The organism is Actinoplanes sp. NPDC021490, from assembly GCF_055562135.1.
Genome location: NZ_JBVHFW010000021.1, coordinates 1 through 114,255 on the forward strand (window position 1 = coordinate 1; position 114,255 = coordinate 114,255).

At 70.6% G+C, this 114,255-nt stretch carries 103 protein-coding genes, 3 tRNA genes, 1 other RNA gene and 2 pseudogenes (1 of these 109 only partly in view); 45 read left to right on the forward strand and 64 right to left on the reverse strand.

Annotated elements, in window-relative coordinates; translation table 11 throughout:
* From ACZ3I4_RS39755 to ACZ3I4_RS39800, 10 genes are all read right to left on the reverse strand, one after another.
* Positions 1-1,691 (reverse strand): ATP-dependent Clp protease ATP-binding subunit (locus ACZ3I4_RS39755; RefSeq protein ID WP_465387473.1); only part of this gene is annotated, 1,691 nt, incomplete at its 3' end.
* A 353-nt stretch (positions 1,692-2,044) separates the two neighbouring features.
* Positions 2,045-2,401, reverse strand: coding sequence for a histone-like nucleoid-structuring protein Lsr2 (locus ACZ3I4_RS39760; protein WP_465387294.1), 357 nt, complete (start codon positions 2,399-2,401; stop codon positions 2,045-2,047).
* Positions 2,402-2,531: 130 nt separating this feature from the next.
* Positions 2,532-4,040, reverse strand: coding sequence for a lysine--tRNA ligase (gene lysS / locus ACZ3I4_RS39765; RefSeq protein ID WP_465387295.1), 1,509 nt, complete (start codon positions 4,038-4,040; stop codon positions 2,532-2,534).
* 86 nt (positions 4,041-4,126) lie between these two features.
* Positions 4,127-4,885 (reverse strand): type III pantothenate kinase, encoded by a 759-nt coding sequence (locus ACZ3I4_RS39770; RefSeq protein ID WP_465387296.1) that lies wholly within the window; start codon positions 4,883-4,885, stop codon positions 4,127-4,129.
* Positions 4,886-4,914: 29 nt separating this feature from the next.
* Positions 4,915-5,766 (reverse strand): carboxylating nicotinate-nucleotide diphosphorylase, encoded by an 852-nt coding sequence (nadC, locus tag ACZ3I4_RS39775; RefSeq protein WP_465387297.1) that lies wholly within the window; start codon positions 5,764-5,766, stop codon positions 4,915-4,917.
* A gap of 14 nt (positions 5,767-5,780) precedes the next feature.
* Positions 5,781-7,424: an L-aspartate oxidase gene (locus ACZ3I4_RS39780; protein WP_465387298.1), complete on the reverse strand. Its 1,644-nt coding sequence runs from the start codon at positions 7,422-7,424 to the stop codon at positions 5,781-5,783.
* 62 nt (positions 7,425-7,486) lie between these two features.
* Entirely contained in the window at positions 7,487-8,404 is a 918-nt protein-coding gene (locus ACZ3I4_RS39785; RefSeq protein WP_465387299.1) for a septum formation family protein, read from the reverse strand.
* A gap of 87 nt (positions 8,405-8,491) precedes the next feature.
* Entirely contained in the window at positions 8,492-8,917 is a 426-nt protein-coding gene (gene panD, locus ACZ3I4_RS39790; protein ID WP_465387300.1) for an aspartate 1-decarboxylase, read from the reverse strand.
* Positions 8,917-9,750, reverse strand: a complete 834-nt coding sequence (panC, locus tag ACZ3I4_RS39795) for a pantoate--beta-alanine ligase (protein ID WP_465387301.1) — start codon at positions 9,748-9,750, stop codon at positions 8,917-8,919. Before panC ends, panD begins: the two co-directional genes overlap by 1 nt.
* A complete protein-coding gene (locus ACZ3I4_RS39800; protein ID WP_465387302.1) occupies positions 9,747-10,613 on the reverse strand; it encodes a Rossmann-like and DUF2520 domain-containing protein in 867 nt (288 codons plus the stop codon). Before ACZ3I4_RS39800 ends, panC begins: the two co-directional genes overlap by 4 nt.
* Positions 10,614-10,808: 195 nt before the next feature.
* Between ACZ3I4_RS39800 and ACZ3I4_RS39805 the strand changes: the two genes are divergently transcribed.
* Together ACZ3I4_RS39805 and ACZ3I4_RS39810 are read left to right on the forward strand one after the other, a co-directional pair.
* Positions 10,809-11,753, forward strand: a complete 945-nt coding sequence (locus ACZ3I4_RS39805) for an SAM-dependent methyltransferase (RefSeq protein ID WP_465387474.1) — start codon at positions 10,809-10,811, stop codon at positions 11,751-11,753.
* A gap of 17 nt (positions 11,754-11,770) precedes the next feature.
* Positions 11,771-12,895 (forward strand): NADH-quinone oxidoreductase subunit D, encoded by a 1,125-nt coding sequence (locus ACZ3I4_RS39810; protein WP_465387475.1) that lies wholly within the window; start codon positions 11,771-11,773, stop codon positions 12,893-12,895.
* On the opposite strand, the gene ACZ3I4_RS39815 is transcribed toward ACZ3I4_RS39810, so the two are convergent.
* The 8 genes from ACZ3I4_RS39815 to folP all read right to left on the reverse strand — a co-directional run bounded on the left by ACZ3I4_RS39815 (position 12,896) and on the right by folP (position 19,058).
* Complete coding sequence (locus ACZ3I4_RS39815) at positions 12,896-14,254, reverse strand: hypothetical protein (RefSeq protein ID WP_465387303.1); 1,359 nt, start codon at positions 14,252-14,254, stop codon at positions 12,896-12,898.
* A 225-nt stretch (positions 14,255-14,479) separates the two neighbouring features.
* A complete protein-coding gene (locus tag ACZ3I4_RS39820; RefSeq protein WP_465387304.1) occupies positions 14,480-14,971 on the reverse strand; it encodes a hypothetical protein in 492 nt (163 codons plus the stop codon).
* Positions 14,972-15,034: 63 nt separating this feature from the next.
* Positions 15,035-15,352 carry a hypothetical protein gene (locus tag ACZ3I4_RS39825; protein ID WP_465387305.1) on the reverse strand — a complete coding sequence of 106 codons (318 nt, stop codon included), beginning with the start codon at positions 15,350-15,352 and terminating at the stop codon, positions 15,035-15,037.
* A gap of 31 nt (positions 15,353-15,383) precedes the next feature.
* Positions 15,384-16,625: an ABC transporter permease gene (locus ACZ3I4_RS39830; protein WP_465387306.1), complete on the reverse strand. Its 1,242-nt coding sequence runs from the start codon at positions 16,623-16,625 to the stop codon at positions 15,384-15,386.
* Between the two features lie 139 nt (positions 16,626-16,764).
* Positions 16,765-17,244: a DUF3180 domain-containing protein gene (locus tag ACZ3I4_RS39835; RefSeq protein ID WP_465387476.1), complete on the reverse strand. Its 480-nt coding sequence runs from the start codon at positions 17,242-17,244 to the stop codon at positions 16,765-16,767.
* A gap of 35 nt (positions 17,245-17,279) precedes the next feature.
* A complete protein-coding gene (gene folK / locus ACZ3I4_RS39840) occupies positions 17,280-17,807 on the reverse strand; it encodes a 2-amino-4-hydroxy-6-hydroxymethyldihydropteridine diphosphokinase (protein ID WP_465387307.1) in 528 nt (175 codons plus the stop codon).
* Positions 17,804-18,166, reverse strand: coding sequence for a dihydroneopterin aldolase (gene folB / locus ACZ3I4_RS39845; protein WP_465387308.1), 363 nt, complete (start codon positions 18,164-18,166; stop codon positions 17,804-17,806). The genes folK and folB overlap by 4 nt, the downstream gene beginning before the upstream one ends.
* A gap of 58 nt (positions 18,167-18,224) precedes the next feature.
* A complete protein-coding gene (gene folP, locus ACZ3I4_RS39850) occupies positions 18,225-19,058 on the reverse strand; it encodes a dihydropteroate synthase (protein WP_465387477.1) in 834 nt (277 codons plus the stop codon).
* A gap of 340 nt (positions 19,059-19,398) precedes the next feature.
* Here folP and ACZ3I4_RS39855 point away from each other — a divergent pair, with 340 nt between their 5' ends.
* From ACZ3I4_RS39855 to ACZ3I4_RS39885, 7 genes are all read left to right on the forward strand, one after another.
* Positions 19,399-19,692, forward strand: a complete 294-nt coding sequence (locus ACZ3I4_RS39855; protein ID WP_465387309.1) for a hypothetical protein — start codon at positions 19,399-19,401, stop codon at positions 19,690-19,692.
* 1 nt (position 19,693) lies between these two features.
* Positions 19,694-20,056, forward strand: a complete 363-nt coding sequence (locus tag ACZ3I4_RS39860) for a hypothetical protein (RefSeq protein WP_465387310.1) — start codon at positions 19,694-19,696, stop codon at positions 20,054-20,056.
* Positions 20,057-20,159: 103 nt separating this feature from the next.
* On the forward strand, positions 20,160-23,795 hold the full coding sequence (locus ACZ3I4_RS39865; protein ID WP_465387311.1) for an ATP-binding protein: 3,636 nt from the start codon (positions 20,160-20,162) through the stop codon (positions 23,793-23,795).
* 1 nt (position 23,796) lies between these two features.
* Positions 23,797-25,737 carry an MFS transporter gene (locus tag ACZ3I4_RS39870; protein WP_465387312.1) on the forward strand — a complete coding sequence of 647 codons (1,941 nt, stop codon included), beginning with the start codon at positions 23,797-23,799 and terminating at the stop codon, positions 25,735-25,737.
* Between the two features lie 4 nt (positions 25,738-25,741).
* Entirely contained in the window at positions 25,742-26,287 is a 546-nt protein-coding gene (locus ACZ3I4_RS39875) for a hypothetical protein (protein ID WP_465387313.1), read from the forward strand.
* Positions 26,284-27,399: a M23 family metallopeptidase gene (locus tag ACZ3I4_RS39880; protein WP_465387314.1), complete on the forward strand. Its 1,116-nt coding sequence runs from the start codon at positions 26,284-26,286 to the stop codon at positions 27,397-27,399. Before ACZ3I4_RS39875 ends, ACZ3I4_RS39880 begins: the two co-directional genes overlap by 4 nt.
* Positions 27,396-28,001 (forward strand): hypothetical protein, encoded by a 606-nt coding sequence (locus tag ACZ3I4_RS39885; protein ID WP_465387315.1) that lies wholly within the window; start codon positions 27,396-27,398, stop codon positions 27,999-28,001. The genes ACZ3I4_RS39880 and ACZ3I4_RS39885 overlap by 4 nt, the downstream gene beginning before the upstream one ends.
* Positions 28,002-28,004: 3 nt before the next feature.
* On the opposite strand, the gene ACZ3I4_RS39890 is transcribed toward ACZ3I4_RS39885, so the two are convergent.
* Positions 28,005-28,541 (reverse strand): hypothetical protein, encoded by a 537-nt coding sequence (locus ACZ3I4_RS39890; RefSeq protein ID WP_465387316.1) that lies wholly within the window; start codon positions 28,539-28,541, stop codon positions 28,005-28,007.
* A 142-nt stretch (positions 28,542-28,683) separates the two neighbouring features.
* On the opposite strand from ACZ3I4_RS39890, the gene ACZ3I4_RS39895 reads away from it, so the two are divergent.
* Together ACZ3I4_RS39895 and ACZ3I4_RS39900 are read left to right on the forward strand one after the other, a co-directional pair.
* Positions 28,684-31,263, forward strand: a complete 2,580-nt coding sequence (locus ACZ3I4_RS39895; protein WP_465387317.1) for an FtsK/SpoIIIE domain-containing protein — start codon at positions 28,684-28,686, stop codon at positions 31,261-31,263.
* Positions 31,260-31,943: a hypothetical protein gene (locus ACZ3I4_RS39900; protein WP_465387318.1), complete on the forward strand. Its 684-nt coding sequence runs from the start codon at positions 31,260-31,262 to the stop codon at positions 31,941-31,943. The genes ACZ3I4_RS39895 and ACZ3I4_RS39900 overlap by 4 nt, the downstream gene beginning before the upstream one ends.
* Here the strand turns inward: ACZ3I4_RS39900 and ACZ3I4_RS39905 are convergent.
* On the reverse strand, positions 31,936-32,340 hold the full coding sequence (locus ACZ3I4_RS39905) for a RidA family protein (protein WP_465387319.1): 405 nt from the start codon (positions 32,338-32,340) through the stop codon (positions 31,936-31,938). The genes ACZ3I4_RS39900 and ACZ3I4_RS39905 overlap by 8 nt on opposite strands.
* 122 nt (positions 32,341-32,462) lie before the next feature.
* Complete coding sequence (locus ACZ3I4_RS39910) at positions 32,463-32,930, reverse strand: MarR family winged helix-turn-helix transcriptional regulator (protein ID WP_465387320.1); 468 nt, start codon at positions 32,928-32,930, stop codon at positions 32,463-32,465.
* Positions 32,931-32,994: 64 nt separating this feature from the next.
* On the opposite strand from ACZ3I4_RS39910, the gene ACZ3I4_RS39915 reads away from it, so the two are divergent.
* Positions 32,995-33,498, forward strand: a complete 504-nt coding sequence (locus ACZ3I4_RS39915; protein WP_465387321.1) for a carboxymuconolactone decarboxylase family protein — start codon at positions 32,995-32,997, stop codon at positions 33,496-33,498.
* A gap of 11 nt (positions 33,499-33,509) precedes the next feature.
* Here the strand turns inward: ACZ3I4_RS39915 and folE are convergent, their stop codons facing one another.
* The 7 genes and pseudogenes from folE to dacB all read right to left on the reverse strand — a co-directional run bounded on the left by folE (position 33,510) and on the right by dacB (position 41,073).
* Complete coding sequence (gene folE, locus ACZ3I4_RS39920; RefSeq protein ID WP_465387478.1) at positions 33,510-34,157, reverse strand: GTP cyclohydrolase I FolE; 648 nt, start codon at positions 34,155-34,157, stop codon at positions 33,510-33,512.
* A complete protein-coding gene (gene ftsH / locus ACZ3I4_RS39925; RefSeq protein ID WP_465387322.1) occupies positions 34,154-36,169 on the reverse strand; it encodes an ATP-dependent zinc metalloprotease FtsH in 2,016 nt (671 codons plus the stop codon). Before ftsH ends, folE begins: the two co-directional genes overlap by 4 nt.
* Before the next feature lie 289 nt (positions 36,170-36,458).
* Positions 36,459-37,034 carry a hypoxanthine phosphoribosyltransferase gene (gene hpt / locus ACZ3I4_RS39930; RefSeq protein WP_184954633.1) on the reverse strand — a complete coding sequence of 192 codons (576 nt, stop codon included), beginning with the start codon at positions 37,032-37,034 and terminating at the stop codon, positions 36,459-36,461.
* Positions 37,035-37,172: 138 nt separating this feature from the next.
* On the reverse strand, positions 37,173-37,670 hold the full coding sequence (locus tag ACZ3I4_RS39935; RefSeq protein ID WP_465387479.1) for a TilS substrate-binding domain-containing protein: 498 nt from the start codon (positions 37,668-37,670) through the stop codon (positions 37,173-37,175).
* 177 nt (positions 37,671-37,847) lie between these two features.
* Positions 37,848-38,561: pseudogene (tilS, locus tag ACZ3I4_RS39940) on the reverse strand (tRNA lysidine(34) synthetase TilS); the annotation flags it as partial.
* The gene (locus tag ACZ3I4_RS39945; protein ID WP_465387323.1) at positions 38,561-39,622 is read right to left on the reverse strand and encodes a zinc-dependent metalloprotease; all 1,062 of its coding nucleotides are present in this window, start codon (positions 39,620-39,622) and stop codon (positions 38,561-38,563) included. The pseudogene tilS and the gene ACZ3I4_RS39945, both read right to left, overlap by 1 nt.
* Positions 39,623-39,681: 59 nt before the next feature.
* Positions 39,682-41,073, reverse strand: coding sequence for a D-alanyl-D-alanine carboxypeptidase/D-alanyl-D-alanine endopeptidase (gene dacB / locus ACZ3I4_RS39950; RefSeq protein ID WP_465387324.1), 1,392 nt, complete (start codon positions 41,071-41,073; stop codon positions 39,682-39,684).
* Positions 41,074-41,762: 689 nt separating this feature from the next.
* Between dacB and ACZ3I4_RS39955 the strand changes: the two genes are divergently transcribed.
* Positions 41,763-42,266, forward strand: a complete 504-nt coding sequence (locus tag ACZ3I4_RS39955; RefSeq protein WP_465387325.1) for an inorganic diphosphatase — start codon at positions 41,763-41,765, stop codon at positions 42,264-42,266.
* Between the two features lie 119 nt (positions 42,267-42,385).
* Here the strand turns inward: ACZ3I4_RS39955 and eccD are convergent, their stop codons facing one another.
* Positions 42,386-43,819, reverse strand: a complete 1,434-nt coding sequence (eccD, locus tag ACZ3I4_RS39960) for a type VII secretion integral membrane protein EccD (protein WP_465387326.1) — start codon at positions 43,817-43,819, stop codon at positions 42,386-42,388.
* 141 nt (positions 43,820-43,960) lie between these two features.
* On the opposite strand from eccD, the gene eccCa reads away from it, so the two are divergent.
* Together eccCa and mycP are read left to right on the forward strand one after the other, a co-directional pair.
* Positions 43,961-47,929 carry a type VII secretion protein EccCa gene (gene eccCa / locus ACZ3I4_RS39965; RefSeq protein WP_465387327.1) on the forward strand — a complete coding sequence of 1,323 codons (3,969 nt, stop codon included), beginning with the start codon at positions 43,961-43,963 and terminating at the stop codon, positions 47,927-47,929.
* 150 nt (positions 47,930-48,079) lie between these two features.
* Positions 48,080-49,297, forward strand: coding sequence for a type VII secretion-associated serine protease mycosin (gene mycP / locus ACZ3I4_RS39970; RefSeq protein WP_465387480.1), 1,218 nt, complete (start codon positions 48,080-48,082; stop codon positions 49,295-49,297).
* Here mycP and ACZ3I4_RS39975 read toward each other — a convergent pair.
* The 3 genes from ACZ3I4_RS39975 to ACZ3I4_RS39985 all read right to left on the reverse strand — a co-directional run bounded on the left by ACZ3I4_RS39975 (position 49,294) and on the right by ACZ3I4_RS39985 (position 51,316).
* A complete protein-coding gene (locus ACZ3I4_RS39975) occupies positions 49,294-49,932 on the reverse strand; it encodes a hypothetical protein (RefSeq protein ID WP_465387328.1) in 639 nt (212 codons plus the stop codon). The two genes, mycP and ACZ3I4_RS39975, sit on opposite strands and share 4 nt — an antisense overlap.
* A 134-nt stretch (positions 49,933-50,066) precedes the next feature.
* Entirely contained in the window at positions 50,067-50,816 is a 750-nt protein-coding gene (locus tag ACZ3I4_RS39980) for a sulfite exporter TauE/SafE family protein (protein ID WP_465387329.1), read from the reverse strand.
* A 62-nt stretch (positions 50,817-50,878) separates the two neighbouring features.
* On the reverse strand, positions 50,879-51,316 hold the full coding sequence (locus ACZ3I4_RS39985; RefSeq protein WP_465387330.1) for a hypothetical protein: 438 nt from the start codon (positions 51,314-51,316) through the stop codon (positions 50,879-50,881).
* A 182-nt stretch (positions 51,317-51,498) separates the two neighbouring features.
* Here ACZ3I4_RS39985 and mraY point away from each other — a divergent pair, with 182 nt between their 5' ends.
* Positions 51,499-52,611, forward strand: a complete 1,113-nt coding sequence (gene mraY / locus ACZ3I4_RS39990; RefSeq protein WP_465387331.1) for a phospho-N-acetylmuramoyl-pentapeptide-transferase — start codon at positions 51,499-51,501, stop codon at positions 52,609-52,611.
* Between the two features lie 222 nt (positions 52,612-52,833).
* Here the strand turns inward: mraY and ACZ3I4_RS39995 are convergent.
* Positions 52,834-52,910, reverse strand: a tRNA-Pro gene (locus tag ACZ3I4_RS39995).
* A 72-nt stretch (positions 52,911-52,982) separates the two neighbouring features.
* Positions 52,983-53,891: a metallophosphoesterase gene (locus ACZ3I4_RS40000; protein ID WP_465387332.1), complete on the reverse strand. Its 909-nt coding sequence runs from the start codon at positions 53,889-53,891 to the stop codon at positions 52,983-52,985.
* 26 nt (positions 53,892-53,917) lie between these two features.
* Between ACZ3I4_RS40000 and ACZ3I4_RS40005 the strand changes: the two genes are divergently transcribed.
* Positions 53,918-54,370 (forward strand): GatB/YqeY domain-containing protein, encoded by a 453-nt coding sequence (locus tag ACZ3I4_RS40005; RefSeq protein WP_465387333.1) that lies wholly within the window; start codon positions 53,918-53,920, stop codon positions 54,368-54,370.
* Positions 54,371-54,393: 23 nt separating this feature from the next.
* The gene (locus ACZ3I4_RS40010; RefSeq protein ID WP_465387334.1) at positions 54,394-54,591 is read left to right on the forward strand and encodes a hypothetical protein; all 198 of its coding nucleotides are present in this window, start codon (positions 54,394-54,396) and stop codon (positions 54,589-54,591) included.
* A 38-nt stretch (positions 54,592-54,629) separates the two neighbouring features.
* Here the strand turns inward: ACZ3I4_RS40010 and ACZ3I4_RS40015 are convergent, their stop codons facing one another.
* The 3 genes from ACZ3I4_RS40015 to ACZ3I4_RS40025 are packed head-to-tail and all read right to left on the reverse strand — an operon-like array spanning position 54,630 to position 58,364.
* Positions 54,630-54,932 (reverse strand): hypothetical protein, encoded by a 303-nt coding sequence (locus tag ACZ3I4_RS40015; protein ID WP_465387335.1) that lies wholly within the window; start codon positions 54,930-54,932, stop codon positions 54,630-54,632.
* Between the two features lie 60 nt (positions 54,933-54,992).
* Positions 54,993-57,155 carry a putative bifunctional diguanylate cyclase/phosphodiesterase gene (locus tag ACZ3I4_RS40020; protein ID WP_465387336.1) on the reverse strand — a complete coding sequence of 721 codons (2,163 nt, stop codon included), beginning with the start codon at positions 57,153-57,155 and terminating at the stop codon, positions 54,993-54,995.
* Positions 57,156-57,203: 48 nt separating this feature from the next.
* On the reverse strand, positions 57,204-58,364 hold the full coding sequence (locus ACZ3I4_RS40025) for an FIST signal transduction protein (RefSeq protein WP_465387337.1): 1,161 nt from the start codon (positions 58,362-58,364) through the stop codon (positions 57,204-57,206).
* A gap of 92 nt (positions 58,365-58,456) precedes the next feature.
* On the opposite strand from ACZ3I4_RS40025, the gene pyrE reads away from it, so the two are divergent.
* Positions 58,457-58,981 carry an orotate phosphoribosyltransferase gene (gene pyrE, locus ACZ3I4_RS40030; protein WP_465387338.1) on the forward strand — a complete coding sequence of 175 codons (525 nt, stop codon included), beginning with the start codon at positions 58,457-58,459 and terminating at the stop codon, positions 58,979-58,981.
* A gap of 61 nt (positions 58,982-59,042) precedes the next feature.
* Here the strand turns inward: pyrE and ACZ3I4_RS40035 are convergent, their stop codons facing one another.
* Entirely contained in the window at positions 59,043-61,451 is a 2,409-nt protein-coding gene (locus ACZ3I4_RS40035; protein WP_465387481.1) for a transglycosylase domain-containing protein, read from the reverse strand.
* Positions 61,452-61,777: 326 nt separating this feature from the next.
* Between ACZ3I4_RS40035 and ACZ3I4_RS40040 the strand changes: the two genes are divergently transcribed.
* Positions 61,778-62,080 (forward strand): WhiB family transcriptional regulator, encoded by a 303-nt coding sequence (locus ACZ3I4_RS40040; protein ID WP_465387339.1) that lies wholly within the window; start codon positions 61,778-61,780, stop codon positions 62,078-62,080.
* Positions 62,081-62,095: 15 nt separating this feature from the next.
* On the opposite strand, the gene bagB is transcribed toward ACZ3I4_RS40040, so the two are convergent.
* The 3 genes from bagB to ACZ3I4_RS40055 are packed head-to-tail and all read right to left on the reverse strand — an operon-like array spanning position 62,096 to position 65,269.
* Positions 62,096-63,223 (reverse strand): ATPase BagB, encoded by a 1,128-nt coding sequence (gene bagB / locus ACZ3I4_RS40045; RefSeq protein WP_465387482.1) that lies wholly within the window; start codon positions 63,221-63,223, stop codon positions 62,096-62,098.
* Between the two features lie 58 nt (positions 63,224-63,281).
* The gene (gene bagA / locus ACZ3I4_RS40050; RefSeq protein WP_465387340.1) at positions 63,282-64,235 is read right to left on the reverse strand and encodes an ATPase BagA; all 954 of its coding nucleotides are present in this window, start codon (positions 64,233-64,235) and stop codon (positions 63,282-63,284) included.
* A 23-nt stretch (positions 64,236-64,258) separates the two neighbouring features.
* Entirely contained in the window at positions 64,259-65,269 is a 1,011-nt protein-coding gene (locus ACZ3I4_RS40055) for an Rv0361 family membrane protein (RefSeq protein ID WP_465387341.1), read from the reverse strand.
* Positions 65,270-65,388: 119 nt separating this feature from the next.
* On the opposite strand from ACZ3I4_RS40055, the gene ACZ3I4_RS40060 reads away from it, so the two are divergent.
* The 5 genes and pseudogenes from ACZ3I4_RS40060 to ACZ3I4_RS40080 all read left to right on the forward strand — a co-directional run.
* Entirely contained in the window at positions 65,389-65,544 is a 156-nt protein-coding gene (locus ACZ3I4_RS40060; RefSeq protein WP_465387342.1) for a DUF4177 domain-containing protein, read from the forward strand.
* Positions 65,545-65,599: 55 nt separating this feature from the next.
* Positions 65,600-66,085, forward strand: a complete 486-nt coding sequence (locus ACZ3I4_RS40065; protein WP_465387343.1) for a RidA family protein — start codon at positions 65,600-65,602, stop codon at positions 66,083-66,085.
* 100 nt (positions 66,086-66,185) lie between these two features.
* A complete protein-coding gene (locus ACZ3I4_RS40070) occupies positions 66,186-66,998 on the forward strand; it encodes an MBL fold metallo-hydrolase (protein WP_465387344.1) in 813 nt (270 codons plus the stop codon).
* On the forward strand, positions 66,995-70,645 hold the full coding sequence (locus ACZ3I4_RS40075) for an adenylate/guanylate cyclase domain-containing protein (RefSeq protein WP_465387345.1): 3,651 nt from the start codon (positions 66,995-66,997) through the stop codon (positions 70,643-70,645). Before ACZ3I4_RS40070 ends, ACZ3I4_RS40075 begins: the two co-directional genes overlap by 4 nt.
* Positions 70,646-70,696: 51 nt before the next feature.
* Positions 70,697-71,513, forward strand: a pseudogene (locus tag ACZ3I4_RS40080) (serine/threonine-protein kinase); the annotation flags it as partial.
* Between the two features lie 119 nt (positions 71,514-71,632).
* Here ACZ3I4_RS40080 and ACZ3I4_RS40085 read toward each other — a convergent pair.
* The 3 genes from ACZ3I4_RS40085 to ACZ3I4_RS40095 all read right to left on the reverse strand — a co-directional run bounded on the left by ACZ3I4_RS40085 (position 71,633) and on the right by ACZ3I4_RS40095 (position 75,849).
* Complete coding sequence (locus tag ACZ3I4_RS40085) at positions 71,633-73,639, reverse strand: acetyl/propionyl/methylcrotonyl-CoA carboxylase subunit alpha (protein WP_465387346.1); 2,007 nt, start codon at positions 73,637-73,639, stop codon at positions 71,633-71,635.
* Positions 73,636-74,964, reverse strand: coding sequence for a carboxyl transferase domain-containing protein (locus ACZ3I4_RS40090; RefSeq protein ID WP_465387347.1), 1,329 nt, complete (start codon positions 74,962-74,964; stop codon positions 73,636-73,638). The genes ACZ3I4_RS40085 and ACZ3I4_RS40090 overlap by 4 nt, the downstream gene beginning before the upstream one ends.
* Positions 74,965-75,171: 207 nt before the next feature.
* Positions 75,172-75,849, reverse strand: a complete 678-nt coding sequence (locus tag ACZ3I4_RS40095; protein WP_020515203.1) for a Crp/Fnr family transcriptional regulator — start codon at positions 75,847-75,849, stop codon at positions 75,172-75,174.
* A gap of 205 nt (positions 75,850-76,054) precedes the next feature.
* On the opposite strand from ACZ3I4_RS40095, the gene ACZ3I4_RS40100 reads away from it, so the two are divergent.
* The 6 genes from ACZ3I4_RS40100 to ACZ3I4_RS40125 all read left to right on the forward strand — a co-directional run bounded on the left by ACZ3I4_RS40100 (position 76,055) and on the right by ACZ3I4_RS40125 (position 81,858).
* Positions 76,055-77,260, forward strand: coding sequence for a CapA family protein (locus ACZ3I4_RS40100; RefSeq protein ID WP_465387348.1), 1,206 nt, complete (start codon positions 76,055-76,057; stop codon positions 77,258-77,260).
* A 35-nt stretch (positions 77,261-77,295) separates the two neighbouring features.
* Positions 77,296-78,096, forward strand: a complete 801-nt coding sequence (gene nth, locus ACZ3I4_RS40105) for an endonuclease III (RefSeq protein ID WP_465387349.1) — start codon at positions 77,296-77,298, stop codon at positions 78,094-78,096.
* A 149-nt stretch (positions 78,097-78,245) separates the two neighbouring features.
* A complete protein-coding gene (locus tag ACZ3I4_RS40110) occupies positions 78,246-78,809 on the forward strand; it encodes a TlpA family protein disulfide reductase (protein ID WP_465387350.1) in 564 nt (187 codons plus the stop codon).
* Positions 78,806-79,519 (forward strand): NUDIX hydrolase, encoded by a 714-nt coding sequence (locus ACZ3I4_RS40115; RefSeq protein ID WP_465387351.1) that lies wholly within the window; start codon positions 78,806-78,808, stop codon positions 79,517-79,519. Before ACZ3I4_RS40110 ends, ACZ3I4_RS40115 begins: the two co-directional genes overlap by 4 nt.
* A gap of 70 nt (positions 79,520-79,589) precedes the next feature.
* A complete protein-coding gene (locus ACZ3I4_RS40120; RefSeq protein WP_465387352.1) occupies positions 79,590-80,762 on the forward strand; it encodes a MarP family serine protease in 1,173 nt (390 codons plus the stop codon).
* Between the two features lie 37 nt (positions 80,763-80,799).
* Entirely contained in the window at positions 80,800-81,858 is a 1,059-nt protein-coding gene (locus ACZ3I4_RS40125; RefSeq protein WP_465387353.1) for a Gfo/Idh/MocA family protein, read from the forward strand.
* Here the strand turns inward: ACZ3I4_RS40125 and cutA are convergent.
* Genes cutA through ACZ3I4_RS40140 form a run of 3 tightly spaced genes read right to left on the reverse strand, consistent with a single transcriptional unit; the run spans position 81,830 to position 84,483 of the window.
* On the reverse strand, positions 81,830-82,159 hold the full coding sequence (gene cutA / locus ACZ3I4_RS40130) for a divalent-cation tolerance protein CutA (protein WP_465387354.1): 330 nt from the start codon (positions 82,157-82,159) through the stop codon (positions 81,830-81,832). The genes ACZ3I4_RS40125 and cutA overlap by 29 nt on opposite strands.
* Complete coding sequence (locus ACZ3I4_RS40135; RefSeq protein ID WP_465387355.1) at positions 82,156-83,211, reverse strand: aspartate-semialdehyde dehydrogenase; 1,056 nt, start codon at positions 83,209-83,211, stop codon at positions 82,156-82,158. Before ACZ3I4_RS40135 ends, cutA begins: the two co-directional genes overlap by 4 nt.
* A gap of 6 nt (positions 83,212-83,217) precedes the next feature.
* On the reverse strand, positions 83,218-84,483 hold the full coding sequence (locus ACZ3I4_RS40140; RefSeq protein ID WP_465387356.1) for an aspartate kinase: 1,266 nt from the start codon (positions 84,481-84,483) through the stop codon (positions 83,218-83,220).
* Between the two features lie 246 nt (positions 84,484-84,729).
* On the opposite strand from ACZ3I4_RS40140, the gene ACZ3I4_RS40145 reads away from it, so the two are divergent.
* The 8 genes from ACZ3I4_RS40145 (at position 84,730) to ACZ3I4_RS40180 (ending at position 93,099) form a co-directional block, all read left to right on the forward strand.
* Positions 84,730-85,491 carry a hypothetical protein gene (locus ACZ3I4_RS40145; RefSeq protein ID WP_465387357.1) on the forward strand — a complete coding sequence of 254 codons (762 nt, stop codon included), beginning with the start codon at positions 84,730-84,732 and terminating at the stop codon, positions 85,489-85,491.
* A 184-nt stretch (positions 85,492-85,675) separates the two neighbouring features.
* Positions 85,676-87,400, forward strand: a complete 1,725-nt coding sequence (gene leuA / locus ACZ3I4_RS40150; protein ID WP_465387358.1) for a 2-isopropylmalate synthase — start codon at positions 85,676-85,678, stop codon at positions 87,398-87,400.
* An 84-nt stretch (positions 87,401-87,484) separates the two neighbouring features.
* Positions 87,485-88,123, forward strand: a complete 639-nt coding sequence (locus tag ACZ3I4_RS40155; RefSeq protein WP_465387359.1) for an HNH endonuclease family protein — start codon at positions 87,485-87,487, stop codon at positions 88,121-88,123.
* Entirely contained in the window at positions 88,120-88,548 is a 429-nt protein-coding gene (locus tag ACZ3I4_RS40160) for a hypothetical protein (RefSeq protein WP_465387360.1), read from the forward strand. Before ACZ3I4_RS40155 ends, ACZ3I4_RS40160 begins: the two co-directional genes overlap by 4 nt.
* A gap of 103 nt (positions 88,549-88,651) precedes the next feature.
* Positions 88,652-89,764 carry a calcium-binding protein gene (locus ACZ3I4_RS40165; protein ID WP_465387361.1) on the forward strand — a complete coding sequence of 371 codons (1,113 nt, stop codon included), beginning with the start codon at positions 88,652-88,654 and terminating at the stop codon, positions 89,762-89,764.
* An 84-nt stretch (positions 89,765-89,848) separates the two neighbouring features.
* A complete protein-coding gene (locus ACZ3I4_RS40170) occupies positions 89,849-90,862 on the forward strand; it encodes a calcium-binding protein (protein WP_465387362.1) in 1,014 nt (337 codons plus the stop codon).
* Between the two features lie 2 nt (positions 90,863-90,864).
* Positions 90,865-91,866, forward strand: coding sequence for a calcium-binding protein (locus tag ACZ3I4_RS40175; RefSeq protein WP_465387363.1), 1,002 nt, complete (start codon positions 90,865-90,867; stop codon positions 91,864-91,866).
* 87 nt (positions 91,867-91,953) lie between these two features.
* Complete coding sequence (locus tag ACZ3I4_RS40180; RefSeq protein ID WP_465387364.1) at positions 91,954-93,099, forward strand: calcium-binding protein; 1,146 nt, start codon at positions 91,954-91,956, stop codon at positions 93,097-93,099.
* Between the two features lie 76 nt (positions 93,100-93,175).
* On the opposite strand, the gene ACZ3I4_RS40185 is transcribed toward ACZ3I4_RS40180, so the two are convergent.
* The 9 genes from ACZ3I4_RS40185 to ffs all read right to left on the reverse strand — a co-directional run bounded on the left by ACZ3I4_RS40185 (position 93,176) and on the right by ffs (position 105,061).
* Positions 93,176-94,213 (reverse strand): ABC transporter ATP-binding protein, encoded by a 1,038-nt coding sequence (locus ACZ3I4_RS40185; RefSeq protein WP_465387365.1) that lies wholly within the window; start codon positions 94,211-94,213, stop codon positions 93,176-93,178.
* A 17-nt stretch (positions 94,214-94,230) separates the two neighbouring features.
* Positions 94,231-95,271: an ABC transporter ATP-binding protein gene (locus tag ACZ3I4_RS40190; protein WP_465387366.1), complete on the reverse strand. Its 1,041-nt coding sequence runs from the start codon at positions 95,269-95,271 to the stop codon at positions 94,231-94,233.
* Between the two features lie 11 nt (positions 95,272-95,282).
* Positions 95,283-96,284: an ABC transporter permease gene (locus tag ACZ3I4_RS40195; protein WP_465387367.1), complete on the reverse strand. Its 1,002-nt coding sequence runs from the start codon at positions 96,282-96,284 to the stop codon at positions 95,283-95,285.
* A gap of 118 nt (positions 96,285-96,402) precedes the next feature.
* Positions 96,403-98,181, reverse strand: coding sequence for an ABC transporter substrate-binding protein (locus ACZ3I4_RS40200; RefSeq protein ID WP_465387368.1), 1,779 nt, complete (start codon positions 98,179-98,181; stop codon positions 96,403-96,405).
* A gap of 70 nt (positions 98,182-98,251) precedes the next feature.
* Positions 98,252-99,259 carry an ABC transporter permease gene (locus tag ACZ3I4_RS40205; protein WP_465387369.1) on the reverse strand — a complete coding sequence of 336 codons (1,008 nt, stop codon included), beginning with the start codon at positions 99,257-99,259 and terminating at the stop codon, positions 98,252-98,254.
* A 406-nt stretch (positions 99,260-99,665) separates the two neighbouring features.
* Positions 99,666-100,259 (reverse strand): recombination mediator RecR, encoded by a 594-nt coding sequence (recR, locus tag ACZ3I4_RS40210; protein WP_465387370.1) that lies wholly within the window; start codon positions 100,257-100,259, stop codon positions 99,666-99,668.
* A 4-nt stretch (positions 100,260-100,263) separates the two neighbouring features.
* Positions 100,264-100,563: a YbaB/EbfC family nucleoid-associated protein gene (locus ACZ3I4_RS40215; RefSeq protein ID WP_465387483.1), complete on the reverse strand. Its 300-nt coding sequence runs from the start codon at positions 100,561-100,563 to the stop codon at positions 100,264-100,266.
* Positions 100,564-100,837: 274 nt separating this feature from the next.
* Positions 100,838-104,878, reverse strand: coding sequence for a DNA polymerase III subunit gamma and tau (locus ACZ3I4_RS40220; protein WP_465387371.1), 4,041 nt, complete (start codon positions 104,876-104,878; stop codon positions 100,838-100,840).
* An 86-nt stretch (positions 104,879-104,964) separates the two neighbouring features.
* Positions 104,965-105,061: signal recognition particle sRNA small type (gene ffs / locus ACZ3I4_RS40225), an RNA gene on the reverse strand.
* A gap of 79 nt (positions 105,062-105,140) precedes the next feature.
* On the opposite strand from ffs, the gene ACZ3I4_RS40230 reads away from it, so the two are divergent.
* Positions 105,141-105,228 (forward strand) — tRNA-Ser (locus ACZ3I4_RS40230).
* Here ACZ3I4_RS40230 and ACZ3I4_RS40235 read toward each other — a convergent pair.
* The 3 genes from ACZ3I4_RS40235 to ACZ3I4_RS40245 form a co-directional block, all read right to left on the reverse strand.
* Positions 105,199-106,158, reverse strand: coding sequence for a DUF4231 domain-containing protein (locus tag ACZ3I4_RS40235; protein WP_465387372.1), 960 nt, complete (start codon positions 106,156-106,158; stop codon positions 105,199-105,201). The genes ACZ3I4_RS40230 and ACZ3I4_RS40235 overlap by 30 nt on opposite strands.
* A 29-nt stretch (positions 106,159-106,187) precedes the next feature.
* Positions 106,188-106,529 carry an STAS domain-containing protein gene (locus ACZ3I4_RS40240; protein ID WP_465387373.1) on the reverse strand — a complete coding sequence of 114 codons (342 nt, stop codon included), beginning with the start codon at positions 106,527-106,529 and terminating at the stop codon, positions 106,188-106,190.
* Between the two features lie 777 nt (positions 106,530-107,306).
* A tRNA-Ser gene (locus tag ACZ3I4_RS40245) sits at positions 107,307-107,396 on the reverse strand.
* A gap of 126 nt (positions 107,397-107,522) precedes the next feature.
* Between ACZ3I4_RS40245 and deoD the strand changes: the two genes are divergently transcribed.
* Positions 107,523-108,239 (forward strand): purine-nucleoside phosphorylase, encoded by a 717-nt coding sequence (gene deoD / locus ACZ3I4_RS40250; RefSeq protein ID WP_465387374.1) that lies wholly within the window; start codon positions 107,523-107,525, stop codon positions 108,237-108,239.
* Positions 108,240-108,296: 57 nt separating this feature from the next.
* On the opposite strand, the gene ACZ3I4_RS40255 is transcribed toward deoD, so the two are convergent.
* The 4 genes from ACZ3I4_RS40255 to ACZ3I4_RS40270 all read right to left on the reverse strand — a co-directional run bounded on the left by ACZ3I4_RS40255 (position 108,297) and on the right by ACZ3I4_RS40270 (position 109,952).
* Positions 108,297-108,743, reverse strand: coding sequence for a nucleoside deaminase (locus tag ACZ3I4_RS40255; RefSeq protein ID WP_465387484.1), 447 nt, complete (start codon positions 108,741-108,743; stop codon positions 108,297-108,299).
* Between the two features lie 2 nt (positions 108,744-108,745).
* On the reverse strand, positions 108,746-109,264 hold the full coding sequence (locus ACZ3I4_RS40260) for a tRNA adenosine deaminase-associated protein (RefSeq protein WP_465387375.1): 519 nt from the start codon (positions 109,262-109,264) through the stop codon (positions 108,746-108,748).
* A gap of 88 nt (positions 109,265-109,352) precedes the next feature.
* The gene (locus tag ACZ3I4_RS40265) at positions 109,353-109,520 is read right to left on the reverse strand and encodes a hypothetical protein (RefSeq protein ID WP_465387376.1); all 168 of its coding nucleotides are present in this window, start codon (positions 109,518-109,520) and stop codon (positions 109,353-109,355) included.
* 102 nt (positions 109,521-109,622) lie between these two features.
* A complete protein-coding gene (locus ACZ3I4_RS40270; RefSeq protein ID WP_465387485.1) occupies positions 109,623-109,952 on the reverse strand; it encodes a hypothetical protein in 330 nt (109 codons plus the stop codon).
* 200 nt (positions 109,953-110,152) lie between these two features.
* Here ACZ3I4_RS40270 and ACZ3I4_RS40275 point away from each other — a divergent pair, with 200 nt between their 5' ends.
* The 3 genes from ACZ3I4_RS40275 (at position 110,153) to ACZ3I4_RS40285 (ending at position 112,811) form a co-directional block, all read left to right on the forward strand.
* Positions 110,153-110,887 carry a M23 family metallopeptidase gene (locus ACZ3I4_RS40275; RefSeq protein WP_465387486.1) on the forward strand — a complete coding sequence of 245 codons (735 nt, stop codon included), beginning with the start codon at positions 110,153-110,155 and terminating at the stop codon, positions 110,885-110,887.
* Positions 110,888-111,244: 357 nt separating this feature from the next.
* Positions 111,245-112,201: a prephenate dehydrogenase gene (locus ACZ3I4_RS40280; protein ID WP_465387377.1), complete on the forward strand. Its 957-nt coding sequence runs from the start codon at positions 111,245-111,247 to the stop codon at positions 112,199-112,201.
* 37 nt (positions 112,202-112,238) lie between these two features.
* On the forward strand, positions 112,239-112,811 hold the full coding sequence (locus tag ACZ3I4_RS40285; RefSeq protein ID WP_465387378.1) for a DinB family protein: 573 nt from the start codon (positions 112,239-112,241) through the stop codon (positions 112,809-112,811).
* Positions 112,812-112,990: 179 nt separating this feature from the next.
* On the opposite strand, the gene mtnA is transcribed toward ACZ3I4_RS40285, so the two are convergent.
* Positions 112,991-113,971, reverse strand: a complete 981-nt coding sequence (gene mtnA, locus ACZ3I4_RS40290; RefSeq protein ID WP_465387379.1) for an S-methyl-5-thioribose-1-phosphate isomerase — start codon at positions 113,969-113,971, stop codon at positions 112,991-112,993.
* A gap of 85 nt (positions 113,972-114,056) precedes the next feature.
* Here mtnA and ACZ3I4_RS40295 point away from each other — a divergent pair, with 85 nt between their 5' ends.
* On the forward strand, positions 114,057-114,255 hold the 5' end (the start) of the coding sequence (locus ACZ3I4_RS40295; RefSeq protein ID WP_465387380.1) for a PHP domain-containing protein. 872 nt of this gene lie beyond the right edge of the window; the window shows 199 of its 1,071 coding nt (coding positions 1-199); its start codon is at positions 114,057-114,059; its stop codon lies off the right edge, out of view.

The following is a 114,255-nucleotide window of genomic DNA, read 5'->3' on the forward strand; positions in this document are numbered from 1 at the left end:
GCCAGCGCCTTGGACAGCTCGGTCTTCCCCACACCGGACGGGCCGGCGAAGATGAACGAACCGGACGGCCGCTTCGGGTCCTTCAGACCCGCCCGGGTCCGGCGGATCGCCTTGGACACGGCCTTGACCGCGTCTTCCTGGCCGATGACCCGCTTGTGCAGCTCATCTTCCATCCGCAGCAGCCGGGAGGTTTCTTCCTCGGTCAGCTTGTACACCGGGATACCGGTCCAGTTGCCCAGGACCTCGGCGATCTGCTCGTCGTCGACCTCGGACACGACGTCGAGGTCGCCGGCCTTCCACTCCTTCTCCCGCTGCGCCTTCTGACCCAGCAGCTGCTTCTCCTTGTCCCGCAGCTGCGCGGCCCGCTCGAAGTCCTGCGCGTCGATCGCGGACTCCTTGTCCCGGCGGACCTGGGCGATACGCTCGTCGAAGTCACGCAGGTCCGGCGGCGCGGTCATCCGGCGGATCCGCATCCGGGCGCCGGCCTCGTCGATCAGGTCGATCGCCTTGTCCGGCAGGAACCGGTCGGAGATGTAGCGGTCGGCCAAAGTGGCCGCAGCCACCAGGGCGGCGTCGGTGATGCTGATCCGGTGGTGGGCCTCGTAGCGGTCGCGCAGACCCTTGAGGATCTCGATGGTGTGCGCCAGCGACGGCTCACCGACCTGGATGGGCTGGAAGCGGCGCTCCAGAGCGGCGTCCTTCTCCAGGTGCTTGCGGTATTCATCCAGCGTGGTCGCGCCGATGGTCTGCAACTCGCCGCGGGCCAGCATCGGCTTCAAAATGCTGGCCGCGTCGATCGCGCCTTCGGCGGCGCCCGCACCGACCAGGGTGTGGATCTCGTCGATGAACAAGATGATGTCGCCGCGGGTGCGGATCTCCTTGAGGACCTTCTTCAGGCGCTCCTCGAAGTCACCGCGGTAACGCGATCCGGCGACCAGAGCACCGAGGTCGAGGGTGTAGAGCTGCTTGTCCTTGAGCGTCTCGGGCACCTCGCCCTTGACGATCGACTGGGACAGGCCCTCGACGACGGCGGTCTTACCGACGCCGGGCTCACCGATCAGGACCGGGTTGTTCTTGGTGCGCCGCGACAGCACCTGCATGACCCGCTCGATTTCCTTTTCCCGGCCGATCACCGGGTCGAGCTTGCCCTCGCGGGCGGCCTGGGTCAGGTTGCGGCCGAACTGGTCGAGGACCAGCGACGTCGACGGGGCGGCCTCGCCCGCTGCCGCGCCGGCCGCGGCCGGCTCCTTGCCCTGGTAACCCGACAGCAGCTGAATAACCTGCTGGCGGACGCGGTTGAGGTCGGCGCCCAGCTTCACCAGGACCTGGGCGGCGACGCCCTCACCCTCGCGGATCAGGCCCAACAGGATGTGCTCGGTGCCGATGTAGTTGTGGCCCAGCTGCAACGCCTCACGCAGCGACAGCTCAAGAACCTTCTTGGCTCGGGGCGTGAACGGGATATGCCCGCTCGGCGCCTGCTGACCCTGGCCGATAATCTCCTCGACCTGCTGCCGCACCCCCTCCAAGGAGATGCCCAGACTCTCCAGAGCCTTGGCAGCGACGCCCTCACCCTCATGAATCAAGCCGAGCAAGATGTGCTCGGTCCCGATGTAGTTGTGGTTGAGCATCCGGGCCTCTTCTTGGGCCAGGACGACAACCCGTCGCGCTCGGTCGGTGAACCGCTCGAACATGCCCTCGTGCTCCTCACGTGCCGTGCGCCAATTGAACTGGCGGGGCCAGCGCACGGGCATCGGTGATACCCGTGCTGATAACTCTATCGCCGCCGAGTGGTCTTGCTGGGCCCTCGCGACCCCTTGAAACCGTCCGCAGCGTTGTTTTAGCCAACTTCGCACGCTCAGAGGCTGTTCCCCCAGCCGATCGGCTACGCGGACAGCGAAATCGCGGATCCGTCGTCCACAGCCTGTGGACAACGTCGTCCCCACCTGTGGATAACCCTACGACGGCCCACCGAAGATCGAGCGAAAAAAGCAGCGGGTCCGCCGCACACTGTGCGGCGGACCCTGCTGCGTCGGTCGGGCGGTGGTCAGTTGCGACCCGGGCCCTTGGCGTGGAACTCGTCCACGATCTCCTGCGGGATACGACCCCGGTCGGAGATGTCCTTGCCGGCCTTCTTGGCCCACTCGCGGATCGCCTTGTTCTGCTCGCGGTCGGCGGTGGCGCCGCCGCGGCCGCGAGCGGCCCGGCCACCCACGACCACTCCACCGCGGGCGACCCGGGAACCGGCGACCACGTACGGGTCGAACAGCTCCCGCAATTTGGCGGCGTTCTTCTCCGACAGGTCGATCTCGTACTGAATCCCGTCGAGAGCGAACTTCACCGTCTCGTCGGCGTCGCCCCCGTCGATGTCATCGACCAGCTTGTGAATGATCTGCTTCGCCACGCGACGTTATCCTCCCGAACACAGGTTCTTCCCCACAGCAACGCACAGACAATAACGCCAGGGCGCAGTCGTCCGTCAATGGCGGTCGGGACATTTCCGCGTTTGGATTTTTGGCACGCCGGCCCGATCCTTACTCGGGGCGGACGAGCGGGAAGAGGATCGTTTCGCGAATACCGAGCCCGGTGAGCGCCATCAGAAGCCGGTCGATTCCCATTCCCATGCCACCGGACGGCGGCATTCCGTACTCCATGGCCCGGAGGAAATCCTCGTCCAGCTGCATCGCCTCGGCATCGCCGCCGGCGGCCAGCAACGACTGGGCCAGCAGCCGCTCGCGCTGCACGACCGGGTCGACCAGTTCGGAATAGGCGGTCGCCAGTTCGAAGCCCTTCACGTACAGGTCCCACTTCTCGGTGAGGCCCGGTGTTTCCCGATGCGCGCGGGTCAGCGGAGCGGTCTCTTCGGGATAATCCCGTACAAACGTCGGCGCCTGCAGGGTGTGCTGCACCAGGTGCTCGAACAGCTCCTCGACGAGCTTGCCGGGACCCCACTTCGGGTCGGCGGAAAGGTCGTGCTTTTCGGCATACCGCAGCAGTTGCGCGATATCGGTCTCCGGAGTGACTTCTTCACCGAGCGCATCCGAGAGGGAACCATAGAGAGTCACCGAGGCCCACTCGCCACCGAGATCCAACTCGCTGCCGTCGAAGTGCGTCACCACGTGTGATCCGGTGACTGCGAAGGCGGCCTCCTGAATCCACTCACGGGTCTGCTGTTGCATGACGTTGTAGTCCGCGTACGCCTGGTAAGCCTCGAGCATCGCGAACTCCGGCGAGTGGGTGGAGTCCATACCCTCATTGCGGAAGTTGCGGTTGATCTCGAAGACCCGGTCGATGCCGCCGACCACGGCCCGCTTCAAAAACAGTTCCGGCGCGATCCGAAGATAGAGATCGGTATCGAGAGCGTTGCTGTGCGTCACAAACGGACGGGCCGTCGCGCCGCCGTGCAGCAACTGCAACATTGGCGTTTCGACCTCGAGGAAATTGCGGCGGAACAGCGACTCACGCAGACTCCGTACGACCATGGCCCGGGTGCGGACGGTGTCGCGGGCCTGCGGCCGGACGATCAGATCCACGTACCGCTGGCGGACCCGGGTCTCTTCCGAGAGGGGCTTGTGGGCCACCGGGAGCGGCCGCAGCGCCTTGGCGCTCATCGCCCAGGTGTCGGCCAGCACGGACAGCTCACCACGCCGGCTGGTGATCACCTCGCCGGTGACCGAGACGATGTCGCCCAGGTCGACGAGCTGCTTCCAGTCAGCCAGGCGTTCCTCGCCCACCTTGGCCAGCGAGAGCATGGCCTGGATCTCGGTTCCGTCGCCGTCGCGCAGGGTGGCGAAGCACAGCTTGCCGCCGTTGCGCACGAAGATGACCCGGCCCGCGATCGACACCTGGTCGCCGGTGGCCGCGTCGATGGGCAGTTCGGCGTACTGCTCGCGGACCTGCTTCAGCGTCGCCGTCCGAGCGACGTTCACCGGGTAGGGGGACACCCCTTCGGCGAGCATCCGGTCCCGCTTCGACCGGCGGACCCGCATCTGCTCGGGAAGGTCCTCGGCGGGATCAGGGACGGGCACATTCTGCTCGGTCACGGCACGACTCTCTGTACGAGGGATTGGGCCGCTAAAGCCTACTCAGGGCCTATCCGCGGCGGAAAACCGAATAAACTCGATGAAGCTCAGACGTTCCGCTCATATACCATCCGGAGCCCGATCAGCGTGATCATCGGCTCGTGGGCGGTGATCGTCCGGCATTCGTCCTTGACCAGCCAGGCCAGGCCGCCGGTGGCGATCACGGCCGAGACCGGCCCGATCTCGTCGATCATGCGCGAGACGATGCCGTCGACCTGCCCGGCGAACCCGAAGTACATGCCGGACTGCAGACACTCGACCGTGTTCTTGCCGATCACCGACTTGGGCCGGGCCGGCTCGACCTTGCGCAGCTGGGCGGCCCGGGCGGCGAGCGCGTCGAACGAGATCTCGATGCCGGGCGCGAACGCCCCGCCCAGGAACTCGCCCCGCTCGCTGATCACGTCGAAGTTGGTGGTGGTGCCGAAGTCGACCACGATCGACGGTCCGCCGTAGAGCGCGTGCGCGGCCAGGGTGTTGACCACCCGGTCGGCCCCGACCTCCTTGGGGTTGTCGATGGCCAGCTGGACGCCGGTCTTGACGCCGGGCTCGACGACCACGTTGGGCAGATCACCGTAGTAGCGGGCCAGCATCGTGCGCAGGCTGCGCAGCGCGGCCGGCACGGTCGAGCAGGCCGCGACCCCGGTGATCTCGACAGCGTCGCTCGCCAGCAACCCGCGGAACATCAGGCCGAGCTCGTCCGCCGTGGAGCGGGCGTCGGTCTTGATCCGCCAGTTGTGCACGAGCTTGTCGCCGTCGAAGGTCGCCAGGACCGTGTTCGTGTTGCCAATGTCGATGCAGAGCAGCACGGGAAACCCTTTGTCTCGGGCCCCGGCGGTCAGCGGGGGCGCAGGTCCATAGCGATGTCGAGGATGGGGGACGAGTGGGTGAGGCCGCCGACGGAGAGATAGTCGACGCCGGTGGCGGCGTAATCCGAAACTGTCTCCAAGCGTAGGTTGCCGGTCGCCTCGAGTTCGGCCCGGTCACCCACCTCGGCCACGACCTCGCGCAGCAACTCCGGCGTCATGTTGTCGCAGAGAAGGAACGTCGCCCCGGCCTCGACCGCCTCGACCGCCTCGGCCACCGTGGTCACCTCGACCTGCACCGGCACCTCGGGGAACTTCTGGCGGACGAGACGGTAGGCGGCGGTGATGCTGCCCGCGGCCAGCTTGTGGTTGTCCTTGATCATGGCCACGTCGTAGAGGCCCATGCGCTTGTTGGTGCCGCCGCCCACGCGTACCGCGTACTTCTCGAGGTAGCGCAGCCCGGGCGTGGTCTTGCGGGTGTCGAGCACGGTGGCCTTGGTGCCGGCCAGCGCGTCGGCCCAGCGGCGGGTGTGGGTGGCCACTCCGGACATGCGGCTGAGCAGGTTGAGCGCCGTACGCTCGCCGGTGAGCAGGGCCCGGGTGGGGCCGGTGATCACGGCCAGCACGTCGCCGCGCGCGACCCGGTCGCCCTCGGCCACGTTCTGCTCGAAGGTGGCCACGTGGCCCGACGTGTCGTTGAAGACGATCGCCGCGACCGGGAGGCCGGCCACCACGCCGTCGGCCCGGGCCACCAGCTCGGCCGTGTCGACCTGGTCGGCCGGGATGGTGGCCTCGCTGGTCACGTCGCGTGGCGGCGACCCGAGGTCCTCGGCCAGCGCGGTGCGGACGATCATTTCCACTTCGGCGACGTCGAGCTCGTTCATGGTTCCCCCTGTGGTCAGGCCATCTCTTCGAAGGACTGGGTGAGCCGGGTTCGGCGATCGAGGGTGTGCAGCAGGTGGCCGCGCCACTCGTCCTCGGCCGCTCCGAAGTCCTCGCGCCAGTGGCAGCCGCGCGTCTCGCGGCGGGTGCGGGCCGCCGCCACCAGCACGGACGCGACGGTGAGCAGGTTCGTCGCCTCCCAGGCGGCGTTGCGGGGGGTGTCGCGCTGCTCGGCCAGCCGGGTGAGTTCCTTGGCCGTGGCGTCCAGCGAGCCGGCCGAGCGCAGCACGCCCGCGCCCCGGGTCATCGCGCGCTGCAGCTCGGGACGCGTGGCCGGGCCGACCACCCAGCCGGGCTCGCCGGTGTCGGGGGCCGGATCGGACTGCGGCGGCAGCTCGTGGGCGATGTCGTCGGCGATGCGCTTGGCGAACACCAGGCCTTCGAGCAGGGAGTTGCTGGCCAGCCGGTTGGCGCCGTGCACGCCGGTGCAGGCGACCTCGCCGCACGCGTACAGGCCGGGAATGCTCGTGCGTCCCCGCAGGTCGGTGCGGACCCCGCCGGAGGCGTAGTGGGCGGCCGGGGCGACCGGGATGAGCTCGGTCGCCGGGTCGATGCCGGCCGCGCGGGTGGAGGCCACGATCGTCGGAAAGCGCCGCTCGAGGAACGGGCCGCCGAGGTGCCGGGCGTCGAGATAGACATGGTCGGCGCCGGTGGCCCGCAGCACCCGGTGGATGCCCTTGGCCACCACGTCGCGCGGGGCCAGCTCGGCCAGTTCGTGCTGCCCGACCATGAACCGGACGCCGGCCTCGTCGACCAGGTGGGCGCCCTCGCCGCGCAGCGCCTCGGAGATCAGCGGCCGCTGCACCGACGTGACGCTCGCGGTGACGAAGGACGTGGGGTGGAACTGCACGAACTCGACGTCGGTGACCACCGCGCCGGCCCGCAGCGCCAGGGCCACGCCGTCGCCGGTCGAGACCGACGGGTTGGTGGTGGAGGAGTAGATCTGGCCCATGCCGCCGGTGGCCAGCACGACCGCGCGGGCCAGGATCGCGCCGACGCCGTCCTCGCTGCCCTCGCCCAGCACGTGCAGGGTGATGCCGCAGGCCCGGCCGTCGGCCGCGCGCAGCAGGTCGAGCACCAGCGCGTGTTCGACCAGGCGGATCCACGGGTCGCGGCGCACCGCCTCGTGCAGGGCGCGCTGAACCTCGGCGCCGGTCGCGTCGCCGCCCGCGTGCACGATCCGGTCGGCGCGGTGACCGCCCTCGCGGGTCAGCATCAGCGAGCCGTCGGCGTTGCGGTCGAAGGCGGCGCCCCGGCGGATCAGTTCCCGTACGCGGGCCGGCCCCTCTGAGACCAGGACGCGTACGGCCGCGGGGTCGCACAGCCCGACGCCGGCGATCTCGGTGTCGTTGGCGTGCGCGTCCGGGGTGTCGAGCGGATCGAGCACCGCCGCGATGCCGCCCTGGGCCCACCGGGTCGAGCCGTCGTCGATGTTCACCTTGGTGACCACGGTGACGTGCAGGCCCTGCTCACGCAGGTGCAGGGCGGCGGTCAGACCGGCCACGCCGGAGCCCACGACCAGCACGTCGGTGGTCTCGCTCCAGCCCGGCTCGGCCGCGGCGAGCCGGCGGGGCAGCTCCGGAAGGTCGGCGACAAACATCCGCTCAGTACACTCCGCCGGTGCGGCACCGCGCGGCCGGGGTCGGGCATTCGTGGTCACCGTTACTTGTACTGGACCGGAAGGCTCTTGACACCCTTGCCCCGCAGCGACGACGTCAGCTCCACGCCGTCCAGCCAGAGGTAGCAGCGCACCCCTCGATCGCCCTGCGCCCAGACGTCCGCGCCGCCGGGCAACGAGACCACGCCCGTACGGTATTGAAGGTCGGCGTCCTTGGGCACGCCGACGTAGTCCGCGATCAGATTGCGGCAGCCGTCGTGGAACTTGGCCCAGGTGGCGTCGTCGTCGGGATAGTCCAGGTCCTTGGCGTACCAGACCCCGGCGAACTCGCCGTTGTGCTTGGCCGTGCAGGCCACCGCGGGCATGGTGGCGATCGCGCCGTTGCCGTCGAGCTGGATGGCGTAACAGCCGAGCACCACGTCGGAGCTGCCGTCGGCCAGCGCATCGCGCAGGGTGCCCTCCCGCTGCACCAGGCCGCCGTCGTCCTCGACCGAGTTCAGCTCGAGCACCTCGCAGCGGAACCACCGGGCGCCGCCGCTCCAGGCCGCCTCGGTCGGGCGGGTCACGCCGATCCACAGCCGCCCGTTGCGCCACGGACCGCCGACGAAGGTGGTCGTTTTCTGATCACAGATCGAGTACGCCGTACGGGCACCGGCCGAACCGTCGGCCGGCGGGACGTCGGCGTCCGCGGCCGGCGACTCGTACGTGCCGACGAAGACGGTCTCGGTGCGGTGCTTGGCCGCGCAGTCGACCTCCTCGTACGTGCCGCGGGGGCCGACCGGGTTGAAGTTGGCGTTGTGGCACGCGCCCTCGTTGGGCTCGAAGCCGGTCGCCGGGGCCATCGCGCCCCACCCGTTGGTCAGGTTGCCGTCGACGCCGCCCGGCTTTCCGCAGCCCGCGACCAGCAACACCGCGCCCAGGACGGCGGTGATCCCGAGCCGGAGGCCGAGCCCGTGTCGCATGAACCCACGCCTTCCCCACGCGCCGCCGATGTCCGTTTTCCAATCATATGGTGATCGAAAACGGGAGTGGCGGCGTTTAGGGAATCGTCAGCCGGTGGTGACCTTGTCACCGCGCCGCAGACCGCCCGGCATGCCCTCGGCCGCCGCGGCCGGGTCCACGCCCAGCTCGATGATCTTGTTGGCGGCGTCGACGTGCACGATCCGCGGCTGATAGGCGCGCGCCTCGGCATCCTCCATCTGACCGTACGAGATCAGGATGACCAGGTCAGCGGGGTGCACGAGGTGGGCCGCGGCGCCGTTGATGCCGATCACGCCGCTGCCCCGCTCTCCCGGGATCACGTAGGTCTCGAGCCGGGCGCCGTTGGTCACGTCGACGATCGCCACCTGCTCGCCCGGAATCAGGTCGGCCGCGTCGAGCAGATCGAGGTCGACCGTCACCGAGCCCACGTAGTGCAGGTCGGCCTGGGTCACGGTGGCCCGGTGGATCTTGGATTTGAGCATGGTCCGGAACATCAGGCGGCCCTCTCCAGGGTCAGTGGCACGTTGTCGATCAGCCGGGTGGCCCCGACCCGGGCGGCGATCAGCAGGCGGGCGGGGCCCTCGTCGGGCGGAGCGCCGAGATCGGCCCCGGTCAGCGCGAGGTAGTCGACGCGTACGGAAGGCTCGTCATTCAGGATCTTGTGAGCGGCCGCCAGAGCCGCCTCGGCCCCGGTGTGGGCGGCGCCCTCGCGCAGGGCCCGCGAGAGAGCCAGCGCGGCCCGCCGCTCGTCCGCCGACAGGTAGCGGTTGCGGCTCGACATGGCCAGGCCGTCCGGCTCGCGGACGGTCGCCACGCCCACGATCTCGACGCCCAGCTCGAGGTCGGTGACCATCCGGCGGATCAGCGCGAGCTGCTGGAAGTCCTTCTCGCCGAAGAAGGCGACGTCGGCCCTGGTGAGCATGAGCAGTTTCTGGACGACGGTGAGCATGCCGGCGAAGTGGCCGGGGCGGCTCGCGCCCTCCAGGATCTCGCCGAGCGGACCGGCGTTCATCGTGATCGAGGGCGCGCCGGTCGGATAGACCTCGTCGCGGCCGGGCGCGAAGACCAGGTCGACGCCCTCGGCCCGGCACGCCTCGACGTCGGCCTCGAGCGTGCGCGGGTACTTGTCGAAGTCCTCGTTCGGGCCGAACTGCAGCGGGTTCACAAAGATCGTGACGACCACGAAGGCGGCACGCTCCCTCGCCTCGCGCATCAGCCGGCGGTGCCCCGCGTGCAGCGCGCCCATGGTCATCACGACCGCGACCTGGCCCGGCGCCGCCGCGAGGTCACGGCTCAGTTCGTCCCGGGTGTGGATCACTTGGGTCATGCCGGGCTCCCCACGGCCGCGCGGCTCAGCACATCGAGCAGCAGAGCCGCGTCCTGCGGGCGGAGGCGGCCGGCGGCGAGCGCCCGGTCGGCGGTGCGGCGGGCCAGAGCCAGATAGGCCGGCACGGCCTCGGGCGGCATGCGGTCGAGGTGTTTGCCCACGGTGCCGGCGTCGCCCCGCGAGACCGGGCCGGTCAGCGCCGCGTCGCCCATCCGCAGGGCGTTGTCGAGCGCGGCGTGCAGCAGCGGGGAAAGCAGGCGTGACGGCTCCGCGATGCCGGCCGCCCGCAGCAGGTCGGCCGCCTCGTTCACCAGCGTGACCAGGTGGTTCGCGCCGTGGGCGAGGGCCGCGTGATAGACCGGCCGGGCGTCCTCGGCCACCCACTCGGGCACACCGCCGAGATCGGCCACCAGCCGGGCCGCGAACACGCGGTCGGCCGTGGTGACCCCCCAGGCGATGCCCGGCAGCCGGTCCAGGTCGTTCTCGGTGCCGGTGAAGGTCATCGCCGGGTGCAGGGCCATGCCCTCGACATCGCCCAGGACATCGAGCCCGTGCGCGCCCGAGGTGTGGGCCACCTTTTGCCCCGGACGCAGCGCGCCGGTGGCGGCCAGCCCCGAGACGACGCCGGCCAGCGCGTCGTCGGGCACGGCCAGCAGAAGCAGGTCGGCGGCGGCCCGGGCGACCTCGTCGGCGGGCCGGATCGCGGCGGTGGGCAGCAGGCGGGCGACCCGAGCACGGGAAGCGGCGGAGACGGCCGCGGCGGCCACCACGCGGTGCCCGGCGGCGTTGAGTGCGGCGCCCAGCACGGCGCCGACCCGGCCCGCGCCGACAACGCCCACAGTAAGACGCGACGATGCGCTCATATCCAGATCCAGTCCTCGAAAGGGGTACCGGTCGAGCGCAAGTATGCGCCGCCGAAACATGCCGGTGACAAGACGGTGTGAACAACCCCATCTCGCCTCACGTCCGGCCGCCACCCCTGATCGGGCGGGCGCTCCCCAGCTCTCCTCACCGGCGACGGGCCTAGGGTGAACGGTGTGCAGGGGTGGCGGGCGGCCATGGGGGCCGGGCTCTACGGGCCCGGCGGGTTCTTCGTGCGGGCCGATCAGGGGCCGGTCGATCACTTCCGCACCAGCGTGCACGCCTCGCCGCTGTTCGCCGGGGCGCTGCTGCGGCTGATCGAGCGGATCGACGACGCGCTCGGGCGACCCAAGACGTTCGACCTGGTCGACGTGGGTGCGGGCCGCGGGGAGCTGCTCGCCTCGCTGCGGCCGCTGCTGCCCGAACGGGTCCGGCTCACCGCGGTCGAGCTCGCCCCGCGACCCGGCCGGCTCCCGGCGGGCATCGCCTGGCGGCCGGACGTTCCGGACGACATCGCCGGGCTGCTGATCGCCACCGAGTGGCTCGACAACGTGCCGCTCGACGTGGCCGACCTCGACGATCAGGGGCGGCTGCGCAAGGTGCTGGTCGATCCGGCCACCGGGGCCGAATCGCTGGGCGGGCTGGTCGACGCGGCCGACCTGTTCTGGCTGCGGCGCTGGTGGGCCGAGCCGGGCCGGGCCGAGATCGGCTGGCCCCGCGACGCCGCCTGGGCCGATGCCGTCCAGCAGGTGCGCCGGGGCTGCGCGCTGGCCATCGACTACGGGCACCGGCGGGGCGAACGGCCGCCGCTCGGGTCGCTGACCGGCTTCCGGGATGGACGGCAGGTGCCGCCGGTGCCCGACGGGTCCTGCGACGTCACGGCGCACGTGGCCATCGACGCCGTGGCGGCCGCGGCCGGGGTTCCGTACGAGCTGATCCGCCAGCGTGAGGCGCTGCGGGCGCTGGGACTCGACGGCGCCCGGCCGCCGCTGGAACTGGCCCGGACCGATCCGGGGGGATATGTGCGGGCGCTGGCCGCGGCCGGGGCGGAGGCCGAGCTGATCGAGGCGGCCGGGCTCGGCGGGCACTGGTGGTTGCTGCACAGCGTCGGGCTCGGCGAGCGTGGGAGCATGCTGTTGTGACAGACCAGCTGCGGGAAATGACGGTCGGGACCGGCGCCGGGCTCGAGACCGCCGACATGGTGCTCAACATCGGCCCGCAGCACCCCTCGACGCACGGCGTGCTGCGGCTCAAGCTGACACTCGACGGCGAACGGGTCGTCACGTGCGAGCCGATCGTCGGATACATGCACCGCGGCGCCGAGAAGCTGTTCGAGGTGCGCGACTACCGGCAGATCCTGATGCTGGCCAACCGGCACGACTGGCTGTCGGCGTTCTCCAACGAGCTGGGCGTCGCGCTGGCGGTCGAGCGGCTGATGGGCATCGAGGTGCCCGAGCGCGCGACCTGGCTGCGGATGGCGCTGGCCGAGCTCAACCGGGTGCTCAACCACCTGATGTTCCTGGGCTCCTACCCGCTGGAGATCGGCGCGATCACGCCGATGTTCTACGCGTTCCGCGAGCGCGAGACCCTGCAGGCGGTCATGGAGGAGGTCTCCGGCGGCCGCATGCACTACATGTTCAACCGGGTCGGCGGTCTCAAGGAGGAGGTGCCGGCCGGGTGGACGGGCCGGGCGCGCGAGGCGATCAAGACCGTCCGCACACGACTGCCCGACCTGGACCACCTGATCCGCCGCAACGACATCTTCCTGGCCCGTACGGTCGGGGTCGGCGTTCTGACGGCCGAGCAGGCGGCGGCGTACGGGGCGTCGGGGCCGGTCGCGCGGGCCAGCGGTCTCGACTTCGACCTGCGCCGCGACGAGCCCTATCTCGCGTACGGGGAACTGGATGTGCCGGTGGTGACGCGCAGCTCCGGCGATTGCCATGCCCGGTTCGAGGTGCTGCTGGAGCAGACGTTCGTCTCGCTCGATCTCGCCGAGCAGTGCCTGGACCGGGTCGACCGGATCTCCGGGCCGGTCAATGTGCGACTGCCCAAGGTGGTCAAGGCGCCCGAGGGTCACACGTACGCCTGGACCGAGAACCCGCTCGGCATCAACGGCTACTACCTGGTGTCGCGGGGCGAGAAGACGCCGTGGCGGATGAAGCTGCGCACCGCGTCCTACGCGAACGTGCAGGCGCTGGCCACGCTCATTCCGGGGTGCCTGGTGCCCGACCTGATCGCGATCCTGGGGTCGATGTTCTTCGTGGTCGGCGACATCGACAAATAATCAGCGGCGGTCGTCCGGGCCGGGTTCGGGAGACCAGCCCCCGTACGAGGCGAAGTCGCTGAGCGAGCCCACATTGGTGTCGTTGGCCGACGGGCGGTGGCGGCGGGCCCGGTAGTGCGGATCGCCCGTCGTGGTGCCGGGCTCGCGCGGGCCGTGCTCGGCGCCGTAGCTGGGGGCGCCGTAGCCGTTGTACTCGTCGGAGTCGAAGTCGTTGCCACCGCCGCCGTACGTGCCGGCGGGCGCGCCGTACGTGTTGCTGCTCGCCGGTGAGCCGTAGACCCCCGGAGGCTGGGCGGCGTAGCCGGTGCTCGCGCCGAAGTCGTCGGCGAGCGAGTCGGGCGGCTGTCCGTACGCGCCGGCGGGTCCCGTCGCGCGCGGCGGAAGAGGCGGAGGCACCGGGGCGGCGCCGCGTTGCCGCGGGACCTGGGGTGGAGGCGGCACCGAGGCGGCCGCGGCGGCCACCGCACGGCCACCGGTCGACGTTCCGGGCTCCGGGGTGATGCGACCGCCGGTGGTCATGCCGGGGCCGGTGCGGGCCGGCGGGCGCACGGCGGCCGAGGCCACCGGAACACCGGCCGAAGCGACGGGGGCACCGGCTCGACCGCCGGCCGGGGGCCGGGCCGAACCGGTGGGCGGCGGGCCCACGGGGGGCCGGGCCGAACCGGTCGGCGGCGGGCCCACGGGAGGCCTTGCCGTGCCGGTCGGCGGCGGGCCGACGGGCACCGGCGGCGGGGCGAAGTCTTCGTCGGGGTAGCCGTCCGGCTGGTAGCCGTTGTCGGCGTACTCGTTCCCGGCGTATTCACCGGCGTACTCATCGGCCGCGTAGTTCTGCGGGTAGCTGTTGTCCGGGTAGGCGTTTTCCGGATATGCGTTCCCCGGGTAGACGTTCTGCGGCTGGCTGTTCGCGAACGGGTCCGGATATTGGCCCTCGGCCGCGAAGTCGGAGAAGAAGCCGGACGGCTCCTCCTCCGGGGGCTGCTGCCGCATCTGCGCCGCGGCCGCGGGCGCCGGCATCGGCGGGATCGGCGCGCCACGCTGTGGACTGCCGTGGATCTGGGCCGCGCCGCGAACCGGGCCGCCGCCGCCGAACTCGGCCCGCAGCTCCCGGCGCAGCGTCGCCACCTCTTCGGCCACGCGGTCCTCGATCTCCATCCGGCCGAGCACGGGATCGTTGCGGACCAGCACCGAGGCGCCGATCAGCACGATGGCGACCGCGATGAGGAGCACGGCGAACCGCACGCTGTTGGAACTTGGGCCGAGCAGCACGACAGCCGCGGCCATCGGGGCGAGCAGAACACCCGCCCAGATGAGGCCGCGGAGCAAGCGTGCGTTCCCCGCCACGGATTCCCGGTCCGGCATGGCCGCCGATACTACTCAGACGCCTCGTTCGGGCAAATGTTCGACCGCCGACCTTCAGATGGTCGAAATCCCTGCCATACCGGACAACCCCGTGGAGTTAACCTTTGACCTGCCACGACACCGGAGAACAGACCCGGGTGGGCGTCAACTGTTCGCAGTTGCGAACTCTTGCCGAACGGCCCGCCACCCGGTCGCCAAGGCAACGGGAGGCGGGCCGCTCCGGAATCATCGAGTGCCGCGGTAGCCACCGAGAGTGGCGAAACCAATGATCCAGCCGACGAACAGCCCGTACGCGGCGCCGTTGCCGGCTGCCTGGAACGCGCCCAGCAGCGACGGGTTGGCCAGGAACAGCGTCGTCAGCAGCGCGGCGAATCCACCGGCGAAGACGTAGGACGCCCAGCCGGCGAAGAACTGGCTGATCGTGCCGCGGGCCCGGGCCAGCTGCGAGCCGGGCAGCAGGTACAGGAAGAGCAGGGTCAGAATGACCAGCAGGATCGCCTTGAGGTCGCCGACGACGATCTCCCGCAGCGAGTCGCTCGAGTCGAAGGACCAGCGCGGCCAGGCGAGCAGGCGGAGCCACCAGCCGCCGGCCGTGTTGGGGTTGGTGTTGTCGCTCGCCCAGTCGGCATACCACGGGCTGCCGAAGACGAGAACCAATATGAGCGCGGCCAGAGTGCCCGCACCAGGCGCAGACTTGTACCGGTTACCGAGAGCCATGGGCCGCTAGTTCCCAGAGCGGCGCACTTCCCAAACGACGCCGGTGGATACGAAGCGCAGCCTTTAGTCGTTCTTTGGGTGGCGGGCGGGGCGGTTGGATGGGTTCTGGAGGTAGTCGATGAAGGCGGCGCGCAGCAAAGGCTCGTTTTCGCCGTAGCCGTGGCCCTCGAGCTCACGCCACAGCGCGACCGCCTCATCGACGGTGGGTCCGATCGAGTTGGGCGCGCCGTCGAGCTGGGCGGCCTCGTCGGCGTCGGGCAGGTGCTTGAAGACCGACCAGAAGAAGCCGATGTCGCGCCGCTCGCGAGCCCGGTGGAAGGCGCGCTCGCGCAGCTCCTCGGTGGGCAGGGCGTCCAGCTCGGCGAAGCTCGGAATGGTCATGACCATGAGCATAGGCGGAGCGCCGGACCGGTTACCGGTTGGTTCCCCAGGGCCCGGCGTCCCAGCGGTCGGTGCGCGGGCTGGCGTTTCCGGTCGACCACGTCTCGGGCAGGTCGGGCGACCAGTTCGCGCTGGTCGTGGTCGCGGCGGCGGTCCAGTCGGCCGGACCGGCGGCGGGCAGCGGACGCCCGTACGTCTCGACGAGCCGGGTGACGACCAGGCCGCCCGCGAACACGCAGGCCGCGATCGCGAACAGGGCGATGTCGAAGTTGCGCCGGGCCGAGTAGTCGAGGAACAGCGTGAGGGCGGCCACCGCGAACAGCGTGCCGAACAGCCCACCGCGACGCCCGTACGCGCTGGTGCCGGCGAGCAGGGCCAGACCGAGCGCGATGCCCGTCCACTCCAGGCCGGTGCCGGGCACGACCGGGGCGTCGGACAGGGCGGCGAACAGCACGCCCGCGGCCACCGCGAACACCGACGAGAGCAGCAGCGAGCCGATCACCGGCAGCGCGACGACCGGGCCACGGCGACGGGCCGGGTCGCCGGTCGGGCGCATGCCGCCGAGCCACCGGCGTACGGGGGTGGCCGCACCCAGCGCGCCGCCCAGCACGGCCAGCAGCGCGAACCCGCCGAACAGGAAGAACGCCTGGCCGGTCGGGTCGTAGTCGCCCTGTACGGCGACCGGCGTGACGCGCAGCTGGTCGAAGACGATCACGCCGAGCCCGGCCGCGAGCGTCGCGGCCCACCCGGGCACGTGCAGCACGACGATGATCAGGCCGATCACGATGGCCCCGGCCGCGGCGAGGACCAGCGCCGGGACCACGGCCTGGGGCAGCCCCTTGTCGCCCTGCTCGGCGTACTGGAAGGAGGCGGCCAGGGCGATCGGGCCGAGCGCCAGGTTGGGCACACCGGCCCGCAGGGTCAGGCCCGCGCCCAGGGTGAGCACGCCGATCGCGGCCCCGGTGATGAGCAGGGTGTCGAGGTCGGGTCGTTTGAGGCTGTCGGGCTCGAGGCGCCAGAGCAGGAAGCCGATCGCCGCGGCCGCGACCAGCAGCACGACCTCCCAGCCGAGGTGGATGCCGAGCCGGTCGCGGCCGTCCTCGTCGGTGTCGGCGCGGCGCAACAGGTCGCCCGTGGTGTCGCCGGCGCCGTCCAGCTCCTCGGCACGCCGGCGCTGCTCGGCCGCGGCCAGCGTGTTGGCCCGGTAGGCCGCCGGATCGGTGGGCGTGGGCTCCTCGGTCTGCCGACGGTAGGTCGCCTCGTCGTACGCCATCGCCGCGCCTCCTCGTGTGCGTCCGCACCGTGCGGTGAAGCACGCACGCCGATACTCGCCGGGCGCATGCCCGTGCCCAGAGCATACGGATACGAGCCGGTCTCAGTTCAAGGCTGAAAAGAGGCGGACCCGCCCGGGATCACAGCAGGCCGGACGGCCGGTCCGAATCGTCGGCGTCCTGCGAGTCGGGCTGCTCCGGGATGCGGCACGAACGTTCAAGCCAGAGGGCCGCCCCGACCAGCGCCACCGCCGTGATCACGCCGCCGACCGCCACCGGAAGATCGCCGTGCGCGGCCTCGGTGGGCTCCATCGCGAGCCAGGCCAGCAGGCCTATCGAGAAGCCGGCCGAAATCGCGCCGACGAGCGAGGAGGCCTTGGCCAGCGCGACATAGCGGGCGACGGCCAGCGGGTCGACCCGGGGCGTGCCCGGCTTGCGCTGGATGCGGGCCGCCGTGTTCTGCGCCAGCAGACCCTCGGCCACGGCCAGCACGGCCAGCACGATCACCGGCGACCAGGGCAGGTCGGGCAGGGTGGAATAGGAGAAGCTCAGCAGCAGCCAGCCCAGGGCGGCCGCGCCCAGGCCCGCGACGATCAGCACCGAGATGCTGGTCGGGCGCATCGACGGATCCGACTTGGGCGCCTGTGGGTTGCTGCTCACGACGTCGACTCTAGTGCGAGATCGAGCCGGGGGGTCAGCGCGGCGACGTCGCCCGCCAGTCCGGGGTCGTCGAGCAGCCGGGCGACCGGTCCGTGCCCGGGCACCTCGGCCGCGGGCTCCAGGTCGAGCCAGGGCCGCAGCACGAAGGCGCGCAGGTGGACACGCGGGTGCGGCAGCGTCAGCTCGGGATCGTCGCTGAGCACCGGTCGCCCATCGGCGTCGCACACCGCGATCACGTCGACGTCGAGAGAGCGCGGGCCGAACCGGCGCTCCGGATCGCGTACCCGGCCCGCCATGGTCTCGGCCGTCCGCGCGCGTTCGAGCCAGTCGTGCGCGGTCGCTTCCGAATCGGCGACCAGGACAACCGCGTTCAGGTACGCCGGTTGGTCGGCATCGCCCCACGGCTGCGTCTCGTAGATGCCCGAGGCGCGCACCACGCTGCGGCCGAGCACCCGGATCGCCTGCCGCAGGTGGTGCTCGCGGTCGCCGAGGTTGCTCCCGAGGGAGAGAACGGCCCTGGTCACGTACGGCTCCGGCGCAGGGTGACGGCGACGTCGGCGAACTCGAGCGGGATCGGCGCCTGCGGCTTGTGGACGGTGACCTCGGCCGCCGACACTCGCTGGTCGTCGAGGCAGGCGGTGAGCAGCCGGTCGGCCAGCGTCTCGATCAGGTTGACCGGTTCGCCCCCGACGATCTCGGCCAGGCGGCCCGCGAGTTCGCCATAATGCACGGTGTCGGCCACGTCGTCGCTGGCCGCCGCCGGGGCGAGGTCGAGGTCGAGGCGTACGTCGATCACGAAGTCCTGGCCCTGCTCGCGCTCGAAGTCGAAGACGCCGTGCCGCCCGCGGACCCGCAGCCCGGTCAGCGTGATCTGGCCTTCCACGCGTTCACTCCTCCTCATTCACCCGGACCGCTCTGCTTGATCCTCCAGTCACAGGCGGTCACCGTGGCCGGAGCCGAGGCGAGCCGGTCGCCCTCCAGACCGCGAGCGCGTCGGCGGTAGCGGTCACGTCGTGCACGCGTACGCCCCAGGCCCCGGCGGCCACGGCGAGCACCGACGTGGCCAGGGTCGCCGCCTCGCGGTCCTCGACCGGGCGCGGGGCGCCGTCCGGGCCCGCCAGCAACCGGCCCAGATAGGTCTTGCGGCTGGCCGCGAACAGGACCGGGTAGCCCAGATCGATCAGGACGTCGAGGTGGGCGCTGAGGGCCCAGTTGTGCTCGGCGGTCTTGGCGAAGCCCAGCCCGGGGTCGAGAATGATCTGTCCCGGGGCGACACCGGCGGCGAGCGCGTCGTCCACCCGCTGCCGCAGCTCGTCGCGGACCTCGGAGACGACGTCGGCATAGACGGCCAGCTCGGTCATGTGGCGCGAGTGCCCGCGCCAGTGCATCAGGATCCACGGGCAACCGGCTTCGGCGACCACCCGGGCCATGCCCTGGTCGGCGAGACCCCCGGAGACGTCGTTGATCACCGCGGCGCCCGCCTCGAGGGCCGCGCGGGCGACCGCGGCCCGGGTGGTGTCGATGCTGAGCGGCACTCCGGCGCTCGCGAGGGCCCGGATCACCGGGACGACGCGGGAGATTTCCGTCTCGGCGTCCACCCTGCCGGCCCCGGGGCGGGTCGATTCCCCGCCCACGTCCACGATGTTCGCACCTGCGTAGTGCAGCTCAACGCCGTGCCGGACGGCGGCTTCCACGTCCGTGTATTTCCCGCCGTCCGAGAAGGAATCCGGGGTGACGTTGAGGACGCCCATCACGACCGGGTGATCCACATGCATCAACGCGCGGCCCGCGACCTGCGCTTCCGTCGGCTCAGTCGTCACTGCACGAGGGTACGGCGGGCGGGGTTGTCGCACGTGCGTACGATGGACTGTAACTCAATTTCACGCACGCCATCACCTTGCGTAACGTTTCGGACGCTTGTAGCCAAGAACGGCGGGCCGTACTCTTCGGATCTGGGCATCATTATTGGAACCGGAGAGAGCAGACGAGCATGGCAATGCCCGAACGGCTCACTCGACGCGCAGGGTGGGAAGTAGCACGATATGGGCGGTGCCGTGAGGCTTCACAACTGCAGCGTGCCCGAAACCCCCTAGCCGGGCACGGGGAGGTTTACCAATGATCGCCACTGAGCTCGCCCACCAGGCCGCGGCCATGCTTCAGCAGGCCACGCTGGCTGCGCCCGAACCCAAGGGCATCAACACCGAAGGCATCGTCACCTTCTTCGCCAGCAACATCGCGCCGATCCTGCTCGCGGTGCTGGGCGTGATCTTCATTGGACGAGCCAGCCGCGGTGAGATCTCCAAGGTCCTGACCAGTTCGGCCATCGCCATCGTGGGCCTGGCGTTCATCGCCGGCGCCGCGACCCTGTTCTTCGTCGGCGACTACCTCATCGACCTGATCTTCAACTGAGATGCGGCTTCGTACCGACGACGACATCTACCGGGCGCGCCTCGTCTATCTGGGCCCCCCGGGTTACACCCTGCCCATCCACCTGCCATACGCGCAGTACGGCATGTTCGTGGCGCTGGTTCCGCTCTTCATGGTCATGCACTACCTGCTGACCTGGGAGTTCGACCCCTTCCCGGCCTGGGAGATCGCCCTGGCCATGGTCACCACGTCGTACGTGTTCCGGCACGTCGACCCCGACCGGCCGGCCCGGGTCGTCATCCGGACCGCGCTCACCGACTGGCGCCGCACCCGCGAGCCGGCGGTGGAGCGCCGCGATCCGAGACTTGTCGCCACTCGCATCCGGGTTCGGGAGGAGTTGGTATGACCATTTCTGTCGCGTACTCCCTCGGAGCCGGCGCATGACCGGACCCGTTCCGCACGGGAATCCCCGCGCGGGTGCAGACACCCAGGGCAGGCAGAGTAACGGAGTGCGCTCGAACCACTACTCACCGTCCGATCCGGGCGACGAGGTCGCCGAGGAATTCGTCACCGCCCCCGGCCACGGCGCGGTCGGCGTCTTCCAGTCCCCTCAGCCGGTGCGGCCGCACGGCGGGCCGGTGGACACCACACTGGACATCGATTCGCCGTTCCTGGATCTGTTCGGCGGGGCCGCCCCGCCGACTCCGGTGTCCACCCCGGCGAGTGAATCCTCACCGAAGCCGCCCGCGGACGAGCCCGACCTGGATTTCGACTTCGGGTTCGACTTCGACGACCGGCCGACGGTGGCCAACGGGTCGGGCCCGGTCTCGGCTCCCCCGGCCGCCCGGTCCACCCCCTCCGCTCCCGCTCCGGCCATTCCGCCTCCCCCTCTGGCCCGGCCGGAACCGGCTACCCCGCCGGCGCCGATCGAACCGCACGCGGTCTCTGCGGCTCCGGTCCCGACTCCGGTTACTGAGCCGCCGGTGGCCGGGCCGCCGTTGTCCGAGCCCCCGGTCGCCGGGCCCCGCATCTCGGAGCCCCTGGTCGTCGAGCCCCTGATCGCCGATCCGCTGATCCCCGAGCCGCTGCCTTCCGGGCCACCGGCGCCGCGCGTGCCCGACCCCGGCCTCGACGACGACCCGGACGGTCCGTGGGGCACGCCCGAGCCGGCCACGCCGTTCAGCCGCGCGCCGATCGGGCCCAAGGCCGACTTCTTCGAGGAGTCCGGCGCCCCGGCCGACCCCGGGCTCGACGAGTGGCCCGACTTCGACAACTGGCCCCCCACGCCGCAGGCAAGTGCCGCGCCCGCCGCGCCGGCCCGGCCCGTCTCCGCGGCCCCCGTGTCAACGCCGCCGCTGTGGCAGACCGTGGGCGGTCAGGCTCGCCCGCCGCAGCCCGGCCCGGTGGAGGCGTACGCGCCGCCGTCCGAGGACGCTCCGGCCGAGGCCGCGCTGCCGGTGCCCGTACCGGAAAAGGCGCCCGCCAAGCGCAAGGAGAAGGTGCCGGCCCGGCGCCAGAAGGACTCCAAGCTGCCCGTACGGCAGGAAGTGAAGCAGCCCAAGCCGGTGGCGCTGCGGCCGCACAAGCTCAAGTTCAACGACCGCGACCCGGTCATGGAACTGGCGATCAGCGAGATCGCCGGCCACCTGACCTTCACCCAGAGCACGGTCACCGCCTGGTACTACCTGCCCGAGGTCCGCTGGGCGTTCCGGCCCGACGCCGAGCGCGAGGCCCTACTCAGCGCGATCTCCGAGCAGTACGCGGGCCTGGCCGGGTTCCGGTTGCATCTGCGCCGCACCAACCGGCCCTTCCCGGCCGACGAGTGGGCGCGCACGGTCGACTCCTTCACCGCGAAGCCGCTGCCCGACGTGCGCGGCGGCACCTCCTGGTCGGATCACCTGGTGGCCGCCCAGCGGCACCTACTCTCGGTCAACCACGCCGAGGGCCAGACCTACCTCGGGGTGACGTTCGCGCGGCGCTCGCTGGGCGACACGTTCTCCGAGCGCATCCTGCGGATCTTCGGCCGGGGCACCTCCGACGGCGAGCGGCGCAAGCTCAACCGCGCGGTCGAGCAGTTCGACGAGGTGCTCAACGCGTTCGGCATGCGCGGCCGGCGGGTCACCCCGCAGGAACTGGAATGGCTGCTGTTCCGCTCGGTCGCGCTCTGCATGGCCCCGCCCGGGCCGCTCAGCCCGGTGACCAACGGGCAGTGGGACACCGGCGACCTGCTCGCGCTGACCGAGCAGGTGGAGCGCTACCGGACGCCGTACGGGTCGACGGTGAAGCTGGTCAACCGGATGACCGGCGAGGAAAGGCACGTCGCGGTGCTCTCGGTCGGGCGCATGGAACCGCTCGAGATCCCCGAGAAGCACGAGCCGTGGATGCACTTCCACGAGCGTCTGCCCTGGCCCATGGAGCTGTCCTCCCGCATCGACATCCTCGGCTCGAACAGCTCGTTCAAGAACCTCGAGCACCGGCTCCGGATGATCCGCTCGCAGCAGCTCGACTACGCCGAGCACGGCATCGACGCCCCGCCCGAGCTGGAGCGTCTGGCCAAGCGGGCCCTGGTGATCGGCGATGAGATGACCACCGGGCTGCCGGTCGAGTCGGCCCGCGCGCACGGCTGGCACCGGATCGCCGTCGGCGGCGCCACCCGCGAAGAGTGCCTCGAGCGGGCCCGCCGACTGATCCAGCTCTACTCGCGCGAACTGCGGATCTCGCTGCAGCACCCGAAGAACCAGGACCAGCTGGCCCGCGAGTTCATCCCGGGTGAACCGATCGCGAACACCGGCTACGTGCGGCGGATGCCGGTGAAGCTGCTGGCCGCGGCCCTGCCGCAGGCGGCCTCCACGGTCGGTGACCGGCGAGGCGACCTGATCGGGCGTACGGCGGGCACGTGCCGCCGACCGGTCTTCCTCGACCTGCACTTCCCGATGGAGGTGCGCGAGCGGTCCGGCCTCGGTGTGTTCGTGGCCGAGCCCGGCGGTGGCAAGTCGACGCTGATGGGCGCGCTCGGCTACCTCAACGCCCGCCGCGGCGTGCAGGTGACCCTCCTCGACCCGTCCGGCCCGCTGGCCCGCCTGTGCCAGATGCCGGAGCTGCGCCCGTACTCGCGTGTGCTCAACCTGACCGGCTCGGAACAGGGCACGCTGGCTCCGTACGCGTTGATTCCCACGCCCGTACGCTCGGAGTTCGCCACCGGGCCGGGCGGCGATCGCGAATACGAGATCGCCGTCTCCAACGCCCGGGCCGAGCGCCGCATGCTGGTGCAGGACATCTGCTCGATGCTGGTGCCGCCCCAGGTGGCCAAGGAGGCGTCCACGGCGACGCTGCTGCGCCACGCCGTACGCCAGGTGCCGGCCGAGGAATCGTCCACGCTCGACGACGTCGTACGGACCCTGCAGGGCCTGGACGACGACGAGGGCCGCGAGCTGGCCAACCTGCTGCTCGACACGGCCGAGATGCCGCTGGCGCTGCTGTTCTTCGGCTCGCCACCGCAGCACCTGCTCGGCGCGGACGCCGCCCTTACCGTGATCACCATGGCCGGCCTGCGCCTGCCCGACCTCAAGATCGAGCGCGAGTACTGGTCGGCCGAGGAGTCGCTGGCCCTGCCGATGCTGCACACGGCCCACCGGCTCGCGGTGCGGCGCTGCTACGGCGGCTCGATGTCCTCGCGCAAGATGGTCGGTCTCGACGAGGCCCACTTCATGGAGGGCTGGCGGTCCGGGCGTTCCTTCCTCGTACGCCTCGCCCGCGACTCCCGCAAGTGGAACCTCGCGGCGTTGGTGGCATCGCAGAACCCGCGCGACATCCTCGGCCTCGACGTGCAGAACCTGGTGTCGACGGTCTTCGTCGGCCGCATCGCGGAAGACCAGGAGATCGCGTCCGAGGCGCTACGGCTGCTGCGGGTGCCGGTGCACGACGGCTACGAGGCCACTTTGGCGTCGCTGTCGCAGATCGACACCTCGTCGTCGTCGCGGCTCGGATTCCGTGAGTTCGTGATGCGAGACGTCGATGGACGCGTCCAGAAGGTCCGTGTCGACGTGTCGTACGTTGAAGGTCTGCTGGAGCACCTCGACACGACGCCGAGCGCCGCCAAGGCGACCCCGGCGATTCCGATGTTGCCGTCCGACCTGGAGGTTTGAGATGGTGCGGCGGGGGTTGGCGCTACTGATGACCATGTTCGTCATGGTGGTGGCGTCGATCGTGTGGGCGGTCGCCGCGCCGCCTGCGTCGGCGGCGCCGGCGCGGGCTCCGGGCGGCGCGTGCAGCGTCGAGGAGTGGCAGCAGGACTTCAAGGGCTGCGTTAGCCGCCTGACCAAGGTCAGCGCGAGTCGCGCGTCGTGTCTGAAGCCGCCCACGCCAAGCACTCCGGACTCGGGATTGGCCGGGTGGTTCGCTGAACGGCCGGCGTCGTCCAAAGGCGACGGGCCTCAGGGCCTCTACAGCGAGTACGGCTACGCGGGATACAGCTACACGACCTACGATCTCGACAGTGGCTGCGCCTCCACATTGGTCGACCCAGACTATAAGTTCGAAACAACGGTCGCCAATGGCGAATTCATGATGGCCACAGCGATCATCGGCGCATCAAACGCGCTGCGCGAACGGGCATGGAACCCCGAATCCCTCTGGGGTTGGGCCGACCCGCTAGTCCAGCAGGCAACGACGGCGGTCTACGAGAAGGTCTTCAGCGTCTTCGGCGTAATTACCCTGGGCATTGTCGGAATCTATCTGATCTGGCGGTCCAGGCAGGCCGAAATGGGCGCAGCAATGACAACTGCCGGCTGGGCTCTTTTGGTCATGGTTGCGGTGACAGCAATCGCCGCCTGGCCGGTCCGGTCAGCCAACATCGCTGACCAGACGCTGATCGGCACCCTGAGTGTGGTGCACGACGCGGTCGGGCCGCGCCCAGAAAACGGGACTGGTAACGGCTGCCGCCTCGGAGGTACCGACGCTTGTGAGGATCAGCGGCCACCGGCCGTCCGGGCCAGTGACACATCCACCGAAACCATGCTTTATCGCAATTGGCTCCGCGGCATTCTTGGCTCCGCTACCAGCGACACCGCCAAGAAGTACGGCCAGGCACTTTACGATTCGCGGTCACTGACCTGGGACGAAGCGCAACGAATTCGGGACAACCCGGCCACCCGCGACGGGATTCTAGAAGGCAAGCAGACCCAATGGGAAACGGTTGCCGAACAGATCAAGCAGGAAGATCCTGAGGCCTACGAATATCTGCAGGGCGTCAACGGCATGGATCGCATTGGCGCCGGCTTTATCGCCGTTCTGGCAGCAATCATGTTTGCCATGTTCGACCTGACTGCCTCGGTTCTCGTACTGCTCGGCTTCCTGGTGTTCCGATGGGCAGTCATCGCCGCACCCATTCTAGGAACCGTAGGCCTGCTGCGCCCGGCCAACTCGGGGATCAAGCGACTTGGCAACGCTGTCGTCGCCGCCATCTTCAACATCGCAATCTTCGGAACAGGCGCAGCGATCTATCTGTTCGCCGTAGATCTGATCATGAATACGGCGAGCCTGCCGGGCTGGCTCCAGGTCGTTCTGGTCTTCCTCTGCGGTCTGGTCGGCTGGATGCTGCTCCGGCCGTACCGACGAGTCACCCAACTCGGAGGCAAGGACAACGCCCGCACCATAACCACTGGTTCGTGGACACGCAGGTTCTTCCAAGACATGCGAGAGGCTTCCAAGGTCGAAACCAGCGACGCCCGCGACGGTCAGGTGGTCGCCAAGGGCGGTGGCCGCACGGTCTACGTCGATCAGGGCAATCTGCGACCCGAGGCTCGTCTGGAGGATCCCGCCCACGCGCCGAAACGCGCCGAGCCGCTACCCGTGTCTCACGGCGTTTCGACGCCGACCCGGCCGGATGGCACCGAGTCCGGCCGCGACGAAGCTCCGGTAACAACGGCGCCGGCCACGAAGGCGCCGACGAACCGTGAACGGCGCTCGCCCGGCTGGACCGAACCAGAGGTATCCGAACAACCGGCGTCCTACGCCATCTACCGGCCGGAGACCGGCAGCACCAGTTCCGAGCCGTCCACTCCGCGCATTCGCTCCGAGGCCAAGTGATCGCATGCCCCGTACTCTCGAACTCGGCCTCAATCGAATCTTCCGGTCGCGGTGGGGCGTAGCGATCGTTCTGGCCGTCATCGTCCTGGCGATCATCGGCATCGGCCGGTTGTTCGCGGGCGGTAACGACTCGCCGCCACCCCTGGGCAACACCTCGGCCGGTCCGACGGTGAGCGTGGATCCCAAACAGGACGACAGCATCATCGACACGGAGCCGCCGCCGAGCCCGTCGACCACCCCGGGCCGCGCCCAGCCGGAGGCGGTCGCCTACGCCTTCGCGTCCGCGTGGGCCGATCACCAGAACGTCACGCCCAAGGCGTGGCGTGCGCAGCTGTTGCCCAATTCCACCTCGAAGCTGGCCAACGAGCTGGACGGGGTCGACCCGTCGTCCGTGCCGGCCGAGCGCGTGATCGGTCGGCCAAGCCTGGTTCCGATCAGCGAGACCGTGGTGAACGCCGTCGTCACCATGGACACCGGGAAGCTCAGCCTGCGCCTGATCTCGCCGGACGGTCACTGGCGGGTCGACGGGATCGACTGGGACTCGGCGTGAGCATCCCCCGGCCGCGAAAGATCGTTCTCCTCGTCGCCCTGGTCGCGACGCTGGCGCTGCTCTGCTGCGGTGGAAGCATCACGGCCCTGCTGGTCGGCGGTCTCACCGACGAGGGCAACGACAAGCTGACCGCCTCCGGCGGCTGCGGCAAGGCCGGGCCGATCGACCCGGACACCAAGCTGCCGCGGGTGCGGCCGTACGGCGCGGAGCAGATCCGCAACGCGGCCGTCATCATCAACGTCGGCGCCAACCTGAAGATGCCGCCCCGGGCCTGGGTCATCGCGATCGCCACCGCGATGCAGGAATCCCGGCTGAACAACCTGGGAAACCTCGGCGCCCGCAACGACCACGACTCGCTCGGCCTGTTCCAGCAGCGCCCGAGCACCGGCTGGGGCACGCCCAAGCAGGTGCAGGACCCGGTGTACTCGAGCACGAAGTTCTACAACAAGCTCAAGACGGTCCAGGGCTGGGAGAAGATGCCGCTGACCCGGGCGGCGCAGCGGGTGCAGATCAGCGCCTACCCCGACGCGTATGCGAAGCATGAGCCGATCGCCACCCAGATCGTGAACATGCTGGCCGACGGGGCGGCGAACGCGGCCGGCAACTCGGTGGCGATGGTCTGCGCCTCGGCCGGTCAGATCGCCGCCTCGGGCTGGACGCTGCCGGTCGGCGCGGTGGTCGGCTCCGGGTTCCGCAGCGCGTCCCGGCCGACCCACCAGGGCGTCGACCTGATCGCCGGAAAGCAGACGCCGATCACGGCGGCGGCCAGCGGCATCGTCTCCAAGGTGAAGTGCGACGAGGACCACAGCGGGCGGCACACGTGCAACGTCGACGGCTACCCGGGCAAGGGCGGATGCGGTTGGATGGTGGAGATCCAGCACGCCGGCAACGTCATGACGAGGTACTGCCACATGATCGTGAGGCCGTTCGTCCGCGAGGGCCAGGAGGTCGCGGCCGGTGAGACCATCGGCCGGGTCGGTAGCAGCGGCAACTCGTCCGGGCCGCACCTGCACTTCGAGGTCCACCTCAACAACGACCGATCCAGCGCGGGAGCGATCGACCCGGTGCAGTTCATGCGCGAGCAGGGCACGCCGCTGGGCGGCTCGGGATGAGCCGTGAGCCGTTCCCCGACCCGTTCGCCGGGCACCCCGAGTGGGAGCTGCAGCCGCCACGCCCGATCGTGCCGACGCCGGCCACCATGAGCGGACAGCTGCGCGGGCGGCGGGTCCTCATCGGCCTGCCGGGGCACGGGTGGCGCTCGGATCTGCGCGCCGACGAGAAGGTCGTCCAGGGCAGCCGCACCTATGTGCCGGTGATGTCGGAGGGCGAGTGGTATCGCGCCGAGGCCGAGCAGACCGAGATCTTCGCGCCTCTCGTGCCGGTCGAGCGGGTCTGGGTCGAAGAGTTCGGAGTCGCGGGTATCGCACTGCCCACCGACGACGCCAATTCGCGGCTGGTGTCTCTGGACGAGCCCGCCCGGCGCACACCGGTACCGGCGCTCGACGCCTCGTCACTGTCCGGGCGTCGTGTAGTGCGGCTGCTGGATGATGGCGGCGAAGAGCGGGACCTGCGCGCGGTGACCGAGCTGCACACCAATCACGAGGGCGAGATCTGTGCCCGTGTCACCACGGAACTCGACTGGTATCGCTGGGGGTGGAGCGGTCATGCACCACGAACACTCGAGGTGACCGCGCACTTGCTTTGGTCCGAGTAGGCGCTAAGAAACCTGCTGGGCTCCGCACACCCGCCAACCGTCTTGGTCGACCATCGGAAGTCGCCAAGATCTGGTGAACCGCTCGCTGCCGTCTGAGATCGCCTGGCGCAGCTCGGTGGTGGCCACAGTCTGGCCGCCCTCCTGGCTGACCACGATGCTGGTCCACGTGACTCGGATGCCGATGGAGAACTTCTGTTGCCGGCTGACGATGTCGTTCCGCACCGCCGAGATCTCGGCGAAGTCTCCGCCGGATGTGCACTGATAGAGCGCGGCCTCTTTGTCGTCGCGGTTGACGAGATAGGCACGTAGGAAGTTGTCGGCCACCGCGTCGGGCTCGGCTCGCTCGATCTTTGTTTCGTCGTCGTAGAGCAGCACAGCCACCCCCACGCCTCCGAGGCAGAGCAGCCCCAGAACCCCGGCCCCCAGCGCCAACCACAGCCGCAGCCGGCGGTTGCGCGGCTTCTTGACCGGGGCCGCCGCCGGCGAGGTCACGCCCGGTGGTGGGGTCGCGGGTTCGGGCACGGGCTCCTGCGGTTGCACACATACGACAGTAGTGCCTCCGCACACCGATCACCCCGGACGGGCCGCGAGCGGCACAAGCCCGACGACGCGGACATCGATCCGGCTACCGGGAACGCGATGCCCCGCCACGTCTGGGATAAGTTTTATCCGCACACAGGAGGTGAGAGCGGTGGTGGATTCAGCTCTGCGGGTCCAGCAGGCTGCCGCTTTGCACCGGCAGGCGGCGGCGCTGGCCGATGCCGCCTCGACGGCGCTCGATGGTGACGCGTCGTCGCCCGATCCGCGCGAGCAGCATCGCCTGGCCGAGGATCTGCGGGCGGCGGCCGGGGCGCTGGCTCCGGGCTGGCTCGGCGCGCCCCTCGACGCGCAGTCGGTCAACACGCCGCTGGGCGGTGTCTACCCACCGCAGTTCGTCCGGCTCGGGTCCGCTCAGCTGCTCGACGACAGCCGTTTCCCGGCGATCGTCCCGTTGCTGGGCACAGGCCACCTGACCATCGACGCCACCGCCACCGATTCTCGCGTCTTCGGGCTGCTGCGCGCGATCCTGCTGCGCCTGCTGGCCGCCGCTCCGGCCGGTTCGCTGCTGGTCCGCGCGGTCGACGGCATCGGCGGCGGTGAGGTGTTCGCGCCCTTCGCCGATCTGCGTGACGCGGGCCTGCTGTCGCCGCCCGCCACCGATCGTCAGGGCCTGCGTGACGTGCTCGCCGAGGCCGAGAAGTGGCTTCGTCCGGGGCGTGGGGTGGCCCCGCGGCGCACCCGGCGTGACCGCATGATGCTGGTGGTCATCGCCAGCCTGCCCGAGCTGACCGAGGGCGAGGAACTGCGCCGCATTGCCGCGCTGGCCCAGCAGGGTCCCGATTCCGGCCTGCATCTGATCGTGGCCGGCTGGCCCCCGCCGCCGCTGACCGCCGAGACGACCCAGGCGCCGCTGCCGCGGACGACGATGGTGTCGGTCCGGAATCCGTACGCGGTGATCGGTGATCCGCCCGGGGCGACGTTCGGCTCGACGCCCGATGTGTCGTGGCTCAACGCTCCGGTCTTCCTCGACGAGGATCCGCCGCCCCACCTGATCGACTCGGTGTGCCGCGAGCTGGCCGCCCACTCGGCCGCGGCGTCCCGGGTGACGCTGGCCGACCTGCTGCCCGAGCCGGGTGAGGAATTGTGGTCGGGCGACGCGGCCGAGGGTCTGAGCACGGTCGTGGGCCATGACGGGGACACGCCGCTGGCGTTGCGGTTCAACGATGTGACCCCACATTGGATCGTCGGCGGCCGGGCCGGCGCGGGCAAGACCGCCTTCCTGATCAACGTGCTGTACGGGTTGGGCGCCCGTTACAGCCCGTCCGAGCTGGCCCTCTATCTGCTCGACTTCAAGGAGGGCGTCACCTTCGCCGAGTTCGTGCCGACCCGGCGCGACCGCACCTGGCTGCCGCATGCGCGGGCGGTGGGGGTCGAGGCCGACCGGGAATACGGTCTGGCCGTGCTGCGCGAGCTCAACGCGGAGATGTCGCGCCGCTCGACGGCGTACGAGAGGGCGGGTGTCTCGACTCTCAAGGAGCTGCGCGTCGCCGCGGCCGAGGACGGGCTGAAGCGTCCGTTGCCGCGGATTCTGTGTGTGGTCGACGAGTTCCCGGTGCTGCTGGGCGGCGGTGATCCGGTGGCGGCCGAGGCGACGGCGCTGCTCGACTCGCTGGCCCGCACGGGTCGTTCGTGCGGCATCCATCTGGTGCTGGCCAGCCAGAACACGACGGGCGTGTCGGCGCTGTATGCCAAGCGCGATTCGTTCTTCGGCCAGTTTCCCGTACGCATCGCGTTGCCCGGCGGCGGCGACGTGCTGGAGCCGGCCAACGACTCGGCGGCGGGTCTGCCCCTGGGCACGGCGGTGGTCAACACGGCGGGCGGCCTCGGTGGCCCGCGCGGCGCCACCCGGGGGCATGAGCGCATCATCCGTTTCCCCGACCCGCACGCCGACGAGGAACTGCTCAGCGACCTGCGGCACAAGCTGTGGGGCGCCCGCGATCCGGAGTCGCAGCCGCCGCGCATCTTCGCCGGGTACGCCCATCAGCATCTGGCCGACGACCCGACGTATCGGGCCGCGCTGGCCGGTCGTGGGACGATCCCGTCCGCGCTGCTGGGCCGGATGCTCGACGTGGGCCTGTCCACGGCGGCGTTCCCGCTCGACGCCACGCCCGGACGGCATCTGGCGATCTTCGGTTCGCAGGCGTCGGCGTCCGAGGTGCTCGATGCGGCCGCTCGCAGTGTGGCCGCGTTCCACCCGCCGCGTACGGCACGCTTTGTGATCGCGTCTCTGGTCGCCGAGGGTGACCGTCTCGCCGAGGGCCTGGCCGCCGAAATCGGTCATCGGCAGGAGGTCGTGCTGGTCGACCGGGCCGGTCTGGCCGACGAGTTCGATCCCGGGCGTCCGGGCTATCGCGTGGTTTTCGGCATGGACGCGCTCGCCCCCGGGGTTCTGCCGGCGTTCCTGCGGGACGGCCCGTCGCGGGGTGCGCATCTGCTGGCCTGGTGGCGTGATCCGCGCGCGTGCACCTCAGGTGTCGACGTGGCCGGGCTGCTGTTCCTCAACGTGCCGCCGGCCGAGATCGCGGCGACGATCGGCGAGCCGGTGGAGTGGCTGCCCCGGCCGAACCGCGCGCTTTTGCACGATCGCCAGTCCGGCCGCACGGTCACGCTCGTGCCGTTCCTCGACCCCGGTGTGGGCGACGACTGGGGTGACGAGGCGTGACCGATCAGCAGCAGGCGACCAGTCCGATTCCGGCGCAGCCGACACCTCCGGCTCCGGGTCCGTGGGCCGATTATCTGGCGGCCGCCCAGCGCCTCGACTCCGTGCGCCGGGCCGCGAGCGCCGCGTCGGCCGAGCATCAGGCGGCGGTCATGGCGGCGAGCCAGGAGCTTTCCTCCGTACGATCCCGGCTCGCGGCCCAGGAGGCCCGGCTGGCTCAGGAGCTGGGCGTCCCGGTGCTCGAGCTGCGCCCGCAGCCCGCCGACCTGCAGGTGGCCGCGCAGGCCGCCGGTTCGGGTCCCGCGGCCGCGCTGGGCGCCTTGCAGCAGGCCCGGCGGGCGGCCGACGCCGGCGACGCGATCCTGGCCGAGACTTCACCGGCCCGCAGGTGGCGGCCGTGGGCGCGCAACCTGCTCATCTACGGCCCGTTCGCGGCCGTGGTGCTGATCGTGCAGATCGCGCTGTACTTGGTGGCGTCGCCCGGCACGGTGCCTACGTACGCCCTGCTGTGCGGCCTGACCATGCCTGTTCTGGCCTTCGGCCTGGGCTGGGTGACGATCGGTTTCGTCTACGGCGGCGAACCGGGCGGCGTCGACCGCACCCCGATCATCGGCGCGGTCGCCTGCCTGGTGCCGGTGCTGCTCACGTGCATGGGCGTGGGGCTGGCGAGCTTCTTCAACTGAGGGTGGCGGTCAGGTCGACCTCGACCAGTTGCCCGCGGAAGCCCAGCACGGTCACGCCGAGCAGCGTCGACGCCGTGGTGAAGGCCGGGGCCAGCGGCGATTCGTTGAGCCGGTCCCACACGGCCGCGAGCTGGGTGCTGTCGGCGCTGACGACGTAGATCACCGAGCGGACCACGTCGCCCGGCGCGGCGCCGGCCGCTTCGAGCACGGCCAGGCAGTTGGCGATCACCTGGTCGGTCTGGGCCTCGAAGTCGCCCGGTTCGCCGACGACCTTGCCGTCGAGGTCGAGTGGGCACTGCCCGGCCAGGTGGGCGAGGCGGCTCTCGGACGAGATGGTGATGTGGGAGTAGCCGGGGGGCTCGTGGACGGTGGCGGGATTGAGCTTCTTCTCGATCACGGCCCCAGTATTCCGAGGGTCACCGGAGGCGAACACCGATTAACCGATCCGCCCGGCCTGTCGGCCTCTGAGCCCGGCTTCTCGCCCAACCAGGCCTGTCGGCCCTGAGCTTCGGACCCCGGTCAGCCGAACCAGCCGGGCACGTCGACCGGGAAGCCTGCGGCGGGCACGACCGTACGCAGGGATGACTCGAGCGACGCAACGCGCTCGGCGCCGAGGCGTTCGACCCAGCGCGCCCGCAGCCGGTCGAAGATCTCGGCCGACTGGGTCAGCATGTCGAGGCCGAGCGGGGTCAGCCTGATCAGCTTGCGGCGGGCGTCGTGCGGGTCGTCGGCGCGTTCGACGTAGCCGAGGGCGGCGAGGCGGTCGACGGTCTTGCCGGCGGCCTGTTTGGAGACGCCGAGCCGCCGCCCGACCTCGCTGGCCGTGGCGCCGCCCGGCCCGATCGCCTGCATGGCGAATCCGTGCACCGGACGCGCGTCGGGGTGCCCGCGTTCGGCCAGTTCGGCATGCAACTCGTCGATGAGCGAGCGGAAGCCCGCGAACAGCAGCAACGGCAGTTCGAAGCCCGGCGGCTCGAAATCAGCCATTGGCAAACTCGACAACCTGGTTTACGGTTTCGACAACCACGTTGACGAGTTTACCGGAGGCACGATGTTCATCCAGCACACCCTCGACTCCGCCCCGGCCGGTTCCCGCCCGCTGATCGAGTCGACCGTCCAGCATCTCGGCCATCTGCCCGCCGCGGTGGGCCTGCTGGCCGAGTCACCCGAGATGCTCGGCGGGTTTCTGCAGGCCAGTTCGCTGTTCGAGGCGAGCACGCTCGACCCGCTGGCCCGCGAGGTCGTGGTCATGGTGATCGCCGCCCGCAACGACTGCCGGGTCTGCCTGGCCATGCACACCGGCCGGCTGCGCACCCTGGACGCCGACGCCGCGCTGATCACCGCCCTGCGTACGGGCGCACCCCCGGCCGATCCTCGGCTGGCCGCGCTGCGGGACTTCACGCTGCGGGTGCTGGGCACGGCGGGCGAGGTGCCCGACGACGAGATGGCGGAGTTCCTGGCCGCGGGCTTCACCCGGCGCAACGCGCTCGAGGTGGTGCTGGGCATCGGCACGTACACGATGTCGACGCTGGCCAACCGCATGGTCGGCGCTTGAGCCCATTTGGCCTAACGGGCGTTGATCAGCGCCATCGCCTCGGCGCGTACCTTCGCGTCGGTCTGATAGGCCCCGCGCACGGCGGAGGTGACCGTGCGGGCGCCGACCTTGCGGATGCCGCGCATCTCCATGCACAGGTGCTCGCACTCGAGCACCACTATCGCGCCGCGCGCATCCAGCTTGGCCATCAGCAGGTCGGCTATCTGGGAGGTCAGCCTCTCCTGCACCTGCGGCCGGCGGGCGAAGACCTCGACCAGACGGGCCAGCTTGGAGAGCCCGGTGATCCGGCCGTGCGGGCCGGGGATGTAGCCGATGTGCGCCACGCCCTTGAACGGGAGCAGATGGTGCTCGCACATGCTCATCACTTCGATGTCGCGGACCAGCACCATCTCTTCGTGGTCGGCCTCGAACGTGGTCCGCAGAACCTCGGCCGGATCGACGCGCAGGCCGGCGAACAGTTCCGCGTACGCCCGGGCCACCCGCGACGGGGTGCGTTCGAGACCATCGCGGTCGGGATCTTCCCCGACCGCGATGAGGATCTCGCGAACGGCCTTCTCGATTCGCCCGAGGTCGACGGCGTGCTCGACCGGAGATCCGGTGAGCTTGCCGTCGACCAGCCGGGCGGCGAGATAGTCCAGTTCGTCGTCGTCGCTGATCAGTTGCTGCCTTCCGAGCTGCTGCCGTTCGGGTTGGGCCCGACGGCGATCTGACCGTCGGCCTCGGCCTGCGCCTTGAGCTTGTCGCGCTCGGCCGGGGTCAGCACCGGGGGCGCCTCGGAGGGCAGACGCTTGCCGAAGCCGTTGAACGGCGACATCGGCGGGCGCTTGACCACGCGGGCGCAGATCCGGTCCATGTCCTCGCGGGTGATGGTTTCCTTCTCCATCAGCTCGAGGACCATGCTGTCGAGTACGTCCCGGTACTCGACCAGGATCTCCCAGGCCTCGTCGTGCGCCAGCTCGATGAGCGCGCGCACCTCGCTGTCGATGTCGGCCGCGACCGAGTCGGAGTAGTCCCGCTCGTGGCCCATGTTGCGGCCCATGAACGGCTCGTCCCCGCTGGTGCCGTACTTGACCGCACCGAGCTTCGAGCTCATGCCGTACTGGGTGACCATGGCCCGGGCCAGGCCGGACGCCTTCTCGATGTCGTTGCCGGCACCGGTGGTGGGCTCGTGGAAAACGAGCTCCTCGGCGGCCCGGCCACCCAGCGCGTAGGCCAGGGTGTCGATCATCTCGGCGCGGGTCTGGGTGTACTTGTCCTCGGTCGGCAGCACCAGCGTGTGACCCAGCGAGCGGCCACGCGGCAGGATCGTCACCTTGTGCACCGGCGCCGAGTGCGGCAGCGCGTACGCCACCAGGGCGTGACCACCCTCGTGGTACGCGGTGATCTTCTTCTCGTTGTCGCTCATCGCCCGGGTGCGGCGCTCGGGGCCCGCGATGACCCGGTCGATCGACTCCTCGAGGAAGTAGTTCGAGATCGCCCGCTTCTCGTTACGGGCGGTCAGCAGCGCGGCCTCGTTGATCACGTTGGCCAGGTCGGCGCCGGAGAAGCCCGGCGTGCGGCGGGCCACCGAGTCGAGGTCGACGTCGGGCGTGAACGGCTTGCCCTTGGCGTGCACCCGCAGGATCGCCTTGCGGCCTTCCATGTCGGGGTTGTCGACCGGGATCTGGCGGTCGAAACGGCCGGGACGCAGCAGGGCCGGGTCGAGGATGTCGGGCCGGTTGGTGGCCGCGATCAGGATGACCCCGCCCTTGGTGTCGAAGCCGTCCATCTCGACGAGCAGCTGGTTGAGCGTCTGCTCGCGCTCGTCGTGACCGCCGCCCATGCCGGCGCCGCGGTGGCGGCCGACGGCGTCGATCTCGTCGACGAAGACGATCGCCGGGGCGTTCGACTTGGCCTGCTCGAACAGGTCGCGGACGCGGCTCGCGCCGACACCCACGAACATCTCGACGAAGTCGGAACCGGAGATCGAGTAGAACGGCACCCCGGCCTCGCCGGCGACCGCGCGGGCCAGCAGCGTCTTACCGGTTCCGGGCGGGCCGAACAGCAGCACGCCCTTCGGGATCTTGGCGCCCAGAGCCTGGTACTTGGCCGGGTTCTGCAGGAAGTCCTTGATCTCGTGCAGTTCCTGGACCGCCTCGTCCGAGCCCGCCACGTCGGCGAACGTCGTCTTGGGCGTGTCCTTGGTGATCATCTTGGCCTTGGACTTGCCGAAGTTGAGCACCCGCGAGCCGCCACCCTGCATCTGCGACATGAACAGCAGCAGCAGGATCACGAGAATCGCGATCGGAAGCAGGTTGATCAGCAGGCTGAAGAGGATGTTGTCACCCGAGACCGTGGCGTTGATCGTGCCGGTGATCCGGCCCGCGGTCTTGGCTTCCTGCACCTCGTTCCAGATCGCCTGTGTGACCTCGTACGGATACTGGGTCTCGATCTTGTCGGTGGTCTTGCCCTCGAACCGCTCGGGCGAGGCGAGATCGATCTGGAGCGTCTGCTCCTTGTCCTTCTGGACGACCTTCTCGATGCCGGGCTGGTTCAGGCGCTCGAGCGCCACCGAGGTATCTACGCGCTGGTAGCTGGGACCACTGGTGAAGAACGAGCTCAGCGCAATCACGCCGATGATCACCAGAATGATCCAGACCACCGGGCGGCGGAAGAAACGCGTACGTTCCATACTGTTGTCGGGCGCCAAGCGCCCGGACCCTCCTGATCGGCGTCCTGGTCACCTCAACGTGCCGCTCACCGGCGGCTCCGGTCTGATACCCCCGCGGTAGCGAAGAAACCCCCGGCCCCTCCGGCGCTTGTGACGCTGCGCCATCGGTCACTCGACGGTACACCGTGGGTGCTTCTTGCGAACCCATGAGCCCGTCGCCCGGACATCCGCAGGCCGCCGGCCGTTCAGCAAGCTTTGGTGGCAAAACCGCCCATAAGGACGGATTTCTGAGAAGAGGCTGAGAAACGGTTCAGCTACGGGCGTAGACCTCGGGCTTCAGCACCCCGACGTACGGCAGCTCCCGGTAGCGCTCGGCGAAGTCCAGGCCGTAGCCGACGACGAACTCGTTGGGGATGTCGAACCCGACGTACTTGACCGGGACCTGCACCTTTACGGCGTCGGGCTTGCGGAACAACGCGACCACCTCGACGCTGGCGGCCGAGCGGGACTGCAGATATTTCATCAGCCACGACAGCGTCAGACCGGAGTCGACGATGTCCTCGACCACGACCACATGCCGTCCGGTGATGTCGCGGTCGAGATCCTTGAGGATGCGCACGACCCCCGAGGACGTGGTGCCCTGCCCGTACGACGAGACGGCCATGAACTCCATCTCGGTGGACGGCCCGTGGCCGGCCAGCGCCCGGGCGAAGTCGGCCATGAACATGACCGCGCCCTTGAGCACGCACACGAGCAGGATGCCGCCCTCGGCGCCGGTGTGGTCGGCGGAGACCTGCTTCGCCAGTTCGGCGATCTTTTCCCGGATCTGCTCCTCGGAGATGATCACGTGATCGATGTCGGAGTCGTACCAGGACCCGTCAGCCATGGCCCAAGCGTGCCGCATGAAGGTTGCCGTCCGCCGCACGGGGCACCGATCAAGTCGGCCTCAACCGCAGGAAAATGGCCGCTTCCGCCCACGGTGACGGCCGAACACGACATCGGGAGTGACAACTCTCACAAGCCGTCAGGGCACTCGAACGAGTGCGCCATGGTCGCGGACCACCCGAATGCCCCCCGGGAGGTGCACCGCGCCCTGCCCGTGCCACTGCGTGACGAGGGCGTCGAGGGCCTCGACATGACGATGCGAGAGGGCACCGCCGGGCGCGCCGAGCTGCCGGGCCCACATGTGCAGGACTCGCCGCCGTAGAGCGGGGTGCAACGCCGACAAATCCGAAATATCGAGATGGGGCCGTTTTACCGGTTGGAGCAGCCGCCGCCTCCCCCGCCCACCCAGGGAAAAGTGGGAGGAACCTACACCCGTGTCAAGCGGATCAGGCTCGGTTGTCCACAGCTCGTCCGCCGAGTCGGCTGAACCGGGCTCCGTTGTCCACAGGGCGTACATGGCCGGCTCGTCCACAGCTGGAGCGTTCGGGGCCTGCGCATGTGCACTTAAAGCGTCTGCGGCGGTCCCGTCTGCGGTCAGAGCGTCCGCGGCCTGCGCGTCCGCAGCCACGGCTTCCATAGCCCCGGCGTCCGCACCCACTGCTTCCACAGCGCCGGCATCCGCAGCCACGGCGTCTGCACCCACCGCTTCCACAGCCACGGCGTCTGCACCCACCGCTTCCACAGCCACGGCGTCTGCACCCACCGCTTCCACAGCCACGATGTCTGCAGTCGGGGCCTCCGCGGCCGGGGCCTCCCCGGCCAGAGCCTCCGCCGCCAGCGCGTCCAGCGCCTCGTTGTCGGCCGCGATCAACGCAGCCGAGCGGGCCAGATTGGCCACCACAGCCGGCCCGAGCGCCTCGACCAGAGCCGGAAGAGCCTTCCCCCGTACGCGGGACCGGGCAAATGCCGGATCCGAATTGTGCGGGTCCTCCCACGGGGTGAGCCCGAGATCCGCGCACGCCTTGCGGGTGTCGGCCCGGGCCACGTCGAGCAGCGGGCGCACGAAGATCCCCTTGCGCGACGGCATGCCCGCCAAGCCCCGCGGCCCGGCTCCCCGCGCCAGCGCCAGCAACACCGTTTCGGCCTGGTCGTCCCGCGTGTGTCCGAGCAGCACCGCCGCCGCGCCCGCCCGCGAGGCGGCCGCCTGCAGCGCCGCGTATCGGGCGGTTCGCGCGGCCGCCTCCGGCCCGCCCGGCAGTCCGGACACCGAGACCGTCTCGACCACGACGGGGTCGAAGCCGGCCGAGGAAGCCCAGGCCGCGACGTCGGCGGCCCGGGAAGCCGATCCCGCCTGCAGGTCGTGATCCACGGTGACGAGACCGACCGAGGACCCCACGAACCGGGCGGCGGCCGCCAGGGCCAGCGAATCGGCCCCGCCCGAGCACGCCACCAGCACCAGACCGTCCGGCGGCAACGCCCGGCGCACGGCCAGCCGCACCGCGGCGACAGCGGGCGGGATCCGGGCCACTACCCGCCGATCGCGGGCTGCGGTCCGTGGACTCGGGTCACCCAAGCGTCCGGGTCGCCGAGCTCGTCGAGCCGCGGCAGCGTGAGGGGCGAGTCGAAGATCTTGTTGAAGCCGTCCATGCCGACCCGCTCGACCACGCCGTGCACGAACTTGCGGCCCTCGGCGTACTGCCGCATCTTGACCTCGATGCCGAGCAGCCGCCGTACGGCCTTCTCGAGCGGGTTTCCGGTCTCGCGCCGCCGGTTGAACTTGGACCGGATCGACTCGACGCTCGGGATGACCTCGGGGCCGACGCCGTCCATCACGAACTCGGCGTGCCCCTCGAGCAGGGTCATCAGCGCGGTCAGCCGGTCGAGCACGGCTTTTTGCCCCGGGGTCTGCACGATGTCGAGCACGGACGAGCGCGAGTCGGGGTCGCGCAGCGCGTCGGACAGGGTGGCCACGCCGCGGCGCATGCGCTCGAGGATGTGCTCGGTGCTCTGCGACGCGTCGACGAACGCCTGCACCTCACCCAGGAAGTAGCCGCGCATCCAGGGGACGGCGGTGAACTGGGTGCGGTGCGTGACCTCGTGCAGGCAGACCCACAGCCGGAAGTCGCGCGGGTCGGCGCCCAGCTTGCGCTCCACGTCGACGATGTTGGGCGCGTTGAGCAGCAGCTGGCCGGGGTTGCCGGAGAACACCTCGTATTGCCCGAGGACCCGGCCGGAGAGATAGGCCAGGATCGTGCCGGCCTGCACGCCGGTGACCCGGGAACCGATCGCGTCGGCCAGGCCGCCGGGCTGCTTGTCGCCCGAGAGCCGGGTCACGAGCGGGATGATCACCTGTTTGAGGCCCGCGATGTTGACCGCGGCCCAGTCCTTGCGGTCCACCACCCGTACGGGCGGGACCTCGACCTGTGGGTTGAGCCCGGTGTACGCCGCGACGTGCCCCGCCGCTTCGTCGGTGAGATTCCGCAGCTCGGACACCACCGCCATCGCGTCGTCGTAGGAGACCGCGGGGCCGGATTTAGACAGCGCGCCCGCGGTGGCGGCGGCCAGATCCCAGTCAACGAACTGCGCCATGCCCACCACCGTACCCGCGGCGATCGAGCCCCGACCTCAGGTGAAACCCGGAGATCGAATCAGGAGCAGCCACAGGCGACGAGCTTGGCCGCGACCCGGTCGAGGGCCGCGCGCCCGGGCACCGCGCCGGCCGAGCCGCTCGCCATGATCGCGAAGACCAGCAGGCGGCCATCGGCCGTGGTCAGGACCCCGGCCATCGTGTTGACGCCGCTCAGCGTGCCGGTCTTGGCCCGTACGACGCCCCGGCCGACCCGGTTGGGCGCGGGCGAGACGAACCGCTTGGTCATCGTGCCCGACCAGCCCGCCACCGGCAGTCCGCCGAACATGCTGCTCAGCGCGGGCTGTTGCCCCGACGCGGCCAGCGCCAGCAACTGTGTCAGCATGGTCGGGCTGATCCCGTTGTTCCGCGACAGCCCGCTCGCGTCGTACAGGTTGGCCTCGTCGGCCGGCAGCCCCAGAGCACGCAACCGGGCGATGATCGATTCGGTGGCGTCGTCGAACGTGCCCGGCTTGCCGGCGGCGATCGCGACCTGCCGGGCCAGCACCTCGGCCGCCGTGTTGTCGCTCTGCTCGAGCATCCAGTCGGTGAGCTGCACCATCGGCGGCGACTGCACGACTCCGAGCTGCTGTCCCGGCGTTACGCCACCCGCCGCCGCGGACGCCACTGCCGCCGGCGCCTTGCCCTTCCGGACCGCCGACGAGGGCACTCCGAGCATCTTGGCGAACGCCCGGGCCGCCGCGTCGGCCGGATTCGACGAGCGCGGGTCGCCGCCGAACTCGTTGTGGATCGGCCTGACCCGGCCCGCGTTGACCATCAGCGCCTGGATCCGCGACACCTGCCCGTACGAGATGTCGCCGGCGTCCCACCCGCGAGCCGTCTCGGGGCCGCTGAACAGCGACGTGTCGTACCGGAGGCTGGTCGGTCCGGTCGGGCCCAGCGCCTTCTTGACCTGCTCGGCCAGCAGATCCAGCCGGGCCGCCCCCGGGAACAGGTTGTTTCTGGTGGTCGCCAGCGTCGGGTCGCCGCCACCGATCAGCACTACCTCGCCCGGCTGGCTGCCCGCCACCACGCGCGTGCTCAGCCTGTGCGAGGGCCCGCGCGCGTCCAGCACAGCCGCCGCCGTCAGCAGCTTCGTCGTCGAGGCGGGCGTGGTCATCGTGTCCGCGTTCCGGGCGTAGAGCAACTCGTCCGAGGCCACGTCCAGCACGGCCACGTGCACCTTCGAGCCCAGCACGGCCGACTTCACGAGGGGGTCGATCGCCCGGGTCACGCCGTCGCCGGTGAGTGCCGCGCCGCCACCAGTCGCCGCCATCAGGACCGGGGTGGGCGACGGATCGGGTGTGGTGGGGGCCGGGGTCGGCGTGCTCGTCGGATCGGCCGACAACCACCTGTCGACCGGGTCGGGGCGTAGCAGTGCGACAACGCCGGCCGCGGCCACCAAAAAGATCACAATCGAAAGGACAACCAATTTCGTACGAGTTCCGGACCCGGCTCGCGCCGCACCTGGCCGGCCACCGTCGCTGGTCGCGGCCGAATCGCCCGCTACGGGGGACAATGCCGGGTCCGGCCCATTCAGCGCGCCATTTCCGGCGGCCTCGCCGACATTCGCGGCCGGCACCGGTGACGTAGGTCGCACATTGTTGATCGGCACAGCAGCCCGTCCATAGGTTCCGCCAGTCTCACCAGTCGGACTGTTGTGAGATTGTCCCGCCCCATTTCCGAGCCCGGGCGGAGATTGTCGCGATTCGCGAGAAACGTGGGCCGGACCGGCCGCGGATTCCGGCCGAACGGATGGCGGACCCGCGGATTGCGGTGCCTGCTGAGGCTTTTGTCCGGCTGCGTGACCCCTGAGGTCGACCGTCGGACCGGGCTGTGCCGAAGAATCACCCTCGCGGGCCGCTGCCGGGTTACCGTTTCCGGAGTCCCGATGCGACTCGGACACGCCGTCGTAGCCGGGACCGTCGTGTGAATCTTGCCTCCCCACGAGCCCCTCCTAGAACGCGGCGTAAGACTTAGGGGAGACTAGCGACATCCGGCACACCGTCGCGCGCGGATCCTGTCGGCCGCCAATGTCCGGCCGCAGTTTTCCCCGCCCGTGGGACCGGTTTCTCTCAAGCGGGCGAACAAGGGAGTCACATCATGGATTTCGATGTACTGGTTGAGATCCCCAAGGGAAACCGCAACAAGTACGAGGTCGACCACAAGACTGGTCGCATCCGGCTCGACCGGACCCTCTTCACCTCGACTCAGTACCCGGCCGACTACGGCTTCATCGAGGGCACCCTGGGCCAGGACGGTGACCCGCTGGACGCGCTCGTGCTGGTGCAGGAGCCGACGTTCCCCGGCTGCCTGATCCGGGCACGGGCCATCGGCATGTACCGGATGACCGACGAGAAGGGCCGCGACGACAAGGTCCTCTGCGTGCCCTTCGAGGACCCGCGTCAGGAGCACCTGCGCGACATCCACCACCTGGGCGAGTTCGACCGGATGGAGATCCAGCACTTCTTCACGGTCTACAAGGACCTCGAGCCCGGCAAGTCGGTCGAGGGCGCCACCTGGACCGGGCGGGTCGAGGCCGAGGAGGAGATCCGGGCGTCGTTCAAGCGCCAGGAGGCCGCCGAGGCCGAGGGCCACGAGCACTGATCTGACCGAGCAGAGGTCGCGCACCGCCGTCGCCCGCCGACGTCGCGCGATCCCTTGACGTCATCGCACGCGCGGACGGCAGCCTTCGAGCTCCGTCCGCGCCTGCTTTTCCGCCGCGCTCAGCCGCCGATGCCGGTCACGGCGTCGTAGAGGCCGACGACCGCGCACGCCACCGGGATCACCGACACGACCACCAGCGTGTCGAGCAGGTCGGCGCCACGCCCCAGGTACGGGGAGGGCGGCTTGCGCGAATAGGTCGCCCCGGCCACCACGGTGATCAGGGCCAGGGCGAGCGCCGCCGCGGTCACGCCGAGCAGCACCGTCGCGTTCGCGCCGCCCAGCAGGTCGATGCCGAGCGCGGCCACCCCGGCCAGGCCGCCCACGACCAGCGGCACCCGCTGGCGCAGCGTGACGAACAGCCGCGAGCGCAGCAGCAGCGCCGCCGCGGAGACGCCCATCAGGATGCGGGCCGAGAGCGAGCCGGCCACGGACAGCACGCCGAACGCGGCCACGGCCAGCACGGCGTGGCCGAGCAGCATGCCCGCCAGCAGTTCCTCGGTGCGGCTCACGGCCGCGAACACGGTGGCCCGGTCGGGACGCTCGCGGGCGGCGTCGAGCGCGCTGGCCGCGCTGACCCCGGTGAAGCCCTCGGCCGCCTCGGCGCCGGTCGGCAGCGCGACCGGCGGCATCGGCACCTTGCCGAAGCGGATCGCGAGCAACGGCATCGCGCCGATCCCGCAGACCAGGATCGAGATCAGCACCGCGGCGGCTCCCGCGGCGCTGGTGACCATGCTGGTCAGGGCGGTGATCGCGCCGAACAGGCCGACCACGGCGCCCGCCGTGAACAGTCGCAGCTGACCGGCCACGCCGACCCCGCCGAGCGCGGCGATCAGCAGCAGCGCCACCGAGCCGGCCAGCAGTTCGGAGCCGCCGAGCCAGGGCAGCAGCCCGAGCACGCCGACCCGGTCGCCGGTCGCCACCAGGACGGCGCCGCCGGCGAAGGCGAACGGCATCGCGTACGCGCCGAGGGCCGCACCGGCGCGGGCATCCCCGTACGCCCGGGAGGCGGTCACCCCGGCCAGCGCGAGCAGCAGCGCCAGCCCGAGCCCGGCGAAGGCCCCGCCCGTCCATCCTGGACCGGCGGCGAGCACCGCGATCAGGCCCAGCGCGAGCAGCACTCCGGCCCCGACCAGCGAGGACGTGCGGGTGGAGGCGGGCGTCCAGGCGTTGCCCCGGCGGCGGGCGCCCTCGGCGATGGCCTCGACCACGTCGTCGTACTCGAGCTCGGGCCACTCGTCGTGGGCCGGCACCAGGTGGAGCACCTCGCCGTCCCGTACGCCCTGGGGGAAAAGACCTTGGGCGGTGGCCAGGGCGACGCCGTCGGTGCGCCGCAGCACCCAGCCGCCGTGTTTCTCACCGTCGTCGGCGAGGCCCTCGCCCGCGTGCCGCAGCACCTCGGGCAGCAGCTCGGCCAGCGGCACGTGCTCGGGCAGCGCCACGTCGATGCGGCGCTGCGGAGCACTGATCGTGACCCGCGCCAGTCCGATGCTCATCGATACACCTCCCCCATGTGCCCGCTTTCTCCATCGACGAAGACGAGGCTGCGGACGCAAGCGCACTTTACCTACCATGAGGCCAGCACCGCGCCCACCGGCGTAATCGCTCCATTGTCGACGAAAGGGATAAAAGGCGGAATGAGTACGGTAGTGATCAAGCGGTCGGCCCGGCGCCCCGCGCCGGAGATCCCGACCGGCGAGATCGCCGTCGAACCGCCGCCCGAGATCCCGCAGGCGGCCGGCGGCCGCTGGCAGCAGGCGATGATGGCGCTGCCGATGCTGGGCGGCTCGGTCGCGATGGCCATGATGATGGGACGCGGCAGCACCGGCCCCTACGCCTATGTGATCGGTGGCCTGTTCGGCGTCTCCTCGATCGCCATGCTGGTCACCAGCTTCGGCTCGAACGGCTCGCCCAAGAAGGCCGAGATGATGGCGGCCCGCCGCGAATACCTGCGGCACCTTTCCGGCCTGCGCAAACGCGTCCGCGAGACGGCCCGCAAGCAGCGCGTCGGCCTGCTCTATCGGCACCCCGACCCGACCAAGCTGTGGTCCACCGCGGCCAGCCATCGCGTGTGGGAGCGACGCACCAGCGATCCCGACTTCGGCGTCGTGCGGCTGGCGATCGGCCCGCAGACGCTGGCCACGCCGCTGCTGCCGCCGGTGACCCGGCCGCTCGACGAGCTCGAGCCGATGACCGCGGGCGCCCTGCGACGCTTCCTCGACGCCTATTCGGTGGTGCCCGACCTGCCGGTGGCCGCGTCGCTGCGCGGGTTCGCCCGGGTGTTCCTGCGCGGCAGCGGTCCCGGCACGACCTCCGACGTGCAGGGGCTGAGCCGCGCGGTGGTCGCCCAGCTGGCCACGTTCCACGCCCCCGACGACCTGATCGTCGCGGTCTGTGCCGGCCCCGAGCGCCGCGCGTCGTGGGAATGGGCCAAGTGGCTGCCGCACAACCTGCACCCGGCCCGCACCGACGCGCTCGGTCACGTACGGCTGGTCGCGAGCACCGGGCCCGAGCTGGAGAAGCTGCTCGAGGACGTGATCGGCAACCGGCCGCGGTTCAATCCGATGGGCCAGAGCGTGAGCACGCCGCACGTGGTGATCGTGCTCGACGGCGCCGACCTCAAGGGCGCGACCCAGCTCGACGACGGCATCGACGGCGTCACCGTTCTCGATCTCGACGAGCAGCCCCCACGGCTGCTCGACCGCTCGCTGCTCGTGCTCGAGGTCGCGCATCACGGCGGGCGGCGGGTGCTCAACACCTATTCGATGGAGCACGAGGCCGAGGTGGGCACGCCCGACCGGCTCAGCGTCGAGGAGGCCGAGGCGGTCGCGCGCCGGCTGTCCCCGCTGCGCCTGGCCGCGATGTCGAAGTCGTCGGACACCCCGCTGGCCACCGAGATGGGCCTGGCCGAGCTGCTGGGCATCGGCGACCCCGAGACGTTCAGCGTGGCCCAGGCCTGGATGCCGCGGCCCAACCGCGACAAGCTGCGGGTGCCGATCGGCGTGGGCGCGGACGGCGCGCCGGTCGAGCTCGACCTCAAGGAGTCGGCGCAGGACGGCATGGGCCCGCACGGCCTGCTCATCGGGGCCACCGGCTCCGGCAAGTCCGAGCTGCTGCGCACGCTGGTGCTGGCCCTGGCCACCACGCATTCGTCGGAGATGCTGAACTTCGTCCTGATCGACTTCAAGGGCGGCGCGACCTTCTCCTCGCTCGACCGGCTGCCGCACACCGCCGCCGTCATCACCAACCTGGCCGACGAGTTGCCGCTGGTCGACCGCATGGTCGACGCGATCGACGGCGAGCTGATCCGGCGGCAGGAGGTGCTGCGCAAGGCGGGCAACTACGCCAGCCTGCGCGACTACGAGAAGGCCCGGGCCGGTGGGGCCGCGCTACCACCGCTGCCGTCGCTGCTGGTGATCTGTGACGAGTTCTCCGAGCTGCTGTCGGCCAAGCCCGACTTCATCGACCTGTTCGTCCAGATCGGACGCCTCGGCCGGTCGCTTGGCGTGCACCTGCTGCTGGCCAGCCAGCGCCTCGAGGAGGGCCGGCTGCGCGGGCTCGACACCCACTTGTCGTACCGAGTGGGCCTGCGGACCTTCTCGGCCCTCGAATCGCGGGCCGTGCTCGGCGTGCCCGACGCGTACGAGTTGCCGCGTTCCCCCGGGCACGGTTACCTCAAGTTCGGCACCGAGCCGCTGGTGCGCTTCAAGGCGGCGTACGTCTCGGGCCCGCTGCCCAAGGCCCGCGCTCGCGCCGCCTCCGGGGGCGCCGGCGACGAACCGCTGGTCCTGTCCTATTCGACGCGCTACGTTTCCGCGCCCAAGCCGGTGAAGCCGGTCGAGCCCAAGCTCGAGGAGATCCCGGCCGGCGAGAGCGTGCTCGACGTGACGGTCGACCGCCTGGGCGGGCAGGGACCCCCGGCCCATCAGGTGTGGCTTCCGCCGCTCACCCAGTCGGTGGCGCTCGACGAGTTGCTCGGCCCGGTCGTCGCCGACCCGGTGCGCGGTCTGGCCTTCGCCAACCCCGAGCTGCACGGCGCGCTGCAGGTGCCGATCGCGATGGTCGACAAGCCACGCGAGCAGCTGCGCGACGTCATGTGGCTGCAGCTCTCGAGCGCGGCCGGTCACGTCGCCGTGGTCGGCTCGACGCTGAGCGGCAAGTCGACGGCGCTGCGGTCGATGGTGTGCGGGCTCGCGCTCACCCACACCCCGGCCGAGGTGCAGGTCTACTGCCTCGACTTCGGCGGCGGCGCACTGGGCACGCTGCGCGACCTGCCGCACGTGGGTGGCGTCTCGGGCCGGCTCGACTCGGTGGGCGTCCGCCGCACGGTGGGCGAGATCTCCACCCTGCTGGCCGAACGGGAGGCCCGCTTCGGCACGATGGGCATCGAGTCGATGGCCTCGTACCGGCGTCGTCGTGCGAACACCGCCTCCCAGGACGGCGACAACGACCCGTTCGGCGACGTGTTCCTCGTCGTCGACGGTTGGTCCACATTGCGCAAGGAGTACGAAGAGCTCGAAGCGGTCATCACCGACATCGCTACGCGCGGTCTCTCGTACGGGATCCACGTCGTCGCCGCGACCTCGCGCTGGATGGACTTCCGGCCGGCGATCCGCGACCTCTTCGGCTCGCGTCTCGAGCTGCGCCTGGGCGATCCCAGCGACTCGACGGTCAACCGCCGGGCCGCGATGACCGTGCCCGAGAAGCCCGGCCGCGGCATCATCGAGCACCCGACGGACAAGAACAAGTTCCTGCACCTGCTGACGGTCCGGCCCGAGCTGAGCTCCATGGCCGACACGAGCGACCTGGTCAAGGAGATCGCGGCCAACTGGCACGGCGCCCCGGCTCCCCGGGTGCGCATGCTTCCGGCCTCGGTCCCGTACGCGGAAATGGATCTGAACCGCAGCGGCGGACTGCGCCTGCCCATCGGCATCTCCGAGGCCGACCTGCAACCCGTCGAGATCGACTTCGCCTCGGACCCGCACTTCCTGCTGTTCGGCGACGCCGAGTGCGGCAAATCCACGTTCCTGCGCGGGCTGGCCACCACGATCACGCAGCGGTTCGCGCCCGAGGAGGCGCGGATCATCCTGGTCGACTACCGGCGCTCCCTGATGGACCTGCCCGAGACCGAACACCGCATCGGGTACGGGATCCAGGCGCAGAAGACGCTCGAGCTGATGCAGTCGGTCGCCGGCTACATGGAGCGCCGCCTGCCCGGCCCCGACGTGACCGCCCAGCAGCTCCGCGAACGCTCGTGGTGGACCGGTCCGGAACTGTTCGTGCTGGTCGACGACTACGACCTGGTCGTGGCCGGGCCGACCAACCCGCTCACCCCGCTGCTCGAATACCTGCCCCAGGCCCGCGACGTCGGCCTGCACCTGATCCTCACCCGGCGCGCCGGCGGCGCGGCCCGGTCGCTCTACGAGCCGATCATCCAGCGGCTACGCGAGCTCTCAGCGCCCGGCCTGGTGATGTCCGGCCCGCCCGACGAGGGCGCGCTCATCGGCCCGATCCGGCCGACCCCGATGCCACCCGGCCGTGGGCGGCTGATCACGCGGCGTGAGGGCGTGCGGCTGATCCAGCTGGCCCACCTGCCCCCGTACTGACATGCGCGAAGATTTAACAGACAGGCGGTGCGACAACCATCGACGGATCCTCTCCCTAAAACCCGGTTTCGGAGTAATCTGCATCGACCGTGTTCCCGGCCTTGAAGGCGGTGCGCCTTGGTGAGTGGTCGCCGACTGGCCGCTGCTGCGATGGCTGGGCTGTTCGTATTCGGCCCGGTCAATCCGGTCTCCGCCACGCCTGGTGTGCCCGCCGAGCCGAGTCCGCTGCAAGGCGATTCCGTCCGCGCCGACGAATGGCACCTGGCCACGCTCGACATCACCGAGGCGTGGACCTATTCCACCGGCGCCGGCGTGACGGTCGCGGTGATCGACTCGGGTGTCGACGCCGACCATCCCGACCTGCAGGGCCAGGTGCTGCCCGGCCTCGACCTGGTCGACGACAAGGGCGACGGCGACACCGATCTGGTCGGCCACGGCACCACGGTCTCCGGCATCATCGCGGGGCGCGGCGACGATCAGGCCGGAGTCGTCGGCATCGCCCCCAAGGCCAAGATTCTTCCCGTACGCGTCCTCGACGAGGACAACCGCTACAACGACGCCCTGATCGTCGCGCAGGGCGTCCGCTGGGCGGTCGACAAGGGCGCCAAGGTCATCAACCTCTCGCTCGGTGGCTACGGCAGCAGCGCGGCCCTCGCCGCGGCCCTCGACTACGCGTTCGCCAAAGACGTGGTGGTCATCGCCTGCACGGGCAACACGAGCGCGTCGTCCACCACCGGAGTCTGGTATCCGGCTCGCGAGCCCGGCGTGCTCGCGGTGGCCGGCATGGAACGCGACAGCAACACCCTGTGGTCGGGTTCGATCACCGGCAAGGAAACGGTCGTCACCGCCCCCGCCACGCAGCTGGTCGGCGCCAATTCCGGCGGCAACTACTGGAAGGTCCAGGGCACGAGCTTCGCCGCCCCCATGGTCTCGGCCACCGCCGCCCTGATCCGTTCCCGCTGGCCCGACATGCCGGCCGGCGAGGTCATCAACCGCATCATCCGCACGGCGAAGGACAAGGGCGCCCCCGGCCGCGACCCGGTCTTCGGCTTCGGCCTGGTCGACCCGGTGGGCGCGCTGACGGCCTCCGTGCCCGCCGTCTTCGAAAACCCGCTCGACACCTCGCCGTCGCCCGGCATCGCCCGCTTCGGCAGCGCCCCGGTCCCCGGCCAGGCCCAGTCGGCCCCCGACGGCAAGCTGCAGGAACTGGTCCCCGCCTCCCCCAGCACACAGCCCGGAAGCGGCGCCGCTCCCACCGCCGCCGCCCCGACTTCGTCCTTCCAAAGCTGGTGGGCGGCCGCGGCCTTGTTCTTGCTCTCCGCCCTGGCCGCGGTCCTGACCATCCGCCGCTTCGCCGGCACCACCTAGGCCGACGGGTGATAGCGGCCGATCAGCCGTAGCTCCACGATCTTGTTGACGACCGGATAACCGTCGACCATCGATCCGCCGCCGCGCTGCTCAATCAGGGCCGCCAGACGCCCGCGCAGAGCCAACTGGTCGTCCCCACCGGTGCCGTTCCACATGTCTTGAACCAGCTTGAAGTAACTGCCGTAGCTGTGCCCGCCACCGGGCAGCGCCGTCCGATCGAGCACCGGAAACAGTCGCGGGGCAATGAAGTGCGACAGCTTCGACGGAAACACCCCTGACCCACCCCGGGTCGGTTTGATCAGCGCGGCCAGATCCGGCAGGGCCCGTACGTCGTCCCACGAGACTGTGGTGATGTCCTCGCGGAGCCGCGGTTCGATCACGGTCCGCCAGACATCGATCAGCTCGGCCCGATGCTTCTCGAACAGGCGGTCGAGATCGGCCCGGCCGATGCCCCGGGTGGCCCGCCAGCCATGCAGCCTGCGGCGGGTGCCGGCCCACCAGTCATCGGTGAAGGCGCCGTCAGTGACCGCTCGCCGCTCCGCGTAGAACGCGTTGTGCAGATCCGCGGGCCATTGCGGCCGGCTCGCCCAGAACGCGACACCGTTATCGAACTCACGCAGCGGATCACCACTCACCCCGGCAGGCTACCGGCGTACCTTCCCACAGCCGGTCGGCCGATCCGGTGCTCAGTCAGGGGCATTGCGGCACACTTCGCAGCCCGCATGAGGCAGAGCCGGTCCGGCGGCCCAGATCGCGTCAGGCCGGGCCGCTAGCTGCCGGCACGCCACCACAGATAGGCGGCCAGGGCGAAGGCCGCGAAAGCGATCGCGATTCGCAAGGGCCGTTCCGGGAGGCGGCGGACCAGGATCGGGCCGAGCCAGCTGCCGAGCAGGCAGCCGATCGCCATCAGGCCGGCGGCGGCCCAATTCACCGGGGCGGCGACGGCGTAGATGAGCGCGGCCGCGAGGTTGGAGGCGCCCAGGACGATGCCCTTGATCGCGTTGGTGACGGGCAGCGGCTCGGTTGCGGCCACCGACAGGACCGCCAGCAGCAGGACACCCGCGGCCGCGCCGAAGTAGCCGCCGTAGATGCCGATCAGCAGGATCGCGACGCCGAGCAGTGGGACCGGCATCGAACGGTGCCCGGCCCACCGGCGCAGCTGATCGCGCAGCAGCAGGAGGGCCGCGCCGAGCGCGACGAGCACCGGCACGATCCGCTCGAAGGCCGACGACGGCGTGGCCAGCAGCAGGACGGCCCCGGCCAGACCGCCAACCGCGGCCACCGCGCACAGCCGCAAAAGCCGGCCGCCCTGACCGCGCAGTTCCGGCCGCGCTCCCGCCGCGGTGCCCACGGTGTTCGAGAGCAGGGCCACCGTGTTCGTCACGTTGGCCGCGATGGGCGGGAGACCGACCGCCAGCAGGGCGGGATAGCTGACGAGCGAGGCGAGCCCGGCCATGGATCCGCTCAGCCCGCCGCCGACACCGCCGAGCACCAGCACGAAGGCATCGCTCACCAGCACCCGGTCACCGTATTGACGCCGGTCACGGCGGCCGGCCGCGGGCTCAGCCCGGGTATCTCCCCTCACAACGTCCAGTAGCAGTACATGTGCCAACCGTCGGCCCGCCGGGCCAGCCCGGCCAGGCGGTGCACGAAGTCGGCGACCCCGGCCGGGTCGAGCCAGGCCAGTTCCTCGGTTGCGGCCAAACGGGCCGCGGCAGCGTCGATGGTGGCCTCCGGAGCGGCGGCGAGCGCATCACGGAGCGAGTCGGTCACCGCGACGATGACCTCCTCGACTTCTTCGGAGGAGACATCGCTGACCGCCTTGCCCTGCCGGGCTTGCCCGATCACCGCCTCGTACGGCCGGTCGGTGAGGATGGCTTCGAGATTGCCGAGGTTGACCACCGGATCCACGTGCTTCGCCTCGATGACGGGCAGCGAGGTCATCACCGGACCACCGTCGGCCATAGCTGTGGCCGCGATGGTGTCGTCGGGCGCCAGAAAGTAGTCGGTGAAGGACATGCCCGGATCGTAGATGCCCACGGAAGATCATCGATGGGGTCGGCGTGAGCAGCCCGGCTCGACTATCCTCCCGCTCGGATCTTGAAGTACGGGCACATTGAGGAGGTGCTGGTGGAGGTTTCGCGGCTTGCGGACCCGTGCCGGCTTTCCACGCCGATCGAGCGACAACTCGAGGTGCCCGAGTGAGAGCGGTGACTGTCGCCGCAACGGTGGCCTTCGTGCTGGCGCTGATCGGCACCCCCTTCCTCGCCAAGCTGATGTTGCGGTTCAACGCCGCCCAGCCCATCAGGGACGATCTGGGGCTCGCCTCCAACAAGACCAAGCAGGGCACCCCCACGATGGGCGGGCTGGCCTTCATCCTGGCCACCCTGATCGCCTACATGGCCGGGCACATTGCCCTGCTGGGCCTGCCCGAGGCTCAGCTCGGACAGATCCGGCCGACCATCACGGGCCTGGTCCTGCTGGGCATTTTCATCCTTTGCGGAGCCGTCGGATTCATCGACGACTACTTGAAGGTGGTCATCAAGAGCACGGCCGGACTGAGCGCCCGGGGCAAGCTCATCGGTCAGCTGCTGGCCGGCGTGCTCTGCGGCGTGATCGCGACGAATTTCCCGTCGACCAACGGCGAGACCGTCGGCTCCGACCGCATCTCGTTCATCAAGGACATCTCCTGGCTGAACGTCACCAAGGTCGGCGTGGTCATCGTGTTCGTCCTCATGGTTCTCTTCATGAGCAACGCGGTGAACATCACCGACGGGATGGACGGCCTCGCCACCGGGGCAACAATTCTGGTGATGGGCGCGTACGCCGTCATCGGCTACTGGCAGTACCAGCACTGGTGTGGTGACACCGCAGGCTATGCCGCCGACCCGAACGCCTACTGCTACGCCGTCCGCGACCCGCTCGAGGTGGCAATCATCGCCGCCGGGGTCGCCGGGGCCTGCCTGGGATTCTTGTGGTCCAACACTTCACCGGCCCGGATCTTCATGGGTGACGCCGGCTCGCTGGGCCTGGGCGGCCTGATGGCGGGCCTGGCCATGGCCACCCACACCATGCTTCTGCTGCCGATCATCGGCTTCTTGTTCGTCATGAGCGTGATGTCGGTAGTAATCCAGGTAATCTCGCGCCGCACCACCGGCCGGCGAGTATTCCGGTTGTCCCCGATCCACCACCACTTCGAACTGGCCGGCTGGACCGAAAGCAACGTCGTAATCCGCTTCTGGATCATCGCAGCGATGAGCGTCGGAACCGCGTTGTGCCTCTTCTACGGCGACTTCCTCCAGAACGCTTCTTGACTCCGTGACGAGCCGTCACCGCAGCGGCCCGGCTCCGCGGTTCCACGCCGGCCGACGGGCTGCTCGCGCGACTCGGCCCAAGCGCAGCGGCGGGACGAGCCCGCACCTCAGACCGGTCCTGCTCGGTGGTGCCGCCGCGATGGATGAGAACTTCCGCCCGGAGCGGTAGTCACCCAGGATGCAACAAGGGCCGTTTCCATGACTGGAAACGGCCCTTGAAACTGGTCGGGGTGGCCGGATTTGAACCGACGGCCTCTTCGTCCCGAACGAAGCGCGCTACCAAGCTGCGCCACACCCCGAGCTGCCTGGAAATACTATCCGACGTCGGGGCGGACGCGAAATCGGTATCCCCCTAAAGGCAAAACCGCAGGTCAGCGCGGGATCAGGGTGAGCAGGGAGGCCTCCGGGACGCAGCTGAAGCGGACGGGAGCTGTGGGGTGGGTGCCCAGGCCGGCCGAGACGTGCAGCCACGAGTCGGAGCCGGGCCAGCGGTGCAGGCCCTTGGCCATCGACCGGGGCAGGTCGCAGTTGGTGGTCAGGGCGCCGTAGAAGGGGACGCAGACCTGGCCGCCGTGGGTGTGGCCGGCCAGCAGCAGCTCGAAGCCGTCGGCGGCCATCGCGTCGAGCACCCGGGAGGCGGGGGTGTGGGTGACGCCCAGGTGCAGGTCGGCGCCGGTGGAGATCGGGCCGGCGACCGAGGGGTAGTCGTCGCGGTTGATGTGCGGGTCGTCCACGCCGGCGAGCTCGATCGAGCGGCCGCCCGCCTTGAGCACCGTACGGGCGTTGTTGAGGTCGGCCCAGCCCGCGTCGACCATGGCCGCGCGCAGGTCCTCCGTCGGCAGGTTGGGCCGCTTGAGCTGGTCCTCCTCGTATTCCGAGGACGGGCGCACCAGGTAGGCGAACGGATTCTTCAGGCGCGGTCCGCGGTAGTCGTTCGAGCCGAAGACGAACGCGCCGGGCACCGCGAGCAGCGGGTCGAGGGCGCGCAGCACGCCGGGCACCGACTCGGGGTCGGCCATGTTGTCGCCCGTCACCACGACCAGATCGGGGTCGAGGCCGCCCAGCGCGGCCACCCAGTTCTGCTTGCGTCGCTGGTCAGGCATCATGTGCAGGTCCGACAGGTGGAGGATGCGCAGGGGCTCGGCATCCGGTTCGAGAACCGGCACGTCGAAGCGCCGGAGCGTGAACATGTTGCGTTCGATCAGCGAGGCATAGGCGAACGTGGCGGCGCCCGCGGCGACGACACCGGAACCGAGGGCGAAAAGGGAGCGCTTGCGCATGGAAAGCAAGGGTAGTTTCTCCGTCCATGGGAACGCTGAAAGACCGCCTGAACGATGACCTGCACGCCGCGATGAAGGGCCGCGACGAGCTCACCACGGCCACGCTGCGGATGGCGCTGGCCGCCGTACGCAACGCCGAGGTGGCCGGGGCCGAGGCCCGCGACCTCTCCGACGACGAGGTGCTCGCCGTGCTGAGCAAGGAGTCGAAGAAGCGTCGCGAGGCGGCCACGGCGTTCGCCGACGCGGGCCGGGCCGAGCAGGCGGCCAAGGAGCGCTCCGAGGGCGACGTGATCGAGCGCTACCTGCCCAAGCAGCTGACCGACGACGAGATCGCCGAACTCGTGGCCGGGGCGCTCGCGGCCGGTGGTTTCACCGGCAAGGGCCAGATGGGTCCGGCCATGAAGGCGGCGCAGGCCGCGGTGGCCGGTCGGGCCGAGGGCGGCCGGGTCGCCGCCGAGGTGCGCAAACAGCTCGGCTGACCGCTTCGGCTCAGGTCCGCGGGTTGCCGGTCGATGCCGGGTCGACCTGCCTCCCGCGGAAAGAGCAGGCAGACTCCGCCGGAATCTCGGTGCCGGCCTTCCCGATCTTCGCCGGACCGCCGGCCGTGATTCTCGGCGCGGTCGGCCTCTATCGCAAAGAGCGCCTGGGCAAACTGGCGATGATTCTCGGCATCGCCGGCCTGGCTCGTTTCGGCAATTAAAAGGGGACACGGGTCAGGCCCGTGCCCCGAGGAAAGATTCAGATAGCGAGCTGCGGCCGGACCGGCACCGCCGTGACCGCCGGTCCGACACTGCGGCTTCCGGGCAGTTGCTGCTGCGGCACCGCGTAGGGCCCGAGCATCGATTCGATGGCCGGGGCGATGGCCGGGCGGTCGTTGAGCTGGATCAGGCGCGCGGCACGAGCCAGCGAACCGGTCTCGCCGTCGCGGAATCCCTCGCGGTACCCCTTCTCGTATCGCTCACCGCGGCCAAGTGCGCGGCCGAGGGCGAAACAAGAGGAGCCGGCGAGGGCGAGCAGGAAGAGCAACGCGAAGGGTGTCACCGTTATTTTCCTTCCGGGGCAAATGTACTAATTAGCCGAAAAGTACCCCTAGAGCATGGCTCATGCGGTAGAGCGGTGATCAAGTACGCCAACGGGTGACTCGGCTTGCGCTCGGGCCAAATAGTCGGGAACCACTTCCGGATCGATCGGCCGGCACAGGTGATAGCCCTGCCCGTAGCCGCCTCCGAGCCCGCGCAACGCCGCCAGTTGGGCCGCGTTCTCGATTCCTTCGGCCACCACGCGCAGCCCCAGAATCTGGGCGAGTTCGACGATCGTACGGACCAGGGCGAGATCCTCCCCGGTCAGCTCGGCCCGCGCGATGAACGCCCGATCGATCTTGAGCTCGTCCACCGGCAGCTCGCGCAGATAGGCCAGCGACGAATAGCCGGTGCCGAAGTCGTCGATCGACAGCTGTACGCCGAGCCCGCGCAGCACATGCAGGGCCGACTTGCCCAGGTCGGGCTCGCTCATCAGCACCGACTCGGTCAGCTCCAGCGTCACCGCGCTCGACGGCAGCCCGGCGATGGCCAGCGCCCGCATCACGTTGTCGGCGAACCTCGGATGTACGAGTTGATGGCCGGAGACGTTGACGTTGAGTCCCAGTTCGGGGAAGTCCCGCCGCCACTTGGCCACCTGGATCGCGCTGGTCTCGAGCACCCACTGGCCGATCTCGACGATCAGCCCGAACTCCTCGGCGATCGGGATGAAGTCGACCGGCGACACGAAGCCGCGCGTCGGGCTGTGCCACCGGATCAGGGCCTCGACCCCGGCCGTGTTGCCGTCGGCCAGCCGGACCAGCGGCTGGTACTGCAGGCGGAACTCGCCGTCGCGCAGCGCCCGCTGCAGGTCGCCGCGCAGGCTCAGCCGGTCGAGCGCCTCGGCGTGCATGTACGGCTGATAGACCAGCACCCGGCCCGGCCGGTCCTTCTTGGCCCGGTACATCGCCACGTCCGCGTTGTGCAGCAGTTCCTCGGACTTCTGCTCGGCCTCACGCGAGATCGCGATCCCGACGCTGGCGCCGATGAAGATCTCGCGCCCGGACAACCGGAACGGCTCCTTGATGGCCGCGATGATCCGTTCGCCGACCGACTCGGCCGCGTCGGCCGGGGAGTCGTGCAGCAGCGCGGCGAACTCGTCCCCGCCGAGCCGGGCCGTCGTGTCGCTGGCCCGTACGCATCCCCGCAGCCGCCGGGCGACGAGGGCGAGCAACTGATCCCCCGCGTCGTGGCCGAGGCTGTCGTTGACCGCCTTGAACCGGTCGAGGTCGATGAACAGCACGCTGGTCGGGTCGGCCGTGGTGCCCCGGGACGCCAGCACCCGGTTCAGGATCTTGAGGAACAGGGCCCGGTTGGGCAGCCCGGTGATCGGGTCGTGGTGGGCCTCCCGCACCGCCTCGACCGTGCGCGCGTCGGTCAGCGCCAGGCTCACCTGCTGGGCGAACGCGGCCAGCTGGTCGCGCTGCTCGGTCTGCTGCCCGCCGATCCCCGGCAGGTGCGCGAGCAGGCAGCCGGCCATCTCGCCGGTGACCCGGACCGGGGCGGCGATCATCCATCCGGCGCCGTCGGGCCGGACGACCACCGCTCCGCCCGCCATCGCGGCGCGGGCCAGGCTCTCCGGCGGCGGCGTCCCGGTGCCGCACTTGGAGGAGATGGTCAGCCGCCGCTCCGGACCGCCCTCGGCCAGCATCAGCGTGACCGTGGCCCCGCTCAGCAGCTCGGCCGCGCCGCTGGTCACCGCGTCGAGGATCTCGGGCAGCGGACGCCGGGCCGAGATCGCCCGCTGGATCGTGAGCAGCGACTCGACCAGCCGCTGCCGGGTCTGCGCGGTGGTCGCCTGCCGTTCCTTCTCGGCGCGCAACCGGCGTTCCGCGGCCAGCACCCGGATGCTGCGCAGGGCCAGACCGAGCACCTGACCCATGCCCTGCAGCATCTGGCGTTCGGCCGGCTCGAACGGCTCGGACAGCCGGGCCACGATCAGCGCGTCCCCGGTCTCGGAGCCGAGCGGGTTGCTGACGGCGTGCAGTTCCCCCACGTACGGGACGGTCAGCATCGGCTGTCCCGCGGCGACCTCGTGCAGCCCGGTCTCGGGCACGACCGGTCCGAAGCCGTACGCCCCGAAGATCTGCCCGTCCCGCACCACCGCGCCCACCTCGGCCTCGACCATCTCGGTGGCCCGTTCGACCGCGCCGGCGATCGCCGCGTTCTCGTCCGCGGCCGCGTTCACCGCGGTGAAGTATTCGGTAAGCAGATGTGAGGACCAGGCCGGCATGTCTCAGGCCAGGGCCAGGGTGACGAGGGTCAGGTGGTGGGTGCCGAGGGCGCCGCGGACGCGGGCGATCTCGCCGTGGGTGTAGAAGCCGGCGAACGGCGCGTCGCTCAGGGCCGTACGCATGGCCTGCATCTCCTCTTCGAGGCCGCCATCGGTCAGCCCGGCCCGTCGCCCGCCGCAGTCGAACGCCAGCACCCCGAGCGGGGGCATGCCCTCGAGCCGGGCCATCGCCTCGGTGCACGACCAGGCGGCGCCGTCGACCATCGACTGCCGGTCGCCCTCCATGAGCCAGACCATCGCCCCCTGCGGCACGTCGGCCGTGCCCCAGACCGAGCGGGCGTCGTCGTCGCCGGCGTGGATCACGCGGATGTCCTCGCCGCTGCGCCGAGACAGCCCGAGCGGCTGCAGGCTGCGGCCCCGGTCGAAGAACTCCTGGGCCGAGCCCTCGAAGTTGTTGCGGCGCAGCAGCACGTCCAGGGCCGGCTCGCCGTCGAGCTGATAGATGTGCGCGCCGCTGGCCTTGGTCACCACCATCGGTGGTTCGGTGCGCCGCCAGCCGTGCGCCAGCCCGATGCCGATCGGCCCGTCCGAGCCGAGCGCGAGCCCCACGGCGGCGCCGCTGAGCACGTCGGTTCCGTAGAACTGGTACGTCTTGTCGAACTTCCGATCGTCCGCGGCGAACCCACCGACCAGCGGAACACTGGCGCCGATGGCCGAGTACGCCCCGCGCACGATCTCATGTGGTTGCCCCGACATGCCGTCGGCCAGCAGGATCAGCACCTGGTTCTCGTCGTCCAGGCCGCGCAGGGCCTCGGCCGCCGCCGCTCCCGCGCTCCGCGGGTCGGACCGGCTGATCTCCGCGACCCGGGCCTGCACCGTGAAGCCGTCGCCGCCGAGGGCCGCGACCGCGACCCCGCCGTCGGTGGCTCCCGCACTGCCCAGCTCGCCCATCGTGGTGGCGCCGACGATCTCCGCGTCGGGGCCGGCCTCGAGCCGCACGCCGGCGAGGAGCTCGGGCAGGTCGTGGGCGACCGAGGCGAAGACGAAGACGGCCTTGGCCTCCCGGCCGCCGATCGCTTCCGCGGCCGCCTCGGCACCGGCCTTGCGGGACCGGGGCGCGACGCTCTGGCCCACGCCGAACCACCGGTGCGGGTTGGTCTGCATGATCCTCTGATCGGCACGGTTTGTCGGTTGCTGAGTGGTTGCGTGTGGGGTGCCGTCGGGTGTCCGGGAGTGGCCTGACAGGGTAGGGCCTTGTGACTGAATCTGACCTTGCGCGGCAGGTCCGCGCCGTGAGCCGGCTGACCGGCGAGTTCACCCTCCGCTCGGGCCGCGTCGCCAACGAGTACTTCGACAAGTACCAGTTCGAGGCCGACCCGGAACTGCTCGACCGGCTCGCCGAGCAGATGGCCGTGCTGATTCCGGAGGGCACCGAGGTGCTGGCCGGTCTCGAGATGGGCGGCATCGCCGTCGTGACCGCGCTGGCCCGGCACGCCAAGCTGCCCACCGCGTTCGTCCGCAAGCAGGCCAAGCAGTACGGCACCGCGCGGCTGGCCGAGGGGGCCGAGGTCGCCGGGCGGCGGGTGCTGATCGTCGAGGACGTGGTGACCTCGGGCGGCCAGGTCGTCATCTCGACCGGCGATCTGCGCAGGCTGGGCGCGCACGTCGACCACGCGCTCTGCGTGATCGACCGTCAGGAGGGCGGCGCGCAGGCGCTGTCGGCCGAGGGCATCACGCTGCGGGCCCTGCTGACCCGGGCCGACCTCGAGGCCGTGGCCTGACCCTCGAACCACAGCGGGCGGGACATCCTGGTGGATGTCCCGCCCGTTTCTGCGTGATGGGTCAGCGGCCCGGAGGCTTCGGCGGCCCCGAAGGCTGGCCGCCCGGGCCGGCCGGCGGCTTGGCCTTGCCCTTGCTCGGGTTGATGGTCACGTACCCGCCCTTGATGGTGCGGCCGTCGGGAGAGGTGCCCGCGGCGGTGCCGGCCGGGCAGTCCGACTCGACCTCGCTGCCGATCGAGACGTCGAAGCCGGCGCCCTCGATGCGGTCGCGCGCCTCGTCGAGCGAGTCGCAGGTCACGTCCGGGATCGACTTCTGATCACCGTAAGCGATCTTGCGATTCTCGGGCTCCTTGAACTGCTCCCTCGGCTTGCCCTTCATGTAGTCGCCGAGCGTCTGGTAGACCGCCGGGTTGACGATGTCGTGCGACATGCGGTCGCGGTGGTCGGGCCAGTCCGGGTTGACCAGGTAGCCCGCGATGACCAGCGACGTGGTGCCGGCGATCAGCGCGGCCGTCTTGTCGGCGTCGGTCGTGCCGGTCTTGCCGAACACCGGGTGCTTGACCGTCGACTTGGTCTGGCGCGCCGTGGCGCCGTTGCAGCGACCCATCTGGGCCGAGTCGCCGACCGGGCAGCGGGCCGCGTCGAGCGCTGCCCGGGCCACGTCCTTGCTGGTGGCCCGCATGCAACGGGGCTTGCCGACGTCGAGCTTGTCGCCGTCCTGCGTGGTGATCTGCTCGATCGGGGTCGGTTCGCAATACATGCCGTCGCCGGCCAGCGTGGCGTACGCGTTGGCCATGTCGAGCGGCGTCGACGCGGACACACCGAGCGTGAACGCGCCCCACTGGTTCGCGGAGACCGGGTCGTTCGCGTACTTGGCGTCCTGACCGACGCGGAACTGCACGCCGAACCGCTTGGCCACGGCGACCACGTTTTCCGCGCCGACCTGTTCCTCGAGCGGCACGAAGTACGTGTTGATCGACTTCGCGAAGGCGGAGTGCATGTCGTAGAGACCCTCGCCGCCCCCGCCGGAGTTGCTCGGGCACCAGAAGTGGGTGCCGGAGCAGGCGGAGTCGTTGCCGCGATCGATGATGTAGCCCGACTTGTACCGCTTCTCGGCCTTGATCGGATAGGCCAGCGGGTAGCCCTTCTCGAGCGCCGCGATGATCGTGAAGATCTTGAACACCGAGCCGGCCTGGTAGCCGCTGATGTCACCGCCCCCGCTGAGCAGCGGGTTGGTCGTGTTCGGGTACGTCGCGCGGACGCCCGCCTTGGCCTTCTTCCGGTCCGACGAGAGCGGGTTGGGGTGGGCCGGGTCGGGCAGCTTGTACTTCCGGTTCGCGGCGAGCAGGCGCACCTTGCCGGTGCCGGGCTCGGTCGCGGCCAGCAGCAGCGCGTTCTTGTCCATCTCGGCGATGTGGTCGGCGATCCGCTTGCGGGCGTCGGCCTGGGCCTCGACGTTCATCGTCGTGGTGATGCGGTAGCCACCGCTCTTGAGGCGACGCTCCCGGTCGTACGGCGTCGCGCCGAACGCTTCCTGGCTCATCCACCAGCGGTAGAAGTAGTCGCAGAAGAAGCCCCAGTTGTTGTTGGCCACCGAGACGCAGCCGTTGCCGACCGGCTTGACCTGGCGCGGGATCGCTTCCTTCTTCGCCTTGTCGGCCTGGGCCTGGGTGAGCGAGCCCATCTCGACCATGGCCGGGAGGATGTAGTTGTCCCGGCGCTGCTTGATCTGGTCGTAGCCCTCTTTGCTGGTCGGGTTGAAGCTGGTCGGGGCCTTGACCATGCCGGCCAGCATCGCGGCCTGACCGGGCGTCAGGTCCTTGGGCCGCTTGTTGAAGTAGACCTGGCTGGCCGCGAACACCCCGTACGCCTGGTTACCGAACGGCGCGATGTTCAGGTAGCGCTCGAGGATCTGGTCCTTGGTGAGCTCTTTCTCGACCTGAAGCGCGTACTTCATCTCGGTGATCTTGCGCTTGGGCGTGTCCTTGGTCGCGTCGACCACCTCCTGCGGGTTCGTCGCCGAATAGGCGAGCGACATCCGCACGTACTGCATGGTGATGGTCGAGGCGCCCTGCTTGGAGTCGGACTTGCCGCTGTTGTTGACGAACGCGCGCGCAACGCCCTTGAGGTCGACGCCGTTGTGGTTGTAGAACTCCCGGTCCTCGGCCGCGACCATGGCGTCCCGCATCGGCTTCGCGATGTCCTTCAGCGGCACGTCGCTGCGGAACTCGTCGTAGAACTGCGAGATCTGCGTCTTGTTGTCCGACGCGTAGATCCGGGTGATCTGCGGAGAGCTGAAATCCTTGAGCTCACTGGGCAGCTGCGCGAACGTCTCACCACCGGCCTTGGCGGCCAGGCCGGACATCGCGGCGGCCGGGAAAGCCGCGGCCGCGACGACGACGCCGGCGAGTAGACCGCAGATCAGCAACGAGGTCGCGTTCGCGAAAATGTTGTGATCGCGTCGGCGCATCCAGGAAGTCACCTGAGCAGGGTACGCGACAAGAGCACGTGGCCGCCCGTCGAGAAGGTCACGCTTCGCCCAGAATTAGTGTGCCTCTCCGGACCGAATCTTGGGGCGATTTCGACGAACGGCGTCGCGCTCGGGCCCACGCTGATGCCATGCCATAGGCGGCCTTTGCCCGGAACCACCGGGCTGTACGTATTTCAGGTACAACGTTGCGTAATCGCCCGACTACAGAGCATGATGGTCCGGCGAGCTTGTCGCACGACGTCTGCATGGCTTGGGGGACATGAGCCGCGGACGTCAGGGGGTAACGCAAGGGGGGACGTTTACACATGGGGATGATCAGCGATTGGCCCAGCATGGCGGCGTGTCAGAGTGGCGACCCTGACGCGCTCTTCGTGCAGGGCGCCGAGCAGAACGTGGCGAAGAGAATCTGCCGCAGCTGCCCGGTCCGCTACGAGTGCCTCGCCGATGCCCTGGACAACAGGATCGAGTTCGGTGTCTGGGGAGGCATGACCGAGCGGGAACGGCGCGCACTGCTCCGCCGTCACCCGCAGGTGGCGAGCTGGCGCAAGATGTTCGAGGCCGCCATGCGGGAGAAGGGCGCCGACAAGGTGCTCGTCCCCACCCGCTAGGCCGCACGAACAGGCTTACGCCAGGAGCGAGCCGATCGTCCGCAGCCCGTCGACGTCATGCACGTCGGCGGGCTGCGCCGTGACCGAGACCGTCGGCACGGCCGGGAAGGCGTCGATGAAAGTGGCCGCCACCCGCTGCTCGCGCTCGGTCTGGCGCAGCAGACCGGCGTGGATGCGCAGCGCGTCGGCGGTCAACGGCGAGTCGCCGGCCGCGGTCAGAGCGTCGGCGGCAGCCTCGCTCTCGTCGGCGGTGAGACCGGTCGCCTCGGTGCGGTGCATGCGGTTGAGCACCAGACCGGCCAGCGGCATCCGCTCGGCCACGAGACGCTCCGCGAAATACGCCGCCTCCCGCACCGCGTCCCGTTCGGGCGCCGCCACCAGCAGGAACGCGGTCTGCGGGTCCTGCAGGATCCGGTACGTCTGGTCGGCGCGCTGCCGGAAACCGCCGAACATCGAGTCGAGCGCGGCCACGAAACCGGACAGATCAGTCAGCAACTGGGCGCCGAGGACCTTCTGCACCGTACGGGAGAAAAGGCCGAACGACGCGGTGACCAGGCTGAACATGCTGCGGCCGCCGGACCGCGCCGGGGCCAGCAGCATCCGCAGCATCCGGCCGTCGAGGAACCGGGACAGCCGGGCCGGAGCATCCAGGAAGTCGAGGGCGGAGCGCGACGGCGGGGTGTCGACCACGATCAGGTCCCACTCGTCGGTGGCCCGCAGCTGACCCAGCTTCTCCATCGCCATGTATTCCTGCGTGCCGGCGAAGGTCGAGCTCATGGCCTGGTAGAACGGGTTCGCGAAGATCTCCGCGGCACGCTGCGGCGTGGTGTGCTGCTGCACCACCTCATCGAAGGTGCGCTTCATGTCGAGCATCATGGCGTGCAGCTCACCGCCGCTGTCGCCGTCGATCCCCTTGACCTGGCGCGGGGTGTTGTCGAGCTCGCTGAGCCCCATCGACTGGGCCAGCCGGCGCGCCGGGTCGATGGTGAGCACGACGGTGCGCCGCCCGTGCACCTCGGCCGCCCGCAGCCCCACGGCAGCGGCGGTCGTCGTCTTGCCCACCCCGCCGGCGCCGCAGCACACGACGATGCGGGTGGCGGGGTCGGCGAGCAGACCGTCGACATCGAGTCGTTCAGCGGTCACATCAGCCACTGCTCAAGCGTAATCCGTAGGAGATCGGGCGCACCGGGACTGTGGCGGGTCACGCACGCATGAGGGCGGCGGCCAGCTCGTCGAGCCCGTCCTGATCGACGCCGCGGGGCAGCAGCGGCAGCTCGACCAGCGGACGACCCGACTCGGCCAGCTCGGTGCGCAGCGTCTCCTCCAGCTCCTGCCGGGTGAGGTGCGCTTTCACCTCGCTGACGAGCCCGTTGACCGTGGCCGCGTCGGCCGGCAGCCCGGCCTCGGTCAGGCCCCGTTTGAGCTCGGCCTTGGTCACCTTGCCGGCCGTGGTGAGCGCCGGACGAGTGGCGTTGAGCACGATCCGGCCGACCGGGATCTGCAGGGCGTCGAGCTCGGCGATGGCATCCAGAGTTTCCTGTACGGGCATCTCCTCGAGCAGCGTGACCACGTGCACCGAGGTGATCGGCGAGCGCAGCAGCGACGCGACACCCTCGCTCTGGGTCTTGATCGGCCCCATCTTGGCCAGCTTCGCCGTCTCGGTCGTCACGTTGAGGAACCGGCCGATGCGACCGGTCGGCGGTGCGTCGAGGACCACCGCGTCGTACGCCCGGCGGCCGTCCGACGATCGGGTCGTGGCCTCCTTGACCTTGCCGGTGAGCAGCACGTCACGCAGGCCCGGCGCGATCGTGGTGGCGAAGTCGATGGCACCCACCTTGCGCAGCGCCCGGCCGGCCGCGCCCAGGTGGTAGAACATGTCGAGGTATTCGAGGAGGGCCTCTTCGGGGTCGACCGCGAGCGCGCGCACCTCGCCGCCGCCGGCCACCTTGGCGATCCGCAGCTCCTGATAAGGCAGCGGCTCGGTCTCGAACAGCTGGGCGATGCCCTGCCGGCCCTCGACCTCGACCAGCAGTGTGCGCCGACCACCCGCGGCCAGGCCCAGCGCCAGCGCCGCGGCGACGCTGGTCTTGCCGGTGCCGCCCTTGCCGGTCACCACATGCAGCCGCGCCGGCCATCTGTTGACGTGCTCACCCATGACGTCAAAGGTACGGCGAACGCTCAGCCGGTCACATCGCAGACCAGCCAGCCGGTCTTGCGGATCACGATGAACTCGAGCTCCTGCGACGACGTCTTCTCGTCCGCGGTCGACATCGTCAGCTCGACCTCGACCCGGGCTCGATCGTCGTTGTTCTCGGTCACCTCGGGGTCCTTCCAGCGGAACACCGGGTCGGTGTAACCGGCCGAGTACGCCTTGACGTCCGACACCCGATCGGCGATCTTCGCCTCGTCGCGGGCCTCGCGGCAGACCAGGTCGTCGGCCGCGGTGGCGTCCTGATCGGTGTAGACGGCGGTCAGGAACTTGCTGACCGCGGTGGACGGGTCGGGCGAACCCGGGTTGTCGGCGTCGCGCAGGAGGAAATAGGCCGACACGGCGCCGCCGCCGCAGAGAAGCAGTGTGCCGACGAGCGCGAGCGAGACCCAGAGGGCGCCGCGCCGCCGCGGCCCGCCCGGCTCGGCCGACGCCTGGGAGGGCAGCGGCGCGCCGGCCCAGATCGGCTCGGGCGGCGGCGGGGCCTCGGAGGGCACCGAGTGGTGGAACGCCAGATGCTCGGGTGGCGTGGTCTGCCACTCGCCGGGCGCCTCGTGCCGGGCATGCCAGGGAGCGATGGCGGGCGGCGGCTGCCAGCTGGCCGACCGGGTCTCGGATTCCGCGGGCACCGGCGGGATCACCTGGGTGCGGTCGTGCCCGCCGGCCTCGTCGGCGAACGTGCCCGGCGGCGGCCACTGCTGGTCGTTCGGATCCGGCGGCGCGTCGATGAAGTCGACCACAGGCGGGGGCGGACTCGGCGGCGCGTCGATGAAGTCGATCACAGGCGAGGGCTGCGCGTCGACGGAGTCGATCACAGGCGAGGGGGGCGTCACGGCCGCGGCGGCCGGTGGCCACTCGTGCGGCGGCCCGGGGGCCGGGACCGGCTCCGGCGGCGGGATGGGCTGCGGCGGCTCGGGCTCGGGCGACGGCACCGGGGTGGGCTCGGGATGACCCGGCAACCCGCCGTGCGGGTGCGTCATGTCGCCCTCCGTGATCTCCCGGTTACCGATCGGCCCTGCGGCTCGCTCAGCCTAGCCAAACGGGCCGGTCCGCGGGCCCTAAGCTGACCCGGTACCGACGATTAGGGAGTAGACGAGCGATGCAGAAGTGGGAGTACGTGACCGTGCCCCTGCTGGTCCACGCGACCAAGCAGATCCTCGACAACTGGGGCGAGGACGGCTGGGAACTGGTCCAGGTCGTCCCCGGGCCGAATCCGGAGCAGCTGGTCGCCTATCTGAAGCGGCCGAAGCAGTGACCGGAGTGACCGGCGCGGGCACAAAGCCGGAAGAGCACGGCAGCGGAGGCCGGGCATGACGACGCCGATCAGTGGTGAGGGCGGCGTCGACGCGTACGCAAGGCTCGCCGAACTGGGTCTGACGCTGCCGCAGGTCGTGCCGCCGCTGGCGGCCTACGTCCCGGCCGTGCAGACCGGTAATTACGTGTACGTCTCGGGGCAGCTCCCGATGGTCGACGGCAAGCTGCCGCTGACCGGCAAGGTCGGCGCCGAGGTCGCTCCCGAGCAGGCCACCGAGCTGGCCCGGCTGTGCGCGCTCAACGGCCTGGCCGCGATCGAGGCGCTGGTCGGCCTGGGCCGCATTGTCAAGATCGTTAAGTTGACCGGTTTCGTGGCGTCGGCTCCCGGATTCACCGGTCAGCCCGCCGTCATCAACGGAGCGTCGAACCTCTTCGGCGACGTCTTCGGCGAGCAGGGCCGGCACGCCCGCAGCGCCGTCGGCGTGTCTGAGCTGCCGCTCGGCTCCCCGGTCGAGGTCGAGATCATTGCTGAGGTGGCTTGAATCGGTCCCACGTCCGGTTGCTAAGAGTTACCTGAGCGGGCACTGAGATCGCACATCCGGTCCTCTTGAACGACCCCATGCGCGACGTAGGATTTCGCGCATGGGGGGCGCTGCGGTTGACGGGCTGCCGGGCTGGGTGACGCTGCTGCGCGCGCCCAACCCCGGCCCGATGACGCTCGACGGCACGAACACCTGGGTGCTGCGCGCTCCCGGCGAGACCCACGGCGTGGTGATCGACCCCGGTCCGCTCCACGAGGGCCACCTGACCCGGATCGCCGACCAGGGCCCGTACGCGTTCATTCTCATCACGCACGGTCACCACGACCACGTCGAGGGCGCCGCCCGGCTCTCCGAGATCCTCGGTGGCACCGCCGTGCTGGCCGCCGACCCCGCCCACTGCGTCGCCGGCGAGCCGCTCGACCCGGCCGAGCACCTGGGCACGGCCGCGATCGAGATCTCGGTTCTGGACACCCCGGGACACACGTCCGATTCGGTGTGTTTTCTGGCGCGACACGGGGACTCCCGCCTCATGTTCACCGGTGACACGATCCTCGGACGCGGCACGACCGTGGTCGCCCATCCGGACGGCGACCTGGGTGCCTATTTGGGCAGTCTCGAGCGCCTCGCCGCGTACGAGGAAATCATGATGTTGCCCGGCCACGGCCCGGCCCGCGAGGACGTCTCGGTCGTGGCGCGCGCCTACCTCGATCACCGGCGCGAGCGGTTGGCGCAGGTGGAGGCGGCTGTGGCGGCCGGCGCACGCACCCCCGAGCAGGTCGTCGACATCGTCTATCCCGAGATCGAACCGCGGGTCCGCTTCGCGGCGATCTGGTCGGCCGCGGCGCAACTGCATTACCTCAATCACAAAAACCGGGAATCAGGAACACCCGCAGGCAGGTTGGATCCGCTGTGACCTGTCCTGTGTGTGGAACCGTCGCCGTACCGGGCGCCCGCTTCTGCCACAACTGCGGTGCGGCTCTGCCCGCGGCGGCCACGCTTCCGGCGGCCGAGCGGCGCATCGTCACCGTGTTGTTCGGTGACCTGTCCGATTTCACCTCCTGGTCGGAAGACCTCGACCCCGAGCGGGTCGGCGCGGTCACCGACCGGGTCCTCGCCGCGCTCGCGGGCGCGGTCAAGACCTTCGGCGGCCACGTCGACAAGCTGACCGGCGACGGCATCATGGCCGTCTTCGGCGCCCCGGTGGCCCATGAGGACGACGCCGAACGGGCGGTCCGGGCCGCGCTGAGCATGCAGCGCGCGGTGCGCCGGGTGCTCGACGACGAACGCGGCGGCGGCGCCCCGCTGGGCCTGCGCGTCGGCCTCAACACCGGCGAGGTGGTGGCCGGGCTGCAGGCGGGCATCGAATACACCGTCATCGGCGACACCGTGAACACCGCGGCCCGGCTGGCCGACGCGGCCGCGGTCGGCGCCGTCTACGCCGGATCCCGCACGAGCGGCGGCACCCGGCACGTGGCGTCCTGGCGTCAGCTGCGCCCGCTGCGGCTCAAGGGCAAGCGCGAGCCGGTGCCCGCGTTCGAGCTGCTCGGCCTGCACGACGCGCCGGGCACCCGCTCGGGTCTGGGTGACGAGGCGCCGTTCGTGGGCCGCGAGACCGAGCTGGGCCGGGTGGCCGGGCGGCTGGCCGAGGCGATCGACTCCGGCACCGCCCGGGTGATGGTGATGACGGCCGAGGCGGGCATCGGCAAGTCCCGGTTCGCGGGCGAGGTCAAGCGGCTCGCCGCCGGTTACGACGTGGGCAACGGCCGCTATGCGGCGCACGCCGGGGCCCGGGTGCTGCGGGTGCGCTGCCGCGCGTTCGGCGAGCGCCGCCGGTTCGCTCCGCTGGCCGACCTCGTACGCAAATCGGTGGGTCTGCCCAAGGACGTGGTGGCCACCGTCGGTCGCTCGGTGGTCGAGGAACGGCTGCGCAAACTGGCCAACCGGCTGGGCCGCGACGGCGAACCCGTCCCGATCGACATCGACCGGCTGCTCGCGCTGCTCGGCTACGGCGAGGCCCCGGCCAACCCGGTCGGCCCGGCCACCGGCGCCGACTGGCAGCCCAGCAGCAAGCGGGCCGACGCCGAGGCGCTGTCCTCCGCGGTCGCCGAGTTGCTGACCGCCCTGGCCGCCGAGGCGCCGCTGGTCGTGATCGTCGACGACCTGCACGACGCCACCGCGTCGACCGTGGACGCCCTGGGCCGCACGCTGTCGCTGCTGGACGGCCCGGTGGTGGTGCTGCTGCTCGGCCGGCCTGAGCTGGTGCGCACCGCGGGCGCGCTGACCCGCCTGGCCGACGCCGAGGTGCACACGCTGCCCCCGCTGCGCGGCGCGGACGCCTCCCGGCTGCTCACCTCCTATCTGAACGGCGGGAAGCTGCCCCAGCCCGACACCGACCGTCTGCTCGCCACCGCGCAGGGCAATCCGTTCTATCTGGCCGAGATGGTCACGCTGCTCATGGAGCGGGGCGCGCTGACCCCGGCCGTGGGGGCCAACGCGGCCGGCAAGTGGCAACTCGCCGACGGCTCGCTCGGCCGGCAGCTGCTCTCCCGCGACCTGGCCGCCGTGCTCGCGGCGCGCATCGACGCGCTGCCGCCCGAGCCGCGTTCGGTGCTGCGGGACGCCGCGGTCGTGGGCGACGCGGTGCCGACCGGCGTCATCGAGGCGCTGCGCGAGCGGCGGGCCTCCAGCGACGCGCGGCCGGGCGCGGTGGCCGCGGTCGAGCTCGAGCGCTCGATCGACGAGCTGCTGCAGCGCCGCATGCTGCACCGGTCGCGCGGCGGTTACGCGTTCACCACCCCGCTCATGCGCGAGGCCGCCTATTCCGGCATCGGCAAGGCCGACCTGGCCGACCGGCACGCCTACCTGGCCAACTGGGCCGCGCCGGAGAACATGGGCCGGACCGGGTACGACAGCATGGCCCGGCTCAACCTGACCGACAACGAGCGCGACGCGTTCGTCGCCACGCACGTCGAGTGCGCGGTCGAGCTGGCCGACGCGGTGCGGCTGCGTCCCGAGGCGGCCGTACGCGATGTCGCCCCGCTCGGCGTGTCCGCGCTCGGCCGCCTGGCCCGGCGCGCGCTGGCCAACATCGAGCCGGCCGCCTCGATCGAATACGCCGAGCGCGCCTCGGCCCTGGCCCCCGAGGGCCTGCCGCTGCCCGACCAGCTCGTGCACGCCCGCGCGCTGCTGCGCCTGGGCCGCGCCGAGGAGGCGCTGTCGCACGGCGAGAAGATCGCCAAGAGCGCGGCCGACGAGCCGATCAACCGGGCCGAGGCCCTGCTGGTGGTCGGCCGGGCGCACGAGGCGCTGGGCGACAGCGGCCGCGCGGTCGCCGCCTGGCAGGAGGCGCTCGAGGTGGCGACCGAGGCCGAGTTGCTGCCCGAGCGGGCCAACGCGATGCGCCGGCTCGGCATGGCCGACTTCCTGGCCGGCCGGCTCAGCCAGGCCAGCAGCCGGTTCGCCGCGGCCTATCAGGTCACGCTGGCGGCCGGGGACCGGCACGGCCAGGCCTGGGCGCTGCAGAATCTGGCCTGGGTGACCACCACCCGGGGCGACTTCGCGGGCACCGACGCGGTGCTCGGCCGGGCCGCCCGCCTCTTCGCCGAGCTGGGCGATCCGGTCGGCCGCTCGTGGCTGCGCGGCACCACGGCGTTCGCCCGGCTGCTGGCCGGCCGTCTGCAGGAGTCGCGCCGCCTGGCCCGGGTGTTCCTGCCGTTCGGCGACCGGGTCGGCGAGGCCTGGGCGGTCGGCACGCTGCGCGCGGTCGAGGCGTACGCGGCCGCCGAGCTGGGCGAGCTGGCCGAGGCGGACGGCGAGGCGCGCCGGGCCTATCGCGACTTCAACGCGGTCGGCGACGACTGGGGCCGCGGTCTCGCACTGGTCGTGCGGGGCGCGGTCGCCCGCGGGCTGGGCGAGTTCGACCACGCCTACGACCTGCTCACCGACGCCCTCGGCTACGCCGACCGTACGGGTCATCCGCTGTTGCTCGGTATGGCCGGCACGCTGCGCGGGTTCATCGCGCTCAACCGCGGTGACCTGGCCTCGGCCGAGGCCGACGCCCGACGCGTGATGACCGCCGTCGAGCCGCATAACCCGATGGCCCCCGCCCAGGTCGGCCCGCGGGTGCTGCTGGCCGAGGCCCGGCTGCGCGCCGGCGACGCCAAGACCGCGATGGGGCTGCTGGCGCCGATCGCCACCGACACCGGGGTGCCGTCGCTGCTGTTCTCTCGCCGGCACGCGCTGGCGTCGTACGCGTCCGCCCTGCTCGCCGACGGCCAGATCGACGCCGCCGTCACGTGGATCGGCCGGGCCCGCGAGGTGAAGGCCGAAGACGTGCGCAGCGGCGTGCAGGCGGCCATGGTGCACGCCCGGGTTCTGGCCACGGCCGACCGCTGTGAGCAGGCCCGCGAGGCGGCCGAAGAAGCGGTGCTGCTGGCCTATTCCACCGAGCAGACGAGTGAGCGGGAGGCGGCCGAGGAACTGCGGGCCGCGCTCGCGACCACGGGGGTCGAGCCCGCCCCGGCCGCAAGTGTCGCGTACGCGTCCGATGGGCCCGGATGATCTCCGGCGTAACTGGCGTATTTTCAGACTCATGACAGGAACCGGCATTCGATGACCGAGACACCGCGCGGAGCGCTGCCTGCTCCGTACGTGCCTGGGATGTCCGGGTTGTCGGTGATGGCTCGCGGCGGTTACGCCACCGTCTATCGCGCGATGCAGGACTCGGTGGGCCGCGAGGTCGCCATCAAGGTGGAAAATCGCCGCCTCGAGAGCGACCGTGACCAGGCCCGCTTTCTGCGCGAGGCGCGCGCGGCCGGCCGCATGTCGTCGCACCCGCACGTGGTCGACCTGTTCGACGTCGGCGTGACGGTCGACCAGCATCCTTACCTCATCATGGAGCTCTGCGACGGGTCCTATCTCGATCGCATGCGCCGCTCCCCGCTCGGCGCGGCCGAGGCCAAGGATCTCGGCGTCAAGATCGCCGACGCGCTGGTGCACTCGCACGCCAACGGGGTGCTGCACCGCGACGTGAAGCCCGCCAACATCCTGTATTCGCAGTTCAACTCGGCCGTGCTGGCCGATTTCGGGCTGGCCGTGCTGGGCGAGATGCGCGATTCCTCGGTCACCCTCGAGGTGCTCACGCCGGCCTACGCGCCGCCCGAGATGTTCCGCCACGACGAGCCGAGCGGCGCGGTCGACGTCTACGCGCTCTGCGCCACGCTCTATGCCGTGATGCGGGGCCGCCCGCCGCGCTGGGACGGCGACCGCAGCCCCAGCCTGCTCACCCTGATGGATCTCTTCCACCAGCCGATCCCCGACCTGCCCGGGGTGCCGCCCGCGCTGACCCACGTGCTGCGCTGGGGCATGGCCAACGATCCGGCCCGGCGGCCGACCGCACAGCAGCTGCGCGAGCTGCTCACCAACGTGCAGCTCAACCCGCCGATCAACAACTACGTGCCGCCGCCCCGGCTCTCCTCGGGCGACGACACCCCGACCATCCGCAACCCGAGGTCCAAGACCCCGAAAAAGAAGTGGCCCTTCGGCGGGCTACTCGGGAGCCAGGACCGCTAGCAGCTCTCCGGTGTCCACCTCGGCCCCCGGGTGCACCGGCAGCGAGGCGACGACGCCGGCGCTCGGCGCGTGCACCGGGTGCTCCAGCTTCATCGCCTCCAGCGTCAGCAGCAGCTCCCCGGCGCGCACCCGCTGACCGGGCACGACCAGCACCCGGCGTACGGCCCCGGGCAGCGGCGCCATCAGCGAGCCCTCGACGGCGTCGGGCGCGGGCAGCGGGAACCGGGACAGGTTGCGCAGCGCGACCGAGCCCTCCGGGCTGTCCACGTACGAGACGTCGCCCACCCGGTGCACGTTGAAGGTCAGCCGGATGCCGTTGACGTCGAGCACGACCCGCTCGTCGCCGGCCTGCACGACCACCGTCTCGGGGTAGTCGGCGGCCACCGGCGCCTGCCCCAGGCCGGCCAGATCGAGCTCCTCGGGGTCGACCGTGCGCACCCACCAGCCGGCCAGCTCGCCGTGCCGGTTCATCCGGTAGCCGACCTCGATCGGGCCGACCGGGCCGTCGTACACGGCGGTCTGCGAGCCCGACGGCACATTGCGCCAGCCGGAGGGAATCGAACCGAGCACGGTGGCGGTGGCCCGGCGGGTGGCCGCGCCGGCCAGGGCGGCGGCCAGGCACGACAGGCGTACGGCGTCGACCGCCGACAGCAGCGGCGCGAACACCTCGGGCCGCCGGTCGAGGAACCCGGTGTCCACGTCGCCGGTGCGGAACGCGTGATGACGCAGGGCCCGGACCAGCAGGTCCCGGTTGGTGGCGACACCGTGGATCTGGGCGCGGGTCAGCGCGGAGGCCAGCATCCGGGCCGCCTCCTGCCGAGTGGGCGCCCAGGCGATCAGCTTGGCCAGCGTGGAGTCCTGGTGCACGCCGATCACCGAGCCGTCCCGCACGCCGGCGTCGAGCCGCAGGCCGGGGGCGGGCAGCGGGCGGAACTGCCCGGCCACGTCGGGCACGGCGAACCGGTGCAGGGTGCCGGTCGCGGGCAGCCAGGCGTACGCCGGGTCCTCGGCGCAGATCCGCACCTCGATCGCGTGGCCGCGGATCGGCGGCGGCCCCGGCATGGGCAGGCTTCCGCCCTCGGCGACGAGCACTTGCAGCCGTACGAGGTCGTAGCCCGACACACACTCGGTGACCGCGTGCTCGGCCTGCAGGGTCGGGGTGAGCTCGAGGAACCAGAAGTCGCCGTTCGGATCGAGCAGGAACTCGACCGCGCCCGCGCCGACATAACCGAGCGCCCGGACCGTGACGATGGCCGCGCGGCACAGCTCCTCGCGCAGCCCCGGGTCCACCGCGGGCGACGGCGTCTCCTCGACGATCTTCTGGTAGCGGCGCTGGATCGAGCACTCGCGCTCGCCGAACGGGATCACCGCGCCGTGCTCGTCGGCGACGATCGGCACCTCGATGTGGCGCACGTCCTCGACGTACGGCTCGCAGTAGACCTCGCCGCCGACCTCGCGCCGGGTGGAGGCGAGGGCGTCGACCAGCGTCGCCGCGTCCCGTACGACCCGCAGGCCGGCACCCCCGGCGCCGGTGTCCGGCTTGATCAGCACCGGGAAGCCGGGCACCTCGGAGGGGTCGGTGAAGCTCGGCAGCACCGGCACCCGGGCCTCGGCCACCAGCGCCTTGGTCTCCCGTTTGCTGCGCAGCACGCCGAGTGTCTTGGCCGGGGCGCCGACCCAGATCATGCCGGCGTCGGCCACGGCCGAGGCGAAGTCGGGATCCTCGGCCAGCTCGCCGATGCCGGGGTGGATCGCGTTGGCCCCGGAACGCTGGGCCGCGGTGATGATCAGGTCGCCGCGCTGGTACGACGAACGCGGGGTGCCGCCGTCGAGGCGTACGGCATAGTCCGCCTCGCCGACGTGGGGCGCGTCGGAATCGGCGTCGGAGTAGACGGCGACCGTCTCGATACCGACGAGGCGGCAGGTGGCGAACACCCGGCGGGCGGTCTCGCCACGATCGGCCACCAGAAGACGTCGGATCACTGGTCTACCTTTCCGGGTCGGAACGCACCGACGTGCCCGGCACCCTCGACGACCGCACTGTGCACGGCGGAGAGGCAGAGGCCGAGCACGGTGCGGGTGTCGCGGGGGTCGATGACGCCGTCGTCTTCCCCGCCGCTGACCGGGCCGTCGGCGGGCCAGCTGAAGGCGAAGCGGGGGTCGCCGGTGCGTCCGGTGTTGAGGGCGAGCAGTGGCACGGTGGAGTGCGCCAGCGCGTCCACCGCCCCGGTGCCGAGGGTGCCGCCGTCGTCGCGCTGGAGGAGCAGCAGCGACGTGTCGGTGGCGTTGGCGAGCTGGATGAAGTGCACCGCCTTCTGGGTGTCGGACGCGGTCCGGGGGGCGTCCGAGGCGGCCAGCACCCCGATCGGATAGCCGTGCAGCTCGCCCCAGCCGGCCAGCACGGCGGCGCCGACGGCCGGCTTGAACTCGTCGAACTCGCTGCCGTCGAGCAGCCGGGCCAGCACCTCGCGCGGGTCGAACAGGGTCGACGGCCCGGCCAGCGCGAGCAGGTCCTCGGCGTCGTACTTGGGTGCGGCGGGCGGGAACGTGCGCGGCGGTGGACCGCTTTTGCGCCAGTTCAGACGGCGTACGCACTGCCGGGCCAGACGCAGGGCGTCGCGTTCGTCCTCGGCCAGCTGGTCGGCCGGGGCACGGACCTCGGAGCCGTTGGCGCCGGGCCGGGGGCGGGGCGGGGTGAGCATCTTGGCGTGCCCGCGCACCATGATCGTGTAATCCGAGAGCGCCGGCAGATACGCCGTGTCACCGCTGGTCGGCCCGAACACCACACAGACCGTGGGCACCCGGCGGGTGGACAGCCGGCTCAGGTCGCGGGCGATGCTGCCGCCCGGTGGGGGCCCGGAGCCCGGGCTCTCGGCCGCCGATTCGACCAGGTTGACCAGCGGCAGGCGGTCGGCCGAGGCGATCCGGGCGGCCCGGCGGATCTTCTCCACGGCGTACGGGTTGGCCGCCGTTCCCTCGACGGTGGGATCGGTCGCGATGATCACGCACTCGACGGCCTCGACCACGCCGATGCCGGTGACCACGCCCGCGCCCACCGGGTACTCGGTGCCCCAGCCGGCCACCGGGGAGAGTTCCAGGAACGGGGCGTCCTGGTCGAGGAGCATCTCGATGCGTTCCCGGGGCAGCAGCTTGCCACGCGCGTGATGCCGGGTGACGGCCCGTTCGCCGCCGCCCGCACGGGCCTCCTCCAGCGCCGCCTCGAGCCGGTCGAGCCGGTCGAGGGTGGCGTTGCGGGCCTCCGGATAGCCGGGGGTGCGCGGGTCGACGGCGGTGCCGAGCAGGGTCACGTCGGCACCCCGTTGCGCTGTACGCCCCCCACCATGTTCAAAACCGCGCCCTCTCGTATCCGCCGGTGCCTCTCGACCACCTCCACAACGAGTGGTCGAGCGGGTGCGACACGGATGCAAAAGCTGCTGGTTTGTACCCTTTTTAGGGGGTAATGCACGAGTTTAAGGGGCCGCCCCCATGGGACGACCCCGATAAATCTCGGTGGGTCAGACGCGGGCCCGCCGCGCGAGGCGCTCGGGGTCCAGGATGATCACGCTCTTGCCGTCCAGCCGCAGCCAGGCCCGCGAGGCGAAATCGGCGAGCGCCTTGTTCACCGTCTCGCGGGACGCCCCGACGAGCTGAGCCAGCTCCTCCTGGGTGAGGTCGTGGGTGACGCGCAGCACACCACCGTCGCGGGTGCCGAACCGACCGGCCATTTGGAGCAGGTTCTTCGCGACCCGGCCGGGCACGTCAGTGAAGATCAGGTCGGCCAGCGCGTCGTTCGTGCGGCGCAGCCGGCGGGCGAGCACCCGGAGCAACTGCTCGGCGATCTCGGGCCGGTTGTTGAGCCACGGGCGCAAGGACGTCTTCTTGAGCCGGGCCAGACGGGCGTCGGTCACCGCGGTCGCGGTCGCCGTGCGCGGGCCGGGGTCGAAGAGCGAGAGTTCGCCGACCATGTCGGACGGGCCCATGATCGAGACCAGGTTCTGCCGGCCGTCCGCCGCGCGGCGGCCCAGCTTGATCTTGCCGGACAGCACGATGTACAGGCTGTCACCGGCCTCGCCCTCGTTGAACAGGACGTCGCCCTTGCGGACTTCGACCGTGTCCATCTCTTTGGCGAGCGCCTCGGCGGCCTCCGGGTCAACGCCCTGGAAGATCCCGCTGCGCGCCAGTACCTCATCCATCGTCCGCACCTCCGAACACGCGCAACGCCTGCGCTCGATCAGTCTAGGCGCACGCGGGCGGGAATCGGGCGGGCACCCCTTGATCTAGATACCGCAGGGTAACCAGTCCCGCCGTGACGGGCAGTATTTTTCGTCGCCGAGTGGAGACGACCACAAGCCTTTCGACGGTCGTCCGCGTCGCCACCTGAAGGTATCGTCGCCGTCGATGAATTCCCACCCCCCGCATCGAAGGACAGGCATTTTCGGGCGACCTGTCCTTACTGTCGCTATTGTGCTGGCGGTCCTGGCCGCCGTCGGCGTCGGAAGTGTCGCTTTTGCGAACCGTGATTCCGGCACCGGAACAGCTTCGCGATGGCAGGACCCCACGGCCCCGGCGGCCCCGCCGGCCACGTCCGGGTCCGCTCCGGCCGCACAGCCGACCGAGGCGACCGCCGCCGATGAGGACACGGTCACACTTTCGGCGACCGGCGACATCATGATGAGCAACGCGCCCGGCCGGATGCCACCGGCCAACGGCGAGGGGTTCTTTGACGCGGTCAAGCCGGCGCTCGCCTCCGACCTGGTGATGGGCAACCTCGAGCAGCCGCTGACCGGTGACACCGGCACCTCTAAGTGCGGGTCGCCGCCGTCACCCAACTGCTTCGCGTTCCGCTCCCCTCCGTCGTACGTGAAGCACCTCTCCGACGGCGGGTTCGACCTGGTCAACACGGCCAACAACCACGCCAAGGACTTCGGTACGCAGGGGGCCCGCAACACCCGGGCGGCGCTCGGCGAGGCCGGCATCAAGGCCACAGGCAACACCGACGAGATCACCGTGGCCGAGGTCAAGGGGACCCGGGTCGCGGTCGTCGGCTTCTCCTCGTACGCCGGGGCCAACAGCCTCCTCGACCTCGACCAGGCCCGGTCCGTCGTCGAGAAGGCCGGCGAGCAGGCCGACGTGGTCGTCGTGCAGGTGCACATGGGCGCCGAGGGCGCGGACCAGCAGCACGTGAAGCCGGGCACCGAGACGTTCCACGGCGAGAACCGGGGTGACCCGATCGAGTTCAGCCACGCGGTGATCGACGCCGGCGCCGACCTGGTCGTCGGGCACGGGCCGCACGTGCTGCGGGGCATGGAGTTCTACCGGGGCAAGCTGATCGCCTACAGCCTGGGCAACTTCGCGGGCGGCGGCCGCACGCTCTCGCGCACCGGCGTTCTCAAGTACGGCGGGATCCTGCACGTCACGCTGGGCCAGGACGGCTCGTACGCGGGCGGCAAGCTGCTCTCGACGTACATGAACTCCAACGGCCTGCCGACCCGGGACGAGTCGAAGGAGCAGGGCCGCAAGCTGGTCACCCGGCTCACCGCGTCCGACTTCCCCGAGACCGGCGCGAAGATCGCCACGGACGGTTCGATCACCCCGTCCGCGTGAAGATTCCTGTCGTAGGGGCGACGTACTCTTTAGCGGTGACTCCGGTGGTGGCGGCAAAGCGGTTCGCGACGGAAACGCCCATCGGGCGCAAGCGGCGGGCCCGCAAGATGGCCCGCAAGCTGACCGAGACGCATCCCGACGCGCATTGCGAGCTCGATTTCACCACCCCGCTCGAGCTGGCCGTGGCCACGATCCTGTCCGCACAGACGACCGACGTCCGGGTCAATCAGGTCACTCCCGAGCTGTTCAAGCGCTATCAGACGGCCGACGACTACGCCGCGGCCGACCGCACCGAGCTCGAGACCCTGCTCAAGCCCACGGGTTTCTTCCGCGCCAAGACCGACTCGCTGATCAAGCTGGGCCAGGCGCTGATCGAGCGGCACGCCGGTGTGCTGCCCTCCACGCTCGACGAGCTGGTCGCCCTGCCCGGCATCGGCCGCAAGACGGCGAACGTGATCCTCGGCAACGCGTTCGGCGTCCCCGGCATCACGGTCGACACCCACTTCCGCCGGCTGACCAACCGCTTCGGCTGGGTGTCCGAGGAAGACCCGGTCAAGATCGAGTTCCTGGTCGCTGACCTGATCGAGAAGCGCGACTGGACCATGCTGTCGCACCGGGTGATCTTCCACGGCCGCCGGGTCTGCCACGCGCGCAAGCCGGCCTGCGGCGCCTGCACCCTGGCTTCCATGTGCCCCTCGTACGGCACCGGCCCGACCGAGGCGGCCGCGGCGGCGAAGCTGCTCAAGGGGCCGCGGGCCCGTGAGCTGGCGGTGGCCGCCGGCGTCGACCCCGACCTCGTCCCGGCCGCGGCGGTCGTCGCGCCGGACGTTCCGTGAGCCCCGCCCGCCCGGCCGCCGCTTCCCCAAGCCGGTCGGCCGCCGCGCGGCAAAGCCCGCTGCCCGCCCCGCCCGGAAGCCGGACCCCCGCTGCTCCCGGAAGCCGGTCCACCGCCGCGCCCGGGAGGCGGCTGCTCGCTGCGCCGCTCGTGCTTCTGGTGGCCATGGCCGCGGCCGCCTGCACCAGTGACGAGCCGGCCGTCGCGGCGCCCTTCGGCGACTGCGGCGCCCTGACCGCCCCACCGCCGTCGGCCGCACCCGCGCCCGCGCCCGCTTCCGCGCCGGCCGATGCGGCGACGAGCATGCCCGATCTGACGCTGCCCTGCTTCACCGGCGACGACGACGTTTCGCTGCGCGAGCTGCGCGGCCCCGCGGTGATCAACCTGTGGGCGTCCTGGTGCGGACCGTGCCGGGCCGAGCTGCCCGTGATGCAGAGCCTGGCCGACCGGGCCGACGGGCGGCTCACCGTGCTCGGCGTCGACACCGGCGACCAGCGTGACAAGGGCGCATCGTTCGCCACCGACGCGGGCGTGCGCATGCCGACCCTGTTCGACGAAAAGAGCACGTTGCTCAACAACCTGGGCCAGATCCGGCTGCCGATCACCGTCTTCCTCGACTCGGCCGGCCGCCCGTACGTGCACCCGCTGCCCTTGAAAGCCCGCGAACTCTCGGAACTGGTCCGCAAGCACACCGGCGTGACGGTGGCCCCGTGAGCCGCGGACAGGTGCTGGCCCGTCCCGACGGCCTGCCCGGGTGGTTCGATCCGCTGCTGGAACGGGTCGCGACCTGCCGCACCGAAGACTTCACCACGCTGCGTCCCCCGTCCGGCGGCGGGCGGCCCAGCGCGGTGCTGGTGCTGATCGGCGAGGGCGAGACCGGCGACGGCCCCGACCTGCTGGTGCTGCAGCGCGCGGCGACCATGCGCAACCACGCCGGCCAGCCGGCCTTCCCCGGCGGCGCCACCGACCCGGGGGACGCCGACGCCGTGGCCACCGCGCTGCGCGAGGCCAACGAGGAAGTCGGCCTCGACCCGGCCGGCGCCGAGGTGCTGGCCCTGCTGCCCGACCTCTACATCCCGGTCAGCTCTTTCGTCGTCACGCCGGTGCTGGCCTGGTGGCGGCACCCGCATCCGGTGAGCCCGCGGCAACCGGCCGAGGTGGCCCACGTGGCCCGATTGCCGATCAGTGAACTCGTGGACCCGCAGAACCGTATCCGGGTGCGGCACCCCAGCGGCTGGATCGGTCCGGCCTTCCAGGTCCGGGGGCTTCTCGTCTGGGGCTTCACGGCAGGGGTGATCTCGACATTGCTCGACATGGGTGGCTGGGCCAAGCCGTGGGAACCGGGTGCCCTGGTCGAGCTGCCGGATGCCAGCGCGCCCGTGCCCGCCGCCCGGGGTGGGGCGCCCGACGAGGTTCTGCCGTGAGCCACGGCTGGCCGAGCGCCTCTACTGTGAGTGAATGTTCGTGGTCGATTTCAACGCCGGGTGAGGGTCCATGGTCGATGGCATCCTGATCCTGCTCATGCTGATCTTCGCGATCAGCGGCTACCGCCAGGGCTTCGTCATCGGCGCGCTCTCGTTCGGCGGCTTCTTCAGCGGGGTGCTGATCGGCCTGCAGGTCGGCCCGCTGATCGCCGACCGCTTCTCCGACCCCTCGGCCCGGCTCGTCGTCTCGTTGGTCACGATCTTCGCGCTGGCCGTACTGGGTCAGACGCTGGCCGGCTGGCTCGGCACCCACCTGCGCCGCGCCATCCAGAGCCCGCCGCTGCAACGGGTCGATGACGCCGGTGGCGCGGCCATCTCGCTGGTCGCGGTGCTGCTGGTGGCCTGGCTGATCGCGGTGCCGCTGGGCTCGACCCCGTTCCCGGGCCTCAACAAGGAGGTCCGCAACAGCGCCATCCTCGGCGGCATCAACAGCCTGATGCCCGAGCAGGCCCAGGCGCTGTCGGCCGCGCTGCGCGACACCCTCGACACCAGCGGCTTCCCCGACGTCTTCGGCGGTCTCACGCCGACCGACGCCAAGGAGGTGGCCGCGCCCGACCCGGCGCTCAAGGGCTCCCAGATCGTCCAGAAGTCCAAGCGCTCGGTCATCAAGGTGCTGGGCACGGCCCCGAGCTGCTCGCGGCGCATCGAGGGCTCCGGTTTCGTGTACTCCGACGAGCGCGTGATGACGAACGCGCACGTCGTCGCGGGCACGCGGGACACCGAGGTCGAGGTCAACGGCCGCCGCCTCCCGGCGACCGTGGTCGTCTACGACCCCGACCGCGACCTGGCCGTTCTCTATGTGCGCGGCCTGACCGCCCCGGTGATGCCGTTCGTCCGCAGCCAGGCCAAGACGGGGACGAGCGCGATCGTGCTGGGTTACCCGCAGGACGGCCCCTACGACGCCCAGTCGGCCCGCGTACGCGACGTCGGGCGCATCACCGGCCCCGACATCTACGACTCGGGCGACGTGACCCGCGAGATCTACACGATTCGCTCGCTGGTGCGCAGCGGCAACTCCGGCGGCCCGCTGATCAGCCCGAACGGGCAGGTGCTGGGGGTCATCTTCGCCGCCGCGGCCGACGACAAGAACACCGGCTTCGCCCTGACCGCCAGCGAGGCCGCCCCGGTGGCCCAGGCCGGACAGGCCCGCACCCGCGGCGTCCGCACCGGCGAGTGCGCCTGATCTGTTCGCGGGCCCGGCGCCTGTCTACGGTGAGCGCATGACGAGGTTCGCGCTGGCCGGTTTCGGCTTCCGGGCCGCGGCCTTCCACCGGGTGGCACGGTCGTTGCCCGAGGTCGAGTGTGTCGCGGCCGTGGTGCGCGATCCGAACCGGCGCTGGCTTCCGGTGCCCGCCTTCGGCGATCTGGCCACCTGTCTCCGCGAGAGCCGGCCGGATTTCCTGGTCACGGCCGTCCCCCGTACGGCGAACCCGGGTGTGATCATGGAGGCCGTCCGGCTCGGCCTGCCGGTGCTGGCCGAGACACCGCCCGCCCCCGACGCGCCCGGCCTGCGGGAACTCTGGGCGGCGGCCGGCGAATCGGGGCTGGTGCAGATCGCCGAGCAGTACCGGCTGATGCCCGCGCACGCCGCCCGGCTGGCCGCGGTCCGGTCCGGCATCATCGGCGCCCCGACCCAGGTGCAGGTCTCTTCGACGCAGCAATACCACGCGATGTCGCTGATCCGCGGCCTACTGGGAGTGGGTCACACCCCCGCCGCCGTACGGGCGATGCGTACGGTCGCGCCCCTGCTCGACCCGCTCGACCGTGGCGGCTGGACCGGCGACACGGAACCCAAGCCGGCCACCACGACGATCGCCACGCTCGACTTCGGCGACGGCCGGTCGGCGGTCTACGACTTCACCACCAATCAGACCCGCAACCTGCTGCGCTTCCGGCGGCTGCTGGTGCGGGGCACGCACGGCGAACTGCACGACGACGAGCTGGTGCATCTGGCCGCGCCGCAGACCATCGGCCGGGACACGCTGGTGCGCCGGCAGAGCGGGCACGACCTCGACCTCAACGGGTTCGACACCGAGACGATCATGCTGGGCGGCCAGGTGCTCCACCGCAACCCGTACGTGGGCTGCCGGTTCAACGACGACGAGATAGCCACCGCCACCCTGCTCGACGCGATGGCAGCCTGGGTACGCGGCGATGGTCCGCCGCCCTATCCGCTGGCCGAGGGCGCCCAGGATCACCTGCTGGCCCTGGCCGTCGAGGAAGCGGCGGACACCGGGCGCGAGATCACCACTACCCGGGAAGCGTGGTCTCCCGCCTGACCCAGTCGAGGTAGGCCGGATTGCCGGCCAGCACGGGCAGCGCGATCACGCACGGGACGTCGTACGGGTGCTCGGTGCCGGCCCGCTCGACGATGCGGTCGACCAGCTCGGCCCGGGTGTGCAGGGCGACCCGGGCCTCGGGGTCGTCGTGGACCGCGCCCTCCCAGCGATAGATCGAGCGGATCGCGGCGGTCTGGTGGCCGCAGGCGGCGAGGCGGTCGTCGATCAGGCGGCGGGTGAAGGCGGCCAGCCATTCGGGGTCGGCGGCGGTGACGACCACCTCGACCACGCCGGTCGTCATCGGGACAGCTCGGCGGCGATCAGCTCGGCGATCTGCACGGTGTTGAGCGCGGCGCCCTTGCGCATGTTGTCGCCCGTGACGAACAGGTCGAGCGCGCGCGGGTCGTCCATCGCGCGGCGGATGCGGCCCACCCACGACGGGTCGGTGCCGACGGCGTCGATCGGCATCGGGAACTCGCCCGACTCGGGGTCGTCGACCAGGATCACGCCGGGCGCGTTGCGCAGCACCTGACGGGCGCCCTCGGCGTCGACCTCGGCCGCGAAGACGGCGTGCACAGCGATCGAGTGGGCGGTGACGACCGGCACCCGTACGCACGTGGCCGAGACCTTGAGGGCCGGCAGGGCGAGGATCTTGCGGGACTCGTTGCGCAGCTTGAGTTCCTCGGACGACCAGCCGAGCGGCTCGAGCGCGCCCGACCACGGCACCACGTTGAGCGCGAGGGGGGCCGGGAACGGGCCGAGATCATCGCCGACGGCCTGGCGCACGTTGCCCGGGCGGGACCCGAGCGACCGGTCGCCGGCCACCTTGCTGAGCTGGTCGTGCAGCGTGTCGACGCCGACCTGACCCGCGCCCGAGGCGGCCTGGTAGGAGGCCAGGACCAACTCACGCAGGCCGTACTCGTGGTGCAGCGGCGCGACCGCCATGATCATCGCCATGACCGTGCAGTTCGCGTTGGCGACGATGTTGCGCGGGCGGTATTCGAGCGCCTCGCGGTTGACCTCGGGGACGACGAGCGGCACGTCGGGGTCCATCCGGAACGCCGCCGAGTTGTCGACCACGGTGACGCCGCGGGCCGCGACGATCGGCGCCCACTGCAGGGACACCTCATCGGGCACGTCGAACATGGCCACGTCGACCCCGTCGAACGCCGCCGGGGTCAGTTCGGCCACAGTGAGTTGTTCACCGCGACAGCTGAGCTGCTTGCCGGCTGACCGTGCGGAGGCGATCAGCCGGATCTCGCCCCAGACGTTGCGGCGGGAGGAAAGCAGCTCGAGCATGACCGTCCCGACGGAGCCGGTGGCCCCGACGACGGCGAGCGTGGGCTGCGCCATGCGGGCTTACCGGCCGGTGCCCGCGTAGACCACCGCCTGCTCGCCGCCACCCAGCTCGAACTGGTCGTGGACGGCCTGGACCGCGGTGTCGAGGTCACTGTCACGGCAGACGACGGACACCCGGATCTCGGAGGTCGAGATCATCTCGATGTTGACCCCGGCCTCCCCGATGCACGCGAAGAACGAGGCGGCGACGCCCGGGTGCGAGCGCATGCCCGCGCCGATCAGCGACACCTTGCCCACGTGGTCGTCGAAGAGCAGGCTCTTGAACTTGATCTGATCTTTGATCTTGTCGAGCGCGGTCATCGCGGTCGGGCCGTCGGCCTTGGGCAGCGTGAACGAGATGTCCGTCCGGCCGGTGCCCTCGGTCGACACGTTCTGCACGATCATGTCGATGTTGATCTCGGCCTGGGCGACCGTGTTGAAGATGCGGCCGGCCGCGCCGGGCTCGTCGGGCACGCCGACGATCGTGATCTTCGCTTCGCTCCGGTCGTGCGCGACACCGGTGATGAGCGCTTGTTCCACGGAAGGGTCCTCCATCGATCCGGTGACCATGGTGCCGGGCTTCTGCGAATAGGACGAGCGTACGTGGATGGGCACCTTGAAGCGGCGCGCGTATTCCACGCATCGCAACATCAGCACCTTTGCCCCGCCCGCGGCGAGCTCGAGCATCTCCTCGTACGTGATCTGCTTGATGTGCTGCGCGTCGGGGACGATCCGCGGGTCGGCGGTGAAGACGCCGTCGACGTCGGTGTAGATCTCGCACACGTCGGCGTGCAGCGCGGCGGCCAGGGCCACGGCCGTGGTGTCGGAGCCGCCCCGGCCCAGGGTCGTGATGTCCTTCGTGTCCTGCGAGACGCCCTGGAAGCCGGCGACGATGGCGATCGCGCCCTCGTCGAGCGCGGCGCGCAGGCGGCCCGGGGTGACGTCGATGATGCGGGCCTTGCCGTGCACCGAGGTGGTGAGCACGCCGGCCTGGGAGCCCGTGTAGGACCGGGCCTCGTAGCCGAGGTTGTGGATGGCCATCGCCAGCAGCGCCATCGAGATGCGCTCGCCCGAGGTGAGCAGCATGTCGAGCTCGCGGCCGGGCGGCAGCGGGCTGACCTGGTTGGCCAGATCCATCAGCTCGTCGGTGGTGTCGCCCATCGCGGAGACCACGACCACGACGTCGTCACCCGCTTTGCGGGCCGCGACGATGCGCTCGGCGACGCGCTTGATGCGCTCGGCGGTCGCGACCGACGAACCACCGTATTTCTGCACCACCAGTGCCACGGCGAACCCAATCTTCGGCTGACATACCGGCGGCGCCGGTCAGGACAATCGCCACCACAGTAGCCGCGCCCCGGGCGGGGACCGACAGCCGATCCCAGAATCCGGCAGTTCCACGTTCGCGGGGGTGGCCGGGCGACACGCGCGACACGCCGAAGCGACGAAGAGGCGCGCCACCGGGGCGATACGACCCACAGAGGCGAGAATGTCTCGGTGCGCCCACGCTCGATGTCCCGACGCGGTTTGTCCGTGTCCGCCGCTGCCCTGCTCCTGGCCGGGGTGACGGCGTGCTCGGGCGGGTCGGGCACCCCGGAACCGACGGCCCCGGCGTCGTCGGCCTCCTCGTCCGAGGCCGTTCCGGGCGCACGGGGAGCGCTGGCCGCCCGGGCGGCGATGGCGATGGACAAGGCGTACGCGGCTCTCTACACCCTCGACGACGGCCGGGGGCAGCCCCGCAACGTGGTCGCCACGACCGGTCGCGACGGCACGTGGCGCGTCGACGTCACCGGCGGGGCGCTCGGCGGCACGGCCGACGTGAGCATCGTCTCGACGGCGGCCGGCGTCTATCAGTGCACCCTCGGCTCGCAGTCCAACCCGATCAGCCCGACGTGCGTCAAGGTGGCCAAGCCGGGCAAGCGGGTGCCGGCCGAGCTCTCCCCCAAGGTCGAGCGGCTCTTCCGGCAGTGGCTGCCCGTCTTCACCGACCGGCAGGCCGCGCTGGCCGTCACCGAGGTTCCGCCGCTGACCGGGGCCACGGGCACGTGCTTCTCGATCGACTCGATCTCGGCGTCGCTGGCCGACCCGGTCGACATCGGCATCTACTGCTACGCCGACGACGGCGTGCTGACCGCGGCCCGGGTCGCGTTCGGCGAGCTGCGGGTCACCAACCAGATCGCCGGGCCGGCCACGGTGCCGCTGCCCGGGCCCGAGTCGGCCGGCCCGCCGATGGGGATGGACGCGCCCCCGCCGCCGCCCGCCGTGCAGCCGACCGGGAACGTTCCCTCGGCTTGAGGGTTCCCACGATCCGGGCGTACGGCTGGCAACGCCCGAGTTGATCACGTAGGGTCATTTTCGACATGTGGCAGGCGATTCTCCTTCTTCGCTGCCGCGACGAGGCCCCATCCCAGGCCGGCACCTCGTCGCGGGGCTGACGCGCGCCGCCTTCTCGTCTTCTCTCCCTTTGGAGCAGTTCCACATGTCCAATCCTTTCGCTGGGCAAAAAACCAGCAAGATGCCGTTCGAGCGCTACGTCCCGTACCAGAAGCAGTTCGGTATCGACCTGCCCGACCGGCAGTGGCCCGCGAAACACGTCGAGGCGGCGCCCCGCTGGTGCGCGGTCGACCTGCGCGACGGCAACCAGGCCCTGATCGACCCGATGTCGCCCGAGCGCAAGCGGCGCATGTTCATGCTGCTGGTCCAGATGGGCTACAAGGAGATCGAGGTCGGCTTCCCGGCCGCCAGCCAGACCGACTACGACTTCGTCCGTCAGCTGATCGAGCAGGACCTGATCCCCGACGACGTCACGATCCAGGTGCTGGTGCAGTGCCGGGAGCACCTGATCGACCGCACGTTCGAGTCGATCCGCGGGGCCAAGCGCGCGATCGTGCACTTCTACAACTCGACGTCCACATTGCAGCGCCGGGTCGTGTTCGGCCTGGACAAGGACGGCATCACCGACATCGCCACCACCGGGGCGCGGCTCTGCCAGAAGTACGCCGAGATCCACACCCCGGACACCGAGATCTTCTACGAGTACTCGCCGGAGTCCTACACGGGCACCGAGCTCGACTACGCCCTGGAGATCTGCTCGGCGGTGATCGACGTCATCGACCCGACGCCGGACCGGCCGCTGATCATCAACCTGCCCGCCACGGTCGAGATGGCCACGCCCAACGTGTACGCCGACTCGATCGAGTGGATGCACCGCAACCTGCCCCGGCGCGAGTCGGTCGTGCTGTCGCTGCACCCGCACAACGACCGCGGCACCGCCGTGGCCGCGGCCGAGCTGGGCCTGCTGGCCGGGGCCGACCGCATCGAGGGCTGCCTGTTCGGCAACGGCGAGCGCACCGGCAACGTCGACCTGGTCACCCTGGGCCTCAACCTGTTCTCGCAGGGCATCGACCCGATGGTCGACTTCTCCGACATCGACGAGATCAAGCGCGCGGTCGAGTACTGCAACCAGCTGCCCGTGCACGAGCGCCACCCGTACGTCGGCGATCTGGTCTACACCGCGTTCTCGGGCTCGCACCAGGACGCGATCAAGAAGGGCTTCGCCGCCCTGCAGGCCGACGCGGACGCGGCCGGGGTCGACATCGACGCCTTCACCTGGGGCGTGCCCTACCTGCCGATCGACCCCAAGGATCTGGGCCGCAGCTACGAGGCCGTCATCCGGGTCAACTCGCAGTCCGGCAAGGGCGGCGTGGCGTACATCATGAAGGAAGAGCACAAGCTCGACATGCCGCGGCGGCTGCAGATCGAGTTCTCCGGCGTCGTGCAGCACCACACCGATGAGGAGGGCGGCGAGGTCAGCCCGCAGGAGATGTGGGACATCTTCGCCGGCGAGTATCTGGTCGAGCACCAGACGGCCAAGGCCTTCACGATCGAGAACTACACGACCTCGATCCGCGACGGCAAGGTCGAGGTCGACGTCGAGATCTTCCACCGTGGGCAGCGCCGGCCGCTGGCCGGCGTGGGCAACGGCCCGATCGACGCGTTCGTCCAGGCCATCGAGCCGCTGGGAATCAAGGCCCGGGTGCTCGACTACAACGAGCACGCGCTCACCTCGGGCGGCGACGCGCAGGCCGCGGCGTACGTCGAGGTGGAGGTGGGCGACCGCACGGTGTGGGGCGTCGGCATCGACGAGAACATCGTGAGCGCCTCGATCAAGGCCGTGACGAGCGCCGTCAACCGCGCGCGCTGATCTTTCACCCGCGCGCCGTCACCCGGCGGCGCGCGGGCATGATCCACTGCGGCCGGCCGGGCACCCCGGCCCTACGCTGAGCGGGTGCCCCTACGTACCCCCCTGGTCCTCGCCGCTGCCGCCGCCCTGCTCGCCCTGTCCGGGTGTCAGCCGGCCGAGCCCGCGCCGACCGAACCACGCTCCACCCGGGACGCCACCACGTCCCAGACCGAACTCGACGCTCTCAAGGTGATCACCCGGGCCGGCTCGATGTCCGGCTACAAGCGAGACCTGTTCCCGCACTGGCGCACCACCGGGGAGAACTGCGACGTTCGCGACTCGGTGCTCAAGCGCGACGGGAAGAACGTCAAGACCTCCGGCTGCAACGTGGTCGCCGGCACCTGGAAGAGCCTCTACGACGGCAAGACCCTCAACTCGCCCGACAAGGTCGACATCGATCACATGGTGCCGCTGGCCAACGCGTGGCGGACCGGCGCCGCGAAGTGGACGACGGCCAAGCGCGAGGAGTTCGCCAACGATCTCGACGACCCGCAGCTGATCGCGGTGTCGGCCGGCTCCAACCGGTCCAAGGGCGACCAGGACCCGTCGACCTGGAAACCCACCGAGACCAGCGTGTGGTGCGAATATGCGCAAGACTGGATCGCCGTGAAGTCCAAGTGGAAGCTGGCGGTCACCGCCAAGGAGAAGACCGCGCTCGAGGACATGCTGGAGAGCTGCCGATGACGACCTCCCCCGCGGAGCCCGTGCCCGCCGCGGACCCCGCGTCCGCGCCCGTCGCGGACCCCGCGCCCACGCCCGCTGATTCAGCGCCGGCGCCCGCTGAACCCGCGCCTGCCGAACCGGCGCCCGCTGATTCCGCACCCGCTGATTCCACACCCGCCGCCGAGGCCGCGGCTCCGGCCGCTCCCCCCACCACCGACATCGTGGCCGGCCAGGGCGGCGTCATGACCGACGAGGCCGGCGTCGTGACCGGCGACCTGACGCTGCGCACGGAGCTGGCCGGCTCCGAGGTCGTGGTCCGGGTGCAATACAAGGACGCCGACGAGTGGTACACGGTGACCGGCGCCAAGGCGACACTCAGGGACCCTTCGGACATCGATGCGGTTCACGCTGTCGTAGTGGGCATATTGAATCGTCCGGAAGGCTGATCTTCCCAGGCGGTACGGGACAGCGGAACGGTCCCGTACCGTCCTATGATCTCCAGGCTTCGCAACACTCCTCGCGTAGCTGAAGCCCCAAGGAGAACCAGCCGTGAACAAGCGCAAGACGTCTGTCCGCGCCGGTGCGGGCGTGCTCGGTGCCGCCGCCGTCGCCGGAATCGCCTGGATCGCGATCCCGGCCGAGGCCGCCACCACCGGGACCGTCTCCAAGGTCAGCGGAAACGTGGTCGTCTACACCGCCGCGTCCGGCAAGGCCAACACCGCCGTGCTGACCCGCAGCGGTACCACGCTCACCGTCGACGACGTCTACGGCCTCAAGGCCGGCGCCGGCTGCGCCGCGGTCAAGGGCGACGTCACCAAGATCACCTGTGCGGGCGCCGCCTGGGTCCGCGTCGACCTCGGCGACGGCAACGACACTCTGATCAACAATTCCGGCGTCGGCATGACGGCCTGGGGCCGGGCCGGCAGCGACAAGATCACCGGCGGCTCCCTTCGGGACGACGTCTACGGCGGCGACGGCAACGACTCCATCTGGGGCAACGCCGGCAACGACACCCTCCGGGGCGACGCCGGCACCGACGCCATCTCCGGTGGCGACGGCGACGACCAGCTGACCGACGGCACCGGCAATGACCGGGTGCTCGGCGGCAACGGCGACGACACGATCGTCAACGACCAGGGCACCGACGTCTTCGACGCCGGTACCGGCAACGACGCGATGGCCTCGGTCATCGACTTCGCCGCGGGCACCGACCGTGACTCGTTCACCGGCGGCGAGGGCATCGACCTGGTCGACTACTACTTCCGCGACAAGGCCGTCTCGGCCGACGCCGACGGTGTGGCCGGCGACGACGGCTCGGCCGGCGAGGGCGACACCATCAGCGGCACGGTCGAGGGCATCGGCGGCGGCTACGGCAACGACCGGCTGATCGGCACCTCGCGCACCGACGTCTTCTTCGGCGGCCCGGGCACCGACCTGATCGCTGCCAGCACCGGCAACGACTACCTCGAGGGCGAGGAAGGCCGGGACACCCTGAACGGCGCCGGCGGCATCGACGAGTGCGTGTCGGACTCCACCGACACCGTCCTCAACTGTGAGGACACCGGGCTCTCGGCCGCGGCGACCAAGGCCGCCAAGGTGGCCAAGGCCAAGAACGCCAAGGCCGTCGCGGTCCTGTCGGAGCTCCGCGGCGCCGGCAAGTAAACAGACACGACGATTCACCCCGCCGCCTCGGTCGACTCGACCGAGGCGGCGGCCGTCTCTCCTCGTACGGGGAAAGGAATTGATGTGAGAGGCCGATCCACGTGGGCCGTCCGGACGGGCGTCGCCCTGCTCACCACCGCGGCCTTCGGCGTGATCGCGGCGCCGGCCGAGGCCCGCACCCTCGGCGCCGTCTCGGTCGACCGCGCGAACGTCGTGGTCTACGACACCACCGAGAACCAGTCGCACAACGTCGTGGTGACCCGGTCGGGCCGCACGGTCACGGTCGACGACTCGGTCGCCCTCAAGATCGGCGCCGGCTGCTCGAAGGTCAGTGGCGACAGCACCAAGGCCCGCTGCACGCTCAAGGCCGACCCGACCTGGGTGCGCATCATCCTCGGCGAGAAGAGCGACACGCTGGTCAACAAGAGTGACCTGAACATGTCGGCCCGGGGCGGCGCGGGCAACGACCGGATCACCGGCGGCCCCAAGCCCGACCTGATCGGCGGCGACAACGGCAACGACTCCCTCTGGGGTCTGGGCGGCAACGACACGATCTGGGATCCGGCCGGCAGCAACGCCCTGTCCGGCGGCGACGGTAACGACGACCTCCAGCCGGGCTGGCAGAACGACCGGGTGTACGGAGGCAACGGCAACGACCGCGTGACCGGTGACGGCGGCGTGGACGTCTGGGACGGCGGGCCCGGTGACGACGTGTTCTGGTCGAGCGACCGGTACGAGGTGGACGCCACCTCGTACATCGGCGGACCGGGGTTCGACACCGCGTCGTACGAGGGCCGCATGAAGGGCGTGGTGGCCGACGCGGACGCCGTCAAGGGCGACGACGGCGAGCCCGGCGAGCACGACACCATCGGCACGTCGGTCGAGTCGATCATCGGCGGCTGGGGCAACGACCGGCTGATCGGGACGCCCCGCGCGGACGTCCTCAACGGCGACGGCGGCAACGACGTGGTGGCCGGCAGCACCGGCAACGACACCCTGACCGGCGGCACCGGCCGCGACTACGTGAACGGCGCCGGCGGCAACGACCAGTGCACCCCCGACGCCGCCGACACCATCATCAACTGCGAACGGAACTGATCGTGAAACTGCTCGTCCGTGCCTGCGCCGCCCTGCTCGGCGCCGGCATCGCCGGCGTGATCGCCGCTCCGGCCCAGGCCGCGCCCAAGGGTGTCGTCTCGGTCGACCGCGCCAACGTCGTGGTCTACGTCGCCGACCAGGCGAAGGGGCACAACGTCGTGCTGACCCGGTCCGGCCGCACGGTCACGGTCGACGACGTCCTCGCGATCAAGGCCGGCGCCGGTTGCTCAGCCGTCAGCGGCGACAGCACCAAGGTCCGCTGCGCGCTCAAGGCTGAGCCGACGTGGATCCGCGCGATCCTCGGCGGCTACAACGACACGCTGGTCAACAAGAGCGACCTCAGCCTGTCGGCCAACGGCGGCGCCGGGCACGACAAGCTGACCGGCGGCCCGAAGTACGACATCCTGGACGGCAACGCCGGCAACGACGCCCTCTGGGGTCTCGGCGGCAACGACCGCATCTCCGACCCGGACGGCACGAACGCGATCTCCGGCGGCGACGGCAACGACGTCCTCTTCGGCGGCTGGGGCAGCGACCGGCTGCTCGGCGGGAACGGCGACGACGAGCTTAACGGCTTCCTGGGCAACGACATCGAGGACGGCGGCCCGGGCAACGACCGCTTCTATCAGAACCTCGACCCCGACCGGTCCGACGCCGACTCCTTCGTCGGCGGCACCGGCAACGACTACGTCTTGTACGACGGGCGGCGCAAGCCGGTCACGGCCGACGCCGACGCGGTCAAGGGCGACGACGGCGCGGCGGGCGAACGCGACACGATCGGCACGTCGGTCGAGGTCATCATGGGCGGCTCCGGCAACGACCGGTTGATCGGCACCGCGCGCGCCGACCACCTCGAGGGCGGCCCGGGCAACGACGTGATCGCCGGAAGCACCGGCGACGACCTCCTGCTCGGCGGCCCCGGCAGCGATTACGTGAACGGCGCCGGTGGCGACGACGAGTGCGAGCGCGGAGCCGGCGACACCATCTTGAACTGCGAACGGTGAGACGCCCGGCCCCGCTCGGGGCCGCGGGATGACCGGTATCGTCCTACGATGCTGGGGCTTCGATCTTCGGGAGAGGACCCTCAAGTCGTGAACAAGCGCAAGACTGCCCTCCGCGCCGGAGCGGCCGTGATCGGCTCCGCCGCCGTCGCCGCGGCCGCCTGGATCGCCATCCCGGCCGAGGCCGCGACCACCGGCGTCGTGCAGGTGGTCGGGGGCAACATCGTCACCTACACCGCCGCCACCGGCAAGGCGAACACCGTGGTGCTGACCCGATCGGCCAACACGGTTGTCGTCGACGACGTCTACGGCATCAAGGCGGGCACCGGCTGCTCGGCGGTCAGCGGCGACGTCACCGAGATCAACTGTGCCCTGTCGGTCGCCCCGATCTGGGTGCGCGTCGACCTCGGCGACGGCAACGACACGCTGATCAACAACAGCGGCCTGGGCATGACCGCCTGGGGCCGCGCCGGCGCCGACAAGATCACCGGTGGCCCGCTCAAGGACGACGTCTACGGTGGCGACGGCGTGGACGCCCTCTGGGGTCTGGGCGGGGGCGACACGCTGCGCGGGGACGGTGGCGACGACGCCGTCTCCGGCGGCGAAGGCAACGACTATCTCTACGGCGGCATCGGCAACGACCGCCTGCTCGGCGGCGCCGGGGACGACGGAGTGTGGAGCGACGCCGGGCGCGACACCGTGGACGGCGGCGACGGCGACGACGTGCTCATGGAAACCGTCGACCACGCCGCCGGCACCGACGCCGACGCGCTGACCGGCGGCAACGGCACCGCCGACATCGTCGTCTACGAAGGCCGCACGAAGTCCGTCACCGCTGACGCCGACGGTGTCGCGGGCGACGACGGCTCGGCCGGCGAGAAGGACTCGATCAGCGGCACGGTCGAGGTCATCTTCGGCAGCAACGCCGGTGACCGCCTGCTCGGCACCGACCGGCCCGAACGGTTCTTCGGCGGCCCCGGCAACGACACCATCGCGGCCGGCGGCGGCGACGACATCCTCGTCGGCGAGGAAGGCACTGATTACTTCAACGGCGCCTCGGGTGAGGCCGACTTCTGCTCCGACCCCGAGCCCGGCGAGACCGTGCTCAACTGCGAGCTCCTCGGCACGGGCACTCCGGCCGTGCTGTCGGCGGCCCGCAAGAAGGCGGCCAAGGCCACCAAGGGCGAGGTCGACCACATCTACGAGCTGGTCGAGCGCGTCTCCGCCGGGTCCTGATCCGGTAACGGCGAAGGCCGTTCCGCCCCTCGCGGGGTGGAACGGCCTTCGTGTTTTCCGGAGTCAGCGCGCGGGATCAGGCGGGGGTCGCCGCGGGGCGACGGCCGGCGACCGTCTCGTCCTCGACGACCGGGAAGTGACACGCGGTCAGGTGCGACTGCGGGTCGTCGAGCCGGACCGTCAGCGGCGGTTCCTCGGTGGCGCAGATGTCCTGCGCCTTCCAGCAGCGGGTGCGGAAACGGCACCCCGACGGCGGGTTGATCGGGCTGGGCACATCGCCGGTGAGCAGAACCCGCTCACGCTGCGCGCGGTCCCGGCGGGCCGGGTCGGGCACCGGCACGGCCGACATCAGGGCGACCGTGTACGGGTGGCGCGGGTTCTTGTACAGGTCGGCGCGCTCGGCGATCTCGACGACCTTGCCCAGGTACATGACCGCGACCCGGTCCGAGATGTGCCGCACCACGGACAGGTCGTGCGCGATGAACACGTACGTCAGGTCGAACTCGCGCTGCAGGTCGTCGAGCAGGTTGACGACCTGCGCCTGGATCGACACGTCGAGCGCGGACACCGGCTCGTCGGCGACGATCAGCTTGGGGCGCAGGGCCAGCGCCCGGGCGATGCCGATGCGCTGCCGCTGACCGCCGGAGAACTCGTGCGGGTAGCGGTTGTAGTGCTCCGGGTTCAGGCCGACCAGCTCGAGCAGCTCCTGCACGGCCTTCTTGAGGCCCTGCGGGGTCGGGATGCTCTGGATCTGCAGCGGCGCCGCGATGATCGAGCCGACCGTGTGCCGCGGGTTCAGCGACGAGTACGGGTCCTGGAAGATCATCTGCACGTCGCGGCGCAGGGGCCGGAGCTGGTTGACGTTCTTGTGGGAGATGTCCTCGCCCTCGAAGAAGATCTTGCCGGCGGTCGGCTCCAGGATCCGCGTGAACAGCCGCCCGGTCGTCGACTTGCCGCAGCCGGACTCGCCGACGAGGCCCAGCGTCTCGCCCGAGCGCACCTCGAGGTCGATGCCGTCGACCGCGCGTACGGCTCCGACCTGGCGCTTGAGCAGGCCCTTGGTGATGGGGAAGTGCTTTTCCAGTCCGGAGACCTCGAGCAGGTTCTCGCTCATCGTCTTTTTCTCTCCGCTCACAGGTTCGGGAGCACTTCCTCCTGGAAGATCCTGGTGCGATCCTCCGAGGGCAGGTGGCAGGCGACCTTGTGCACGTCGCCGCGCAGCTGGGGCACCTCATTGAACGACCGGTTGCCGTTGCGTCCCGCGTACGGGCAACGCGGGTGGAAGGAGCAGCCGTCGGGCAGGTTGATCAGGCTGGGCGGCGAGCCCTTGACCGGGTTGAGCCGGTCGCGCACCTCGCGGTCCAGGCGCGGCATCGAGCCGAGCAGACCCCAGGTGTACGGGTGCTGCGGGCTCTGGAAGACGTCGAGCGCGGGGCCCTTCTCGATGACCTTGCCGCCGTACATGACCAGGACCTCGTCGGCCAGCTCGGCCACCACGCCCAGGTCGTGAGTGATCATGATGACCGCGGAGTGGAACTCCTCCTGCAGATCGCGGATCAGGTCGAGGATCTGCGCCTGCACGGTCACATCGAGGGCCGTGGTGGGCTCGTCGGCGATCAGCAGCTTGGGGTCGTTGACCAGCGCCATCGCGATCATGGCGCGCTGCCGCATGCCGCCGGAGAACTGGTGGGCGTAGTCGTTGAAGCGCCGCTCGGGCTGGGGGATACCGACCCGGGCCAGCATGTCGATCGCGCGCTCGCGGGCGACCTTCTTGTTCACGCCGGGGTGGTGCACCCGGTACGCCTCGACGATCTGCGACCCGACCGTGAAGTACGGGTGCATCGCGCTCAGCGGGTCCTGGAAGATCATCGCCATTTTGCCGCCGCGCAGCTTGCGTACCTGCTCGTCGGTGGCGGTGACCAGCTCCTGCTCCTCGAGCCAGATCTCACCGCTGACTTTCGCGTTGCTGCGGGTGCGGTGCAGGCCGAGGACGGCGAGCGAGGTGACGCTCTTGCCCGAGCCGGACTCGCCGACGATGCCCAGGGTCTGGCCGGCCTCGAGGCTGAACGACGATCCGCTGACCGCCTGGACGATGCCGTCGTCGGTCTCGAACCGTACGTTGAGGTCCTTGACCTCGAGGAACGGGCGGGCGTTGGTGGCTCCGATGGACACGTGACTCTCCCTCAGGCCAGCCGGACGCGCGGGTCGATCCAGCCGTAGACCAGGTCGACGATGAGGTTCGCGAAGACGATGAAGAACGCGGCGATCAGCGTCACGCCCAGGATCACGGGCAGGTCGTTCTGCCGGATCGCGTTGAGCGCCTGATAGCCGAGGCCGCGCAGGTTGAAGACGTTCTCGGTGAGGACGGCCCCGCCGAGCAGCGCGCCGAGGTCGAGACCGAAGATCGTGACGATCGGGGTCAGGCCGGAGCGCAGCGCGTGCTTGCCGATCACCACCCGCTCGGTCAGGCCCTTGGCCCGCGCGGTCCGTACGTAGTCCTCGCCCAGCGTCTCGAGCATGTTGGCCCGGGTGAGGCGGGCGTAGGTCGCCGCGAACAGGAACGCGAGCGTGATCCAGGGCAGGATCAGGCTGGTGAACCATTGACCCGGATTGTCGAGGAACGGCACGTAGTTGCTCTCCGGGAGCCATCCCAGGGCGTACACGAAAATCGCCGAGGACAGCAGACCGGTGAAGTAGACCGGCAGCGAGACGCCGGCCAGCGCCGTGGTCATCGCGGCCCGGTCGACGAACGAGCCTCTTCGAAGCGCCGAGATCACGCCGAACGAGATGCCGATGATCAGCCACAGAACGGCCGCGCCGAGCGCCAGCGACAGGGTGACCGGAATGTCGTCCAGCAGCAGCGGGGTGACTTCCTGGTCGGTCGAGAACGAGTAGCCCAGGCACGGCGCCGGGCAGTGGGTGACGTCGGCGCCGTTGGCGTAGTCACGGCCGGCCACGATGCCCTTGAGGAACTTGCCGTACTGGACGTAGATGGGGTCGTCGAAGCCCATCTTCTGCCGGATGCCCTCGATGGCCGCGGGGTCCGACTGCTTGCCGATGTAGAGCAGCGCCGGGTCGGTGCCGATCGCCTTCGGAATGGCGAAGAAGATGCCGAACGTGACCGCGGTCACCACCAGCAGCGTGATGATCGCGTTGAACGCGCGACGGATGATGTATGACAGCACGACGTTCGGCCATGGGATGGGCGGACACCGATTCCCTCGCGGAAACCGATGCCCGCCCACTCCGGGCGGCCTTCACCAACCCTTCGAATTACCCGATGCCGTTAAGGGCAGAGCGAGGTCACTTACCGTCGCTGACGCCGAGCGCCTGGAAGTCCAGCATGCCGAAGGACTGGTGGACGTAAGCGTTCGTCAGCCGCGGGTTGCGGTAGTTGAGCGCCTTGTCGACCACGAACGGCAGGACGTACGCGCCCTCCATGACCTTCTGGTTGATCTGGGTGTAGATCGCGGCAGCCCTCTCCGGGTCGGTCTCGGCCGCGGCATCGTCGAACAGCTTGTCGATCGCCGGGTCCTTGATCTCCGAACGGTTGAAGTTACCGTTCTTGGTGATGAACCGGCTGTCGGCCAGCGGCTGCATGTAGCCGGCGCCGGTCGCGTAGTCGGCGCCCCAGCCGGTGATGATGATGCCGTAACCGCGCTGCTTCACGATCTCCGGCGAACCACCGATGGCCGAGTCCTGCGCGCCGTCGTACTGGTCGATCGTCGCGTTGATGCCGGCGGCCTTGAGCGAGGCCTGGAGCGCCTCGGCCGTCTTGACCTCGGCGGCCCGGTTGTTACGGGCGGCGATCTTCACGTTGAAGCCGTTCGGCTGACCACACGCGGCCAGGGCTTCCTTGGCCTTGTCGAGCTGCGGCTTGCCCTGCTTGCGGTTGTACGGGTCGTAGTTCGGGTCCGAGCCGGCGATGTTCGGCGGCAGGATGCTGGTGCCGATGTCGCCACCCGCGAACGGGCCACCGCGAGCGGTCTGGATCGACGTCGGGTCGGCGGCGTAGATGACGGCCTTACGGCAGTCGATGTTGTCCAGCGGCGCGACCGGCGTCATGTCGGCGAAGCGGAGGAAGCCCGTGTTCGGGGCGTCGGCGTTCGCCTTCAGGCTGTTGTCGGTCAGCAGCTTGGTGCGGGCCGCGGCCTGCACACCGGTCTGGCCGACGTCGAGGTCCGCCGTGCCGGCGAGCAGACGGTTGTCCAGGTCGTCGGCGTTGGTGGTGATCGTCAGGTTGATCGCGTCGGGCAGAGCCTTGCGGATCGGGTCGCTGGCCGGGTCCCAGTTCGGGTTCCGGACCCACGCGGCGCTCTTGCCGGGGGCGATCGACTTGAACATGTACGGGCCGGAGGCCGCCGGCTTCTGGCCGTACAGCTTGCCGGTGTCACGCTTCTGCGGCACCGGGCCGGAGCCGGGCATCGCCAGCAGGTACAGGAAGTCCGAGTACGGCTTGGCCAGCTTGAAGATGATCGTCTGGTCGTCCGGGGTGGTGACCGACTTCAGGCCCAGCTTGTCCGGGGCGGTGTCCTTGTACGGGCCCTTGTAGTTCTGGCCCTGGTCGAGCACGTTCGGCAGGTAGTACGGGCCGCCGGAGATCGTGTCGGTCGCCCACACGCGCTCGATGCCGTACTTGACGTCCTTGGACGTGATCGGGGCGCCGTCGTCCCACTTCAGGCCGCTGCGCAGCTTGAAGGTGTAGGTCAGCTTGTCCGCGCTGATCGTCGGCTCGGCCTCGGCCAGGTCGGGCTGGAGCTTCAGACCTTCCTTGCCGGGCGAGGCGGAGTAGTCCACCAGCTTGCGGGTGTAGAGGCGGTTGAGGTTCCAGACGAACGCGTAGTAGCCACGCGCCGGGTCCCAGCTGTCGGCGTCCTGCGACGACCACAGGTTGAGCGTGCCACCCTTGGTCGTGCTCGGGTTGACCACACCGGTGATGGCCGCGCCGAACTCCGACTTGCCATTGGAGCTGGTGCCGCCGTTGCTGCTTTTATCGTCCGAGCCGCCACCGCACGCAGCGGTGGTCAGCCCGAGTGCGAGAGCGACGCCTGACGCCGCCAGCACCCTTGTCTTGCGTGCCACCTGTTCCTACCTCCTCGAAAGCGAACCCGGCCGGTCCGCGGAAATTGCGGTGAATCTTCGTCCCGCGGGCTCAGCGAGCCTTGGGGTCGAGTGCGTCGCGCAGGCCGTCACCGAAGAGGTTGAAGGCGAGCACGGTAATGAAGATGACGGAGCCCGGAATGATCATGTACATCGGATCGATGCGGTAGAACTGCACCGCGTCCGACAACATGCCGCCCCAGGACGGGTTGGGCGGCGGGATGCCGACGCCGAGGAAGCTCAGGGCGGCCTCGGTCAGAATGTTGGTCGGGATGATCAGCGTCGTGTAGACGAGGATCGGCGCGGCCAGGTTGGGCAGCAGCTCGCGGAACAGGATCCGGCCCGACCGGGCGCCCAGGCTGCGCGACGCCTCGACGAACTCGCGCTCGCGCAGCGACAGGGTCTGGCCGCGGACGATGCGGCCGATGTACGGCCAGCCGAAGAAGCCGATGACGCCGACCAGCACGAGCACCCGCGACCAGCGGGGGCCGAGCCCCAGGAACTCGTCCGGCAGCACCGACAGCAGCGCGATGGCGAACAGCAGCTGCGGGAAGGCCAGCAGGAAGTCCATGATCCGGCTGATCACCGAGTCGACCCAGCCACCGAGGAAGCCGGCGGCCAGACCGAAGATGGTGCCGAGGATCGTCGACAGGAAGGCCGACAGGAACGCGACGGTCAGCGTGGTCTGCGCGCCGTAGATGATCCGGCTGAAGATGTCACGCCCGGTCTGCGGCTCCACGCCGAGCAGATAATCCCAGCTCATGCCGCCGAGCGAGCCCTTGGGCAGGCCCGTGCCGAGCTCGATGTCGAGCGCGTCGTTGTGATACTCGTCGACCGGGTGACCGAGCAACTTGATCAGCAGCGGGGCGAGGATCGCCACGAGGATCAGGAAGATGACGACGCAAGCGCCGGCAATGGCGACCTTGTCCCTCTTCAGGCGACGCCAGGCGATCTGCTTGAGCGATCGTCCGGCGATAGCCTTCTCGCCAGGACGGTCAGCCGCGTCGGCGGCAGGCGCGGTCTTCTCGTCGGTGACCGACGCCTCTGGGCCAAGCGACATCTATGCGCCGGTCCTCTCCCGGCGGCCGGACGAGCATGAGTCCACGGCCCCCGGTGCGCAGGATGCGAGACCCCCGCAGAACCCGGATGACGATGGCCCACGCAGCGAACGGCAACCGATCGGTTATCGCATGCCTCGAGTGCCGACCCTCGTCGCGCGGGTCAGATCAGACCGACGCCACGAAGGCACTCGACGGCGGGTGTGCCGCCATCGGAGGAACACTCACCTACTGCGGTGCTTCAGGTCAAGTTCACCGACCGCACACGCGCGGTTCCGTGTCCCCGTCGTGATGTCACCGTGACCTGTGCCGCCGACCAATCGGAAACTACCGCGTAGATGGCCTGCAAGCAGCGAATCCGGACTAAAACGCTATCTCTTCGTGATCATACGATCACGTTATGTACTTCTATACGGCGCGACGACCCTCAAAGGCGCGACCCAGAGTGATCTCGTCCGCATACTCCAGGTCACCACCAACCGGCAGACCACTTGCCAGTCGCGTGACGGCGATCCCCATAGGTTTGACCATCAACGCGAGATAGGTAGCGGTGGCCTCACCCTCGGTGTTGGGATCTGTGGCGAGAATCAACTCGCGGATCTCACCGGTGCCGAGGCGTATCAACAGCTCACGGATGCGCAGGTTGTCGGGGCCGATGCCTTCGAGCGGATTGATGGCCCCGCCCAGCACGTGATAGCGGCCCCGGAACTCGCCGGTCCGCTCGATGGCCACGACGTCCTTGGGTTCCTCGACGACGCACAGCACCTCGCTGGTACGGCGCGGGTCGCGGCAGACCCGGCACTGCTCCGACTCGGCCACGTTGAAGCAGGTCGTGCAGAACCGCACGAGCTCCTTGACCTTGCGCAGCGCGGTGGACAGCCGGTTGACGTCGGCCGGGTCCGCGGACAGGACGTGGAAGGCGATCCGCTGGGCGCTTTTCGGGCCGACGCCCGGCAGCCGCCCCAGCTCGTCGATCAGGTCCTGGATGGCGCCTTCATACACGCGATCAGAACCCCGGCAGGGACAGGCCACCGGTGGCCGGCCCCATCTTTTGCTCGGTGAGCTCCCGCTGCGCCTCGGCCGCGTTGTGGATCGCGGCCAGCACCAGGTCCTCCAGCGTCTCGACGTCCTCGGGGTCGACAGCCTTCGGGTCGATCTTCACCGACTTGTACTCCCCCAGCCCCGTCACGGTCACGGTCACCAGCCCGCCGCCCGCCGTGCCGGTCAGCTCGGCCGCAGCCAGCTCAGCCTGAGCCTGCGCAACTTGCTGCTGCATCTTCTGCGCCTGCTTCATGATCTGCTGCATGTTCGGCTGTCCACCGGGCCGCATGGCACCGCTCCTCAAATCCGCTGAAAGTCCCTGTTCAACGCTGACGCCCGTCAATTACCACCCCGGCCGCCAACGTAACCGCCGCCCAGCGTAGCCGCCCCCTACGCACACGACACAGAACGCCACGGGGGACAAAGCCTTCATCCCGTACGCGACGTGGCCCCCACAAACGCACCACCGCGAACCCGGCCTGCCGGCCCGGCTGACTGCAACACCGGGCCGTCCCCCGCCACCGGCGGCCTGCCTTCGCTCAGCTCTCGCCGATCTTCTCCGCGCCGAACACCTCTTGCAGCAGCCGCATCGCCTGCTGTTCGCTGCTCTCCCGCGCCGTCTTCTCGTCGATCACGTCATCCAGCGGCTCGTCACCCGGGTCGAACCCTTCGAAACCGCTGCCCCGCTTCGAAGGCGGCCCATCGAACTCAGGATCATAAGGAGCCTCTTCCGCCGGCGACCCGTCCGACCACGCTTCGCCGCTCGGCCGCGCCCCCGCGCCGGCACGCGCCCCCGCCGCGGCAGCCCGCGCCGCCGCAAGCCCACCTCCGGCACCGCCGCCTCGCGCAGCACCGCCGGCCGCAGCACCGCCGGCCGCTGCGCCTCCGGCCGTTGAGCCACCGCGTGTCGGGCCGCCGCCCGCTGTGCCCCCGCCCGCCGAACCGCCCGCATTGGCCGGACCACCGGCGGCCGCACCCGTACGCGCGGCGGCTCGAGCAGCCGCCGCCCGAGCAGCGGCAACGGCTGCGCTGCCCGGAGCAGCCCGAACCCCCGCGCTGCTTTCCCCGGCGGCCTCGCCCTGACCACTGCCGCCAGGCCGCCCGCCATCCGAGGCACCAGCAGCAGCACTGCCACCGGCAGAACCGACAATCCGAGCCGGCATGCCCGCCTCGCCACCCGGCGATCCGGCACCACCACTCAGCACATCGGCACCACCGCGAGGCACACCCACAACGCCGCCAGGCACACCGGCACTGCCGGAAGCCGCGCCATCGAACCCGCCTTCGCCGACGGACACCCCACCTGTGGCAGGGCCATCACTACCACGCGACAGTTCCACGCCAGAGCCACTGACGCCGACCGGTTGTCCGGCACCGGCACTTCCGACCTCACCGTGCCCACCAGCAGCGCCGCCGAAGCCGGCACCCCCCGAGGGCGCGCCGAGCTCCACGTTGTCGACGTGGCCCGAATCGACTCTGGCCTCCACGCTGTCAGGCGCGGCCCCGCCTCCGCCCAGGCCACCGTCCGGGTCCGGAGTGCCGCCGGAAGCGGAACCACCCTGCTCAGAGCCGACCGCACTCCCGGGCGCGGCCGGCGTCTGTGGCTCGGTGTCGGGCGGAGGGCCGCCGGTCGGGATCGCGCGGACCTCCGGCCAGTCCTCGTCGTCGTCCTCCTCGACCGCCGGTGCGGTGGAGAGGCCGCCCGGGCGGGCCGGCTCTGGCCAGTCGTCGTCGCCGGACGAGGACGGGGTCTCGGCCTGACGCTGCTGGGTGTGAGGGGACCGGCCCGCCGCCGCGGGTTGAGCCGTCTGCTGGGCTGCCCCCGAGGGAGCCGCTCCGGACCGGGCCGGAGCCTGGGAGTTCTGCCTCTGACCGGCGACCTCGGTCCGCTGGCCCGGCGCGCTCTGATTACGGCCCCGCGCCCCCTCGGACGCAGGACTGCGACCGCCCGACGCGCCGCCACCGCCCGAACCGCCACTGCCCGGGCCGCCACCGCCCGGACCGCTCGGCCCGCCACCGCCCGAGGGACCACCGCCGCCCGCCGGACCACCGCGGCCCGGCCCGGCCACCTCACATCGGATCTCCCAGCGCCCGCCGAGAATCTCGTACAGCGCGTTGGGCAGCGCCGACTCCTGGCTGATCCGCTGCGCGTGCGTCGCGGACGGCACGGTCAGGAACAGGGTCTGCCCATTGACCTCGCGCACGGTGGCGTCGGCCACCATCGCGCGCAGGACCACACCGCGAGGCTGCTTCTTGACCTCGTCGAGCACCTCGCCCCAGACCTGCCGAACCGCCTGCGCCGTCAACTGCCCGGGCACAGCCGCCGCCTCGACCGCAGCGGCCACCGGCTCTTCGGGCGCATCCGGCAGCACACCGGCCGGCTCCCGCCCCCGCGTGGGCTCGGCCCGCCGCGCGGAATCGGCGATCGGTGATCCTGCGCTCGCCCCCGGCTGAGCCGCCTGGGTATCCGCTGCGCCCGTCTGAGCGGCCGGCACCGCATTCTGAACAACCGGCGCGGCCGGTGCAGCGTGGTGGTCAACCGGCGCGCCCGGTGCAGCGTCGTGGACAACCGGCGCGGCCGACCCGGCGGCCGGTGCGGCGTCCTGACCGACCGGCGCGGCCGACTGAGCGGCCGGTGCAGCCGCCTGAGTGGCCCGCTCGGCCGCCGGTGCAGCCGTCTGAGTGGCCCGCTCGGCCGCCTGGGTAGCCGGCTCGATCACGCCGTCGACTCCCGCGGCGAGCCGCCCACCGCTGGACTGCGGCTCCTCCGGCTCCGGCTCGTCGTCCCACGGCGGTTCGTCGTATTCGGGCTCGGCGACAGCGGCACGCCCGGCCCTCGCGGCGACACCCCCGTCGGCAACGTCATTCCAATCCGGTTCGACACCGGCACCGGCCGACCCGCCCGCAGCCGGCGACGAGGGATAGGAAGCAGGCGCCGCACTGACCGGAGCGGCAGAGTCAGGAGCGGAACTGACAGGCAGAGCGGAAATCGGAGCGGCCGACACAGGCGCAGCGCTGACCGGAGCGGCGGAAACCCGCACCCCCGAGGCCGGCGCAGCGCTGACCGGAGCAGCCGAAACCGGCGCGGCGCTGACCGGAGCAGGAGAGGCCGGCGCAGCACTGACCGGAGCAGCCGAGACGGGGGCAGCGTTGACCGGCGCCGAAGCGGGAGCTGAGACCGGCGCCGCGGCCAAAACAGCATCGGCGGGAGTCGGCGGCTGCCCCGAGGCGGGCCGCCCGCCCCCACCACTGCCGGCTCGCCGAGCCGCAGCCAGAGCCGCGGCGCGGGCCGCCGAGCGACCACCCCCGCTAGCGCCGTCAGCGGCCGGGCCCACCTCCGGACTCGAAGCAGCCGCGGCCGGACCGGCCGAAACCGGCGCCGGCGCGTCGCCCTCGGGCAGGGTCAACGGCTCCCCGCCCAGCGCGAACCGCCGTTCCATCCGCTCGAGACGCTGCAGCAGAGCCCCGGTCGAGTCTTCGGCGCCGGGCAGGAGCATGCGGGCCGTGATCAGTTCGAGCAGGAGCCGGGGCGCGGTGGTGCCGCGCATGTCGACCAGGCCGTTGTGCACGATGTCGGCGCAGCGGGACAGGGTCGCCGGGCCGAGGCGGGCCGCCTGGGCGCCCATCGCCTCGAGCTGGTCGGCCGGACCGTCGATCAGGCCCTTGGACACCGCGTCGGGCACCTGCTGCAGCACGATCAGGTCGCGGAAGCGCTCGAGCAGGTCGGACGCGAACCGGCGCGGGTCGTGACCGGCCTCGGCCACCCGGTCGATCGTCGAATAGGCCGCCGCGCCGTCGCCGGCCGCGAGCGCGTCGCACATTTCGTCGATCAGCGTGACGTCGGTGACGCCGAGCAGGGCGACCGCCCGGGAGTAGCTGACCCCGTCGGGGCCGGCCCCGGCGATCAGCTGGTCAAGCACCGACAGCGAGTCACGCACGCTGCCCCCGCCGGCCCGCACGACCAGCGGGAACACCGCCGGGTCGACCTGAGCACCCTCGGCGTCGGTGAGCTGCTGCAGATAGGGCCGCAGCACGGCCGGCGGGACCAACCGGAACGGGTAGTGGTGGGTCCGCGACCGGATCGTGCCGAGCACCTTTTCCGGTTCGGTGGTCGCGAAGATGAACTTCACGTACTCCGGTGGTTCCTCGACCAGCTTGAGCAGCGCGTTGAAGCCGGCCGACGAGACCATGTGCGCCTCGTCGATCACGTAGATCTTGTAGCGGCTGTTGGCCGGGGCGAAGAACGCCTTTTCCCGCAGCTCGCGGGCGTCGTCGACACCACCGTGACTGGCCGCGTCGATCTCGATGACGTCGATCGAGCCGGCGCCGTCGTTGGCCAGCGAGCGGCACGAGGTGCACACCCCGCACGGCTCGGGCGTGGGGCCCTGCTCACAGTTGAGCGAGCGGGCCAGGATGCGCGCGCTCGACGTCTTGCCGCAGCCACGGGGGCCCGAGAAGAGGTAGGCGTGGTTCAGCCGGCCGCTGCGCAGAGCCTGCGACAACGGCTCGGTGACGTGCTCCTGGCCGATGACCTCCGCGAACGTGCGCGGACGGTACTTGCGGTATAGCGCGAGTGCCACTGCTGCCCCTCCTCGACGACCGCGCCATTGTCCGCCGGGGGTACGACAAGAACCAACCCAGGTACCGCTGAGGTGGGGGTGGGCAAAGAAAAGACCCCTCGTGCACCCGTCAGAGCCCGCTTATCCTTGCTGCCTTCCGGCCCTGGGGAGGTTCACGAGATGCACGCCGCACGAGAGGCTAGGGAAAGTGTAACCGGTGCCTCGGGGCGATGAGGCGGGGACCCGTGCGCCCCGCGGCACACGCATCTGTATCCTGGCTGACGGAGGATTCGCCTAGTGGCCTAGGGCGCACGCTTGGAAAGCGTGTTGGGTTAACACCCTCACGAGTTCGAATCTCGTATCCTCCGCCACCAAACGGATGAGCCGGGCTTGATGCCCGGCTCTTCGCTTTTCTCCAGGGGGTCCAGCGACCGCCGCGCCCGCCAGAGCGTGTGTTCCCGCGAGATCGCCCGCTCGCCCTCGCTGACATAGAGGCTCCACGCTTCGGCCTCGGCGGGCGGCTCGAGGCCGGCGATCAGGGTCAGCTCGTTCGCGGCCACCCGGTACGACTCGGCCAGGTTCTGGCTGTCCCGCGTCTGCACCCAGGCCAGCGCGCTCGCGGCCGCGGTCGAGGCGATGCCCAGCAGGTCGGCGTCGACCACGTTGGTGGCCTTGAGCCAGGCCAGCACCACGCCGGCGGCGTGGAAGGCGATCGCCCACAGGAACCAGCGTCGCGCCCGGCGGCGGTTCTCCTCGGCCTTGCGCGTGTAATACCGGTTCTGATCGTCGATGCGCTGCGCCCGATAGATCGCCTGCCGGTCGGCCAGCGGCAGGGCGCGCACCGTACGCATGCCCTCGGTAACGCTCTGGTTGGTTTCGTTGACGACGAGGCCGGCGTGCCGCATCGCCCGCACCATGGCCGCGACCTCGCGCGCGAAGAGGCGCTCGTCGCCGGGCGTGTCACGGTCCAGCGCGCCGCCCCGCATGCAGAACTGCCAGGCCAGCGTCTTGATCGACTCGGCCACGGCCCGGTTCTCGTACCAGGCCCGGTCCGGTCGGCGCCAGAAGAGGTAGAGCGTCAGCGTGCCGCCGGCCAGGAACGCCAGGCCCGAGATCGCGCCGCCGAGGTCGAGCCGGTCGGTGACGTCGATGGAGAGCGCGCTGCCCACGGACGCGACCACGGCCGCGATCAGCCCGATCCGGCTCACCGAGAGGTAGCGGCCCTGCCGTTCGGTCGCGATCAGGTCGGCCTCCCGGAACAGCGCGGGGAGGCCGCTTTCCACAGTCGAGAGTCCCGCCACACCCTCGACCTTAGAGAGGGCCGGGAACCTCAGAGCTGTGCGGCGGCGATCGCGTCGTCGACTTCGGGGAAGATGGCGAAGTAGCGACTTAGGCCCACCGTCTCCATCAACTGGGTGAGGAACGGATTGGCGCCGGCGAAGCTCAGCCAGCCGCCGCGGGCATTGATGACCTGTTTGCTGGTGATGAAGGCGCTGAGCCCGACGGAATCGCAGAACTTCAGGTCGGTGAGGTCGACCACGATCCGCGGAACCGGGCGTTCCAGCAGGTCGGCCAGCGTCTTGTGCAGCTGACCGGCGGTGGCCTCGTCGAGCTCGCCCCGCAGGTGAAGAACGGCGATGTCACTACGGTGATCGGTTACTGAGGCCTGCATGGGAATCGCTTCCTGGCGCTGTTGATGGCCAGTCCAGGCTAGATCCGCGCGACAATTGTCACCGGACAAACGGTCCGCTGGAACAGGAACGCAATGAGGGCCAGATCCGGTAAAGGACCTGGCCCTCATTGGAAAGTTCGGCTGGCCGATGTGGTCAAGCGTGCGGCGCAGCCTGGGCTCCTGGCGCCACTAAAGCTTGCGCCACTGCCAGCGTGGTCCACGCCACGCGTCCGCCAGGATCATGGCTGAAGCCCGCCCTGGACACTGCTGCACCTTGGACTTGCCCTCTGGTCCGCCCATCTGGGCTTCAACCTCCCAGAGATCGCCGTCGGTGCGGACGTAGACGTCACGGCGCGCAAGCCGGACGTCACCATTCCACCAGTGACTGTCAACTCTCACCAGTCAAATCTAGGACAGTTCCCAGAGATCGGCGTAGGGCAATCTTGTGAAATTTTCTCACCAGGCGGTTAAAGGGCATTGTCTGATCCGGTGGTTTTGGGCTGCCTGACTTGCGCGAGAGCGGAGGTATTTGAGCCGTCCCCACCTGGTCACCGTGAGTCATCAATACTGCCTGTGAATGCGGCAGTTGGACATCGAAACGGCGCCGTTACGTGCACGCTACCTGATCATGCAGAAGAGCCGATCGGACGACCCGGCGCTCAGACATACAGGCGACCCGTTCCGGGACACACAGAGTGATCACCAATGGTGATGCCGGGCAGAGACAAACCGGCATAGACAAACCGGCGGCTCCGTCATGACGGAGCCGCCGGTCGGTGGCGGTGGTGAAGGGATTTGAACCCTTGGAGGGCTTGCACCCTCACACGCTTTCGAGGCGTGCTCCTTAGGCCGCTCGGACACACCACCGGTAAGTACGTTACCGGACGCGGATCAGCGCTTGCCGCCGGGTTCCCCAATCCCCGCGCCGCCCCTGGACGACCCGGTTCGACCTGGCAGGATCGGGGTTATGAACGAGCGAGACGAGACGCGCCGATGAGCGTGCACATCGGCGGACAGCCGGGCGACATCGCCGAGCGGGTCCTGCTCCCGGGCGACCCGATGCGGGCGAAGTGGATCGCCGAGACCTTCCTCCAGGACGCCAAGTGCTACACCCAGGTCCGCGGGATGCTCGGGTTCACCGGCACCTATCAGGGCGTTCCGGTGTCCGTGCAGGGGTCGGGCATGGGCATGCCGTCGGCGTCGATCTACACCCACGAACTGATCAACGAGTACGGCATGAAGTCGGTCATCCGGATCGGCTCGTGCGGCGCGCTGGCCCCCGACCTGCAGCTGGGCGACGTGATCGCCGCGATCGGCTCGGCCACCGACTCCAACATGAACCGGTCCCGCTTCGACGGCCTGATCGACTACGCGCCGGTGGCCGACTTCGGTCTGCTGCGCACGGCCGTCGAGGTGGCCGAGCGGCAGGGCACGTCGATCCGCGTGGGGCCGATCCTGGCCGCCGACGCGTTCTACACCGACCGGCCCGACCTCTACGACTCGCTGGCCGACTACGGCGTGCTCGCGGTCGAGATGGAGTCGGCCGCCATCTACACGATCGCGGCCCGCTACGGCGCCCGGGCGCTGACCATCCTGACCGTCAGCGATCACATCAAGACCGGCGCGAAGATGGATGCGGCGCAGCGCGAGCAGGGCTTCGGCGACATGGTCCGGATCGGTCTGGAGACCGCGATCACGGGCGCTTCCTGAGCGGGTGCCGCGGCGCCCCTTCGTGCGGCGTCGCGGCCTTTCCCCGTACGGGGAAACTCAGCGGAAGAAGTCGCGCAGGAGCGCGGCGCAGTCGTCCTCGAGCACCCCGGCATACACCTCGGGCCGATGGTTGAGACGACGATCCCGTACGACGTCCCACAGCGACCCGGCCGCGCCGGTCTTCGGCTCCCAGGCCCCGAAGACGAGCACCGAGACCCGGGCCAGCACCAGCGCCCCCGCGCACATCGTGCAAGGCTCGAGCGTGACCACGAGCGTGCTCCCGTCGAGCCGCCACGTGCCGGCCTTCTCGGCGGCCCGCCGCAGCACCAGGATCTCGGCGTGCGCGGTCGGATCGCCGGTCGCCTCCCGCTGGTTGCCCGCCGCGGCCAGTTCCCGCCCGCCGGCGTCGAGCAGCACGGCCCCGACCGGCACGTCCTCCCCGGTCGCGGCGGCCACCTCGAGCGCCCGCCGCATCCAGGCCACGTGCTGCGGCCGGGCCACCAGACTCACGCGTCCCGCAGCTCTTCCATCTCGTCGCCGCAACCGATGCGCTGGCAGACCTCGGCGGTGACGTCGGCCGGCATCATGCCCTCGAGCCCGCACAGAGCGAGCAGCCGGTTCGCAGTGATCCCGAGGTCGTTGAGCAGTTCGGCGTCACCGACCGGATCGGCGTCGGGGTCGACGGCCGGCTTGTCGTCGTCCTCGTCGTCGTCACCCCCGGCGGTCAGCTCGTCGATCTCCAGCGCCGGCGCCTCGATCTCGCCCAGCAGCATCGCGCCGATCCGCGATTCGTCGGCGAAGGCCGAATCGGAACCGAAGACCCGCAGATCCTCGCCCTCGTCCAGCCGCAGAACGGCCAGATACTGGTCATCGCTCTCGACGAAGAGCAGCGTGACGTCCGCGTCCGGCTCCACCTCGCGCATCGCGTCGACGACCTCGTCGATGTCGGCCAGCCCACCCAGGTCCAGCTCGGACGCCGTCCAGCCGTTCTTGCCCCGGCCCACGGCGGCAGCGAATGTCGACAACTTTCCCCCCACGACTGATGGCTTCGCGAGTGACGGTAGCGGGAAGAACGGCGGGCGCGGCGCGCCACGCCTTTACCGGTGACGTAAGTCAGTTCACCAGGCGACGGCGCATCGCGATGAGCTCGCGCAGGCGCGCCCGGCGCAGCCGCTGCGGCTGCCTCGTCTCCCGTGCCGTTTTCGCACTGGCGAGGGCCGCCAGCAACTCGAGCCGGCGCCGGCGCCGATCCGGATCGAGCCGATTCGCTGAGGGGGACATGGCCCGAGGTTGAACCTTTTCCGGACCTTAAGTCAAGACCCAGTGCGGAGGGCGACGAGGAAGGCACATCCGGTCGCCGACAAGCCGGTCAAGATCGGACAATCACCACAGCGGCCAGTCCTCCGTCGTGATCCACCGGGTGCCGACGAAAGCCATGGCGATCGATAGACCGACGCCGCTCGCCAGGGCGACGCCGACGGCCACGCCCCGATCGCCGACGAGTGTCAGCAGGAATGCGACGGCCCAGGCGCTGACCGCGGCCAGGACCGTCCACCACGTGTAGGCGGCCAGGTCACGGGCGAGCACGCCGAACAGCGCCATCCAGGCCACCCCGGCGCCCACGCCGGCCAGCAGCGGACCCGCGGTCACCGGGTGCGGCTCGCGATAGGTCGGTCGCGACGGGCCCGGGAACAGTCCGGACGGCGGTCGCATCGGCACGCCCGGATGGGGCGGCGGCGCGGTCGTCTGCCAGACCTCGCGCGCGTCGGTCACAGCCCACCTCCAGCATCGACCGGCACGCCTCGACCGGCCCTCACATGTGCCAGCCTAGCCAGCACGGGTCGGCGGGACCGGCCCACTTCTGCCAGGATGGCCCGGTGCGATTGCTCCGTACCCTCTGTGGTTTGACCGTAATGGCCGTCTGCCTGGCCGGTTGCGGCGCCAACTCCGGCGATGTGCCGGTGGCCGCGACCCCGCAGTTCGTCGAGCCCTCGGCCACGTCGGAAGCGCCGGCCCCGGTGCCGTCCGCCACCGTGCCGAGCCGACCGGCCACCACGTCGCCGAGCGCGTCCGCGAGCGCCAGCCCGTCCGCGACGCCGTCCAGGTCCGGCTCCGCGGCCGTGACCCCGGCCGCGAAGAAGGTGAAATACGTCTTCCCGGTCAAGGCCTCGAACGTCGACTGGCACACCACGCACTCGAAATACAAGGCGACCGACATCTTCGCCGACTGCGGCGAGTCGGTGGTGGCCACGACCAGCGGCGTCGTGCTCGAGATCAGCCTCAAGGACGTCTACGTCAAGGGTTCGCCCGACGGCCCCAACAACGGTGGCCTCTCGGTGTCGCTGCTCGGGGACGACGGCGTGCGCTACTACGGCTCGCACCTGAGCAAGGTGCAGAGCGGCATCCGCAAGGGCGTCCGGGTCAGCGCCGGCCAGTTGCTGGGCAAGGTCGGTCACACCGGCAACGCGAACGGCGTCTGCCACCTGCACTACGGCATCTCCCCGGCGTGCGCCAAGGTCGGCGACTGGAAGGTCCGCCGCGGCGTCGTCTGGCCGTATTCGTACCTGGCGTCGTGGCGCAAGGGCGGCAAGAAGAGCCCGGTGGCCGAGGTCGCCGCGTGGAAGCGCTCGCACAACTGCAAGGCATAGACCCTTCCCGCGTACGCAAGGGGCCGCACCCTCGCCCGATGGGTGCGGCCCCTTGCTGCCGGGAATAATGCCTAGCTGAACTGCCCGGGCGAGACGCCGACAGCCGAAGCGGCGATCACCCGTTCCCTAGGGAGCAGCCTCCGATAAGTCACGAGATGACCCTAATGGCGGGCACCACCGCTTGAGCTGGTTCGAAACGGGCAAAACTCGCAGCTGGGACGGCCGATACCCGGCTGCCCGAACGGCTGATCTTGATCGTGGCCACCCTCGCGCGGTTATCCACAGGCGCCGACGGTTATCCACAGGCTGACGAAACAACTCCGAGCGCCGAGGGGCGCCTGTGGGAGAGTTCCGGGCGTGAACATCGCGATCGTCGGGCTCGGGTTGATCGGTGGATCTCTGCTGCGTGCGCTGGGTGCGGGCGGCCATCGGGTCGTCGGTTTCGACGCCGACCCGGTCACCCGGCAGCAGGCCGCCGCCGCCGGCTTCGCGGTCGCGGAAACCGTGGCCGCCGCCGCCACGGGGACGGAGCTTGTCGTCCTGGCCGTTCCGCTGCCGGCGCTTCCCGGGGTTCTCGACGAGCTGGCGGGCTTCGCCGGCCTGGTCACCGACGTGACGTCCGTCAAGGCGCCCGTCCGCGATCTGGCCGCGAAGCACGGCGTCGGCCGGTTCGTCGGCGGGCACCCGATGGCCGGCAAGGAGACGTCGGGGTTCGGCGCGACGGAGGCGACCCTGTTCGAGGGCTGCGCCTGGGTTCTGGCCGTCGAGGAAGACACCACCGACCTGTCCGACTGGCTCACGCTGGCTGCCCTCTTCACGGCGATGGGCGCCCGCGTGGTCCCGGTGACCGCGGCCGAGCATGATCGGGCCGTGGCCGAGGTCAGCCACGTGCCGCACCTGTTCGCGGCGGCGCTTGCCCTCCAACTGCGGGGCAACCCGCTCGCGGGCGCGCTGGCCGCCGGGTCGTTCCGCGACGGCACCCGGGTGGCCGCGACCAGGGCCGAGCTGATCGTGGCGATGTGCGGCGGCAACGCGCCCGAGGTCGGCGCGGTCCTGCGACGGCTGATCGGCGAGCTCGAGCAGATGCGCCAGGACCTCGAGCACGACCCGGTTCGAGACCTGACCCCGGCGGTGGCCCGCGCCGGAGAACTGCGCCGGGCCTGGCCCGCCCCGCCCGGGGAGCCGGCGGAGATGGCCGCCACGATTCCCGGTCTTCTCGAGCTGGGCCGGGCCGGCGGCTGGGTGGTCAGCGCAACGAACTCGACTGTGGCGGTAATGCGGCCAGAAAGTGGCCGCAATAGTTCCTACCGTTGAGGGCACAGGGTCAGACAGCAAACCTAGGGAGTCCGCGATGCCCGGTCAGGTCGGTTCGATCGACAATGAACAGCAGGGTCTGCTCGCCTACCTCGCGCAGATGCGTTATGTGCTGCGCCTGACGGCGTACGGCCTCAGCGACGAGCAGCTTCGAGCGACGCCGTCGGCCGGCGAGCTGAGCGTCGGCGGCCTGATCAAACACTGCGCCTCGACTGAGGCCGGCTGGATGGCGCAGGTTCGGGGTGAGCCGCAGGAGCTCGACTACGAGGCCTACGCCCGCAACTTCCGGCTGGCCGAGGGCGAGAGCATCGACGACGTGCTGGCCCATTACGACCGGGTGGCCGAGCAGACCGAAAAGACGGTCATCGAGCTCGACAACTTGGGGCACGCCATCCCGGTCGACCACTCGGTGCCGTGGAACAGCAAGGACATGTCGCACTGGACGCTGCGGTGGGTTCTGCTGCACCTGATTCAGGAGACCGCGCGGCACACCGGCCACGCCGACATCCTGCGTGAGTCGGTCGACGGCGCGACCGCTTATCCGCTGATGGCCGCGGCCGAGGGCTGGCCCGAGACCGATTGGCTCAAGCCATGGAAGCCCGCGCCTTGATCGAGGCCGTCCAAGCGGCCGCTTGAACCAGGCCGTGCAAGCCCGCCGCTTGAGCGAGGCCGTGGAAACTCCGCGGCCTGAACGCGGCCGTGTCAGCCCGCGCGTCGACGCAGGCCCGCGCCCTCAACGGGCGGGCAGCCGGACGGGTTCGGAGCGGTCCAAGTCCAGGCAGGCGCGCCTCAACGGGCGTCGGGCGGCAGGACGGTCTCGGCGCGGTCCAGGCGGATGACCCGGCGATCGGTCACGATGGCGGTGATCAGGTCGTGCGGGGTCACGTCGAAGGCCGGGTTCGCCGCCGGGGCCCACGGGGTGATCTCGTCGGCGCCGCGGTCCTCGATGGGCACGGCGTCGCCGGACGGCGTGCCGAGGTCGACCGTGGACTCGGGGGCGACCACCACGAAGGGCAGACCGGCCCGCCGGGCGCCGAGCGCGTGGGCGTACGAGCCGATCTTGTTGATGACGTCGCCGTTGGCGCAGATGCGGTCGGCGCCCAGGATCACCGCGTCGACCTCGCCCCGCGCCATCAGGAACGGGCCGGCCGAGTCGACCGCGACGCGGTGCTCGATGCCCCACTGCGAGAGCTCCCACGACGTGAGGCGGGCGCCCTGCAGCAGCGGCCGGGTCTCGCTGGCGATCACGCCCGCGAGCCGGCCCCGCTTGTGCAGCTCGTGGACGACGCCGAGCGCCGTGCCGACGGTCACCGCGGCCAGCCCGCCGGTGTTGCAGTGGGTCAGCAGCCGCGGCCGGTCGCCGCACAGCTCGGTCAGCAGGTCGGCTCCCCGGGCGGCCATGGCCTCGGAGGCGGCGATCTCCTCGTCGCGCACGCGGCAGGCCTCCTCGAGCACCGCCTCAGGCCCGCGCGGCAGGTGCTCGGCGGCGCGACGGGCGCCGCGGGCCAGGTTGACCGCGGTCGGGCGGGCGTGCTCGATCCGATGCACCGCCGCGGCGAGCGCCTGCGGGTCGTCGGCGTGCACGCGGGCCGCCAGCGCCACGCCGAACGCGCCGGCCACGCCGAGGGCCGGAGCACCCCGTACGGCCAAGGACTGGATCGCCGCGACCAGCTCGCCCACCGTGTGCAGGCGGAGGATCTTCAGCTCCTCCGGCAGCACCGTCTGGTCGATGATTTCGACAGCGCCGTCCACCCAGTCGATCGTCCGCATGCCCGCGATGCTAGCCACCACAAGTCCCGGGGCGTGGCTCGCCGCAGGCCGCCCCGGCTACGAAACACGTCTTAGGCTGTCGTCCATGGCTTCTCGTGACCCGGCGGCGGACCTGCGGCGCATCGCCTTTCTGCTCGAACGCGCGAACGAGGCGACCTATCGGGTCCGCGCGTTCCGCTCGGCCGCCACCAAGCTCGCCACGCTCGACGAGGAGGAGCTGGTCGCGCGGGCCGGCGAGGGAACGCTGGCCGAGATCAGCGGCATCGGCGCCGTCACCGCCCGCT

What these genes read in the sequence shown, in the direction of transcription:
- ACZ3I4_RS39875 (WP_465387313.1), top strand. Translation starts at nt 25,742, where the DNA reads ATGCCCCGTACTCTCGAACTCGGCCTCAATCGAATCTTCCGGTCGCGG.
- ACZ3I4_RS39910 (WP_465387320.1), bottom strand. Translation starts at nt 32,930, where the DNA reads ATGGCTGATTTCGAGCCGCCGGGCTTCGAACTGCCGTTGCTGCTGTTC.
- ACZ3I4_RS39955 (WP_465387325.1), top strand. Translation starts at nt 41,763, where the DNA reads ATGGATTTCGATGTACTGGTTGAGATCCCCAAGGGAAACCGCAACAAG.
- ACZ3I4_RS40095 (WP_020515203.1), bottom strand. Translation starts at nt 75,849, where the DNA reads ATGGATGAGGTACTGGCGCGCAGCGGGATCTTCCAGGGCGTTGACCCG.
- ACZ3I4_RS40185 (WP_465387365.1), bottom strand. Translation starts at nt 94,213, where the DNA reads ATGAGCGAGAACCTGCTCGAGGTCTCCGGACTGGAAAAGCACTTCCCC.
- ACZ3I4_RS40125 (WP_465387353.1), top strand. Translation starts at nt 80,800, where the DNA reads ATGACGAGGTTCGCGCTGGCCGGTTTCGGCTTCCGGGCCGCGGCCTTC.
- ACZ3I4_RS40070 (WP_465387344.1), top strand. Translation starts at nt 66,186, where the DNA reads ATGGGGGGCGCTGCGGTTGACGGGCTGCCGGGCTGGGTGACGCTGCTG.
- mycP (WP_465387480.1), top strand. Translation starts at nt 48,080, where the DNA reads ATGGCTGGGCTGTTCGTATTCGGCCCGGTCAATCCGGTCTCCGCCACG.
- ACZ3I4_RS40040 (WP_465387339.1), top strand. Translation starts at nt 61,778, where the DNA reads ATGGGGATGATCAGCGATTGGCCCAGCATGGCGGCGTGTCAGAGTGGC.
- ACZ3I4_RS40270 (WP_465387485.1), bottom strand. Translation starts at nt 109,952, where the DNA reads ATGCGACCGCCGTCCGGACTGTTCCCGGGCCCGTCGCGACCGACCTAT.
- ACZ3I4_RS40120 (WP_465387352.1), top strand. Translation starts at nt 79,590, where the DNA reads ATGGTCGATGGCATCCTGATCCTGCTCATGCTGATCTTCGCGATCAGC.
- ACZ3I4_RS39860 (WP_465387310.1), top strand. Translation starts at nt 19,694, where the DNA reads ATGCGGCTTCGTACCGACGACGACATCTACCGGGCGCGCCTCGTCTAT.
- ACZ3I4_RS40055 (WP_465387341.1), bottom strand. Translation starts at nt 65,269, where the DNA reads ATGACGCACCCGCACGGCGGGTTGCCGGGTCATCCCGAGCCCACCCCG.
- ACZ3I4_RS40000 (WP_465387332.1), bottom strand. Translation starts at nt 53,891, where the DNA reads ATGCGCAAGCGCTCCCTTTTCGCCCTCGGTTCCGGTGTCGTCGCCGCG.
- ACZ3I4_RS40135 (WP_465387355.1), bottom strand. Translation starts at nt 83,211, where the DNA reads ATGGCGCAGCCCACGCTCGCCGTCGTCGGGGCCACCGGCTCCGTCGGG.
- ACZ3I4_RS39985 (WP_465387330.1), bottom strand. Translation starts at nt 51,316, where the DNA reads ATGTCCTTCACCGACTACTTTCTGGCGCCCGACGACACCATCGCGGCC.
- ACZ3I4_RS39810 (WP_465387475.1), top strand. Translation starts at nt 11,771, where the DNA reads ATGACGGTCGGGACCGGCGCCGGGCTCGAGACCGCCGACATGGTGCTC.
- ACZ3I4_RS40005 (WP_465387333.1), top strand. Translation starts at nt 53,918, where the DNA reads ATGGGAACGCTGAAAGACCGCCTGAACGATGACCTGCACGCCGCGATG.
- ftsH (WP_465387322.1), bottom strand. Translation starts at nt 36,169, where the DNA reads ATGGAACGTACGCGTTTCTTCCGCCGCCCGGTGGTCTGGATCATTCTG.
- ACZ3I4_RS40025 (WP_465387337.1), bottom strand. Translation starts at nt 58,364, where the DNA reads ATGCAGACCAACCCGCACCGGTGGTTCGGCGTGGGCCAGAGCGTCGCG.
- ACZ3I4_RS39815 (WP_465387303.1), bottom strand. Translation starts at nt 14,254, where the DNA reads ATGCCGGACCGGGAATCCGTGGCGGGGAACGCACGCTTGCTCCGCGGC.
- ACZ3I4_RS39855 (WP_465387309.1), top strand. Translation starts at nt 19,399, where the DNA reads ATGATCGCCACTGAGCTCGCCCACCAGGCCGCGGCCATGCTTCAGCAG.
- ACZ3I4_RS39915 (WP_465387321.1), top strand. Translation starts at nt 32,995, where the DNA reads ATGTTCATCCAGCACACCCTCGACTCCGCCCCGGCCGGTTCCCGCCCG.
- bagA (WP_465387340.1), bottom strand. Translation starts at nt 64,235, where the DNA reads ATGGGTGAGCACGTCAACAGATGGCCGGCGCGGCTGCATGTGGTGACC.
- ACZ3I4_RS40035 (WP_465387481.1), bottom strand. Translation starts at nt 61,451, where the DNA reads ATGCGCCGACGCGATCACAACATTTTCGCGAACGCGACCTCGTTGCTG.
- cutA (WP_465387354.1), bottom strand. Translation starts at nt 82,159, where the DNA reads ATGACGACCGGCGTGGTCGAGGTGGTCGTCACCGCCGCCGACCCCGAA.
- ACZ3I4_RS39935 (WP_465387479.1), bottom strand. Translation starts at nt 37,670, where the DNA reads ATGGAAGCCGTGGCTGCGGACGCGCAGGCCGCGGACGCTCTGACCGCA.
- ACZ3I4_RS39805 (WP_465387474.1), top strand. Translation starts at nt 10,809, where the DNA reads ATGGGGGCCGGGCTCTACGGGCCCGGCGGGTTCTTCGTGCGGGCCGAT.
- panD (WP_465387300.1), bottom strand. Translation starts at nt 8,917, where the DNA reads ATGTTCCGGACCATGCTCAAATCCAAGATCCACCGGGCCACCGTGACC.
- eccD (WP_465387326.1), bottom strand. Translation starts at nt 43,819, where the DNA reads ATGAGCATCGGACTGGCGCGGGTCACGATCAGTGCTCCGCAGCGCCGC.
- ACZ3I4_RS39945 (WP_465387323.1), bottom strand. Translation starts at nt 39,622, where the DNA reads ATGGCGCAGTTCGTTGACTGGGATCTGGCCGCCGCCACCGCGGGCGCG.
- ACZ3I4_RS39785 (WP_465387299.1), bottom strand. Translation starts at nt 8,404, where the DNA reads ATGCGACACGGGCTCGGCCTCCGGCTCGGGATCACCGCCGTCCTGGGC.
- ACZ3I4_RS40285 (WP_465387378.1), top strand. Translation starts at nt 112,239, where the DNA reads ATGCCCGGTCAGGTCGGTTCGATCGACAATGAACAGCAGGGTCTGCTC.
- ACZ3I4_RS39835 (WP_465387476.1), bottom strand. Translation starts at nt 17,244, where the DNA reads ATGCGCCCGACCAGCATCTCGGTGCTGATCGTCGCGGGCCTGGGCGCG.
- ACZ3I4_RS39885 (WP_465387315.1), top strand. Translation starts at nt 27,396, where the DNA reads ATGAGCCGTGAGCCGTTCCCCGACCCGTTCGCCGGGCACCCCGAGTGG.
- ACZ3I4_RS39780 (WP_465387298.1), bottom strand. Translation starts at nt 7,424, where the DNA reads ATGTTTGTCGCCGACCTTCCGGAGCTGCCCCGCCGGCTCGCCGCGGCC.
- ACZ3I4_RS40265 (WP_465387376.1), bottom strand. Translation starts at nt 109,520, where the DNA reads ATGTCCCCCTCAGCGAATCGGCTCGATCCGGATCGGCGCCGGCGCCGG.
- folP (WP_465387477.1), bottom strand. Translation starts at nt 19,058, where the DNA reads ATGCATGTGGATCACCCGGTCGTGATGGGCGTCCTCAACGTCACCCCG.
- mtnA (WP_465387379.1), bottom strand. Translation starts at nt 113,971, where the DNA reads ATGCGGACGATCGACTGGGTGGACGGCGCTGTCGAAATCATCGACCAG.
- deoD (WP_465387374.1), top strand. Translation starts at nt 107,523, where the DNA reads ATGAGCGTGCACATCGGCGGACAGCCGGGCGACATCGCCGAGCGGGTC.
- ACZ3I4_RS40215 (WP_465387483.1), bottom strand. Translation starts at nt 100,563, where the DNA reads ATGCAGCAGATCATGAAGCAGGCGCAGAAGATGCAGCAGCAAGTTGCG.
- ACZ3I4_RS40065 (WP_465387343.1), top strand. Translation starts at nt 65,600, where the DNA reads ATGACGACGCCGATCAGTGGTGAGGGCGGCGTCGACGCGTACGCAAGG.
- ACZ3I4_RS40100 (WP_465387348.1), top strand. Translation starts at nt 76,055, where the DNA reads ATGAATTCCCACCCCCCGCATCGAAGGACAGGCATTTTCGGGCGACCT.
- ACZ3I4_RS40205 (WP_465387369.1), bottom strand. Translation starts at nt 99,259, where the DNA reads ATGTCGCTTGGCCCAGAGGCGTCGGTCACCGACGAGAAGACCGCGCCT.
- ACZ3I4_RS40275 (WP_465387486.1), top strand. Translation starts at nt 110,153, where the DNA reads ATGGCCGTCTGCCTGGCCGGTTGCGGCGCCAACTCCGGCGATGTGCCG.
- ACZ3I4_RS39870 (WP_465387312.1), top strand. Translation starts at nt 23,797, where the DNA reads ATGGTGCGGCGGGGGTTGGCGCTACTGATGACCATGTTCGTCATGGTG.
- panC (WP_465387301.1), bottom strand. Translation starts at nt 9,750, where the DNA reads ATGACCCAAGTGATCCACACCCGGGACGAACTGAGCCGTGACCTCGCG.
- ACZ3I4_RS40160 (WP_465387360.1), top strand. Translation starts at nt 88,120, where the DNA reads ATGACGACCTCCCCCGCGGAGCCCGTGCCCGCCGCGGACCCCGCGTCC.
- leuA (WP_465387358.1), top strand. Translation starts at nt 85,676, where the DNA reads ATGTCCAATCCTTTCGCTGGGCAAAAAACCAGCAAGATGCCGTTCGAG.
- ACZ3I4_RS40240 (WP_465387373.1), bottom strand. Translation starts at nt 106,529, where the DNA reads ATGCAGGCCTCAGTAACCGATCACCGTAGTGACATCGCCGTTCTTCAC.
- ACZ3I4_RS39800 (WP_465387302.1), bottom strand. Translation starts at nt 10,613, where the DNA reads ATGAGCGCATCGTCGCGTCTTACTGTGGGCGTTGTCGGCGCGGGCCGG.
- ACZ3I4_RS39825 (WP_465387305.1), bottom strand. Translation starts at nt 15,352, where the DNA reads ATGACCATTCCGAGCTTCGCCGAGCTGGACGCCCTGCCCACCGAGGAG.
- eccCa (WP_465387327.1), top strand. Translation starts at nt 43,961, where the DNA reads ATGAGTACGGTAGTGATCAAGCGGTCGGCCCGGCGCCCCGCGCCGGAG.
- ACZ3I4_RS39830 (WP_465387306.1), bottom strand. Translation starts at nt 16,625, where the DNA reads ATGGCGTACGACGAGGCGACCTACCGTCGGCAGACCGAGGAGCCCACG.
- hpt (WP_184954633.1), bottom strand. Translation starts at nt 37,034, where the DNA reads ATGGCTGACGGGTCCTGGTACGACTCCGACATCGATCACGTGATCATC.
- nadC (WP_465387297.1), bottom strand. Translation starts at nt 5,766, where the DNA reads ATGAACGAGCTCGACGTCGCCGAAGTGGAAATGATCGTCCGCACCGCG.
- ACZ3I4_RS40060 (WP_465387342.1), top strand. Translation starts at nt 65,389, where the DNA reads ATGCAGAAGTGGGAGTACGTGACCGTGCCCCTGCTGGTCCACGCGACC.
- ACZ3I4_RS39820 (WP_465387304.1), bottom strand. Translation starts at nt 14,971, where the DNA reads ATGGCTCTCGGTAACCGGTACAAGTCTGCGCCTGGTGCGGGCACTCTG.